Consider the following 115,343-nt stretch of genomic DNA (forward strand, 5'->3'; position numbering starts at 1 on the left):
CGGGATCGTGCGGGTGCTGGAGAAGATCCCGGCCACGGTCTCGGTGGAGGATCGGGAGTTCGCTGAGCGGTCCCTGGTCGGCCTGGCGCGTCATGCGAGTATCGGGGAGATCGGCACACTGGGCAAGGAAATCCTCGGCCGTCTCGACCCCGACGGCACCGAACCCCGCGACACCCCCGAACCGAAACGTGCCCTGCACATCCACCAGCGCAAAGACGGTTCGGCGAAGTTCGACGGCTACCTCGACCCGATCTCCGCCGCCAAAACCCTCGCCCTGCTCGACCCACTCGCCCAGACCCAGCCGGATGACCCTTCCGACAACCCGCTGCTGCGGGGGCGGGCGGAACGGTACGGGGACGCGTTCATGGAGATAGTCGCCCTCGCCGCGAGTCACCCGGAGTCTCCGAACCGCAGCGGTGGTCGAGCGGATCTGATCGTGACGATCCCCTTGGCTGACCTGAAGAGGGAGCTGGGCGCGGCGTGTCTGGACATGGTCACCGACATCACCGCCAGCGAAGCCCGCATCCTCGCCTGCGACTGCAAGGTCATTCCCGCCATCCTTGATGGTGCGGGGCAGCCGTTGGAGATGGGGCGGGCCAGGCGCCTGGTGACCGAGGCGATGCGGCTCATGCTCGCCGTCCGCGATCGCGGGTGCTGCTTTCCCGGGTGTTCGCGCAGGCCGCGTCATTGCGAGGCGCATCACGTGCTGCCCTGGTACGCCGGAGGCAAGACTGACCTGGGTAATCTCACGCTGCTGTGCTCCCGGCATCATCGCCTGCTGCACACCAGCGACTGGACACTCCGCATGGTCAACGGCCAACCCGAGTTCACCCCACCAGCGTTCGTCGACCCGTGGCGAAGACCCCGAACGAACCGCCCCACCGCTCAACCCCGCGCCGCCTGAGGCCCGAGGCCGCCACCGGCGGCCACTACGTCCACCGCGGACCGAGCGACGAAACCCCGGTCCTTCAGCCACCCCCCGGCGAAGGACAACACAAACACGCCCACCATCCGAATTCGCAGGTACCGAATGGTCCCGCCACCATCGCACAGCCGCGCGACTGGCCGGTCGCGCGCGGACCGCAGAGCCAGTCGGGCGCCACCGCGAGGGTGACTACCTTGATCCTGGCGGAGCACCAGAATCACCCGCCGCATCCCGCCGGTCCTTGTAGCCCGGCGGTTCGTGCCCACGGCGGATTTGCTGAACAGAACCTGGTTCTTCAGCCCTCCTCGGCGAAGAGCGGCACGAACACGCCCGCCATCCGAACCCGGCAGGCACCGAACCGCCCAGCGCCACCACCGCTCAGCCGCGGGCCACCGGACGACGGCCCGTAGCGTGCCGGTGACAGCGCCAGTCGGGTACGGCTGCCAAGGTGACCGCCTTGTCCGTTCCGTGGGGAACTGCCGCTGGTGACCAGCGACGCGACCGGCACCGAGGAGCGGCAGTTTCACTCGGCGCGCCGAAGGTGTGCCTGAAACTCTCACCGTGCCCACCAAACACGATCCACCGGCGGATTGGAAGCTACCCGGCGTCGAGGAAGCTGCGCGCCGCAGTCGAGAACGCTGTCCCGCGCAGTGCGCCGCCGTGGTCGCCGGGGACCAGGACCAGGTCGCTGCCCGGCACCATGGCGGCGAGTCGTTCGATGCCTTGGCTGACCGGGTCGTCTTGGCCCGCGACGAATCTCGTCGGCACGGTGAGCTGGCCGGGTGACGGTGTGAACGGTTCTCGCCGCAGGCCTTCGATGCAGCGGCCGAGTGCGGCGGCGTCCCGGCCGGGACCGGTGATCAGGCGGGCGATCATCGCGGTGAGCGGGTCACCGGGAAGTTTGCCGCCCGAGGCGAAGGCCATCGCGGCGTCGACGTCGACCGCGGCGAACGGCTCGATCGGGCTGATCCCGCCGAGCACCATTCGCCGTACCGGCGCCACCGCGGGTAGCTCCCAGGCGAGGCGGGCGCCGAGAGAGTAGGCGATCACGTCTACTTCGGACAGACCGTCGACGGCATCGGCGAGCGCGGCGATGATCGCGCGGGGAGTCACGTCGGCCGCGGTGGCGGGTGCGGGGCTCGAACCGTGACCGGGCAGATCCGGCATGAGTACGTCGCGGCCCGAGGCGGTGAGCGTGGCGGCCCAGCCGGTGGTGATCCAGTCGGTGTGCCCGTCGGAGGCGAACCCGTGGACGAGCAGCACGGGAGGGCCGGCAGGCTCGCCGTCGGCACGGAACCGGCGCACGGCCAGTGAAGTGGTGGCGGACAACGGGATCCTCTCAGCTCTGGGCGCGGCGGACGCGGAGCCGCCGCAGGTCGTTGAGCGTCCTGGCTCTGGCATCGACGGCGATCCGCAGCGACGACCCGATCAGGTTCAGCAGGAACACGCACAGCATGATCGTCACGCCGGGCGCGATCACCAGCCACGGCGCGGTGACGAGGTACGAGCGCCCCTCCGCGATCATGTTGCCCCAGGTCGGCGTCGGGGGAGCGATGCCGAGCCCGAGGAAGCTCATCGCACCGTCGACGAGCATCGCCGCCGCCGACAGGATGACGACCTGGACGAGCGCGAGCGGCAGCACGTTGGGGAACACGTGCACGAGCAGGATCTTCGGCCTGCTCATCCCGGACACCCTGGCGGCGCCGATGTAGTCGCGGCTCGCGATGCCGAGCACCCTGCTGCGGATGACCCGCGCGGTGAACGGGGTGAAGATGACGGTGAGCGCGATCAGCTCGGTCCAGATGCTGGCGCCGAGCGAGATGGCGAGCGCCATCGCCAGGATGATCGCGGGGAACGACATCCAGGCGTCCATCAGCCGCATCAGCACCGCGTCCGCGGCGCGGTAGAACCCGCTGACGAGCCCGATCACCATCCCGGTCGCCGCGGCGCACAACGTGATCAGCGCCGAAAGCCCGAGTGAGGCCCGCCCACCGGAGACCAGTCTGGCGAGCACGTCACGGCCGTAGGAATCGGTGCCGAGCAGATGGGCGCCGGACGGGGGCAGCAGCCGGTGGACCGGGTCGGTGGTGCTGACGCTGGGCAGGAACAGCGGCAGCACCAGCACGGTGAGCACGACCAGCCCGAGCAGCGCGCTCGAGACCACCAGTGTCCGGTTGCGCCGGAACAGCCTGGCCGCCCGGCGCTGGGCGGAGGGTTCCCGCACGGAAGCGGCGACAGCCATGCTCATGACACACGCACCTTCGGGTCGAGCAGCGCGTACGAGAGGTCGACGAGCAGGTTGACCACCACGAACAGCACCGCGACGAACAGGGTCACGCCCTGGATGAGTGGGAAGTCCCGGGTGGACACCGCGCCCATCAGCAGATGGCCGAGACCGGGCACCACGAAGATCGATTCGATGATCACGATGCCGCCGACGAGCATGGCGAAGTTGCTGCCGAGTTGCGTGACGAGCGGCATCATCGCGTTCGGCAGCACGTGCTTCACCATCACCTGGCGTTCCGAGAGCCCCTTGACGCGGGCGGTGCGCAGGTAGGCCAGCGGCAGTTCGCCGAGCAGGCTTTCCCGCAGGGTGAGCACGAACAGCGCGGTCTGGCCGAGCACGAGCACGGTCAGCGGCAGCACGAGCGCGGGCACCGCGGCGGCGGGATCGCTGAGCAGGCTGTGGTAGCCGCTCGACGGGAACCAGCGCAGCGTCACCGAGAACACCAGCACCAGCATCAGTGAGATCCAGAAGTCCGGCATCGCCATGCCGAGCGAGGACAGCCGGTCGAGCGTCCGCGCCACCGGGTTGCGCGGGGACACCGCCTGCCACGACGTGATCGCCACCGAGAGGAAGAAGCTGATCACGGTGGACAGCACGGCCAGCGTCAACGTCGGCAGGATGTGTTCGGCGACCACGTCGAGCACCGGTGCGTGGTAGGTGATCGACGTGCCGAAATCGCCGCGCACCACGTGGCCCGCCCAGCTCAGGTACTGCTCCCAGATCGAACCGTTCAGGCCCATGCTCGCCCGCAGCGCGTCCACATCGGACGGTCGCGCGGTCGGGCCGAGAATGGCCTGCGCCGGATCGCCGGGGATGAGCCTGATGACGAAGAACATCATCGTCCCGACGATCACCAGTATCACGACGAGATCGCGCAGCCTGCGCACCAGCAGTGCGGTCATGACGCCAGCCAGGTGTTCCAGAAGACCCGGTAGAAGTCGCCGTAGCCCTTCAGCTTCGGCGTGTAGGCCGCGTACAGCCTGGACTGGCTCAGCGTGATCACCGACAGTTGCTTCCAGGTGAACGCCTGCAGCTTGTCCGCCACCGACTTGGCCTGCTCCGGCGAAACGGAAGCGTTGAATTCGGTGATCAGCCCGTCCAGTTCGGGGGAGGACGAACCGTTCAGCGTGCCGAGCGTCAGCGCGGGCATCTGCGCGGGCGAGGTCAGCGCCGAGTCGAAGAACAGCGTCGTGAGGTCCCAGCCCGCCGGGTCCTTCGTGAGCGTGCCGAGCATGGTGGCGAAGTCGTAGGTGTCGATTTTGGTGGTGATGCCGATCTTCGACAGCTCGTCCTGGATGAGCACCGCCCACTTGCCGAACTCGGGGTAGGAGTTCGTCGTGACGATGTGGACGGTCGCGCCTGCGGCGACCCCGGCCTCGCCGAGCAGCTTCTTGGCCCGTTCGGGATCGTGCGCGCGGTAGACGTCCTCGCCGGCGGTCGAGTAGAACGCCTTGTTGTCCGGCGAGGCGAACGCGCCGGTCTCCAGGGTGAGGTCCTTGCTGCCACCCGTCGCCGCGTTGATCGCCGGCTTGTCGACCAGCAGGTTGAGCGCTTCGCGCGCCCTCGGGTCGGCGAAGCGCGAGCCCTTGGCGAAGTTCGGGATGATCACGTTCTGGTTGCCGCCCGGCAGATTGTGCACCACCAGCGCCGGGTTCGCCTTGAGCGTCTCGTACTGGTCGTTGGTCGGCATCGCGTGGTCCCACTGGCCGGTCTGCAGCCCGTTGACGAGCGCGTCCTGGTCGGCGACGACCTTGTAGGTGACGGTGTCGAGGTAGGCGTGCTTCGCACCGGCCTGCCCGCCCCAGTCCTCTTCGGACCGCGTCTTGTAGCCGTCGTAGCGCGCGAGCACCAGCTGCTGGCCGATTTCCCAGCTCTTCAGCTTGTACGGGCCGGTGCCGACGGCCTTGTCCTGGCCGAACCCGGTGGCCGGCAGGCCGGTGAGGTTCTTCGCCTCGTAGATCTCGGTGCCGGGACTGGCCAGCTCGTCGATCAGCGGGTACCGGGGCCGCTTGAGGTGGATCGCGACGGTCCCGGCGTCGGGTGCGGTGACGGTGTCGATGTCGGGGGAGACGAGCTGCCCGGTGCGGTGGCTCTTCCGCCAGCGCTCCAGGCTCGCCACGACGTCGTTCGCGGTCAGCGGCGCGCCGTCCTGGAAGGTGATGTCCCGCCGGAGCTTCACGGTGTAGGTGAGCCGGTCGGGGCTCGTCGTGTACGTGTCGGCGAGCATGGGCCGCGCGGTGAACGTCTTGTCCACTTCGAACAGCTTCTCGTACATCATGTTGCCGATCTGCGCGGTCACCTGGCCGGGATTGGCGACCATGTCGAGCGACTGCGGATCGGTCGGCACCGCGACGGTCAGGTTTCCGCCGCGCACCGGCGGCCCGTCGGGTGCGGTGCCCGCGGCACCACCGCTCATGCAGGCGGCGAGCAGCAGCGTGGTCACCCCGCCGAGTGCCGCGAGTGCCGGAATACGCCTTCTCACCAGAGATGTGGTCATGGGCTCTGCAATCCTGTGCGGGGGAGTGAGGGCAGTGCGGGATTGGCCGCGAGCAGGCGGCGGGTGTAGTCGTGCCGCGGTTCGAGGCGGATGGCGTCGGGGGTGCCGATCTCGATGAGCTTGCCCGCGTGCATGACGCCGACCCGGTCCGCGACCGAGAGCACGAGGCTCAGGTTGTGGGTGATGAACAGGAAGCTGAGCGCGCGGGAGCGGCGGAGCTGAAGCAGCACGTTCATCACCTGTCCCTGCACCGAGACGTCGAGCGCGGAGGTCGGCTCGTCGGCGACGATGAGGTCTGGACCAGCCGCGATCGCGCGGGCGATCGAAACCCGCTGGCGCTGCCCGCCGGAGAGCTCGGAGGGCAGCTTGCTCGCCGTGCCTTCGGGGAGGCCGACCTCGTCGAGCAGTTCGGCGACCCGCCGGTCGAGTTCGGCACCGCGCAGGCCGGTGAGCTCTCGCAGGGGCTCGGCGACGATGCGAGCCGCGGTGTGCCTCGGGTCGAGGGAGCTTTGCGGGTCCTGGAAGATGAGCTGCGCGCGGCGGCGGAACGCGCGCTCGCCGCCGGTGAGACCGTTCTCGGTGCACCGGTGCTCGCCGAAGGTGATCGAGCCGGACGTCGGCGGTTCGAGCGCGCTCACCATGCGGCCGAGCGTGGTCTTGCCGGATCCCGACTCGCCGACGAGCCCGAAGAACTCGCCGGGCGCGACCCTGAGCGAGACGTCGTCGACCGCGCGCACTTCGGGCTCGCGTGCCATCGAGAAGCGTCCGCGCCGTCCGTACACTTTGGACACGTTCTCGATGACGAGTTCGGTGCCGCCGTTGGCAGGCGCGTCGGCGCCGGACAGCGGTTTGACCTCGGTGGCCACCGAGGGTTCGCCGTTCATCGCGGCTTCGAGACGTGCTTCCGAGATGGTCGGGAACCCATCGCGCCTGCTGACACCGAGCTGCGGAACGCAGTCCAGCAACGCCTTGGTGTAGGCGTGCCGCGGGGCACCGAGAATGTCCTCTTTGGACCCGATCTCGACCAGCCTGCCGCGGTAGAGCACCGCGATCCGGTCGGCCACCGCGGCGGCGACGCCCATGTCGTGCGTGATGAACACGCATGCCGTGCCGTGCTCGCGGCGCACCCGGTCGAACAGCGTGAGGATCTCGGCCTGCGTGGTTACGTCGAGTGCGGTGGTGGGCTCGTCCGCGATGAGCAGTTCGGGATCGGCCATCAGCGCCAGCGCGATCATCACGCGCTGCTGCATACCGCCGGAGAGCTGGTGCGGGTAGGACGCCATGACCCGGTCGGTGTCGGTGAGCCCGACCTCGGTCAAGAGCCGTCGTGCCTTGGTGTCGGCTTCGCGGTGCAGCGGCGTGTTCTTCCGGGTGGCTTGCCTCGGGAGTGAACCGGGTTTTCGGTAGGCCTCGATCAGTTGCCCACCGACGCGCATTCCCGGGTTGAGCGAGTCGAGCGCCTCTTGGAAGATCATGCCGATGCGGTGGCCGCGGTAGGCGCGCATCTCGTCGGCCGACAGCTCGGTGACGTCGACACCGTCCACAGTGATCTCACCGCGGGTCCGCACCGGTGCCACGAACTCCAGCAGCCGGATGATCGACAGTGCCGTCACGGTCTTGCCGCTGCCGGACTCGCCGACGACGCAGAGCGTCTGGCCGTGCTCTAGATCGAGGGAAAGCTCCCGCACGAGCTCGCGCTCGGTTTCGCCGGTGACGACGCCGATCGTGAGATCCGTTATTTCGAGGAGCGCCATGAAGTCCCCTTCCTGGTGCCCGCGGGGCGGGCCGGGCTGCCGGGGAAGGACGCCGGCAGGGGTAGTTCTACGCATGTTGACACCGGGGGTGAGCGGTGTCAATGGTTATATTCTACAACTGTAGGAAGTTGAGATGTGGTTCGTTTTCATTGGCACGCGGGCAAAAACGCGTACTGGACTCTTTTGTCTACGAATGTAGAATCTCCCGCAGTCAAGGCACAAGGGAGGCAACATGACCGGGTCAACCACGGCCACCGGCCCCGAGCGGATCGTGGACATCGCCGTCGGCTACATGGCGGCGAAGCAGCTCTTCGCGTCGAGCCGGATCGGGCTCTTCCGCGCACTCGCCGACGGCCCGTTGAGCGCACCGGAACTCGCGGAGAAGACCGGGAAACCGGAGAAGGTGGTGCGCATCCTCGGCGACGCGATGTCCTCGCTCGGGCTGCTTTCGCGCGCGAACGGTCGCTACGAGCTGGGGCCCGACGCCGCCGCATACCTCACCGAAGACGGCACCGGGCCGGATCTCGCCCCGTTCCTCACCTTTCTCGAATCGATCAGCTACGGGCACTGGCTCCGGTTCGGCGACACCGTCGACACCGGCGAGCCCGCCGAACTGGATCTCACCGGGGAGCGCTGGGATACGTTCCTGTCCGGCGTGATGACCTACAACGCCTTGCACGCGAAGACGCTGGTGTCGGCGTTCGATTTCACGCCGTACGCCACCATGCTCGACCTCGGTGGGCTGTCCAGTGCGTTCGCGGTGGAAGCCATGCGCGCCAACGAGAACCTGTGCACGACCTTCGTCTTCGCGCCAGAGTCGGTGGGCCCGGTGATCGCGGCGGTGCGCGAGGCGGGCGTGGCCGATCGGTGCACGGTGCTGGGGGAGCCGACCGCGTCCGCGCGCCCCGAAGGCGAGTTCGACGTCGTCATGGTGAACCACGTGGTCCACCGGTTCGGTGCGGCCGAGAACGCGGTGATCCTGCGCAACGCCCGCGCCGCCGCCGCGCCGGGTGCCCGCCTGCTGCTGCTCGACTTCTTCCTCGACGACGACGAGGTGCAGCGCCCGCTGGACGCGTTGCACGCGGGGGAGTACCTCGTGATCGACGGGACCGTGGTCTACCCCGAGGCCGAGGTGCGCGGCTGGCTCGACGGCGCCGGATGGCGGGTGGTGGACCGGCTCGCCCTGCCCGGCAGCCCGCGCGTCCTCGTCGCGGAAGCGGTGTGACCGTGGCACTCGACCCCGCGGTCCGCGAACTCCTCGCGCGCAGCGCGCCGATGGAGGCGCCGTCCGCACCGCCGACGGCGGCCGAGCTGCGCGCTTCCTTCGCCGCGTCGTGGCCGCGGCCCACCGCGGTGGAGCCGGTGGCCTCCGTCCGCGAACACCAGGTGCCCGGCCGTGATGGTGCCGTCCGGGTCAAGGTCTACCTCCCGGACGCCGCCGGTCCGGTGCCCGCGTTCGTGTGGATCCACGGCGGCGGCTGGACGATCGGGTCGATCGACGAGAACGAGGTCGCGTCGCGGGCGGTGTGCGTGGCGGCAGGGGTCGCGGTCGTCGCGGTGGACTACCGGCTCGCACCGGAGCACCCGTTCCCGGCGGCACCGGCGGACTGCTACGCCGTCGTCGAATGGCTCGCCTCGGGAGGAGCGGGGCCGTCGGTCGACGGGACGCGGATCGCGGTCGGCGGGGAGAGCGCGGGCGGCAACCTGTCCACTGTGGTCTCGATGATGTCCCGCGACCGCGGCGGCCCGCCGATCAGCGCGCAGGTGCTCGTGTGCCCGGTGTACGGCCACCCCGACGACGGGTTCGCCTCCTATCGCGACTTCGCCGAGGGCTTCGGGATGACGGCGGGCGCGATGCGGTTCTTCTTCGACCAGTACGTCACCGAGCCCGCCCAGCTCGACGACCCGTACCTGCTTCCGTTGCGGGCGAACGATCTCACCGGCCTGCCGCCCGCACTGGTGATGACGGCGGAGTACGACGTCCTGCGCGACGAGGGCGAGGAGTTCGCGCGCCGCCTCGGCGAGGTCGTCCCGGTCGAGTTCACCCGCTACGACGGGCAGATCCACGGCTTCTACGGCCTCTACACCGATCTTCCCGCGTCACCGCGTTCGCACGCGCAGGCCGCGGCTTACCTCCGCGGGGTCTTCAGCCGCGGGTGAGCCGGTCGAAAAAGGACTCGAGGTGCTGCTTTTGCAGCTCCACGGTGGAGAAATCGCCGCTGACCAGGCTCATCACGTTGGCGCCCGCGTTGAGCAGGACGATTTCGTCGACCAGCTGCTCGTCGGGGGTCGCGGTGACGATGTCGCCGTCTTCGCGGCCCTCGGCGAGGAACCGGTGCAGCAACCCGCGCCACGAGCGGACGTGCTCCAGGTACTTGTCGTGCAGTTTCGGGTTCGTCAGCGACATCTGCCAGAACGTCAGCAGCACGCGCCCGGCGGTGATGCGCTCGTCGTCGATCGGCATCGACGACACGCACAGCTCGCGCAGCGCGACGAGCCCGCGCAGCCCGTCGAGTTCCACGTAGTCGTGCATCATGCCCAGCGCGCGCTCGTAGATGGCCTCGATGATGTCTTCCTTGCTGGGGAAGTACAGCTTGAGCGCACCGTTCGCGAACCCGGCCGCCGCCGCGATTTCGCGCATGGTGGCGGCCTCGAGCCCGCCTTGGGTGATCAGGTCCCAGGTGACGTCGACGATATGGCTGCGACGGTCGTCGTGATCGATGATCTTCGGCACCGGGCCACCTCCCGCACTGGTTTCATCTACCAGTGTAGGAGAAACGGCGCGAAAGGTGCTCACGAGCCCCCGAACACCCGGCGCCCGGCGAACCACGTTTCGGTCACGGTAGTGGTCGCGAGCTCGGTCGGGGCGGCGCGGAACGGGTCGCGGTCGAGCACCAGGAAGTCCGCCGACTTCCCCCGGGTGAGCGATCCGGTGACGTCGCCGAGACCGGTCGCGCGGGCGCTGCCGAGGGTGAACACCTCGATCGCCTCGGCCAGCGTGATGGCCTGCTCCGGCCATAGCGCGCCGGGGTGCGCGCCGGTCGGGTCCCGGCGCGTCACGAGCCCTTCGATGCCTTCCCACGCGTTCGGCGACTCGCTGACCGGCCAGTCCGAGCCACCCGCGACGAGCGCGCCGCTGTCGAGCAGCGCCCGGTTCGGCTGCATCCTGGTGGCGCGGTCGGCGGGCAGCACGTCCGCGATCGCCGACGGGATCACGCCAGGCACCCACAGGAACGGTGAGATGTCCGCGGCGACGCCGAGCGCGGCGAACCGCGGGAGGTCGTCGGGGTGCACGAACTGGCCGTGCGCCACCTGGAAACGGGCATCCGCGAACCCTTCGGCACGGATCTTCTCGACGGCGTCCAGTGTCGCGCGGACCGAGGCGTCACCGGTGCAGTGGACCTTCGCGGACAGCCCGGCCGACGCCGCGGTGCGCAGCCAGCCCTCCAGCTCCGCACCCGGCATCGTGGTGGCGCCGTGGAAGCAGGCGCCGTGCACGTCGTCGGGCAGGTACGGTTCGAGGAACGCCGCGGTGCGGGTCGGCGGCACCCCGTCGAGGAAGATCTTGACGAAGTCCGGCCGGTGGTGCTCGCTCCGGTAGCGCTCGCCGATCTCCAGCAGCGGCCGCCCGATCGGGTCGAACCCGAAGATCGGGTCGTTGACCAGCAGCGAGGACACCACCCACGCGTCGAGTTCGCCCGCGTCGTCCAGTGCCTTCAGCGCCTCGAGGATGTCGAGCGAGACACCGGCGTCCTGGAACGCGGTGACACCGAAGGAATGCAGCGTCTCGATCGCGCGGCGGGAAGCCTGCCGGTGCTGCTCCCCGGTCAGCGCCCTGGTCTTCCGCACCGCCCGTTCGACGAGCGCGCCTGCCGCCTCCAGCAGGATCCCGGTCGGCGCGCCGGTGACCGGGTCCCTGCCGATCACACCGCCGTCCGGGTCGGCGGTCGAGGCGGTGATGCCGGCCAGTTCCAGTGCCCTGGTACTCGCCCAGCGGTTGTGCCTGCTGTCGTCGGAGAGCGAGACCGGGCGCCCGCCCGCCGCTTCGTCGAGCGCGTGCCTGGCGGACTCCTGCGACAGCGTGCTGACCAAAGTGGACGCCCACGCGCCGCCGATGACCCACTCGTCCGCCCCGAGACCGCGCGCGCCGGCGCTCACGGCGTCCAGGATCGCGGCGAGGCCCTTGTCGGCACCGAAGGTCAGCTCGAACAGTTCGGCACGCCCGGCCAGCGCGTGGTGGTTGTGCACGTCGACGAACCCCGGCATGACGAACGCGCCGCCGAGATCGCGGACCTCGGTGCCCGGCCCGCGGGCGGTGTCGTCGAGTGCGAGCACCTTGCCGTCTCGCACCGCGAGCGAACACGCCCACGGCGTCGCGTCGTCCATTGTGCACACGGTGGCGTTGGTGAGGACCAGGTCGGCAGGCATGGCGTCACTCATCGGCGGGGTCGTACTCCGCGGGGTGCACGGTCGTGCTCAGCAGCTTGCCGTGCGCGCCGAAGGTGAAGTGCGTCGGCACCTCGCCGGTGCCGTCGAGTCCGAAAAGGACTCCGTGCGAGCGAAGGCGGCGGGTGTCGCGGTGGTCGGCGACGGTGACCGAACCGCACGGGATCACCTTCTCCCGCCAGGTGAACACGAAGATGCCGGGGCGCAGCCGGTACGTGGTGTTCTCGTCGGTGTCGGCGAGCCCTTTCTCCGGTCCGGCGAGGCACTGCCACGTGTACCAGTGCGGGCTCAGGTAGAGGTGTTCGTAGGCGTGTGCGGCGCTGTACACCCACAGCGCGCGCCTGCCGATGAGCGAGGTGGTCGGTGCGGGCACGTCACCGCGGGCGTCGATGCCTTCGATGGTGGCGGTCAGGAACGTCTGCGTGACCCGCGGCGCGGTGTCGCCGATCCGGCTCAGCACGACCAGCGCCCTGCCCTCGCGGAGGTCGAGGAAGACCGCGTATGCCTGCTCGGGTGTGCCGCTCGGGTGGAACTGGACGTAGTACAGGCCGTCGTCGACCAGGAAGGTTTCCGATTCGTCGGTACCGGAAGCGTGGTGGGTCCAGTCGATCCGGGTGCCGCTGAACCTCGCCGAGAGCGTGCTGCCGTCGTCGCAGCGCAGTACCAGCGAACGGTCGTGCAGGTCCGCGACGGTGGGTGCCTTGTTCGCGTCGAACCCCGGCGCCAGCCCGTCGAGGGGCAGCCAGGTGGAGGTGTCGGAAAGCCCAGAAGGCGCAGAAAGCCCTGTCATCGATGAGTCCTCAGTGGTCGCAGTGGTCGGTGTCGCCGGAGGGGAGGTCCAGCGCGGGGTTGCGGTCGCAGAATCCGTACGGCCGCAGGGAGAACCCCGCGCGGTCGACCGGCATCACCGGCCAGTCCTCCGGCCGCGGTACGTGGGTGAGGCCGAAGACGTGCCACAGCACGAGATCGGTGTCGGTGAGGGCCCGGTTGCCCGCCGTCCACTCGGGCAGCCCGGCGCCGCCGGGATGCGCGCCGGGGCGCTCGCCTGCCGGATAGCGCTCGTCGTGCCGGTAGGGCGTCGCCCAGAGGTGCCGCGTCGCGAAGGTCGCTCGCTTGTGGACGGACGAATCCGGCTGTGCGAGCAGCGTCGCGGACGGCCGCGGCACGAGCTGGTACGCCGTCGGGATCCCGAGCCGGTTCGTCTTGTCCGAGCTGCGGATCTCCCACACCCTGGCGCGGGCGGGGTCGGCGGTCCGCATCGCCTCGTGTTCGGTGCGCAGCGGCGTGCTGTGCCAGGTGAAGGCGTTGCCGTACGGGTTGTCGTCACCGGTGGGCACGCCGGCGACGTCGATCTCGTGCAGGGAGTTGCGGTCCCCGTCGACGGTCATGTCGAGCCGGGCGCAGAACAGGTGCTGGTGCACCGGGGCGAACAGACCGGGCGCGAGCTCGGTCGCGTGTGGACGCCGTTCACCCGGGGTGCCGGCCCCGGCGAAGACGATGCCGGTCGCCTTCGCCTCGAACTCCACGGTGCCGTCGAGGTAGAGGTACCAGAAGAAGCCGTAGTCGTAGTTGCCGACCGTGGAGATCGACGAGAGCACGAGCCTGCGCGAGCGCCGGACTTCCGCGCGCTGGTCGAGATCGGTGTGCTTCCAGAGGATCCCGTCGTCCTCTTCGTGCAGGCAGATCGCGCGCGGGATCTCGACGGCGTGGCCGTGGTCGTCGGCGACGAAGGCGGGGAAGTAGTGGATCACGCCGAGGCAGTCGCAGCCGAGCCGCAGATCGTTGGTGTTCTTGCCGAGCAGGTATTCGCCGGCGTCGAAGTAGCTGATCCAGAACCGGCTCGGCGAGGTGTCCCCGTAGGGCACCACCATTTCCGGTACCGACGCGCGGTGGAGCACCGGCCGGTCCTGGAAGCTGATCTCGTGCAGGGTGAGGCCCTCGCGCGCGTTGAAGCCGACGCGCAGCCGCCAGCCCTCCCAGCGCACCTCGGAGCCGTCTACGGTGAAGCTCGGCCCTTGGGGCTGGGTGATCTCGATGGGCTTGAGCGTCGTCCTCGCCGGAACGTCGCCGTAGCGCCCGTGTTCGGAGGGCACCGGGACGTCGCCTTCGTCCTCGACGCGCAGCACTTCTCGCGTGGTCAGGTCGATGTGCACGATGAGGCCCTCGACCGGATGGGCCCACGGACTGTCGGAGGCGTCCTCGCGAAGGAAGGTCAGCGAGCGGATGACGCGCCCTTTTTCGTCTTCCCTGCCGAAGTACCCCGGCGCGAGCGGCGCGCAGAACGCGTGTTCGACGCGGTCGGCGAGGCCGCGCCGGGTCATCGCGGCGAGCCACGCTTCGGAGGATTTCGTGATCTCCGACGCGAGGTCGTACTCCTCGAACAGGTAGGCGGGCTGCCCGTCGCCGCAGTTCTGCCACGACACCAGCGCGCGTTTCGTGACCGACACGACGGCGTCACCGGCGAGCCCGGTGCTGGTGTCCAGCGTCGTGAAGCGGATCCGCCGGTCGGCGCTGCCGGGCGACGACCCCTTCGGCGGCTCCTCCGGGAGCACCTGCGGGAACCGGGTCGTCTCGCTGACCAGGCCCTCCGCGACCAGTACGGCGCGCCCCACCTCCAGCTCCGCGGCGGTGAGCGGGTCCAGTGGATGCGGTGGTGTGCTGGGCATGCGATCCCTTCCGGTTCGGTCCGTGCAGTTTCGGCCGTGGCCGCCCGGTGGGGAAAGCGCGGCCGCGGCACCCGTGCGGCTTCGGACAACAACGCTGCGCTGGTGGCCAACCCCCGGTGCGCGCCTGCCCGCAGGATGTCGCCATGCGACTCGATCTCGCGGGCAAGGCCGTGCTGGTGACGGGTGCCGCCTCGGGGATCGGCCTGGCGTGCGCGCGGGCGTTCCTCGCGGAGGGCGCGCGGGTGGGCATGGTGGATCGTGGCACGGTTATCCCGCCCGGCGGCGACACGATCGCCGTGCGGGCGGACGTGACCGACGAACGGGAACTCGGCGACGCCGTCACCGCGGTGGCGCGGGAATTCGGCGGGCTCGACGTCGTGGTCGGGTGCGCGGGCATTTCGGGCCCGGTCGGCACCCCGCTCGCCGAGACCACCGCCGAGGACTTCTCCTCGGTGCTCGCGGTCAACGTCACCGGCCAGTTCCTGCTGGTCAAGCTCGCGCGGCCGTGGTTGCCGCGCGGGACGGGCGCGGTGGTGCTGCTTGCCAGCGACTCGGCGTTCACCTGCGCGCCCGGCATGGTGCCCTATTGCGCTTCCAAGGGGGCCGTGGTCGCGCTGACCAGGGCGCTCGCGGTCGAACTGGACGGAGTGCGGGTGAACTGCGTGTGCCCGTCGGTGACCGACACCCCGATGGCCCGCGCGGATCTCGGCGAGGTGCTGGCGAAGGCGGAGTTCCCCGTGCAGACGGCCGACGACGTCGCCCAGCACGTGCTGTACCTGGCGTCCGCGAGATCGCGCACCGTCAACGGGCAGGCCGTGCTCGCCGATTTCGGCGTCTCGGCGCGATCCGGTTTTCCCGCTTAGGTTTTCGTTGGCAGAGCAAGGAAAGGACCCAGTGTGAGCACGGAGAACAGCGTTGTCGCCATCACCGGCGGCGGTACCGGAATCGGCGCCGCGGTGGCGCGGGACTACGCGGGGGAGGGTGCCGAGGTCGTCGTACTCGGGCGGCGGCGCGAGCCGCTCGACAAGGTGGCGGCCGGGACCGGTGCACACGTGATCACCTGCGACGCGAGCGAGCGGGACGACGCGGAACGGGCGGTCGCCGAGATCATCGGCCGGTTCGGGCGGCTGGACGTGGTCGTCGCCAACGCGGGCGGGCACGGGCTGTCGTCGGTGACCGAGACCGGCGACGAGGAGTGGGAACTCGCGCTGCGCTCGAACCTGTCGAGCGCGTTCGTCTTCTGCCGCGCGGCACTGCCGTCGCTGGTCGAGACGGGCGGCCGGGTGGTGGTCGTGTCTTCGCTGGCCGGCCTGTTCGCCGGGCCGAACGTCGCGGGCTACACGGTCGCCAAGCACGCGCTGATCGGGCTGACCAGGTCGATGGCGCGCGACTACGGCCCCCGCGGCGTCCGTGCGAACGCGGTGTGCCCCGGCTGGGTGCGCACGCCGATGGCCGACGGTGAGATGGACCAGTTCGCGGCCGCGGCCGGGTTCGACGGCGGGCACGACGAGGCCTACCGCAGGGTTACCGCCGAGGTGCCGCTGCGCCGCGCGGCCGAGCCGGGGGAGATCGCTTCGGTGATCCGGTTCCTCGCCTCGCCGGAATCCTCGTACATCACCGGCGCGGTACTGGTCGCCGACGGCGGCGCGCACGCGGTCGACCTGCCCACGCTCGCCTTCGAACGCGCGGGGATGTGATCAGCCGAGATAGGCGGAGTGCAGCTTCTCCGGCGAGTCGAGCAGTGCGCGCGACTCGCCGGAGAAGGTGACGCGCCCGGAGGACACGACCAGCGCGTCCTGCGCTACGCCGAGCGCGAGCTGGGTGAACTGCTCGACGAGCAGGATCGCGGCACCGTCCTCGGCGAACCGGGTGACCACCGGCAGCAGCCTGGTGAACACGACCGGCGCGAGCCCCAGCGACATCTCGTCGATCAGCAGGAACGACGGGCGTGCCGCGAATGCGCGGGCCAGCACCACCATCTGCTGCTCGCCCCCGCTGAGCAGCGCGGTGGGCGAGTCGCGGCGCTTGTCCAGTTCGGGGAACAGCTCCAGCACCTCGTCGACGCGGTCGCGGGTGCGCGCGGTGAGCCTGAGGTTTTCCAGCACGGTAAGGCCCGCGAAGACCGCGCGGCCCTGTTCGATGTGCGCCAGCCCGAGTCGTGACCGCGCGACACGGGAGTGCTTGGTGATGTCCGTCGATCCGATGTGGACACTCCCGGCGGCGACGGGAACCACTCCGGAGACGGCTTCCAGCAGGCTGGTCTTCCCCGCCCCGTTCGGGCCGACCAGCGCGGTGATCCGGCCCGGCTCCAGGTTCAGGTCGACGTCGCTGATCACCGGGCCCGCGCCCCGCGTGACCGTGAGTCCCGTTACCCGCAACGCGTTCACAACAGCTCCGTTTCACCCATGTACGCCTTGAGCACGGCCGGATCGGCCAGCACCTCGTCCTGCGGGCCGCTGGCGAGCACCTGCCCGAAGTCGAGCACGGTGATCGTGTCGCACACCGAGCGCACCAGGTCGAGGTCGTGCTCGATCAGCAGGACCGAGACACCGAACCGCGCGGGAACCTGCCGCAGCCGGGAGCCGAGTACGACGTGCTCCTCGTGCGGCAGGCCCGCCGCGGGTTCGTCGAGCAGCAGCACGCGGGGCCTGGCCAGCAGGTGCCCCGCGACCTCGACCAGCCTGCGGGCTCCGACGTCCACTCTGGACAGTGGGGTCCGCGAGGGGGGACAGCCGAAGAAGTCGAGCGCTTCCGCGATCTCCGGTTCGGACAGCCGCCGCCTCGCCACGAACCGCACGTAGGCGCCGACGGAAAGCCCTGGCGGGACGCGGTCCTGCTGGAACGTCCGCCGCAGGCCCGCCCTTGCCCGCCTGGTGGGGGAGCCGGTGAGCGGATGCCCGTCCAGTTCGACCACGCCGTCGGCGCGCGGGAGGAACCCGCTGATGGCGTCGACCAAAGTGGACTTTCCTGCGCCGTTGGGCCCGATCACGCCCAGCACGCCGTGTTCGGGTACCGAGATGTCCACTTGGGACAGTGCGGCGACCTTGCCGAAGTGCATGCTCAGCCCGCGCACGACCAGTACCGGATCGCCGGGTGGCGGCACCGTCGTTTCCCCGGTGACCGCGCCGAGCAGCACCCCGGCGCGTTCGCGGGTGCGCGTGCGCCGGTGCCACAGGTCCCGCAGCGCGGTGCCGAGGTTCCCGCCCTGGGTCAGCGCGTGCACGCCGAGCAGGCCGAACACCACGTAACCCCAGTCCTGCGGGACGCCCCAGCGCTTCAGCAGCTCCGGTACGGCGACCCAGAGCACCGCGCCGAACACCGCCATGTCGATCAGGTGCGCGCCCGACATGATCGCCAGCACGTACAGCGCCAGCGACTGGATGGCGGAGAAGCTCGCTGGGAACGCCAGCCCGACCTGTCCGGTCAGCAGCCCGCCGCTGATCCCGCCCAGCGCGGCGCTCACCGCGAACGCGGTCAGCTTCGAGGTCCGCACGCTCGCCCCGGCCGCCGCCGTGCCGCGCTCGGAGAACGCGACCGCCTGCCAGCCGCTGCCCCAGCGCCCGCGGCGCAGGAAGTGCACGACGAGCGCGCACGCGACGAGCACGAGCACACCGAGCAGGAAGTACCCGCGGTCGTCGGAGAACGCGTCGGGCCGTTCGACGGAGGTTCCTTCGGTGGCACCGGGGAACTGAAGTTGCACCAAGGTCACGTCGGCGGCCGCGGCGAGGCCGAGCGTGACCACCGCGAGGTTGATGCCGCGCAACCGCAGCGCGGGCAGCCCGACGAGGATGCCGGCGATGCCGGCGGCGAGCCCGCCGAGCAGCAGCCACACCACGAACCCGCCCGGCGCGCCCGCCACGTTCAGCGCCGAGACCACCCATGCGCCGACGGCGCCGAAGGTGAGCTGGCACAACGAGATCATCCCGGCGCTGCCGGTGACGATGCCGAGCCCGAGCAGGGCGATCCCGGCGACGATCGCGCTCATGCCGAGGTAGACGAAATACCCTTCGAGCCCGACGCTCAGCGCGTACCCGACGCCCACCGCGACGGCGGCGACGAGGAACGGCACACCTTTCCGGCCTACGGCAACATGGTCAGCGAGCGGCATCCCACACCTCCTTGCGCTGCGTCCACAGCAGCAGTGCGACGATCACGGCGAACGGCAGGAAGTACCGGATCACCGAAAGGCTGTCGGACTGGGCGACCGCGCCCTGCGCCATGCCGAGCACGAGCCCGCCAGCGACGGCGAGGTCCAGCCGCCGGAACCCGCCGAGCAGCGCGGCGGCGGCAGCGGGGACCACCAGCATCGCCAGCGAGGTCGCGTCGTTCGACTGCGACGGCGCCACGATGGACACGGCGAGCGTGCTGACCACCCCGGTCGCCGCCCACACCGCGACGCTGAGCCGTTTCGCCGGGATGCCGAGCAGTTCCGCGGTGGTCGGCCGTTCCGAGAGGGCGCGCAGCTCGATGCCGACCGACGTCCTGGTCAGTACGGCACGGCAGGCCAGTGCGACGAGCACGGCCAGCGCGACGGTGACCACGGTGACCTGGCTGATCACCACCCCGCCGAGTGCGAAGGCAGGCCCGGCGAGCACCGGGTGGAACGGCTGCGGCTTGTTGCCGAACAGGATGAACGACAACGAGATCAGCAGCAGGAGCACCGCGACGGTCACCGCGGAGCGGGTGCCGGTGTCGGCCTCGGCGAGCCAGGTCGAGACCACCCAGCCGAGCAGCGCGGACAGCGCGCCGCCGAGCAGGATGCCCGCCACCGTGGCCAGCCACACCGGCAGTCCGGTGTGGACGGCCAGGAACACCGCGACGTAGGTACCTGCCATCCCGATCGCGGCCTGGGCGAAGTTGACCACCCGCACCAGCCTCGACATCAGCGTGAGGCACACCGCCAGCACCGCGTACAGCCCGCCGGCGGCGAGGCCTGCCAGCGCTCCCTGCAGCATCGGGGTTTCTCCTTACTTCTTCGGGATCCGCAGCCAGTCGTCGGCGGCGAGCGCCCACTTGTTCGTGCCGGAGGCGAGCTTGATCGGCCACCCCGCGGTGTTGTCGTGGTGGGTCTTGCCATCGCCGAACGCGTACGGCGTGCCGACCATCGGGTCGGTGACGGGCTTCATCTCGCGCAGCGCCTTGGTCACCGTCTCGCGGGTGATGTCGCCCTTCATGCCCTTGAGCACGTCGAGGAAGTACTTCGCCGCGAGATAGCCGCCCTGGCTGAACGAGGTCAGCGGGATCTTGTTCTTCGTCATCAGCTCGCGCCAGTCCTTCGTCTGCGGGCTGGCGGCGTCGGTGAACGGGTAGAACTCGGCGGGCACGTACACCCCGGCGCCCGCGTTCGAGATCGCCTTGGCGAAGTTCTCGCTGTACACGCTCGTCAGCAGCAGCCAGGAGACGTCGTTCCAGCCCTGCGCCTGCGCCGCCTTGAGCTGCCCGATCGAATCCGGCTCGACGGGGTTCACCGTGATCGCCTTGCAGCCCGCCGCGCGCGCCTTGACGATGTAGGAGGTGTAGTCCGATCCGCCGTAGGGCACCGTCGCGTCGACGTACTTCAGCTTCTTGCCGGTGATCGCGGACCATTCGTCGATCGCGGCCTGGTACGACGGCAGCGTGTTGCCCGCGATCTCCAGCAGCGCGCAGATGTCGTTGAGCTTCAGCACTTCCGAGCCGTAGAGCAGGGTCAGCGTCATGTCGTGGTACGGGCCGACGTTGACCGGCGCGATGTTGGGGCTGTTGAAGCAGGCCGGGTCGACGCCGATGCCCTGCACCGAAAGGATCTTCTGCTGCTCGTAGTACTTCGCGTTGATCTCGCACTCGATCAGGCTGGACGACCCGACCAGCGCGACCGCGTTGTCGCCGCTGACGACCTCCCGTGCCGCCGCGGCGGCCGCCGCGGGATCGCCCTTGTCGTCGATCGCCTTGTACTCGAGCTGGCGGCCGTTGATGCCGCCGCTCGCGTTGGCGGCGTCGAAGACGGCCTTCGCGGCCTGTGACGCCTCCGGAAACGTGGCGGCACCGCTCAACGCGTTGACCGAGCCGATCACGATGGGGCCGCCGGTGCCCCCGCCGCTCCCGGCGCAGCCACCGGCGGCGAGCAGGACAGCGGCGGCCAGCGCGAGTCCTCGCGACATCGTTCTCATGGTGGTCTCCCGTCCTGTGGCAGTCGAGGTGGAAGGACCCTACGAGCGGCCACGGCGGCCCGGCTTGGCTTTGCGGGCACGGGTGTTGTCCCGTGCGGCACGCCGTCAGGCGGTGGCGGCGACCACCGGCGCGGAGTCCACGATCTGCTCGAAGCTGGCGAGGTCGTCCCCGTCGAACTTCCACACGTGCGCGACCCTTGCGGTGAACGACTTCCCTGATCGCCGATGGGTGCCCTGGTAGCTGCCGAGCCCGATCACGGTGTCGCCGGAGTGCAGCAGTTCGGCCAGTACGAAGGCGTACCCGTGCCAGTCCCGCCCGATCGCTTCGAACACGTTCTCCCGTACCGCGTCCGGCCCGACATACGTTCCCGCGTAAGGGAATCCGGCCGCCTCGGTCCAGGTCGTGCCGGGCCCGAGCGGGGCGAGCATACCCGCCAGGTCGCCCCGGTCGCTTGCTTCGTAGTGCGCGGTGATGACGTCCACAATGGACACGAAAGGCTCCTTCAGACGGGCTGGGCGTCGGGGTAGTCGACCGAGCCGAGCGGATAGATGTGGCCGCCGGCGCGCGAATGCTCGGAGCGGCCGTCTCCGGTGATGCCGAGGAACACCCCGGTCGTGCGCAGCGCGTAGCCGAGGTCGTGCAGCCAGACGCTGGCCACCGCGATGCGGAACTCGCGGAAGCAGAACAGGTAGAGCCCGTCGGCGAACTTCCACACGGTCGAAAGGTCCATGTCGCCGTGGCCGCGCTGCACGCCCTCGATGCACTGCCACGCGTAGCGCTGGGAGGAGATGTAGACGTGCTCGTAGAGGTGGTTCGGGCTGTAGCGGTAGACGTTGCGCTTGCCGATCAGGTCGCGGGACGGCCCCGGTACCGGACCCGACGGCGTGCCGGCGTCGGTGGTCCCGGCCCAGAACGTCTGGGACACCCGGGGGACCCCTTCGACGTCCTCGGCGCCGATGACCGACTTGACGGCGAGTGCGCGGTGCGTGGTCGCCGAGAAGACCACCGTGAGCGCTTCCCCTTCGACGCTGCCGAGTGGGAGGTTCACGAAGAAGACGTCTTCCCGGATGGCGACCGCGTCGTAGGGCTCCTTCGTCCCGTTGAGGGTCACGTGCTCCGCGTCGTCGAACCGCAGCGCCAGTTCCGGGCCGTCGTCGAGGCGGACGGTGAGGTCGCGCCCGGTGAGGTCGGCGTTCGGCAGGCGGTAGGTGGCAATTCCGGCGGCGAACTCGTCATAGGTCCGCCACTGCTCTTCGGGTGCTTCGGGCATGGCCTCATCGTCGTGGCGGACGCGGGCCGCCGACCACCCGTCACGCGCTGGAGGGCAAGCATCCGTCGCTCAGGGTCAAAACCCGCGGCGGACCTCGCTCGGCGACCGGCCGAACGCGGCCTTGAACACCCGGCTGAAATGCGCCGCGTCGACGAAACCCCACCGCGCCGCGACGGCGGCGACCGGGCGCCCGGTGTGCACCGGGTCGAGCAGGTCGCGGCGGCAGTGCTCCAGCCGCCGCTCGCGGATCCAGCCGGACACCGTGGTGCCCTGCTCCTGGAACAGCCCGTGCAGGTGCCGGGTGGAGATGTAGTGCTCCGCGGCGATCTGCGCCGGCCCGAGTTCGGGGGAGGACAGGTTCGCGTCGATGTGCGCGCGGATCCGCCGCATCAGCTCGTGGTGCGGGTCGGCGGTGGTGTGGGCCAGGTCGAGCTCGGTGGCGAACATCGTGGCCAGCAGGTCGACCGCGCTGTGCGCGAGGCGGACCCCCGCCGGGCCGGCGAGCTGGTCGAGGTTGCTGCCGAGCTGGGCGAGGAACGGCACGACGACGTTGCCGACGCCCTCCTTGCCGGACATCCGGATCGCGGTCAGCTGGCCGATCAGATCGGACGGCAGGTCGATGAGCCGCTGCGGGAACATCACCACGAGCGTGCGGAAGTCCTCTTCGAACACCAGCGAGTACGGCCGGTGCGTGTCGTACAGCGCGACGTCGCCGGGGCGCAAGACGGCCTGGCGGCGGTCCTGGATGAGCATGCCGGTGCCCGCGAGGATGAGGCTGAGCTTGAAGTACCGGCGATCGGACCGCGCGATGAGCTCGGGGGTCCGTTCGACCACGTGCGCGGACGCGGTGATCTCGGAAACCCCGACGTCGTCCACGGCGCACGAGCGGATCCGCCCGCGGAAGTGCTCGTCGTGCTCGGTCGTCACCTGCAGCGGGACGAAGGACTGGGACACCGCGGTGCGGAAGTCCGTGAAGTCCTTGGCGACCGTTGTGGTGGCGGGATGGACGGCGGCGGTCACGACTCACCTCACAACGTCGAGAGGGACCCAATTTCGTATACGATAAGCGATACGATCTACCGGGACAATGCCCCCTTCGTCCGGAAGCGCCGCCCGTCAGCGGGCGACCAGCGCGACCAGCGCGGTCAGCGCTCGCCGGATTTCGCCGGATTTCGCGGTGCGGGCCTGTCAGCGCCGTGTGTGCCCGTGTGTGCCCGTGTTTGCGCCGTGTGCGCGCCGTGCCAGCGGTCCGTCCCAGGCTGGGTGCGTCCGGAAGCGAAGGGGATTTCCATGTACGACGTAGTGATCGTGGGCGCGGGCCCGGTCGGCCTTTTCCTGGCAGGCGAACTCGGCTTGGCGGGGTGTTCGGTCCTGGTGCTCGAACGGGAGCCGGAGCCCGGCTCCTCGTGGCGGGCGCACCCGCTGGGGATGCGGGGCCTGTCCGCCGCGTCGGTCGAGGCGTTCTACCGCCGCGGGATGCTGCACCCGCTGCGGACGGCGTCGGGTGTCCCCGACGATCCCGCTGCGGACGAATCGGCGCCCCCGCGCAGCGCGGGCCATTTCGGCGGGATGGTGCTCGATCCGGCCGGGATCGACCTCGCCGCGCTGCCGTTCCGGCTGCCCAGCCCGGCTTCCGAGGGCATGCTGACCAGCCTCGAAGCGGTCGAGGAGGTCCTGGCCGAGCGGGCGGTGAAGCTGGGCGTGGAGATCAGGCGCGGCATCACCGTGGACGCCGTCGCGCAGGACGAGGAGAGCGTGGCCGTGCGCGTGGGCGAGCACGAGTACGCGGCGCGCTGGGCTGTCGGCTGCGATGGCGGGCGCAGTGTGGTGCGCGGGCTCGCGGGCTTCGAGTTCGTCGGCACCCAGCCGCAGCTCACCGGGTACGTCATGCTCGCGACCGTCGCCGATCTCGAAAAGCTGAGTCCCGGGTTCACCCTGACGCCGACGGGCATGTACGTCCGGATGCCCACGGACGGGCACCTCGGCGTGCTGGACTTCGACGGCGGCGCGTTCGATCGCTCGAAACCGCCGTCCCGCGACCATCTCCAGGCGGTGCTGCGCCGCGTGTCCGGTACCGACGTGACGCTGACCGGCGTCCAGCTCGCTTCGAGCTTCACCGATCGGGCGATGCAGACGACGACCTACCGGCGGGGGCGGATCCTGCTCGCGGGCGACGCCGCGCACATCCACTCGCCCCTTGGCGGGCAGGGACTCAACACCGGCCTCGGCGACGCCATGAACCTGGGCTGGAAGCTCGCGGCGACCGCGCTCGGGCACGCGCCCGACGGGCTGCTCGACACCTACACCCGCGAGCGCCATCCGATCGGCGCGCGGGTGCTCGACTGGTCGCGCGCCCAGGTGTCGGTCATGCGCCCGGACCCGTATGCGCGGGCGCTCCAAGAGGTGATCCGCGACGTGCTCGGAACCCGTGACGGGACGACCTACGTGTTCGAGAAGACCTCGGGGGCGTCGATCCGCTACGACCTCGGCAGCGAGCAGCCGCTGATCGGCCGCGTCTCCCCGGAGTTCCGGCTCGACGACGGCACCCGCCTCGGCGACCTGATGGACGACGGCCGGGGTGTCGTGTTCGACTTCGGCGCCGACCGTGGCCTGCGGGATTCGGCGATGGGCTGGGAAAGCCGGATCCGGTACGCCGCCGGCGCGGCGAAGAACGACCTCGGATTCGGTGCGGTGCTCGTCCGCCCCGACGGCGTCGTCGTCTGGACGGGCGATCGCGTCCCCGACCGGGAAGCGTTCGAGCGGGCCGCGAGCCGGTGGTTCGGCACCCCGGCGGCCTGAACTCCCGGCTCCGGGGCGGTCCGTGCCGCGATCGCCGGTGACATCGGTGATCGCGGCACGGGCGAAGCGGCTACCGGGGCTGGTCCGCCCACCAGCGGCGGCCGGCTTCGGGAAGGGTGGAAATCGGGTCGTAGTAGGGGTAGCGGCGCTGGAGCGCTTCGGGGTCCTCCAGCTCGATACCGGTGCGGTAGTTCTTCGTCCAGTACGAGATGCCCTTTTCGCGGTCGTACTCGGCGAGCTGGTGCACCCAGCGCTTCCCGACGTAGGGCACGTCGCAGACGATCCGCGGCGTGGCGTACCCGGGCAGGTACCCCATGATCGCGTGCTGGAGTTCCTGTGCTTCGTGCACGGAAACGCGCCAGTGTTCGGCGTTCGGGATCATGTCGCACATGTAGAAGTAGTACGGCAGGATGTTCGCCTCGCCCTGGAGCGCGAAGCACAGGTCGAGCAGCTGCGCCGGGGTGGCGTTGACGCCCCGCATCAGCACGCCCTGGTTGCGGACGTCCCGCACGCCGACGTTCAGCGCGGTTTGCGCGGCCTCGGCGACCAGCGGGGTCACCGACTGCGCGTGGTTGACGTGGGTGTGGATCGCGAGGTTGACCCCGCGCCGCTGCGCGGTGACGGCGACGCGCTCGAGCCCTTCGACGACCTTCGGCTGCAGCCAGTGCTGCGGCAGCCCGGCGAGCGCCTTCGTGGCGAGCCGGACGTCGCGGACGGTGTCGATGTCCATCAGCCGCATGAGGAACGATTCGAGCTGGTGCCACGGCACGTTCGCCACGTCACCGCCGGACACCACGACGTCCCGCACCCCGGGGGTGCGCTTGAGGTAGTCGATCATCGCGTCCTGGCGGTCGACCGGCTTCAGCGTCAGCTTGTGCTTGTCGATCTGCTCCGTCGAGTTGCCGACGAGGTCCATCCGGGTGCAGTGGCCGCAGTACTGGGGGCAGGTCGAGAGCAGCTCCGCGAGCACCTTCGTCGGGTACCGGTGGGTGAGCCCTTCGGCGACCCACATCTCCGCCTCGTGCAGCGAGTCCCGCTCCGAATGCGGGTGGCTCGGCCATTCCTCGTCGCGGTCGCTGCGCACCGGCAGCATGTAGCGGCGGATCGGGTCGGCGTAGAACGCCTCGGTCACCTTCGCCGGGTCCGAGCCGGCGTCGGGCGCCATCGTGTTCAGCATCTGCGGCGGGATGAGCATCGACATCGTCGCCATCGCGCGCTGGTCCTCGGCGAGGTCGTCGTAGAACCGCTCGTCGAGCAGGTCGCCCATCAGCGTCTTGAGCTGCTTGATGTTGCGGACGCAGTGCACGCGCTGCCACTGAGCGTCACGCCATTCCGCTTCGGTGACCTGGGACCAGCCGGGGAAGCGGCGCCAGTCCGGTTCGGCCAGTTCCGTCCGCCGGTAGTCGTACGGCTGGTCGAAGGTGTCGGCGGCTGGCGAGACAGGTTCCTGGATCGCAGTCACTTGTGCTCCTCGTCGTCGGGATGGCGTTAAAATATCCTGTCATACAGTCAGTGATCCGTAAATCTTATCGTCACGGTGTGGTTCGTGCCCGACGAACGAACCACCTCGGCGACCAGGCAGACTTGGCCACCGTGACCGAAGCGAAGACGACGCTGCTGACCGGCGGGCGGATCCACACGCCGAGTTCCCCCGACGCCACCGCGATGGCCGTCACCGACGGTGTGGTGATCTGGGCAGGCCAGGACGAGCCCGCCCGCGCGCTGCACCCCGGCGCCGAGGTGATCGACCTCGACGGCGCGTTCGTCACCCCCGGCTTCGTCGACGCCCACGTGCACGCCACCGCGACCGGCCTGCACGTCACCGGCCTGGACCTGACCGCGGTGCGGGACGCCGGTGAGCTGCTCGCCGCGATCCGCGCCGCCGCGCGGCCGGGGGAGGTGCTGCTCGCGCACGGCTGGGACGAAAGCGCCTGGACGAGTCCCCGCCTGCCCAGCCGCGCCGAGATCGACGACGCCGTCGCGGGCGTGCCCGTCTACCTCAGCCGGATCGACGTCCATTCCGCACTCGTCTCGACCGCGCTCGCCGAGTTGGTTCCCGCCGTCCACGACGCGGCGGGCTGGTCGGCCGAGGGGCCGGTCACCCGCGAGGCACACCACCTGGTGCGCGCCGCCGCGCGCGGGGCGATCACCGGCGAGCAGCGCCGCCATGCGCAGAGGGCCTTCCTCGCCGCCGCTGCCGCCCGCGGTGTGGTGAGCGTGCACGAATGCGCCGGCCCGGACATCTCCGGTGAAGACGATCTCGCCGACCTGATCGCGCTGGCCGGGCCGGGCACCCCCGAAGTCGTCGCTTACTGGGGCGAACTCGGCGCGTTCGACACGGCCGAGCGGCTCGGCGCCGCCGGGCTGGCAGGCGACCTGTTCGCCGACGGTGCGCTCGGCTCCCGCACCGCGGCGCTGACCAGCCCGTACCACGACGACGCCGGCACCGACGGTGCCGCCTACGTCGACGCGCGGACCGTCGCCGAGCACGTCGTCGCCTGCACCGAGGCGGGGCTGCAGGCCGGGTTCCACGTCATCGGTGACGCCGCGATCGGCACCGTCGTCGAGGGCTTTTCGGTCGCCGAGGAGTCCGTCGGCAGGCGCGCGCTGGCGGGTGCGCACCACCGCCTCGAACACGTCGAAATGGTCACGCGCGAGCAGGCACAGGCGCTCGCGCGCTGGGGGATCGCCGCCTCGATGCAGCCCTTGTTCGACGACGCGTGGGGCGGCGAAGACCGGATGTACGCCAGCAGGCTCGGCGTGGAGCGCGCCGCGGGGCTGAACCCGTTCGCCGCGCTCGCGGCCGAAGGCGTCCTGCTCGCGTTCGGGTCGGACACCCCGGTCACCGCGCTCGACCCGTGGGCCTCGGTCCGCGCCGCCGTGCTGCACCGCACGCCGGGATCGGCCCTTTCCCCTCGCGCGGCGTTCACCGCGCACACCAGGGGCGGTCATCGCGCGGCCGGGATCACCGACGGCAGCACCGGCAGCCTCGTCCCCGGCGCGCCCGCGCACTACGCGGTATGGGCCGCCGACGAACTCGTCGTCGCGACCTCGGACTCGCGCGTGCGGCGCTGGTCGACCGACCCGCGTTCCGGGGTGCCGCCGCTGCCGAGGCTGGGACCGGGCGTGCCCCTGCCCACGTGCCTCCGCACGGTGCGCGACGGAGAGACGATCTTCGAAGCCACGGCGCCATAACCGGGCTTCAACCCGTACCGCCTAGGGTTGGCCGGTGCCCGCAACACTCGCCGACCCGGAGCCCGCGCCGTCCGGGAAGACCGCGGCGGCCGGACAGTCGCGTTCGGACGGACGCCGCGCCTGGCTCCCGTGGCTGGTCCGCCTCGTCGGTGCCGTGGCGTCCGGTTTCGTCCTGTTCCTCAGCTTCGCCCCGCGTCCACTGTGGTGGTTGGCGCCACTCGCCTTCGCCGGGTTCGGGCTGGTGCTGCACGGCCGCCGGTTCTGGGGTGGGTTCGGCTACGGCACGGCATTCGGGGCCGGCCTCTTCGTGCCGTTGCTGACCTGGATCCAGGACTTCGTCGGCCCCGGCTTCGGCCCGGTACCCTGGCTGGCGCTGTCCCTGGTGCTGGCTGCCTACCTCGGGCTCGTCGGCGGGCTCGGTTCGTTCGTCCAGCTTCTTCCGTGCGCCCCGTGCTGGCTCGCGCTCGTCGCCATCGCGGCCGAAACGCCCCGCGCCTGGTTCCCGTTCGGCGGTTTTCCGTGGGGCCGCGTCGCGTTCAGCCAGCCGGAGGGCGCCTACCTGTCCCTCGCCTCGATCGGTGGCGCACCGCTCGTCGGGTTCGCCGTCGCGCTGTCCGGGTTCGGGCTGGCCCGGGTGATCCTTCGGCTGCGCGCGCGCGAGTGGCGGCCGGTCGTGGTGCCCGCGCTCGCCACGCTGCTCCCGCTCGTCGCGGGGCTCGCGGTGTGGCCGACGATCGGCACCGAGGCGCAGGACGGCACCAGGACCGTCGCGGCGGTGCAGGGCAGCGCACCGGACACCGGGCTCGGGCTGTTCGTCAACGGTGCCGATCTCCGCAGCACGCACATCGCGGAAAGCGAGCGCCTGATCGCCGATATCAAGGCGGGCAAGGTGCCCAGACCCGACCTGGTCGTCTGGCCGGAGACCGCGACCGCGGTCGACGGGCCCGATCCCCGCCTCGACCGGCTCGTCGCAGACTTCGGCGTGCCCGCGCTGATCGGCGCGTCCTACGAGCTGCCCGGCCGCCGCTACGAGAACGCGCTCGTCGTCTGGGACCCGCGCACCGGCCAGGGCCGGCGCTACACCAAGCAGCAGCTGGTGCCGTTCGGCGAGTACGTGCCCGCGCGCGCCCTCACCGAGCTGGTCAGCCCGTTCACGCGGTCGATCGACGAGCGGACCCCCGGCACCGGCGACCCCGCCGCGCTGGACGTCGCGGGCACGAAGGTCGGCGCGATGATCTGCTACGAGGTCGCGTACGACTACACGGGGCGCGAGGCCGTGGACGCGGGCGCGGAGCTGCTCACGTCGCCGACGAACAACGCCTGGTACGGGCACAGCGACATGACCTACCAGCACCTGGCGATGTCCCGGCTGCGTGCCGTCGAGCACGGCAGGGCGGTCGTGGTCGCGGCGACCACCGGGGTCAGCGAGATCATCCAGCCCGACGGCACGGTCAGCGGGTCCACCGGCATGTTCACGCCGGCGTCGCTGGTGCGGAGCGTGCCGCTGCGCACGACGGTTACAGTGGCGGACCGGCTCGGTGCGTGGCCGGAGTACGTGCTGGCCGCCGCGGCCGTGGCAGGGGTGCTGGCCGGAATCACGCGACGGCGGAGGAGCCGGCGCGCCGAGGAGACGCGAACAGGGGCGGCCGGGTAGCCGCTCCGCAGGGGAGGGACAGCGGATGGCGCAGGCGCCGCGAAGGGCACGGGGGATCGAGCCGGTGCTGGTGGTGATCCCCACCTACAACGAGCGCGACAACCTGCCGCCGATCCTGCGCAGACTGCACGCCGTGCTGCCGGGAGCGCACGCGCTGGTCGTCGACGACGGCAGCCCGGACGGGACCGGCGAGATCGCGGACAAGCTCGCCGCGGACGACGACCGCGTGCAGGTGCTGCACCGGACCGAGAAGGCGGGCCTCGGCGCCGCCTACGTCGCGGGCTTCCGGTGGGGCCTCGCCAGGGAGTACGCGACGATCGTCGAAATGGACGCGGACGGCTCGCACGCGCCGGAGGACCTGCCGCGCCTGCTCGACGCGCTCGGGGACGCCGATCTGGTGATCGGCTCCCGGTACGTGACCGGCGGCAGCGTGGTGAACTGGCCGAAGCACCGCGAGATCCTGTCGCGGGGCGCCAACCTCTACTCGCGTATCGCGCTCGGCGTCGGCGTGAAGGACATCACCGCCGGGTTCCGCGCGTACCGGCGCGAAGTGCTCGAAGAGCTGGCGCTCGACGAGATCGCCTCGCACGGTTACTGCTTCCAGATCGATCTGACGCTGCGCACCGCCGACGCGGGGTTCGAAATCGTGGAGGTGCCGATCACCTTCACCGAGCGCGAGATCGGCGAGTCGAAGATGAGCGGCTCGATCATCAGGGAGGCGTTCCTGCGCGTCGGCCTGTGGGGCGCGCGGCGGCGCTGGGCACAGGTCAGCCGCAGCACCGGCCGCGGCTGACCCCGGACAGCGAAGAACCCCCGTGGCGGGAGGTCACGGGGGTTCTTCCGATGTGGTGGGAACGGGCTGATCAACTACGCCGAGCGGGAGGTTCGACGGCCCTTGAGCTCGGCGAGACGTTCGTTCAGCAAGTCCTCGAGCTCCGGGATCGAACGCCGCTCCAGCAGCATGTCCCAGTGCGTCCTCGGGGGCTTGACCTTCTTCTGCTCCTGCTGCTCGCCATCGATGATCTCGGACTCGCTGCCGTGCAGACGGCACTCCCACACCGGCGGGATCTCGGCGTCGTCGGAGAACGGCACCTCGAACTCGTGGTTCTTGGGACAGGCGTACCGGACCGTACGGCGCGGTGCGAGATCGTGATTGCGGTCGGTCTCGTAGCTGACCGCTCCCAGCCGGCTTCCACGGAGAACACGGTCGGCCATGATGGGGTCCTTTCAGTCGGCTCCAGGGAGAGCCTGGGTGATGCTCACTGTATGCAACGATCGGCGGGTCGGCAGGATTCCCCGGCCAGCATGTCGTTGCTCACGATGAGCTGCGTCACCCGTTGGCAACAGCTTCCTCTGATAGGAGGCGCTTCGGCCCCCGACGTGACGCGTTTACAGAGGTCTTCTTGGGGAGATCACCCGTTCGGGCGAGTCGTCCTACCAATCATGTCAGCCGTAACTGACCGTGTTGGGCCGTGGCGGGTCCGAGGTGTCCTGTCCGGTAGTGGCGGCGGCACAATACTTGGTAACGCATCGTAGTCAGTTCGGCCTCCCGGAGTGGCGAAGCTGAACTTTCAACTATACCCGGTTCGGTGTCGGCTACCACTACCGTGTCGCCTGCTCGTAACACTTCGCCGTCGCGGACGCGTGCGTTGAACCGGCCGGTCGCCCCGCACCAGCAGAGGACTTCGACCTGGACCGGCTGCAGCTCGTCGGCGAGTTCGAAGAGCCGCCGCGCGCCGGGGAACAGCTCGCTGCGGAAGTCCGTGGCGATCCCGAAGCAGTAGACGTCGACCTGGACGTCGTCGGCGAGCTCGGCGAGCTGCTCGACCTGGGCGGGGGAGAGGAACTGGGCCTCGTCGACGATCAGGTAGTCGACGTGCCGCCCCGCCGCCCACTGCTCCTTGACCAGCGCGCGCAGATCGGTGTCGGCGCCGACCTCGTTGGCCGTGCTGGTGATCCCGATCCTGCTGGTGATCTGCGGCGCGCCGGACCGGTCGTGGCGGACCAGCAGCAGCCCGCGCCTGCCCTGCCTGGCGTGGTTGTGGTTGATCTGGAGTGCGAGCGTCGACTTCCCGCAGTCCATCGGCCCGTAGCAGAACTTGAGCCGCCCGGCCGCCGGTACGGCCCGCCGCGCGCCCGCCGCGGGCACCGACGACAGGGCGTCGGTCGGGTCCAGGTCGTTCTCGTCGAGCGTGGTCACGACGAGCGACCCTATCGGGAGCACTCCGCGTCACACCCCTCGAACCCTGCGCGACGAATCGCGGGCCGACCGGCCAGGCGGTTCCGGGTCGCGGGCCGTAGGGTGGTCAGCCACACTCCGGTGGAGGAGAGGGGACTGGCGTGCAGATCACGCGCGCGCAGCGCAACGCCGTCGCGGAGAAGATCACCCAGCTCGAACGGTCCTTCTACGGCCGTGGTCCGAGCAACGTCAAGGTTTCGGTGAGCCAGGACGAGCCGGTGAGCCTGGTGGTGCTGTCCATCGACAGCCTCACCGCCGGCGACAGCGTGCTCGGCGAGCGCGGGTACCGCGAAGCCGTGATCCGGCACCACGAGGCGCTGCACGAGGCCACCCGTGAGGACTTCATCGGCGTGGTGGAGGAGATCGTGGACGCGAAGGTGCACGCCTACCTGGCGCAGGTGCACCCGGTCACCGGGCACGCCGTGCGCGTGTTCATCTTCGCCGACCCCGGCGACTCGCTCGAACTCGACGGCTCGCACTAGGTTCTGTTCAAGCGGCGGAGCCGCTTGCAGTGGGCCGTCAGCTTGCACCGCCGCCGGTTCTGCGTAGTGAAGACAGCGTGGTGAAGACACTGCCGCATGAGTCGGCGATCCCGGAGTCAGGGGCCGCGTCAGGTTCGGCTACCCGCACCGCCACGCAAACCACTTCACAACATTTCCTAGGCCCGCGTTCGGCGGCTGACCGCGGCACCGGCCCGCGGCTATGATCAAGAAGCTTCGCCGTGCGGGCGAAGCGTGAGCTGACAATTCCAGAACGGTCTTCGGATGGTTCGGCAGCGCGTCGCGGACGCGAGGCGGAGCCACCCGGACGAGATGACCCGCCGGTGGGCGGGGGCGAGGGTGGCAGCCCGCGTCCCGGCACGCCGCGGGTCCGAGCAGAGGAGCTGTCTCGTGATGACAACCAGTACCCCGGTCTTCCCGGCGGAGCTGTGCCCTCGTGCCGCCGATGTCGACGGCACGCGGATCCGGCCGGGCGCGTTGCGGCGCATGGTCTCCGGCGTCGTGGCACGCCGGGAGATCTGGGCCCCGCAGGTCCGGTTCGACCTCGCCGAGCGTTATTTCACCCGGCTCTACCGCGACGATCTGGTCGAGGTGTGGCTGATCTGCTGGGAGTTCGGCCAGGACACCCTGCTGCACGACCACGGCGGCAGCGTCGGCGCGTTCGCGGTGGCGAGCGGCACCCTGGTGGAGGACTACGCCGCCGAGCCGGGCGCGCCGCGCCTGCGCACCCGCGCGCACGCTGAGGGCGACGCTGTCGCCTTCGGCACCAGGTACCTGCACAACCTCGTCAACACCGACACCACGCCGGCGGTGACGGTCCACGCCTACTCCCGGCCGCTGCGGTCGATGAACTTCTACTGCTGGCTGAACTCCGGCATGCACCACCTGCGCGAGATCCCGTGCGACTCACCGGAACCGCCCACCGGCGATCTCGAAGCGCTCGCCGCGACCGCGAGGGCCGTGCAGCGATGACGGCGTACGAGGACCTGATCTCCCGCAAGCTCGCCGAGGCGACCACGGGGCTGCGCCGGTACCGCCCGGACGAAGCGGCCGACGCCGTCCGCCGCGGCGCGCTCCTGGTCGATCTCCGGCCGCTGGAGTACCGGTTGCGCGGTGGCGAGATCGCCGGCGCCGTCGCGGTGTCCCGGCACGTCCTGGAATGGCGTCTCGACGTCACCAGCCGCTGGCGGCTGAAGGAACTGGCCGAGGGCGACCTCGGCCGGGAGATCATCCTGGTCTGCAACGAGGGGTACACCTCGAGCCTCGCCGCGCGCCAGGTCCGGGACCTGCTCGGGCTCACCGCGGTCGGGGACGTCGAAGGCGGGTTCGCGGCGTGGAAGGCGGCGGGACTGCCGGTCACGCCGCGGGTGGTGCCGGTCAAGGAGCCGGACGTCTCGACCGGGGTGTGCGGGTAGGACCCCGCGTCCGGCCGGTGCTCACGCGAGGCCGTCGCGGCGCACCGGCCGGACAGTCCACAGTGGATAAAAGGGCTAGTCGTCCTTCTTCTTCTTTTTCGGATCGTGGCGCGGCTTTCCCGGCTTGTCGTCGTCCCCGTCCCCGTCCCTCTTCTCCCGTGTCTTCGCCGGGGGCTTCGCGTTGCCGGTCACGGTCACCGGTGGCGCCACTTCGGTCACCGGCGCCACCTCGGTCACCGGCGGCGCCGTGACGGTGACCGGTGGCGCCGGGCGGCCGTGCGTGTCGGCGGCGGCGGTGACCACGACGGGAGGGGGCGGCGAGGTCGTGACGGGTGCGGCCGGCGGCGCGGGCCGGTCCTTCGGCGGGGTCGGGCCGAGCGCGCCGGGCAGCATGACCGTGAACGCGGCGGCCGCGGCCGTCACGAGTGCGCCGGTCACCAGGACGCGGGGCCGCCAGGAGCGGTGGCGGGGCGTCATCGAGTCGATTCGGGGTGTGACCACCGAGCCGGGATCGGTGAGCGACTGGGTCACCTCGGCCGCGGTCGGCCGCGCCCCGGGGTTCCGCGCGGTCATCCACCGCAGGAGCGCGACCAGGTCGGGAGGCACGTCCACGGGCACCCGCGGCGGCCGGTTGAGCCTGGCCACCGCGGATTCGGCGAGGCTGCCGCCGTACTCGCGTTCGGCGGTGAGGCACTCGATGAGCACCAACCCGAGCGAGTAGATGTCCGCCGGTGCGCCGACGGGGTGGCCGAGCACCTGTTCCGGGGCGAGGTAGGCGGCGGTGCCCGCGACCGCGCCGGTGGCGGTCACCCTGGTCATGTCCAGTGCCCTCGCGATGCCGAAGTCGCCGATCATCGGGCCGTCCTGGCCGAGCAGGATGTTGGCAGGCTTGAGGTCGCGGTGCGTGACGCCGCGGTCGTGCACGTGCGCGAGTGCGTCGCCGAGCGCCTTCGCCAGCTCGATGACGTCGGCGGGGGACATCGGCCCGGCTCGCAGGCGATCGGCGAGGTTCTCCCCGTCGACGAGCCGCATCACCAGGAACGTCTGCCCGTCCTGCTCGCCGGTGTCGTAGAGCGGCACCAGGCAGGGGTGGTCGAGGCTGCTCAGGATGGTGATCTCCCGCAGCCGCCGCCGCTGCTCGACCGCCATCGCGTCGTGGTGGAAGACCTTCACCGCGACCTCGCGGTTGAGGTGCGTGTCGAACGCGCGGTGCACGTGCGCGGTGCCACCGCGCCCGATCAGCCTGCCCACCTCGTAGCGGCCGGCGAGCATCGCGGGCGGTTCGGCCGCGCCGTTCTCGACCGGCCAGTCCACTTCGGGCACCACGAACTGGGACTCCGTCGTGCCGTCCTGGTCAGCCGGACGTGCCATAGCGCGCCTTTCGTCGCCGGTACTCCACTTTGAACACCGCGTCGAAGATAACGCCCGCGACCGCATCGGCCAACCGAAGGCCCCTGCCGCGGGTGCCGTTCCCGATGATCGGGTTCGCGCGGTGCGCCCGGCCCTACCCGCCCAGTGCGGCGCCGGCGAGTGCCGCGGCCTGCGCGCGGATCTCCGGTACCGCGGTGCTTTCGAACACCTCGCCGCGCCGGAGCGCGCCGAGCACGTACACCGGCCGTGGCCGTCCGTCGCGGCCGAGAACGCGGCCGTCGACGCCGGTCGCGACGCCGAGGCCGACCGGGTCCGGCCGGGCGGCTCCCGTCTCGAACAGCCCGCGCACCAGCGGATCCGGCCGGTCACCCGCGGTGCGGAAGCCGGTCGCGTTCACCACCCAGCCGACCGGGAGCGACCGGTGCCCCGACGGCGTGGTCAGGTCGACTTCGAAGCCGTTCTCGTTGGGGCGCAAGCGATCCACGGTCGCCGGGCGGACGACGAGCCGCCCTGCGCGGATGAGCGCCCGGACGTGGTCGTGGGTCGTCGGCGCGGCGCGGTGGCGGTGCACGTCCCAGTACCGGTTGACCCGGTCGAGGAACCGCCGCCGCTCCGGCACCGCGAGCTGGCGCCACAGCCGCGGCGTGTGCGGCCGCATCCGGTCGACGAACTCGCGCCAGCGGCCGGGGTCGTCGGCGAGGCTCCGGCGGGCGTACCGCAGCAGATCGCCGACGGAGGCCGCCGAGCGCGGCGGTTCGGGGAGACCGGCGGGGGCCGGTGCGCCGGGTGCGTGCGGCCGTGGCACCAGTCCGTGCCGGGAGACGGCGTGCACCACCGTGCGCGGGTTCGCGTCGGTGATCGAGGCCGCGATGTCCATCATGGACAGTCCGGTGCCGAGCACCAGCACCGGCGAGCCGTCGGCGACACCGGCGATCCCGTCGCCGGTCCACGGATCGGCCACGTAGCGGGAGGTGTGGCCGGGCAGCAGCCGGGACAGCGGGTCGCCGCCACCGGCGCCGGTGGCCAGTACCGCGGTGTCCGCGCGCAGCGGTGCGCCGCGCGAGAGCCGGATCGTGACGCCTTCCTCGTGGGGTGCCAGTCCGGTCACCGTGTCGGTCACCCGGCGGACTTCGGCGAACTCGACGGCGCGCCGCTCTTCGCTCCGCAGCGTCTCGGCGAGGTAGGTGCCGTAGTCGCCGCGCGGCAGGAACGCGCCGTCATCGGCGTCGTGGCCGCGCGCCCGGCTCCACCGGACGAAGTGGCCGGGATCGTCGTCGAAGGCGCTCATCTTCCCGGCCGGGGTGTTGAGGAGGTGCCGCGGATCGCCGGTGCGGTAGGCGAGGCCGGGGCCGAACTCGCCGGTTCGGTCCACGAGGGTCAGCCGCATCGGGCGGCGGCCGGTGGCTGCGGCGCGCAACAGGTGGACCGCGGCCAGCGTGCCGCTCGCACCGGCGCCGACGAGCGCCACCCGCGTCGGCCGTCCACCACGGTCGGTTCGATCGGCGCTGGACACAGGTGAGATCCCTTCCTGGAAGGTGGCTCGTTCGTGACGGTATCGAACGCGGTCGTGCCGGACAAGCGAACAGCCGCACGGCTTGGCCGGTGCTGTGCGAGTGCGCACGGGCGACGGCGGACGCCATCGCGGGACAATGCGGAAAACCGGAAAACCCCGCTACGGCAAGGAGTTCGCGATGGATGATCACGAACTGGCGAGGTCGCTCGCCACCACGGCCGGAGAACTGCTGCTCGACCTGCGCCGGGGAGCGGCCGGGCCGGTCGGGTGCAAGCTCGGCGACGAAGGGGACCGGCGCTCCCACGCGCTGCTGGCGGAGTCGCTGCGGCGGCATCGGCCGCGCGACGCCGTCCGGTCCGAGGAAGGCGGCAAGACCTCGGACGCCGCGCTGCTGAACGGCAGGCTCTGGATCATCGACCCCCTCGACGGCACCAAGGAGTACTGCGATCGCGACCGCGCGGACTGGGCCGTGCACGTCGCGCTGGCGGAGCGGGGGAAGCTGGTCGCCGGTGCGGTGGCGCTGCCGGCGCACGGCCGCACCTACGCCACCGACGATCCGGTGCGGCTCGCGGCGGATCCGCCGCACGCGCGCTACCGCGTCGCGGTGAGCCGCAGCCACCGGCCCGCGCTGGTGGACGCGCTGGCGGAGGAGCTCGACATCGAGACCGTGCCGATGGGATCGGCCGGGGTCAAGGTGATCGCCGTGCTCACCGGCGCCGCCGACGCCTACGTCCATGCGGGCGGGCAGTACGAATGGGACAGCGCGGCGCCGGTCGCGGTGGCTTCCGCGGCGGGTGCGCACACCTCGCGGGCGGACGGCTCGGAACTCGTCTACGGCAACGCCTCGCCCAGCATCCCCGACCTGCTCGTCTGCCGCCCGGCGGTCGCGGAGACCATGCTCGCCGCGATCGGCGCCGCCGCGCGCAAATCCGGCATGCGCTGAACGAGATCCATGGTGGACGGTCCGCATCGGACCGTCCACCATGGATTTTACGGCTACCGGTAGCCGTACCGGAGCATCAACGGCGCGACGCCGGCGAAGGCGGCCAGCTTCCCCGGCAGCGGCATCGTGTCGCGCCAGCGTTCGCGCTGCTGGATCTCGATCCGGCCGTGCCGGAGGCGGTCGGGGTTGCCGGTCACCGTGTGGTTGGCGCCGAGCACCACCGAGGTGTCGGAATCGAACGAGATCGCGCTCGCGTCCGAGTACCCGGCGAACCGGGCGATCTCCTCGGTCACCGCGCGCGGCCGCCTGGTGAAGTCCTCGTACCGGATCCGGAGGTACTTCGCCGGGTCGAGGGCGGCCCCGACCGCCTCCGAGGCCACGTTGAACCCCGCCCAGTAGCCCAGTGTCCGCGGCGCGCTCATCCGCTCCAGGTAGTTCTTCGGCGCCAGGTACGAGGTCACCGTGGCCCTGGGGTCGCGGACGATGTGGAGCACCCGTACGTCGAGGTCGTCCCGCGCGGTCAGCACGGCGGCGTCCGCGGCGTACTTGGAACTGTCCACGATCACCTCGGCCCCGCTTCCCGCGGCGACCGCGTGGTGGACCTCCGCGATCGCGTCACCCAGTTCGTCCACTTCGGACGGACGACGGCGGCGGCCGAGCGACTCGGCGAGCCGCGGCGCGGTGTGCCGGGTGCGCAGGAAGCGCTGCTGCAGGTCCCACAGGCGTTCGGCGCCCTTGCGGTCGGGGCCGCTCGCACCGCCGAGGTGCTTGGCCCACACGTCGCAGTCGAGCAGGTCGAGCCCGCAGCCGCAGAGGGTGTTCGTGCCGTCCCTGAGCACGGCGTTCTTCCACAGGAAGTACCGCTCGCCGATGTGGACCGCGCCGGGCAGCTCGTTGAGGACGTTGCCGACGAACGTGCTCCCGCAGCGCATCATGCCGGTGATGTACAGGACGACGGGCCGCACCGGTCAGTCCTCGTCCTGCTCGAGCAGCACGAAGTGCTGCGGGACGTGCACCGCGAGCGCCATCCTGGTCCGCGCCGTGATGATCCGGCGCGCCGCCGATTCGGGGTCCCTGCTCAGGGTGAGCGAGGAGACGTTCGGGTTGAGCAGGGTCGCGCCGGCGCGGAAGTCGCCGAGCAGCGCCTTCCCCCGCGGGACCATCCTCGTCCGGGACACGGTGACCCCGGCCTCCTTGAACCGGTCGAGGAACCCGTTCTCCGCGGCCAGCCAGTACAGCTCGGGGTGCATGACCGCGCCGTCGCACGAGCCGCCCGTCTCCTCGACCTCGCAGGCGGCCAGCGCGAGTTCGCGGAAGACGTCCCGCCGCCCGGTCTGGTGGCGGAGGCCCTTCATGTTGAGCAGCCCTTCGACCTTGCCGTCCTTGCTGCCGTACAACAGGATTTCGTTCTCCTGCGTCCACATGCGCACGAACATCCGGTAGTCGATGAAACTGGCCAGCAGTCCCGGCCGCCGCACGAACTCGACCGGCACGTTCAGCGCCATTTCGACGTCGGTGAACCCGGCCTCCCTGAGCCCGGAGCCGAAGGTGGACTCCGGCGTCGCCTGGTACGCGGTGCCGCTCGGCCCGCGGTCGACGCCGGTGAACTCCTCGAGGTACGCACCATGCCCTTCGCGCACCCTGCCCACCTTGAGCAGGTGCCGGACCATGTACCGCGGCCTGGTCTCCAGCAGCGGGAAGGACGCGGGCAGGTAGGCGTGGAACGGGACGACGACCTCGTCCTCGTCCGTCCTCGCGGCGACCGCGCGCGCGAAGTCCTCGCCGGGGGTGAGGTTTTCGTTGTAGGAGTCCTCGTAGGGGATTTCGATCTCGCTGCCGAGGGTCTGGGTGTGCATGTCAAACTCCCTTGCGTTGTCGGTGTGCGGCGGGCGGGCCGGTCACGCGGCGGCCTGCTCGGCGAACTTCCGGTACCGCCCGGCGAGTTCGTCGGCCCAGACCCCGGTGTCCACCAGCCGCATGGTCCGGCACTCGTAACCGAGCAGCCGGCGCATGACGGCCATTTCGCGATCGGTGAAGGTCACCGTGCCGTCCTCGTCGATGTGGTCGATGCCGTCCGCGCGCTGGCAGTCCTCGTTGATCGCGATCGCGGTGTCCATCGGCATGTCGCCGGGCAGGTCCGGGGTGACGCCGTCACGGCCGACGCGCACCGGGTAGCCGCCGGGAAGCCCGTTCGGGGCGGGGGCGTGCGCGAGTACCCCGCTGTCGGTGGCCATCGCGTGCAGCACGCGCATCGCCGACGAAGCGGTGAGGAGCTGCCCGGCGTCGCCGCCGAGGCGGCGCAGCCGCCCGCTCAGGTGCGCGAACACCGCGCGGTGGGAGATGCCTTCGAGCGGCTCGCCGTGCACGGTCGCCGACAGGTGGTACGCGCCGTTCCCCTCGTCACCGAAGCGGGGGACGTAGTGGCTGAAGTAGTGCTGCGTCACCAGCTTCACCTCCACCGCGGACGGATCCGCGCCTGCCTCGATGGCGTGGCCGAAGGTCAGCGCGGGGATGATGTTGCCGACGTTGCCGATCCCGGTCGTCGGCGCCATCCCGGCCTTCGCCAGCACCGGGCCCACCGCGTCCGGGTAGGCGGCGTTCACCACCTTCGGCGCCGTGCCGGACTCCCGGATCGCTTGTGCCAGCAGGTAGTTCGGTGCGAGGTGCATGGGGAGCCACGGGCCGAGCTGGGCCTCGTCGAGCGCTTCGAAATCCGCCTTCGGCAGTTTCGTGATGATCCGCCACGACTGCAGGGACGCCGCCATGAAGACGATGTCCGGCCGCACGGCCGCGATGGTCTCCGCGGTGGCGGCCACGTCGTCGAGGTCGACCCGTTCGACCCGCACGTCGCCGAGCACGCCGAGGTTCGCGGCGGTCAGCATCGCCAGGTTCGCGGTCCTGGTGGCCTTCTCCAGATCGCGCCCCGCGAGCACCACCCGGTTCGTGTCGGGCGTGTTCAGCAGCAGCGTGAGCACGCGCGCGGCGAGGTCACCGCAGCCCACCACCATGATCAGTGGCTTTTCGTTCTCGGTCACGTCCTTCTCCTTTCCGGTGTCGGGTGTGGTTCGCCGGTGGGTCAGCGCCGGGACGACAGCAGGCCCCCGGCGCGGCGGACGCCGGCGGGCAGTCCGTCGATGTGGCGCTTGATGAACTCGAGCAGGCGGCGGGTGTTCCGGTTGACCTCGGCGTGGGTGCTGACGAACGCGCCGTGGCCCGCGAACTGGTCCGGTCGCATGCCGTCGGGTTCGACGGCGTTGCGGAAGTACGGCAGCCGTTCGAGCTTGGCGAGCACGGGTGCGGGCACCGGGCGGTCGATGGCGTCGCGGTCGAACCCGGTCAGCTCGCCGTCCCTGCGCATGGTCGCTTCGATGAAGTCCGGCTTGCAGGTGTAGGCGATCTCCGCGCCCGCGGTCTGCTCCAGGTGCATGCTGAGCAGATCCGTGTCCACGGACGGATGTTCGACCTCCAGGCTGGACAGCAGCATCTTCACCGGGTGGCGCCCCTCGCGCAGGATCCGGTCGATCCGCTTGAGCACCGCGACCTCGGCCCAGCGGACGTCGAGCGGGGTCAGGTCGACGCCGTGCTCCTCGGCCTCGGAGAGCAGATCCCCGTTGGAGCCGTACCGCCCGATCATGTGCGTGATCACGGCGCGCCAGCGTTCGGTGTCGATACCGGCCCGCTTCGCGTTGGCGAGCCCCGTTTCGACGGCGCGCACGCACGCCATGAACTGCGGCACGGTGTAGGTGAGCGTGTTGTTGATCGAGATGCCGCGGGAAACCAGTTCCGCGATCACCTCGTACCCCGCGGGCGTGCCGGGGACCTTGATCATCACGTTCGGGTCCAGCCCGGCCAGTTCGACGGCCTGGTCCAGCATCGTCGGCGCGTCGAACATCGTCCTCGGGTCGAGCTGGGCGGACACCCAGCCGTACCGGCCGCCGGAGTACCGCCACATCGGCATCATCGCGTTCGCGGACTGGGCCACCACCTCCCGGTAGACCAGGCCGAACACCGGTTCCGGGTCGAACTCCTTCTGCTGGGTGGCCTGCCGCCGCACCTCGCGCGACCAGGTCTCCGGCGAACTCAGCACGCTCTTCGCGATGAGCGACGGGTTCGTGGTCACGCCGCGCACCAGCGAGTGCGCCGGGTCGTCCAGCACCATGAACCGGTCGAACTGCGCCGTCCACCGCCTGCGGGTGGTGGGATCGGGCGCACGGTCGAGCACTCCGTCGCGCCAGGCGGGGAAGTCGGCAGGCGGGGAGTCCCACCAGATTTCGGCCGAGTCGGTGACCTGCTGGAGCTTCTCCAGGACGGTCAGATCGGTCGTGCCGGCTCCGTCGTTGGTGTTCTTGCGTAGCAAGGGCATCAGGATATTCCTCCGTTCCGGGTGGGGACCGTGGCCGCGGGCGATGGCAGGTTCGAAGACCACCGCCGCAGCAGGGCGGGCAGTTCCCGCATGGCGCCGAACCAGGTGACCTGGTCACCGGGGACCGCGTGCGGACCGGCCGGTGGCGTGCCGTCCGGGGCGTAGCCGAAGACGGTCATGCCCGCGCGCAGTCCCGCCAGCACGCCGGGCGCGCTGTCCTCGACCACCGCGCACCGGTCGGGGCGCACGCCGTGCGTCTCGGCGGCGTGCAGGAACAGGCCGGGGTCGGGCTTCCAGATCCCCACCTCGTAGGCGCTGTGGACGCGGTCGGCGGAGAAGAAGCGCAGGAGCCCGGTGTGCCCGAGGGTGTGCCGGATCTTGTCCGGCGGCGCGCTCGACGCGCAGCAGTACTGCTCTTCGAGCCCGCCGAGGACGGCCTCCACGCCTTCGATCCCGGCCAGGTCGCGGTCGAAGGCGGCCGCGCAGCGGGCACGGAACTCGCGGACGAAGTCGCCCGGGATCTCCTGGCCCGCGGTCTCGCCGAGTTCGGCCACCCAGTCGGCGACCTTGCGGCCCTGGATGAAGGCGAGCGCGGCGGAGGTGTCGAAGGACACTCCCAGCCGTTCCGCCATTTCCAGCATGACCTGCGCCGAAAGCGTCTCGCTGTCCACCAGTACGCCGTCGCAGTCGAAGATCACCATTCGATCGGCAGAACGCTTTTCGTTGTTCTCGGCAACCATGTTCGCCATTCCATCTCTTCGGTCCACTATGGACGAATTGAGCTGTGTGCTGTGCCGGCCGGATTCCCATCATCGCGACGGGGCCGGATTCATGGCAACACGAAAAGATGAACAGCGCGGGAGAGCGAGCGAGAAGTGAATTCAGGCGTCTTCGCGCGCGCGGTCTTCGGTGAATGCGCGCCGATAGGCCGTCGGTGAAATTCCGACCACCCGGTTGAAATGACGGCGAAGAGTGGTCGCCGTCCCCATTCCGACCTGCACGGCGATCTGTTCGACGCTCTCGTCGCCGGTTTCGAGCAGTTCCTGCGCGCGGCGGATGCGCTGGGTCAGCAGCCAGCGCAGCGGGCTCGTGCCGGTGACCGCGGTGAACCGCCGCCCGAAGCTGCGCAGGCTCATGTTCGCCTCGCGGGCGAGGCCGGACACGGTCAGCGGCTCGCCGAGCCGGGTCAGCGTGTGGTCGAGCAGGCTGCTCAGATCGTGCCGGTAGTCGGCTCCGTGCTCCTCGGCCTCGGCCAGTGGCGCCGCGATGAACTGGGCCTGGCCACCGGAGCGGTGCGGGGAAACCACGAGCCGCCTCGCCAGCGTGTTCGCCACGGCGGCGCCGTGGTCGTTGCGGACCATGTGCAGGCACAGGTCGATCCCGGCCGCCTGCCCCGCCGCGGTGAGGACGTCGCCGTCGTCGATGTAGAGCACCTCGGGGTCCACCTCGACGCGGGGGTAGCGCCGGGCGAGCCGTTCCGCGTACATCCAGTGCGTGGTCGCGCGGCGCCCGTCGAGCAGGCCCGCCGCGGCCAGCACGAAGGCCCCGGTGCAGATGGACGCCACCCGCGCGCCCCGCCGGTGCGCCCCGCGCACCGCGTCGACCAGGTCGGCGGGCGGTGCGTCCATGGCGGAGTCGCAGGCCGGGACGATGACCGTGTCGGCATCCGCCAGCGCGTCCAGGCCGTGGGTGGCCTCCGCGCGCAGCCAGCCGCCGACGCGCGCCCCTTCGGACGCGCAGATGGTCAGCTCGTAGCCGGCCTGCACGGCCTGCGGGTTTCCCTGGCCGAAGATCGTGCACGGGATGCTGAGCTCGAACAGGGGCATCCCGTCGGTCACGGCCAGCGCGAGGGTAGCCATGGCTTGAATTGTACGCATGGTGGCGTTCACGCCGCTTGTGGGGATCGATGGCTACTGTCAGTCTCGATGTCATGACCGATCAGACAACGAAGACGGAAGAAAGGCCCATATCGGGCGAACGTGTGCCCGTCGGTATCGGTAGCCGTGCTTGGCTGGCGATCGGTCTCGGTGTGGCCGCGGTCGGCTGGGGTGCGAACCAGTTCGCGCCGCTGCTGCTGATGTACCGCACCGAGCTGGGCATCCCGAACGCGACCGTGGAAGCCACCTACGGCCTGTACGCCGCCGGCCTCATCCCCGGTCTGCTGCTCGGCGGCCCGGTTTCCGACCGCTACGGCCGCCGCCGGGTGCTGGTCCCCGCACTGATCATCTCGGCGATCGCCAGCGTGGTCCTGATGTTCGGCGGGTCCGTGCTGGCGCTGCTCTTCGTCGGGCGGCTCGTCGCGGGCGTGGCCAGCGGCGCGGCGTTCAGCTCGGGTACGGCGTGGATCAAGGAACTCACCGCCGCGGGGTCCGGGCACGACCAGCACACCGGCGCCCGGCGCGCGACGATCGCGATGACCGCGGGTTTCGCCGCGGGACCGCTGGTGGCCGGCCTGCTGGCCCAGTGGGGCCCCGCGCCTGCCTTCAGCTCGTACGCGCCGCACGTGGCGCTCACGCTGCTGGCGGTGCCGTTCGTGCTGCGCACCCCGGAAACCCGTGAGGGGAACAGGTCGGCCGCGCTGTGGTCGCCGCTGCGCCTGCCCGAGGAGAGCAGCCGCCGCTTTCGGACGGTCGTCGCGCCGCTGGCGCCCTGGGTGTTCGGCGTGTCCTCGATCGCGCTCGCTTACCTGCCCGGCCTGGTGAAGGACCAGCTCGGGGAGAACGCGCTGGTGTTCAGCGCGGTGATCACCACGCTGACGATGGTCGCGGGCATCCTGGTCCAGCCGCTGGCGAGGCGCGTCAGCCACCAGGACAAGCCGTACCTGATCGCCACCGCGCTCGGCATCGTGATGGCCGGGCTCGTCATCGGCGCGATCGCCGCCGGGATCGGGCAGTGGTGGCTCATCGCCGTCTCGGCGGTGGTGCTCGGCGCGGGGTACGGCTGCTGCCTGGTGTGCGGCCTGATGGAGGTCCAGCGCATGGCGAGCCCGGAGAACCTGGGCAGGCTGACGGCGATCTTCCAGGCCATCGCCTACCTCGGGTTCGGCGTCCCGTACCTGCTCGCGATCGTCGAGCACGTGCTGCCGGTCCCGGTGCTGCTGTTGCTGGCCGCCGCGCTCGCCGTGCTGACGCTCGCCTGGACCGCCTACCGCGCGGTCCGCGGCTCCGGTTCGGGCTCCTCCGCCACCCGCGGTGCGCGAGCCACGAGCTGACCGCACCCCGTGAATGGGCCCCCTTCCCACGGGAAGGGGGCCCATTCACGGGTGGTGCTAGCCGTGCAGCAGGGAAATCAGCCGCGTGGCCTGATCGGCCGAGCCGAGGGTGTGGTCGAGCCGGAGATCGGGCTCGTCCGGTGCCTCGTAGGGGCTGTCGATCCCGGTGAAGTCGGAGATCTCCCCGGCGCGCGCCTTCGCGTAGAGGCCCTTCGGGTCACGGCTCTCGCAGATCTCCAGCGGCGTGTCCACGTGCACCTCGAAGAAGGCGACTCCGGCGTCGAAGTGGACCTGGCGCGCCAGCTCGCGGTGCTCGGCCAGCGGGCTGATCGCGGGCACCAGCACGATCTGGCCGGACGCGGCGATCAGCGCGGCGACGTGCGCCAGCCTGCGGAGGTTCTCCGCGCGGTCGCGCAGGCTGAACCCGAGGTCCGCGTTGAGCCCGTGCCGCAGGTTGTCGCCGTCGAGCACGAAGGCGGGCCGCCCGTGCGCGAGCAGCTCGCGTTCGGCGGCCACCGCGATGCTGGACTTGCCGGAGCCGGACAGGCCGGTGAACCACATCGTCGCCCCCAGCGCTTGCCGGTCTTCGGGGCCGACCAGCGAGGCGTGCCGCACCACGTTCGGGCTCGCGGCCCGCGCACCGTCGTCGCCGCCTGCCGAAGCGGGCAGCACCATCCCCGCGCCGACGGTGTTGTTCGTCGCCGGGTCGACCAGGATGAACGATCCCGTGGTGGCGTTGCGGCGGTAGTCGTCCACGGCGAGGGGCTTGTGCAATCGCAGCTTCAGCCTGCCGATGTCGTTCAACCCCAGCGAATCCGCCGACCGGTCGCTGTGCAGCGTGTTCACGTCGAGCCGGTACTCCATCGACACGATCTTCGCGCGCGTGGTGCTGGTGGTGTGCTTGACCACGAGCTCGGTGCCGTCGGTGAGGTCGCCCTGCTCGCTCATCCAGCACACCATCGCGTCGACTTCCTGGGTCAGCCGGGGCTGGTTTCCCTTGCGCGCGAGCACATCGCCGCGCGAGACGTCGATGTCGTCGTCGAGGGTCACCGAGATCGCCATCGGCGGGAACGCCGCGTCGAGCGGTCCGGTGGGGCCTTCGATGGAGGCGATCCGGGTCGCCGTGCCGGACGGCAGCGTGACCACCTCTTCGCCGGGGCGCAGCACACCGCCGGCGACGGTGCCCGCGTACCGGCGTTCACCGTGGCGGTCCGAGTCCGGCGGGCGGATCACGTACTGGACCGGGAACCGGACGTCGACGAGGTTCTCGTCGCTGCCGACGTAGACGTTCTCCAGGTGGTCGAGCAGTGTCGGGCCGCGGTACCAGTCCGATCGGGGCGACCGGGTCACCACGTTGTCGCCGTGCAGCGCCGAAACCGGGATCGCGGTGACGTCGGAGATGTCGAGGCGCCCGGCGAAGGAGTGGAACTCGTCGCGAATCTCTTCGAACCGGCGCTGGTCCCAGTCGACGAGGTCCATCTTGTTCACCGCGAGCACGACGTGCCGGATCCGCAGGAGCGAGGAGAGGAACGCGTGCCGCCGCGACTGCTCCTGCAGGCCCTTGCGCGCGTCGACGAGCACCACCGCCAGTTTCGCGGTGGACGCGCCGGTGACCATGTTCCTGGTGTACTGGGTGTGGCCGGGGGTGTCGGCGATGATGAACTTCCGCTTGGCGGTGGCGAAGTAGCGGTAGGCCACGTCGATGGTGATGCCCTGTTCGCGTTCCGAGCGCAGCCCGTCGGTGAGCAGGGACAGGTCGGTGTGGTCGTGCCCGCGCTCGTGCGACGTCTTTTCCACCGACGCCCACTGGTCTTCGAGCACGCCCTTCGAGTCGTAGAGCAGGCGGCCGATCAGCGTCGACTTCCCGTCGTCCACCGAGCCCGCGGTGGCCATCCGGAGCAAGGTGCCCATCAGAAGTATCCTTCCCGCTTGCGGTCTTCCATCCCTGCCGAGGAGATCCGGTCGTCCGCCCTGGTGGCGCCGCGTTCGCTGAGGCGGGAGAGCGCGGTTTCCGCGATGACCTGCTCGACGGTGCCCGCACTCGATTCGACGCACCCGGTGCAGGTGACGTCGCCGACGGTGCGGAAGCGGACGGTCGCCTCGAACGTCTCCTCGGCGGCGGAGGGCCGCAGGTGCCGGTGGGCGGAGAGCAGCATGCCGTCGCGGCGGAACACCGTGCGCTCGTGCGCGTAGTAGAGGGACGGCAGCGGAATGGCTTCCTCGCCGATGTAGGACCAGACGTCGAACTCGGTCCAGTTGGACAGCGGGAACACCCGGATGTGCTCACCCTTGCGGTGCCTGCCGTTGTACAGCGACCACAGCTCGGGGCGCTGCGCGCGCGGGTCCCACTGCCCGAACTCGTCGCGGAAGCTGTACATCCGCTCCTTCGCCCGCGCCTTCTCTTCGTCGCGGCGCGCGCCGCCGAACGCGGCGTCGTACCCGTGCTCGGTGATCGTGCGCAGGAGGGTCACGGTCTGCAGCGGGTTCCTCGACGGCCCGTCGTCGGTGACCCGGCCCGCGTCGATGTCGTCCTGCACCGCGCCCACCACGACTTTCGCGCCGAGCCTCGCCGCGCAGTCGTCGCGGAACTCGAGCACCTCTTCGAAGTTGTGCCCGGTGTCCACGTGCACCAAGGGGAACGGGAGCTTCGCCGGCCGGAACGCCTTCGCCGCGAGGTGGGCGAGCACGGCCGAATCCTTGCCGCCGGAGAAAAGCAGCGCTGGGCGTTCGAATTCGGCGGCGACTTCCCTGATCACGTGGATCGCTTCGGCTTCCAGAACCCGAAGGTGACTCAGTTCGTAGTTCGTCTTCAGCGTTGAGCCGGATTCGGCTGTCCGCACAGTGACCTCCTCGGTCGCCGGTTCTTTCCTTGAAGGACAAAGATTTTCCGGTACGAATTCAGGAGAACAAGGCCGCGGTCGCGGTGTCAACCCGACAGGTGCCCGCCCGTTCGCGAAGTGTCCGGAAAGGACTGTCCGGCGCTCATCCGGGACGGTTCGGCGGTTCCGTCGCGGCGTGTCCGGCCTGTTCGCGGAGCATGTCCGCGAATTCCCGCCACACCGCCTCGCAGCGAAGCGCGGCCGCGGCCACGGTCTCCCGGTGGTGCCACGGCACTCCCGCGGCCAGTCTCGCCCAGTGCCCGGTGTCGAGCGACAGCACACCGAGCAGCCGCAGCAGCAGGCGTCCGTCCTCCGACTGGCGCAGCGAAGGATCGCGAACGAGTTCGCGCAGCCGGACACCGTCGTCCCCCGTGTCGTGCGCGCCTGCCCGCGGGCCGGGGGAGTGCGGTCGCCGCACCGGATCCCGCCCGTGGGACAACCGTTCCTTCACCTTCCGCACGGTTCCCGGGGAAACACCCGCCTCACGGGCGATGGTGCGCAGCGACGCGTGCGGACTGCGCGCGAGCAGTTCGCCGACGGCGCGCCGCCCCTCCTCGGGGTGCACCGGCCGGACCCGGCCGTCACGCCCGAGCCTGCTGTGCAACTGTTCGCCTTCTTCGGTTGCACACCGCCGGATCGTGGCCACCGTCTGGGGCGAAACCCCGGCGACCGAACCGATCGCGCGGTCCGAGTAGTGCGGGTGCGAGGTGATGATCCGTTCGGCGGCGGCCTTGCGGTCTTCCACCGACAGCGGCAGGCCGTTGGTCACATTGGACTCGACCGCGAGTACGAACGCGTCGTGCTCGGTACCGTCGAAGAAGCACACCTCGATGGTGTCCCTGCCCCGCAGCCGGCACGCCCGCAGGCGGTGCATCCCGTCGATCACGCGCATGGTCTCGCGGTGCACGACGATCGGCGGCAGGGTGTCGCCCGCCTTGACCAGCGTCCTGGCGTGCTCGTCGTCTTCGCCGCCGAGGCGTGGTGAGTCGGATGGCTCGAGGCTGTCGATCGGGACCACGACCACCTCGTCCCGGTTCAGGAGCAGGCGCTGGCTGATCCGGTGGCTCCGCGCGGGGTCCGCTGGATCGTCTTGATTCCTCTCTGCGCCACGGTTATCGTTCGGTGCAAAGCCCATCAGGAAAACATCCTGGCAGTTTCGTCGGCGGCGGAATCGAAGCGGCCGCGCCGAGCTGGTGGAAACCGATTACCGGTCTTTCTCGAAAAAGCTGATCGTGGCGGCGAACGGCCCACCCAGTTGCCCCCCGGCGATATCGCTCGTGTCCCGTTCGTCCGTCACCGTTGTATCTCGTTCACCGCTGTATCTCGTTCACCGTTGTATCTCGTTCAACACTGCCGTTCGAGTAGACCACCACTGGACGGCAGGCTGCAATTTGATCACGAAGAGGTCACGGTGGCGGGGGACCGGGGGTCACGGCCGGCCTGCTCCGGCTGGGTGACACTGTTATTTTTAAACCCGCGTTATCACTCGTTCGTGAATGTCAAGGAAGAACCCAGCGTGACGGTCGCGGGGTTCTCGTACTCCGGTCGTTCCCGTGATTGGTTCTTATGGTGGTGATTGGGCTTGTCATCGCTGCGGGAAGTAGCGTGCCACCGAAGACGATCAAGGGCGGGCTCACCCTCTCGGACGGCCGACCAGGCGTCATGCGCGCGGCGCGCGGCGGATGTTCGCTTCGAGTTTCAAGAGGTGTTCCAGGAGGGTGACCAGAACCTCCTTGCTCGGCTCGCGTTCGCGCGCGTCGCACAGGGCGATGGGCATTTCGTCGGTGAGGTCGAGCGCGTCGCGGACTTCGTCGACGCGGTACACCGGGGCGTTTTCGAAACAGTTCACGCCCACCACGAACGGGAGGTTGCGGCGCTCGAAGAAGTCGACGGCCGCGAAACACGTTTCGAGTCTGCGGGTGTCGGCGAGGACGACCGCGCCGAGCGCGCCGCGGGCGAGTTCGTCCCACATGAACCAGAACCGCTGCTGGCCGGGCGTGCCGAACAGGTAGAGGACCAGCTCCGGGTTGATGGTGATCCGGCCGAAGTCGATGGCGACCGTGGTGGTGGTCTTCTCCTCCACCCCGGCGAGATCGTCGACCCCGGTGCCGAGCCCGCTGATCACCTCCTCGGTCCGCAGTGGCCGGATCTCGCTGACGGAACCGACCATGGTGGTCTTGCCGACGCCGAACCCGCCCGCGATCAGGATCTTCACCGCGGACGCCAGTACCGGCGCGGGTGCGTGGTCAGAGCCTTCGAATGCCATCAAGGACCGCCTGGAGTAGTTCTTGGCTCGGGATTTCCGAGGACGTCGGTGGGGACCGGTGCAGGAGGTAGCCTCGCTCGATCAAGTCGCTCAGCAGCACCTTCACCACCATGAGCGGCAGCCCGGTCAGCGCGGAGACCTCCGCGACCGAGCAAGACCGGGCGCACAGCCGCAGGATTTCGGCGTGCTCGGGGCTCATGATCTCGCTCGCGTGGTCCGTCACGGCCACGACCAGCGTGATCAGCCGCAGATCGTCGCGGGCGGGCCTGCTTCGCCCTCCCGCGAGGAAATACGGCCGGACAAGGGGACCCGCGTCGCTGTCGGGCCCGGTCGCTTCGGTCATCGTGGCGACGGGTGCGGCCCGTCGTCGCCGGCCGCGACCGGCCGTGGTGGTGCCGCCAGGCTGACGCCGACCTTCTTCACCAGCCTGGTCATCTCGTAGGCGACCATGCCGAGATCCGCCTCGCGCCCGGCGAGCGCGGCGAGGCAGGTGCCCTGCCCCGCCGCCATCACGAGCAGGAAGGAGTTGTCCATCTCGACCAGGGTCTGCCGCACGGTGCCCCCCTCGAAGTGGCGGGCGGTCCCGCGGGAAAGGCTCTGAAATGCCGAAGCCACCGCGGAAAGGTGTTCACCGTCCTCTTCGGACAGATCACGGGAGCGGCCCATGAGCAGGCCGTCCGCCGAGAGCAGCACCGTCCGGTCGATCGCGGCGACCCGGGTCACCAGGTCGTCGAGCAGCCAGTCCAGGTCCGCGGTCAGTCTCGTCTGTTCCACAGTTCGATCCTCGTTTCGGGGGTGCACCGGCGCTCAGCCGTCCCACGGTTCCGTGTCGTCGGCGCGACCGCGCCGGGTGCCGCGCTGGAAGGCCGCCATGAGGTCGCGCGCCTCGGCCGCGCTCGCCCCGCGGTCCTCGTCCACGGTTTCGTGGCCCTGCTCGGGTACTTCGGCCAGTTGCGGGGAAAGGTTTGCCTGGCGCCGCCGCCTCGGCAGCGGCGGCCGGTCGTCGGCGGGTTCCGGCCATCGCGGATCGCTCGGCGGGGGAGCCGCTTCGGCCCGGTGGCGCGGGCGCTCGGGTGCGCTTTCGGCCGGGCCGTCGGGCGAAGGTGCGGGCCACGACATGGCGACGCCGTCGCTCTCCGGGGTGGGGCCTTCGTCCGCCGCGGTGCCGAACCAGTCCGTGTGCCGGTCGTCTCCGGGGTCGGGCTCGGCGGCGGGGACGACGATCAGGCTGTTCGGGATCAGCACGACCGCGCGCACGCCGCCGTAGGACGAATCCATCAGCGTCACCCTGATGTCGTGCTGGCGGGCCAGCCGGGCCACGACGAAGAACCCGATCCTGGAGTCCTGGGTGAGCGCCATGACGCCGTAGTCCGGTGGCGCGCCGAGCATCGCGTTGGCGCGCTGGAGGTCCTCGGCCAGCATGCCGAGCCCCTGGTCGTCGATCTCGATCACCGCGCCCTTGCCGACCGGGTTGCCGCGCATCTCGATCCTCGACTCCGGCGGCGAGAACTCGATGGCGTTGTCCACCAGTTCGGCTAGCAGGTGCACGAGGTCGGCCACCGCCCGCCCGGCCACCGGCAGCTCGGGGAGCCTGCCGAAGGTGACCCGCTGGTACTGCTCGGTTTCGGCCACCGCGCTGCGGACGACGTCGATGAGGGGCACGGCGTCGTGCCACTGGCGGGTCAGCTTGCCGCCGCCGAGGATGATGAGGTTCTCGGCGTTGCGCCGCTCGCGGGTGCTCAGGTGGTCGAGCTGGTACAGCAGATCGACCTGGTCGGGGTCGTCGGCGTTGCGTTCGGCCTTGTCCAGCACGCCGAGCTGGCGGTGGACGACGACCTGGCTGCGACGGGCGATGTTGAGGAACACCGCGTTGGCACCTTCCCGCAGTTGCGCCTCCTGCACGGCGGCGGCGACCGCGGCCCGCTGCGCCTTGGTGAACGCCGCCGCGACCTCGCCGATCTCGTCGGCGCCGTAGTCGAGACCGGGCACCTCGGCGGCCACGTCGACCCGTTCGCCGAGCCGGATCCGCGCGACGACCTCCGGCAGCCGCTCGTCCGCTTCGACGGTGTCCGCGCGAAGCAGCCGCAGACGGCGGATCAGGTCGTTGCCCATGCGCACGGCGAGGAGCAGGACCAGCAGCGCCAGCAGGACGCTGCCCGCCGCGATGACCACCGAGCGGGTAACGGCGTCGTCGGCGGCCCGCTTCTCGTCGGCCGCGGCGGCGGTGCCGATCTTGCCGAGGCCCATCTCGCTGACCGCGCTCGCGGTGCGGCGCACGGCGTCCTGCCACTGCCCGGTGGTCGCGGGCAAGGTCGCCGCGCCGGCGGAGCGAGGTGGGCGGAAGCCGAAACCCTGGCGGATGAGCGCGTCTTCGACCGAGGCCAGCAGCGCCCAGTCGGCGGACGCCGTGATCGCGTCGAGCGCGCGCTGCTCCTGGGCGGGCAGCCGCGGGCCGATCGCGGCCAGGTCGGCGCGGTAGGCGCGGGTGAGTGAGGTGAACCGGTCCAGCTCGTCCGGGGACAGGCCGCCGTTCCCGGCCGCCGCGGCGGCGAGCGCGTTGCTCCGGTCGAGCCAGTCCGACGCCCGCATCAGGTCCGACGCCACCGACCGGCGCTGCGCGATGTCCTTGTCGGTGGAGTCGCGCCCGATCGCGTCCGCCGCCACGATCATCGCGTCGGCGACCTGGCTGTAACCGTCGTAGACCTCGAGCCGGGAAGCCTGTCCGCTGTCGACCCGCTGGCGCAGTGCGGGAATCCCCGGCATCGTCGCCACGAACCGCTGGATGGACGCCTTCGCGCGGGCAGGCATCGCGTCGGCGACCTGCGTCGAGATCGCCCCGAACCGCGCCATCAGCCGGGTGAACCCCTGCCTCGCCTGGTCCAGTGCCGCCTTGTGCTCCGGGGAGGGATCGGCGGCCATCGCGACGCTCGCCCGCCGCTCCTCGCTCATCGCGGGCATGAACGGCACCGCCATCGCGTACCCGTCGGCGAGCAGGGCCGCCGTGTCGCGCCGTTCGACCGCGCCGGTCAGCAGGTAGGTGTTGAGACCTGCGCCCGCCGCGAGCAGCACCACGCTGGGGAGCAGCGCTATCGTCAGCACCCTGGTGCGCAAGGAGAACCGGGACTTTCTCCGCACCCGCCGGAAGAATCTTGGTTTCGGCTCTGCTTGATCGCGCCTGGTCTTTTCTTTTCCTGGTTGCTTGGGCACTTGGTGGCCTTTCGACAAGCCGTTCGGGAAGTCCGGCCGTCGGATCGGAGTAGTGAGCAACGAGCGTTCGGGCTCCATGATTAGCCGGAAGGCAGGGCAAGTCCAGACGATTAGCGTGATTAGGCCATCCACATTCGGTGACCGCCGCTCAGCCTTCTGGCGCATTGCCCCGTGACAGGCCGGGGCCTAAGGTCGTCGCGGTATTGGCGCGGTCGTGACCGGAAAGTCCACAGTGGATTTCCGTGGCGGTGCCGGTTCGATCTTTCCCGCGCCGTGGACGCGGACGTAGTCAGGTCCCGAAGGTCACCCCGGGGACCTGGGCGCGGCGAATTCGGTTCTCGTGCCGAATTGCGTCCGGAAACAATACCCGTGAAGGCCGGTATGACGGCATCCGATGCCGTCATACCGGCCTTCACGGTATTCGAGTGAACGGGAAGGAGTTTGTTCAGGGAAGGGTGAGCCCGTACGCGGCGAGTGCGTCGGGAACGGGCTGGAAGAAGGTTTCGCCACCCGACGAGCAGTCACCGCTTCCGCCGGAGGTGAGCCCGAGCGCGGTTTCGCCGTCGTAGAGGGAACCGCCGCTGTCGCCCGGTTCCGCGCACACGTCGGTGTCGATGAGGCCGTAGACGCTGCCCTCTTCGTAGTTCACCGTCGCGTTCAGGCCGGTGACGGTTCCTTCGTGCACGTCGGTGGTGGAACCGCTGCGGGTCACCTGCTCGCCGACGGTGGCTTCACCGGCACCGGTGATGTCCTGCCCGGTGTTGATGGCGCTCGGGCTGTCCACGCCGGGGTCGTACGACGCCCACGAGTAGTCGTGGCCGGGGAAATCCGCGCCCTGCGTGGTGGCGATGTGCTGGTAGTTCGAGGAATCCTCCCACCAGTCGTTCGTCGCGACGCCGCAGTGGCCCGCGGTGAGCAGCGCCGGGTTGCCCTCGGAGTCGTGCACGTTGAACCCGAGCGAGCACCGCAGTCCCTGGCCCCAGATGGCGTCGCCGCCGCTGATCAGGGGGCGCAGCCGTCCGCCGGTGCGGGCCAGTTTCGCCTTGCCGCCCGCGTCGCCGACGGCCTTGGTCAGCGTGGCCAGCTTTTCGCCGGTGACGGTCGAGTCCGCGGTGACGAGCACCTGCCCGGACCGGGGGTCGACGCGCCACGCGGTGCCGGGGATCCGTGCCGTGCGGTCGAATCGCGCGGTGACGGCGGCGAGTTCGGAAGCGCGGTACTGGACGTGTTTCGGGATCGCACCCGCGGCGCGGACCTGGTCGGCGCCCGCGGCGTCGGTGACCGTGACGACGAGCCGTGAGAGGGCGCGGTCGTAGTAGGACCCGGCGGTCCGATCACCGAGCGCGGTGGTCAGCGTTGCCGAGAGCGCGGTGGCCTGCCGGACGGGCAGCGCCGTGCCCGCGTTGGCCGTGCCGGGGACGACGGCGAGCGCGGCGACGGCAACGGTCGCCGCCGCGAGCGGGACTATTCGAGAACGACGGGAATTTCCGTGGCGAGCGGGAGACATGGGCTACTCCATGCGTGGTGAGCCAATGGGGAAAACACCGGTGCTGGGAGTGAACGCGCGTGTACCCAGAATAGAAGCCGCGCGGTGCCGGTCAACCTGCGTAAGTCGTGAACCGGACAATGTCGTGACCGGTACCGGTGCGCCGGACATCGGTTCTCGCGGAAGCGGCCGGAATGGCTGCGGTGCTCGATTATGCCCGGTGACCTGGCCGGAGAAAGATCAGCTCGCGAACGAATTCGCGGAAATCCGCGCGATCGCCTTCGGTGAATTGGGGTGCGGAAAACGGCTAGCCCCGGCGACGGGGTTTCCCGCGCTTGCCGCCGCGGGGCGCGCCGGAACCCCGGCGCGCGCTCTTGCCGGTCGACCTGCCCGCCGCGGTCTTGCGCTCGTTCGCATCGGGGCGGGCGGCCTTCGGCGGTGACGGCGGGCGGCCCCTGGTGCTGTTGACGGTCCGGCCGCGGACGATCCCGATGAACTGCTCCATCAGGTCCGTGGTCTCGTCCTCCAGCCAGGACAGCGCGACGCGGGATTCCGGGGTGCCCGGCACCGGGCGGTAGGTCAGGTCCCTGCGGTGGTGCAGGCGGGCGAGCGACTGCGGGACGACGAGCAGCCCGACGCCCGCGGCGACCAGTTCGACGGCGTCCGCCGTCGTGGCGGGGCGGTCGAGGGCGGGCCGGCCCGGTGGCCGCTCCCAGCCGAGGGTGTCGTCGAGGGGGTGCAGCAGGACGTCGTCGGCGAGGTCCTCGGGGGTCACCTCGTCGGCCGCTGCCACGAGGTGGTCCTTCGGCGCCACGACCACCGTCGTCTCGGTGTAGAGCGGGATCGCGTGCAGGCCGGTCCGGTCGGTCGGCAGGCGCAGCAGGGCCGCGTCGGCGCCGCGTTCGCGGACCAGGCCCGCGGCCTCGGCGGCGGGCACCTCGACGAGCGTCAGCGGGACGCCGGGATAGCGCTCCCGCCAGATCCGCACCCACTTCGCGGGTGTCGCGCCGGGGACGTAGGCGAGCCGGAACGAGGGGGGGACGTCCGAGCCGGTCACCGGGCCAGGTTACCGGGCGTGATCGGCGGCGGCGCACGCGCCCGATACCCTCGACGCCATGAAGTCGCACAAGACGCCCCAGACGATGAAGCCCGCGACCGCGGCGAAGAAGCTGGGCGTGTACCTCGAAGCCACCCCCGAGTCGTTCCAGGCGGGTGTCGTTTCGCGCGACGACCTGAACGCCATGCAGGCCGACCCGCCGGAGTGGCTGCGCGAGCTTCGCCGCGACGGCCCGCACCCGCGACAGGTCGTCGCGGCGAAGCTGGGGGTTTCCATCGGCGGTCTCGCACGCGGCGGGATCACCGACCCGCTCACCACCGAGCAGATCGACGCGGTCAAGGCGGACGGTCCCGAGTGGCTGCTCCGGGAACGCGCCACCTTCGCCGAGGCGCGGCAGGAAGCCTTGCGCGCCAAGGAGACGCGTTCCTGAGTCCAGGTCAGGGGTGCTCGGCGGCGCGCCGCTCGGTCGGCTCGGGGGAGGGTTCCCGCGGTTCGGCGGGGACCTTGGCCCCGTGGCGCTTGCGGAACTGGTAGGCGATGAGGATCAACGCCAGCGTCACCGCGCTGAGCCAGAACTGCGAGCGGCTCGCGGGCAGGAAGGCCATCGCCAGGATGACCGTCACCATGAGCGCGATGGTGGCGTAGCTGAGCCAGGGGAACAGCCACATCTTCAGGCTGAGCGCCGACGGGTCCTCGCGCGCGAGGCGTTTGCGCAGCCGCACCTGTGCCAGCGCGATGCTGAGGTAGACGAACAGCGCGACCGCGCCGTAGGAGTTCACCAGGAACTGGAAGATCACATCCGGTGAGGTGTACGCCGCGATGACCGAGGCGTACCCGACCAGGGTGCCCGCGAGGATCGCGCGTCGCGGCACACCGCTGCGGGAAAGGCGGGTGAACGCCCGTGGCGCGTCGCCGTGCCGCGTCAGCGCGAAGAGCATGCGCGACGAGGTGTAGAGCGCGGAGTTCAGGCAGGACAGCACGGCCGTGAGCACGATGCCGTTCATGATCGTGGCGACCGCGGGGATGCCGAGCACTTCCAGTACCGCGGCGTACGGGCTGACCCCGGTTCCGGGGGAGTTCCACGCCTGCACGGCCACCACCACGAAGACCGAGCCGACGTAGAAGAACACCACCCTGAGGATGATCGACCGCATCGCCTTCGCGATGGCCTTCTTCGGCTCCTCCGACTCGGCGGCCGCGATCGTGACGATCTCGGCGCCGGTGTAGAAGCCGACGCAGGGCACCACCGCGGCCAGCACGGCGCCGATGCCGAGCGGCGCGAAACCGCCGTGCGACACCAGGTTCCCGACCCCGCCGTGGGCGCCGGGCCAGACCCCGAAGAGGTAGAGGGCGCCGAGGACGAGGAACACCACGATGGCGACGACCTTGATCGAGGAGAACCAGTACTCGAACTCGCCGTAGGACCGCGCGGAGACCATGTTCGTCCCGGTCAGCAGGACCAGCAGGCCGAGGCTGAGTATCCACAGTGGAACGCCGGGCAGCCACAGCTGCAGGATCCGGCCGCCGGCGACCGCCTCCACGGCCACCACGATGACGAAGAAGTACCAGTACATCCAGCCGACCGCGAAACCGGCGCGGTTGCCGAGCGCCTCCCTCGCGTAGACGTAGAAGGATCCCAGCGCGGGCCTGGCGACCGTCATCTCGGCCAGCATGCGCATGATCAGCACGGTGATCAGCCCGGCGATCAGGAACGAGATGACGGCGGCGGGGCCCGCCGACTGGATGACGACGCCGCTGCCGACGAACAGCCCGGCGCCGATCACCCCGCCGAGGGCGATCAGGTTCATGTGGCGTTGCTTGAGGCCGGGCTTCAGCCCGGTGGGTGCGTTCTCTTCCGACGCAGAACCCACGTCTCCTCCTTCTGACTGCCGCTCGGTGTCCGGACCGGACCGTCGGCGGCGCTCGGGTTTCGTTGCGAGCCGCTGTGTGGTTCCGGTCACCGTAGAAATATCCTGGGCCGGGCGCGAGTGCCAGTTCCGCCGGTGTAGAAGGGTCCAGTTCCCAGCGGCTGGGCGTCAGTGGCGGCCGATCGCCAGTGCCAGTAGCGCGGCGGGGGCGCCGACCAGCTTCCGGCCGGCCGGCCACACCGCGCGCAGGGTCCGGCGCAGGTCGATGCCTTCGACGGGCACCGTGACCAGCCGGTGGTCGGTCAGGTTCCGCGCCACGTCGAGCGCGCTGATCGCCGCGGGCCCCGCGCCCGCGGCGACCGCGTTGCGGACGGCCGAGGCGGATCCCAGCTCCAGCAGGGGGCTCACCGCGGTCACACCGGCCGCCCGCAGCGCCGCGTCCAAGGTCTCCCTGGTGCCGGAGCCCCGTTCGCGCACCACCAGCGGCGTGCTCGCCAGATCGGTGGCGGTCAGTGGGCGGCGCCGCCTTGCCCAGCGATGGGAGGCGGACACGACGACCACGAGGTGGTCGGTGGCGACCTTCCTGGTGGACAGCCCGGTCGGCGGGTACGGGTATTCGACGAAGCCGAGGTCCACCTTGCCCTCCCTGGTGAGCTCTCCGACCTCGTCGGAGTTGCGCACCTGGAGCCCGAGGTAGAGATCGGGCCTGCCGCGCTTCAGCTCACCGACCCAGCCGGGCACCAGGTGCTCCGCCAGCGTCATGCTCGCCGCGATGCGCAGTTCGGCGCGGTGCTGGGTGCGGAGCGCCTCCGCGCCGGTGAGCAGCGCGTCGACCTCGTCGAGCACGCGGTGTGCCCAGCCGGCGACCGCGCGACCGTCCGGGGTCAGCGCCGAGCCGCGGCGGGTGCGGTCCACGAGCACCAGCCCGAGCCGTCGTTCCACTGTGGACAGGCGCTTGCTCGCCGACGGCTGCGCGATGCCGAGCGCGGCGGCGGCCTGGCCGATGCTGCCCAGTTCGTCGACGAGCACGAGCAGGCGGAGTGAGTCGAGATCGGGCATGGTCATAGCCTTAGGGTATGAGCTGGCAGCGAGCTGCCGGCTACCGAGGGGCGGGTGTCGCGCGCAGAGTCTTGGATCATGACCACTCTCACCGCGCGGCGTGTTCGATCGCTGCTTCCTTGTCTTGCCGTCACCGTTTCCGGCGTGGTGGTCGCCTACCTGACGAGCATGGCGATCCCGATCTTCAGCGCGCTGACCGCCGCGGTGATCCTCGGCGTCATCGCCGGTTCGCTCCCGGTGCTGTCCGAGCCGACGCGGCAGGCCATCGCGAAGCTGACCAAGCGGCTGCTGCGCGCCGGTGTGGTGCTGCTCGGGCTGCAGCTCGCACTGCCCGCCGTGCTCGGGCTCGGCGCGGGGACCCTGCTGGCGGTCGTGCTCACCGTCGCGGTCACCTTCCTCGGCACGATCGGGATCGGGCGGCTGATCGGCGTCCCGCGTGGACTCGCGATGCTCGTCGCCACCGGGTTCTCCATCTGCGGGGCGTCGGCGATCGCGGCCATGGAGGGCGTGGTCGAACGCGAGGACTCCGATGTGGCCACCGCGGTCGCGCTCGTGACCTTCTACGGCGGCCTCGCGATCGCGGCGGTCCCGCTCGCCGGTGAATGGCTCGGGCTGAACGGCCTCCGGCTCGGTAGCTGGGCGGGGATGAGCGTGCACGAGGTCGCGCAGGTCGTCGCCGCGGCCACCCCCGCCGGTGCGGCCGCGGTCGCGGTGGCCGTGGTGGTCAAGCTCAGCAGGGTCGTGCTGCTGGCACCGATGGTCGCGCTGGTGAGCGTGCACGAACGCCGTCGCCGCCCGGCCGCCGAGGGCAAGCGGGCCCCGCTGGTGCCGCTGTTCGTGCTGGGCTTCCTCGCCATGGTCGCGGTGCGCAGCACCGGGATCCTGCCCGGCGCCGTGCTCGACATCGCCAAGACCGTGTGCACCCTGCTGCTCGCCGGCGCGCTGTTCGGTCTCGGCTGCGCGGTCCGGATCGGGAAGCTGGTGCGCACCGGCGGGCGCGCGCTCTTGCTCGGGCTGCTGTCCACGCTCCTGGTCGGTACCACCGCGTTCGGCCTGCTGGCGCTGTTCGCCTGAGCCAGTACGCGCGAGAAGGCCGCGATGCCCGTGGGCATCGCGGCCGTTCGCGTCGCCGGGGATCAGGGCTGGATCGCCTTTTCCACGTCGGTGAGCATCGCGTCCACTCCGTGCAGCAGCTCGGAAAGGACGTCGGAGTCCGCGACGAGCGGGGGCGAGATCATCAGCATGGTGGCGCCGCGGTCGTCACCGCGCAGGATGACCTTGGTACGCCGGAACGCCTCCGGCAGCACCTCCCGCAGCACCTTAACCGATTCGGCGTCGGTGAATTCACGGCCGGAGTCGCGGTCGGCCATCAGCTCGATCGCGTAGAAGAACCCGGTGCCGCGCACGTCCTTCACGCACCGGTGCGAGTCCTTGAGCGATTCGAGCGCGGAGAACAGCTTCGGGCCTTCGGAACGCACGTGCTCGGGGATCTTCTCGTCCCGCATCGCGGTGAGGTTCGCGACCGCGACCGCGGTGGCCACCGGGTGCCCGCCCCAGGTCGCGCCGTGGGTGAAGGTGCCACCGGTCGGTGAGTCGAACAGGTCGGTCACCAGCTTCTCGCGTGCGATCATCCCGCCGAGCGGTGCGTACCCCGAGGTGGAGCCCTTGGCGAAGGTGATCAGGTCGGGGACGACACCGGTGAGGCCGTGCCCGAACCAGTGCCCGAGCCGCCCGAACGAACAGATGACCTCGTCGGACACGAGCAGGATCCCGTACTTGTCGCACAGCGCGCGCAGGGCAGGCCAGTAGCCGTCCGGTGGCACCAGCGCGCCGCGCCCGTTCTGCACCGGCTCCGCGAAGAGCGCGGCGATGGTCTCCGGCCCTTCTTCGAGGATCACTGCCTCGATCGCCTTGACGCAGTCCAATTCGGACGCGGGACCGCAGTCGCCGACGAGGCCGAGGGTGTTCGGGACATGCCGGACGCCCGGCAGCAACGGGCCGAACGGGTCCTTGATCTTCGGCAGCGCGGTGACCGACAACGCGCCCAACGTCGTTCCGTGGTAGGCCATCCGGCGGCTGATGATCTTCGTCCGCTCGGGCGCGCCCTGGCTGCGGTGGTACTGCCTGGCGAACTTCAGCGCGGTTTCGACCGCCTCCGAACCGGAGTTGACGAAGAACGTGGTGCCGAGGTCGCCCGGTGCCAGCTCCGCGATCAGGGACGCGGCCTCGATGGCGGGCAGGTGCCCCGAGCCCCAGTTGGTGGCGTAGGCGAGGGTGCCGACCTGGTCGCTGGCCGCCTTGGCGATATCCGCGCGGCCGTGGCCCATGTTGACGCAGAACAGGCCCGCGAGCCCGTCGAGGTGGCGTTGTCCTTCGGTGTCGTACAGGTAGCTTCCCTCGCCGCGGACGAAGACCGGGAACGGGCTCGCCCAGGCTTCTCTGCGGGTGAAATGGGGACCGAGATGCCTGCGGGCCTTCGCGCGCAACTCCTCGATTTCCACGGGGCGACCTCCTTCGTGAGCGGGTACGGACGAGTCGACCATCGCAACATCACTGGCACTGGCCCAGAGCCAGAAGGACCCCATTCGACAGGACCAGCCTGGACCCGGTGACGCGCCCGTTTCTGGACCTCGAAGGCCACCTTCGGGAAATCTGACGTCGCGATCTCGCCCCTCGCGGCGCGTGGCATGGTGGTGCTGATGCCGTGAAGGCGTCCTTCGCGGCGTCAGATTCCCTCAGGGGCACCTTCGGGGCGTGCGGCCCGGAGCAGGGCAGGCCCCGCGACGGTCAGATTCGCGACGTTCACGCCTCTGAGGGCCTCAGTGATGCTGGGTGCGTTGATTCCGGTGAGATGGGGGGCGGAAGCGTGGAGCCGCCCCCGGGGCTTGGTCCCCGAAGGTCACCTTCGGGGAGTTTGACGTCGCGATCTCGCTCCTCGCGGCGCGTGGCATGGTGATGCTGATGCCGTGAAGGCGTCCTTCGCGGCGTCAGATTCCCTCAAGGGCACCTTCGGGGCGTGCGGCCCGGAGCCCGAGCAGGCCCCGCGAAGGCCACCTCCGCGACATGCGCGCTCTTGAGGCCCCTTTCGGGGCAGGAACGCGGAAACGAGAAAGCAGCGCGAGCTGCGAAACCCCGGCACATGCCCCGACGAGCCAGGGCGTGCAGTTGGCGCGTGGAAAGAGCCCGGCCCGCGTGGGCCGGGCTCTTTCGCGTCGGATCAGACGTAGTCGCGGTACTTCTCCAGGAACCGCACCGGCTTCGACAGCGCGTCGCGGCGGAACGGGTCGCCCAGCTCGCGGGTGCACATGATCTCGATGACGGTGGTCTTGCCCTCGTTCATCTGGGCGTCGACGGCCCGCTTCAGCGCCGGGCCGACCTCGTCCAGCTTCTCGACGACGATGCCCTCGGCGCCCATCGCCTGCGCGATCCCGGCGAAGCTCTCGCTTTCCAGTTCGCCCGCGACGAAGCGGCGGTTGTAGAAGTCGACCTGGTTCTTCTTTTCCGCGCCCCACTGGCGGTTGTGGAACACCACCGCGGTGACCGGGATGTCGTGGCGGACGGCGGTCATGATCTCGCCCATGCTCATGCCCCACGCGCCGTCACCGGCGTAGGCCACCGCGGGGCGGTCCGGTGCCGCGGTCTTGGCGCCGATGATGGTCGGCAGCGCGTAGCCGCAGTTGCCGAAGCTCATCGGCGCGAAGAACGAGCGCGGCTCCTCGAACCGCAGGTAGCTGTTCGCGACCGAGTTGATGTTGCCGATGTCGGTGGACACCATGACGTGCTCGGGCATCGCCTTTTCCAGTTCCCGCAGCACTTCCCTCGGGTGGAGCCAGTTGCCTTCCTCGCTCGCCTGCTCCTCGATCATGTCGAGGCTGAACGGGTCGGTCTCGTGCGTCCACCCGTCCAGCTCGGCTTCCCAAGCGTCCTTTTCGGACTTGATGTCGGCCGCGCGGGCTTCGGCGGTGGCGTCGCAGGCGAGGGTCTTTCCGGCGAGCCGCTCGGTGAGCGCGGCGGCACTCGCCTTCGCGTCACCGCAGATCCCGACGGTGATCTTCTTGACCAGTCCGAGCATCTTGTGGTCGGCGTCGATCTGGATGATCTTCGCGTCCTTCGGCCAGTAGTCCATGCCGTGCTGGGGCAGGGTGCCGAACGGGCCGAGGCGCGAGCCGAGCGCGACGACGACGTCGGCCTTCGCGATCAGCTTCATCGCCGCCTTCGAGCCCTGGTACCCGAGCGGGCCGCACCACTGCGGGTGGCTCGCCGGGAAGGAGTCGTTGTGCAGGTAGCTGTTGACGACCGGCGCGCCGAGCCGTTCGGCGAGCGCCTTGCACTCCTCGACGCCGTCGGCCATCACCACGCCGCCGCCGGAGATGATCACCGGGAACTCCGCCTTCGCCAGCAGCGCGGCCGCTTCATCCAGGCTCCGCTCGCCGCCGGCGCCCCGGTCGAGCCGCTGCGGCCGGGGGATCTCGGCGGTGATCTCGCCGTAGAAGTAGTCGCGGGGGATGTTCAGCTGCGTCGGGCCGATCTCCGACATCGCGCGGTCGAACACCCTGCCGGTGAACTCCGCCATCCGCTTCGGGTTGTTGACGTGGCCCTGGTACTTGGTGAACTCGCGGAACATCGGGAGCTGGTCGGCCTCCTGGAAGCCGCCGAGGCCCTGGCCCATCGTGCCGGTTTCGGGCGTCACGATGACGACCGGGCTGTGCGCCCAGAAGGCCGCCGCGATCGCGGTGACGCAGTTGCTGATCCCGGGGCCGTTCTGCCCGATGACGACGCCGTGGCGGCCGCTGACCCGCGCGTAACCGTCGGCCATGTGCCCGGCGCCCTGCTCGTGCACGACCGGGATCAGGCGGATGCCCGCCGGGGCGAAGATGTCCATCGCGTCCATGAACGCCGAGCCCATGATGCCGAAGATGTCGGTGACGCCGTTGGCGACCATCGTCTCCACGAAGGCTTCCGACGGGGTCATCTTCTGCGGGCCGCTCGCCACGACGCGGCCGGTGTCCGGCGTCTGCTCGCTCATTTTCCACTCCTTCGCTGGGACGGACCGTGAAAACCGGTACGCAACGATCCGAATATCGAGATCGAGCCGACTGTAGAGCGTCCGAAGGAGCCGAGTCAACGTGTTGATATGGAAAACGAGACGCCATGTGCTACTTTCCGGAACTATGGAGTTGATTCGCGAGCCGGATCCCGCGGGCGTCAACGGGGACACGCCGACCATGCGGCTGTTCTCGCTGCTCGAACTGATCGCGGCCAAGGACCAGCTGGTGACCCTGCAGGGCCTGGTCGAGGAGACCGGGCTGCCCAAGCCGACGCTGCACCGGATGCTTCAGCAGCTCGAGGGCGCCGGCCTGCTCATCCGCCAGTCCGACGGCCGCCACTACGGCACCGGCCTGCGGCTGCGGCGGCTGGCGGAGAACCTCCTGCTCAACGCCACCCACCACGGCGCGCGGCACGCGGTGCTGCGGCATCTCGTGGACGAACTGGGGGAGAGCTGCAACGTGACCACGCTCTCCGGCAACGAGGTCGTGTACCTGGACCGGGTGGAGACGCCCGAGCCGTTGCGGTTCTACCTGCGGCCGGGTTCGCGCGTGCCGATCCACAGCTCGGCCAGCGGCAAGATGATCCTGTCGCAGATGAGCCCGGCCCAGCGCCGCAAGCTGCTGGCGCACGCACCGCTCAAGGCGTACACCCCGAAGACGGTGACCGATCTCGACGCGCTCGAAGCGGAGTTCGGCCGGATCCGCCGCGACGGGTTCGCCCTCGACGACGAGGAGTACCTGCCCGGCCTGGTGTGCGTCGCGGTGCTCGTCCCGAACGCCGCCGGCGGCCGCTCGAACCTGTGCGTGGCGGTGCAGGCGCCGGTCATGCGGCTCACGCCGGACAAGGCGCTCCAGACGCTGCCCGCGCTGCAGCGCGCGGCCGAGATGATCGGCAAGGTCGACGCCGAGGCCGCGCCGGAATCCACCGACAGCATGTCTTCCTGAAGGGACGTTCGATGACTTCACCCGGGCACCCGTTCCGCGTGCGCGATGTGTTCGGCATCGACTCGCCACTCGTCGTCGAAGGGTTCCGCGAGCGCGGCGAGCACGTGCCGGACATCGACGAGGCCTACCGCTTCAACCCCGACGTGACGCTGGCGATCCTCGCCGGGTTCAGCCACGACCGGCGGGTGCTCGTGCAGGGCCTGCACGGCACCGGGAAGTCCACCCACATCGAGCAGGTGGCGGCCAGGCTCAACTGGCCGTGCGTGCGGGTCAACCTCGACGGGCACCTCAGCAGGCTGGACCTCGTCGGCAAGGACGCCGTGGTGCTGCGCGAGGGCAAGCAGGTCACGGAGTTCCAGGAAGGCATCCTGCCGTGGGCGCTGCAACGGCCGATGGCGCTGATCCTCGACGAGTACGACGCGGGCCGTCCCGACGTCATGTTCGTCATCCAGCGGCTGCTCGAACGCGACGGCAAGTTCACCCTGCTCGACCAGAACCGCGTGCTGGCACCGCATCCGCGGTTCCGGCTCTTCGCCACCGCCAACACGGTCGGTCTCGGCAACATCAACGGGCTCTACCACGGCGCGCAGCGCCTCAACCACGCGCAGATCGACCGGTGGTCGATCGTGGCGTCGCTGAACTACCTGCCCGCCGCCGAAGAGATCGCCATCGTGCTGGGCAGGGTTCCCGGCCTCGCCGACGAAGCGGGGCGCGCGCTGGTGGCGTCCATGGTCGCCGTCGCCGACCTGACCAGGAAGGGGTTCCGGGCGGGAGATCTGTCCACTTTGATGTCGCCGCGCACGGTGATCGGCTGGGCGGAGAACGTGGAGATCTTCCGCGATCCCGGACTCGCCTTCCGGCTCGCGTTCGTCAACAAGTGCGACGAGGCGGAGCGCGCGACCGTGGCCGAGTACTTCCAGCGCTGCTTCGGCAGCGAGCTGGACGAGTCCTACCGGCTCGCGGCGACGGCGTGACCGTGTCCGCGCGCCAGGCGGAAACCCGGCGGCGCCACCACGTCGAGGAGCTGTGCGCCGCCGCGATCAGGGCGCTCGGGGACGAACCGGCGCTGCACTTCCGCGGGGCGCGCCCGTACCGCGGCCGACGGCCGGTTCCGCTGCGCGCGCCGCAGCTCTACCCGCCCGCGACCGCGGACTTCGGCTCGTTCCGCGGTGCCGCCGACGGGATGGCACTGCGGCTCACCGGATCCGATGCCGCGCTCCACGCCCGGATCAGTCCTGAAGGGACAGTGGAACGGCTTGTTTTCGAGCTGCTGGAACAGTTCCGCGTCGAAGCCGGTGCGCCGGACGCGATGCCGGGAGTGGTCGCGAACCTGCGGCACCGCTTCGAAGAATGGACACGGGAGTTCGTCGCGTCCGGGCTCGCCGACACCGCGCGAGGGCTGCTGATCTGCACGGTCGCGCAGATCTGCCGGGCCAGGATCACCGCCGAGCCGGTCGTCGAGGAGGTCGATGACCTGATCGAGGTCACCCGCGCGGCGATCGCGCCGGTGCTCGGGCACGACCTCGCCGGGCTGCGCCGCCACCGCGGCGACCAGGCCGCGTTCGCCGTGCACGCGGTGGGGATCGCGCACGCGGTGGCCGCGATGCTGACCGCGGCCGGGGACTCCGGCGGCGAGGACGAGGACGAGGACGCGGGCGACGAAGAGCCGAAGTACCGCCCGTACTTCGCGTTGCTGATGGACTTCGACGACGACGACGGCGACGAACAGCCGAGTGCCGCCGCATCGGGGCACAGCCCGGTGCTCGCCGACGCGGCGGGCGGCTACCGGGTCTTCACCACTGCCTACGACACGGAGGTGGCCGCGACGGCGGTGGTGCGTTCGGCGTTGCTGGCGGAGTACCGCGAGCGGCTGGACCGTCGCGTCGCCAGGCAAGGCGTGAACCACGCGAGGCTCGCCCGCGAACTCCGCGCGGTACTGGCGGAACCCGTCCGCGAAGGCTGGGACGGCGGCAAGGAGGAGGGCTATGTGGACGGACGCGCGCTCGCGCGGCTGATCACCTCGCCTGCCGAGCGGCGGCTGTTCCGCACCGAGCGGGCCGAGCCCGTCGCCGACGCGCTGGTGACCTTCCTGATCGACTGCTCGGGTTCGATGCGGGAGCACGGGGAGTCGATCGCCATGCTGGCGGACGTGTTCGCGCGCGCACTCGAACTGGCCGGTGCGCGGTGCGAGATCCTCGGCTTCACCACCGGAGCCTGGAACGGCGGCCGCGCGAAGCGGGACTGGCTGCGGGCGGGGCGGCCCGTGCACCCAGGACGCCTGAACGAACGACGCCACCTGGTGTTCAAGGACGCGGCGACCCCGTGGCGGCGGGCCAAACCGGGCATCGCCGCACTGCTCAAACCCGATCTGTTCCGCGAAGGCATCGACGGCGAAGCCGTGAGCTGGGCCTGTCGCCGCGCGAGCGAAGGCGAGTACGCGAGGCGCCTGCTTTTCGTGGTGTCGGACGGAAGCCCGATGGACAGCGCCACGGATCTCCTCAACGACGGCGACTACCTCGGCAACCACCTCAAGGAGGTGGTGCTCCGGCACGAGCAGGGCGGTGACGTCGAGGTCTTCGGCGTCGGCGTGGACCTCGACCTGAGCCCGTACTACCGCCGGTCCAGGGTGCTCGACACCGCGGAAGGCACCGGATACGCGCTGTTCCGGGAACTACTCGACCTGATCCGCCAGTGATTCCAGCAGCGCACTGCGCCTCGCGAGCCGAGCCCTGCGGGTCGCCCGCCCAGAGTCCCTGCCAGTCACCAGGGTCTGGACCGAGCCGGCCGTCGACGAACACCACAGCCATGATCGTCATCGTCGCTGACGGTCGGTGAGGCCGCGGATGGCCGGGTCCGAGCCCGCGCCGTGGAGCAGCACGCTGCCCACCACGCAGAGCACGGTGGTCAGCAGGACGGTGTCGGCGGCGGTGCCGTCCGGGAGGCTGTTGTAGGCGATCAGGCCGAAGACGATGGTGGTGGTCCCGCGCGGGCCGAGCAGGCCGAGCAGCAGCCGGTCCCGGCGGGGCAGCGACGAGCCGATGAGCGACGCGAGGACCGGGATCACCCGGACGACCGTGAGCGCCGCGACGCAGAACACGACGGCCTGCCAGCTCACTCCCACGACGACCATGACCACGGTGGCGAGGCCGACCACGAACCACATGGTCATGGTCATCAACGCGGTGACGTCCTCGAGCAGCCCGAAGTCCCTGGTGAGCGCGGTCAGCGCGTGCCCGCGCCGCGCGGACGGCGTGCGGTGGATTCGGCGGGCGATGAGCAGGCGGTGCGCGTACCGGAAGGCGATCCCGCACACGAACGACGTCACGAAGCCGTTCCCGCCGATCTGGACGGCACCGGCGTAGGCCACCACCGGGGTCAGCAGGACCGCGATCCGGCGCGACTGCGCGGTCATCCACCCCGCCCGGTCCGACCGGTGCAGCAGCCACGCGACGACGCCACCCAGGGCCAGCCCCACGACGATGGCCAGCACCGCCTGCCACAGGGCGGTGCCGAGGGCCGCCAGCGGCGTGCTGACCGTGGAGCCGCTGCCCGCGATCAGCAGGGCGAACAGGAACACCGGCGACACGATGCCGTCGTTGTAGCCGCTTTCGACGTTCAGCACGCTCCGCACACGCGCCGGCAACCGGCGGTCCCGGACGACGTGCTCGCTGGGTGCGAAGTCGATCGGCACGACGACGCACGCGATGATCAGCAGCATCGCCAAGGACAGGTCCGGGAACAGCGCCGCGCCCAGCAGCATCGCCGCGCCCAGGCCGATCGGAAGGGCGAGCAGCAGCATCCTGGCCACGAGCCCCGGCGAGTTGCCCCACAACCGCCCGCCTCGCACTTCGGTGGCGTCGACGAACAACAGGAACGCCAGGATGATCTCGGCGACGTGCTGGGCGACCTCGGTGTTCAAGGCCGCCGCGACGGAGTCCTGAACGCCGAGGCCGACGAGAACTCCGGCGAGCACCATGATCGCCGGTGCGCCGAGGTTCCAGCGTTGCAGTCGCAGCGCCGCGAGCGACCGGGCCAGAGCCGCCACCGCGGCGGCGAGGACAGTGGGGATCACTCGGTGAGCTTTCGTTCGGTCCGGTGCACCGGGAAGCCGGGCGAGTCCACTGTAGAACAGGGACCCGCGATGGCCCGGCTCAGACCGGTTCGGCCGCGTGTCCCGTCGTCGCGGGCCGTGCATGCCCTGGCCCCGTCCATGTCGCTGAAGGTGACCTTCGGGAAATCTGACGCCCCAATCTCGCCCCTCGCCCCTCGCGGCGCGGCGGCGCTGATGCCCTGAAGGTGCCCTTCACGGCATCACATTCCCTCAAGGACGCCTTCGGCGCATGCGCTCCGGTGCGGAGCAGGCCTCACGGGGACGACGTTCGTGGCATTCACGTCCCTGAAGGTGACCTTTCGGGACGCACGAGCGCGGGAACGAGATGGCGGCGTGAGCTGCGAAATCCCAGCACATGCGCTCAAGGGCGGCTTCAGGGTATCCAATGCCCGCATTCTTGGCCCTCGCGGCGCGCGGCCCGGGACTGCTTATGCCCCGAAGGTGTCCCGCAGGGTGTCCAAGTCCCCGAAGGCCGCCTTCGGGGACTTGGGGGCCGGCCGAATCCGGACGGCGGGTTCACCGCACGATCGCCTGCTCGGTGGCGGCGGTGCCGCGGGCGACTGGCACGCGTTCCGCGCCGGGGGCGAGCGCGCTCCAGCCGAACACGACGAGGAGGTTCAGCCCGAGCGAGACCAGGCCGGGGTTGACCCCGCCGAAGGTGGCGTCGGTGGCGTACAAGGTGATCGCGGTGACCACGCCCACGACCATCCCGGCTGCGACCGCGGAGGTCCGCACCCGCTTCGCGAACAGGATCGCGAGCCAGCCGGGCACCACCTGGGCGAGCAGGTTGTAGGTCAGGTTCAGCACGGTGAGCATCAGCGTCGACGCCACCAGCGTGAGCACGGCACCGAGCACCAGGAACCCGGCCACCGCCACGACGGTCCACCGGCGCTGCGCACCGGGGGACACGTTCGGCGCGATGTTGCGGCTGATCATCCCGCCGATGGACAGCGCCGTCGCGGCGAGCACCAGCACACCGGACAACGCGGCACCCGCGGCCACCAGCCCGAGCAGCCACTCGGGCAGCAAACCCCTGGCGGTCACCATGAACACCGTGTTCGGGTTGGCCAGTCCCGGGTGCGCGCTGACGCCGTAGTAGGCGGCGAGCACCAGGAACGGGTAGATCAGCATGTACATCGGCATCCAGACGGTGGAGGTCTTCACCGCCCGCTCGGACCGCGCGGGGAACACGTACGCGCCGCCGAAACCGAGGTAGAACACGACGCTCTGGAAGGCGATCGTGGTCATCGCGAAGAGCAGGTCGTTCCCGCCCATGGTGGTCTGCGCGGCGGTCAGCACCTCCGGGCCGCTGACCTTCGCCGTGCCGCCCGCCGCGAGCACCGCCGCCACACCGACCAGCACCACGCCGATGAGCATGAAGACGTCCTTGAGGATCGACACGAACGCGGGCGAGCGCACCCCGGACACCGCGATGTAGACGAACGCGATGATCCCGGCGAGCACCACGCACTGCACCGGGCTCAGGCTCAGCCCCAGGTTGCTCAGCACGACCTGCAGCCCGATGAACTGGTACTGGCCCCACGGGACCAGCGCGATCAGCATGGTCACGCAGGTGATCAGTTCCAGCGGCCGGCTGCGGTAGTGCCTGCCGAACACGTCGGGCACGGTCATCGCCTCGTGCCGTTTCGCGGCGCGCCAGACCAGGGGAGCGAGGAAGTAGCCGAGCGAGTAGGCGAGCAGGATGTAGCCGATGAACCAGATCCCGTAGCTCGCGCCGTGCGCGTAGATCCCGCTCGGGAAGCCGATCATGGTGCCGATGCTGTAGACCTCGCCGACCGCGAGGAAGTAGATGAGCCAGGCCGGGAACGACCGCCCGCCGACCAGGAACTCGGAGATCCCGCCACCACGGGAGCCGCGGCCCGCCCACACCGCCAGCCCGATCGACGCCGCCATCACGACGGCCACCATCGCGATGAGCATCAGTCCTCCTCGGGGTAGTGGGCGCGGTCGAAGAAGCGCCAGCTGACCCACAGGCACAGGGTGGTCAGCGGGCAGCAGCAGAACACCCAGAAGAAGACGAGCGGGATGCCGAACACCGAGGCGGTGCTGCCGGAGACCAGCGGGATGCCGATCAGCAGCGCGGCGGCGGGGATGCCGAGTCCGATGAGGACACTCGGCCAGCTCCTGATCATCGGGCGCTCCTGGCGTTCGCGCGGGCCCAGACGACTTCGCCCCCGCTCACCGTCGCCTCGACCGACAGGTCGCGAATCCGTTCGGGGTCACCGGAAGCGGGGTCCTCGGAGAGTACGGCGAGATCGGCCAGCTTGCCGATCTCCAGGCTGCCCTTGAGGTTCTCTTCACCGGCGAGGTAGGCCGCGTCGATCGTGTACCCGCGCAGTGCGGCGTCGACGCTCACCGCCTGCTCCGGCCCGAGGATCTCGCCGTCGCGCGTGCGCCGCCGCACCGCGCACCAGATGCCCTCCAGCGGCGGCACCGGGGTCACCGGCGTGTCCGAGTGCAGTCCGAAGTGGATCCCGCGGGACCGCGCCGACGCCAGTGGGCTGATCCGGCGCGCCCGTTCGCGGCCGAGGAACACGTCGCGGTGGCGGTCGCCCCAGTAGTAGACGTGCTTGATGAAGAACGACGCGAGCACGTCGTGCGCGGCCATCCGGTCGAGCTGGTCTTCGCGCGCGGTCTGGCAGTGCTCGATCCGGTGGCGGCGCCCGGTCCCGGACGGGGAACCGAGCCGCGCGTAGCCGTCGATGATCGCTTCGATCGCGGCGTCCCCGTTGCCGTGCACCGCGACCTGCCAGCCCGCGGCGTCGAGCGAAGCGATGCGCCTGCCCAGCTCGGCGGGATCGAGCAGCATCATGCCGTGCTCGTCGGGTGCGCACGCGTAGCCCTCGGCGAGGCAGCCGGTGCGGCCCTGGATCGACCCGTCGGCGATGATCTTCACCCCGGCCATCGTGAACCGCTCGCCCGCGCCCGTCAGGTCCGGCCGTTCGGGACGGCCCTCGGCCAGTCCCGGTACGAGGCCGTCGATGAGGTAGCCGCGCGTCCTGGTCCGCAGCTTCCCGGCACGCAGAAGTGCTTGGTAGGCCTCGAGTTCGGTGGCACCGCCGATCAGTCCGACGCCGGTGTCGTGCACCGAGGTGACCCCGTTCGCCAGGTACTCCTCGTCGGCCAGCAGCAGCGCCTCGGTCAGTTCGGCCACGCCCTGACCCGGCAGGCGCGAGGTGACGAGGAAGGCGGCGGTTTCGACGAGCAGGCCGGTCGGTTCGCCGCGGTCGTCTCGCGCGATGTGCCCGCCTGGCGGATCCGGGGTGGCCGCGGTGATTCCGACCGTGCGGAGCGCGACCGAGTTCGCCACGCAGAAGTGCCCGGAGACGTGCGTGAGCACCACCGGGCTGTGCCGGGAAACCGGGTCCAGATCGGCACGGGTGGGATGCCGGTTGTCCCGGAGGAGGGTGTCGTCGTAGCGGTAGCCGCGGATCCACTCGCCAGCGCCCCGATCGGCCACCGCCTGCGCGACGCGGTCCACGATATCGGCGACGCGGTCGTTCGGCGGGCTGCCCGCGTCGACGGGCGCGGCCAGCGTCAGGCCGAAGAACGCGGGGTGGTTGTGCGATTCGACGAACCCGGGCAGCGCGGTGCGGCCGTCGAGGTCGAGCACGGTCGTGTCGGCGCCGATCAGGGTGGCGACCTCCCGATCGGACCCCACGGCGACGATCCGGCCGCCGCGCGCGGCCAGCCCACCGGCGACGGTACCCGCGGCGTCCATGGTGCGGACGGTGCCGCCGAGTGCGACGAAGTCCGCCGCTCGGTGCCGTTCGGCCGGTCGGGGAAAGCGCTCCACCAGAACCTCCTCGTCGCAGGTCACCTCGGGTGTGACGACACTGCGGCACCACAGGCCCGGTGGAAAGGTCCAGAATTCGACGCGCGGGTGGTACCAGCCGAGGTTCAGGACCGGAGGATCGCGGGGCGTCGGATTCCCGGAGGGCTCCCTTCACGGAATGCGCAGCGGGCCTCACCTCGGCCTCCGCAGGAGCGTCCTTCGGGCATGACGATTGCCGAAGCCCGCCGAGGAAGACGCCTTGCCGGATCGGCGGGGTCAAGAATCCAGCAGCTCGTCGCACACCTGACCGAGCAGCCGCACGCCCGGTTCGATCGATCGGTGCGGTACCGCGGCGAACCCGATCCGGAAGTGGTTGCGCGGGGCCGCGGGGCCTTGGAAGAAGATGTCGCCCGGTTCGATCAGGATGCCTTCGGCTTCGGCGCGGCGCACCAGTTCGCGGCAGTCCAGCCCGGGCGGGCCGGTCATCCAGAGGCTCACGCCGCCTGGCGGGTACGGGCCCTGTGGCCAGTGCAGGTGTTCCTGGACCGCACCGCAGGTCGTCTCCCACTTCCGCATCAGCTTGCCGCGGTAGCGCCGCAGTGCCCGGTGGTATTCACCGCTGGCGATGAGCAGGGCCAGCGCGCGCTGGAGGTGCCCTGGCGGATGCCGGAGCACGTACCGGCGGACCTCCCGCAGCTCGGCGACGAGTTCGCGCGGCCCGACCAGGTAGCCCAGGCGCAGGCCGGGGGAGAGGAACTTGGAGAAGGTGCCGAGGTAGACCGCGTCGCCGGTGCCGTCGAGCGCCTTGAGCGCGGGGGTGGGACTGCCCTGGTAGCGGAACTCACTGTCGTAGTCGTCCTCCACCAGCACCGTGCCCGCGGCGGCGGCCAGCGCGAGGAGCTGCCGCCGCCTGCCGATGCTCAGGGTGACGTTGCTGGGGTGGTGGTGACTGGGGGTCAGGTACAGCAGGTCGACGCCGGTGAGCGACTCCGGTGGCTTGAGCCCGCCGTGGTCGACGTCGATGCCCAGCACCCCGGCTCCGGTGCGCAGGAAGATGTGCCTGGCGTCGAGGTAGCCCGGGTTTTCCATGGCCACCTGCTGGTCCGGTCCGAGCAGTACCCTGCCGAGCAGGTCAAGCCCCTGCTGGGAGCCGACCGTCACCAGCACCTCGGCCGGGTCGGCTTCGATCCCGCGCGAGGTGAGCAGGTGCCGGCAGATCATCTCGACCAGCATCGGGTCGTCCGAGCCGAGGCTGTCCTGCAGGCTGTGGAACACGTGCGGCTGGTACAGCGCGTCGCGCAGGCACCGCGTCCACGACCGGGCCGGGAACGCGCTGACGTCGGTCTGCCCGGCCAGGAACGGGTACGGGTAGGTGTGCCAGTCCGCGCGCTTTTCGATGTGCGGGACGTCCGCGTCCGGGTAGCGGCGCATCCGCGCGGACCAGTCGATCCGCGAGCGGGTGTCGTGCTCCTGGACGGCGCAGTGCGGCCGCATCTCCGAGTTGACGAACAGGCCGCTGCGTTCCTTGCTCTCCACGTACCCCTCGGCCACCAGCTCCTGGTAGGCGAGGTTGATCGTGTTGCGGGAGACGCCGAGTTCGGCGGCCAGTTCGCGGGAGCTGGGCAGGCGATGGCTCACGTCGAAGGTGCCGACCGCGATGCCGTGTTCGATCGCGCGCCGCACCTGCCGGTAGAGCGGCTCCCGCGACGACCGGTCGATCTCGATCAGCGTTCTGGGCAACGGGTTCTCCTTGCTGCCCGTGCGGCTCGGCTCCACTGGCGCTACCTGAACTTAACCCTTCGGCGGGGTGTTCCGCATCCCTTCGCCCGGTCCCGTCCGGACGGTCACCGGGGCCGCACGCCCTGTGCCCGCAGCGCATCGCCGATCTCACCCGGCAGGTCGACGACGATCGCGCCCGCAGCCTCCAACGCGTCCACTTTGGACTGGCCGTCGCCCTTGCCCGCGTCGACGATCGCGCCCGCGTGTCCCATCCGGCGACCGGGCGGTGCGCTGCGCCCCGCGATGAACGCCACCACCGGCTTGTCCATGGTGGCCACGTAGGTGGCCGCGTCCTCTTCCATCGCACCGCCGATCTCGCCGACCAGCACGACGGCTTCGGTCCGTTCGTCGGCGTCCAGCTCGCGGACCGCGTCGAGCGTCGTGGTGCCGAGGATGGGATCGCCGCCGATGCCGATGAACGCGGACTGGCCGTACCCGCCGCGCACGAGGTCGAGCGAGACGAGGGTGCCGAGGCTGCCGCTGCGCGAGACGACGCCGACCGAGCCCGGCCGGAAGATGGTGTCCGCGAACCCCGGCATGATGCCGACCGAGGCCGCGCCGGGCACGACGAGGCCGGCCGTGTTGGGGCCGAGCACCGTGGTGCCGCGGTCGCGGGCGTGCGCGAGGAGCTGCATGACGTCCTGGTAGGGCACGTGCTCGGTGAGCAGCACGATCCGGCCGACGCCCGCGTCGATCGCGTCGGTGGCGGCCTTGCGCGCGGCGAGCGGGGGCACGAAGAGCACGCTGACGTCGATCGGGCCGCGTCCGGCCGCCGCCTCGGCCACGGAGTCGTAGACCGGCACCCCGCCGACCTCGCGCCCGCCCTTGCCCGGACTCGCCCCGGCGACGATCGTGGTGCCGCACTCGGCCATCCGCCCGGCCCAGAACGATCCCTGGCGCCCGGTGATGCCCTGGACGATGACCTTGTCCGTCGAGGAAACCAGCATCAGCGTCCCGCCCCTCCGGTCGTCGCCGCCGCTTCGATCGCGGCGCGCACCGCCTCGTCCATGGTGTCGAACGGATCGACGCCGAGCCGCTCGCGGACGAGCCGGATCGCCTTCTCTTCGCCCGTTCCGTGGATGCAGAAGAAGATCGGGATCGTGGGTTCCAGTTCCTCGATCGCCGTGAGCACGCCGTCGGCCATCACGTCCGTGCGGGCGAAGGCGCCGCAGAAGTTGACCACCAGGCTGCGCACGCGCGGGTTGCCGAGTACGAGCCCCAGCGCCGGTACCGCCTTGGTGTAGGCGTCCCCGCCGATTTCGAGGAAGTTCGCGGCACGCCCGCCGTAGTGGTGCACCGCGTCGAGCGTCGTCATGGTGAGGCCCGCGCCGTTGGCCAGTACGCCGATGTCGCCGTCCAGTTCGAGGTACTGCAGGCCGAGCGCGCGGCCTCGCCGTTCGAGATCCGAACCGGTGCCGTCCTCGCCGGTGAGGTGTTCGGCGAGCAGTTCGGCGTGCCGTCCCAGTGCGCCGGGGTCGAGTGTGATCTTGCTGTCCAGCGCGACCACCTCGCCGGTGGCCGTGAGCGCGAGCGGGTTGATCTCGACGAGTTCCGCGTCGATGCCCGCGTAGAGCCGGTACATCGCCAGCAGCGCCGAAACCAACTGCGCCGCAACGGGTTCCGGGAGTTCGAGGCCGTCGAGCAGGGATCGGGCGCCGGCTTCGGTCAGGCCAGCGCGGATGTCGACGGCGAGCCTGCGGATCGCGCCGGCGTTCTCCTCGATGTCCATCCCGCCCGCGGTCGAGAACAGCACCAGCGGGCACTTCCCGCGCGGGTCGTTGAGGATCGAGGCGTAGAACTCGTCCCGGATCTCCGCGCACTGCTCGACGAGCAGCTTGCCGACCGCGGTCCCGCCGAGCGTGACGCCCAGCAGGCTGCCCGCCGCCCGGCGCGCCTCGTCCGGCGACCCGGCGAAGCGGATGCCACCGGCCTTGCCCCGTTTCCCGGACGGCACCTGGCTTTTCAGCGCGACGCGGCAGCCGAGTGCGGCCGTCGCGCGTTCCGCCGCGTCCGGGTTCGTCACGACGGTGCCGCGCGGTACGCGCAGCCCCGCCTGCGCGAGCAGTTGCTTTCCCTGGTGTTCCAGCAGGTTCATCCGCGTCACCGTCCGTAGGTCTCGTGGTAGCGGCCCCACAGCTCGTCTTCGCCGGGGATGCGCTCGGGAATCACCCGCGCCAGCCGCGTGATGTTCAGGAAGTGCCGGTAGGACAGGTTTTCCGAGATGCTGTTCCCGGCCCAGGTGCCCGCGCCCATGGTCAGGGTGAAGCCGAGTCCGTTGTCGAAACCGCCTCCGGTGCCGAAGCAGTGCGCCTGGTTCACCAGCACCCGTGCCACGCGCAGCCGTTCGGCCACCAGCCTCGCCCGGTCTTCGGAGCGCGTGTGGATACCGCAGGAGTGCCCGGCGCCCTGGTGGTCGAGCAGGCGCTGGATCTTCTCGAGCGCGGCGTCGAAGTCCGCGAACCGGTAGACGGCCAGCACCACCGAGAGCTTTTCGCCGCTGAAGGGATGGTCCGGCCCGATCCCGTCCTCCTCGACCATGAAGAACGCGGCCGCCCGGGCTTCCGGTGAATCCAGGCCCGCCAGCGCCGCCAGCTTTTCCGGTGGCTGCGCGGTCACGGCCGTGCTGAGCTTGCCGTCCGGCCACATTACCCCGCGCAGGCGGTCCTTCTCCGCTTCGGAAAGCAGGTAACCGCCCTGCGACCGCAGCGCGTCGACGGTCCGCTCGTACACCGCGGCGTGGATGTGCACCGAATTCTCCGACGAGCAGCTCGTGGCGTGGTCGAAGGTCTTGCTGCGCTTGATCTTCTCGGCGGCGTCGGCGATGTCGGCGTCGGCGTCCACGATGACGGGGGCGTTGCCCGCGCCGACGCCGATCGCCGGGGTGCCGCTGCGGTAGGCCTGCCGGACGTTGCGCTGGGACCCGGTGACGACGACGAGATCGGCCTGCCGCATCAGCTCGGCGGTCAGCTCCTTGGTCGGCGAAGCGACGTACTGCACGAGATCGCGGGGCGCGCCGATCCGGTCGAGTTCCGCGTGGATGTGCGCGACGAGCAGGCGGCAGGTCGACTCGCCCTTGGGGGAGGGGGAGAGCACGACGGCGTTGCGGCCCTTGAGCGCCATCATGGTCTTGTTCGCAGGCGTCGCCGCCGGGTTCGTCGACGGGCACACGGCCGCCACCACGCCGACCGGTTTCGCGTACTCCGCGATTCCCCGCACCGGGTCTTCCCGCAGCAGGCCGACCGATTTCGCGCCGGTCAGGTCCCGCAGCGTGCCGAGCGTCTTGCGGCGGTTCTTGGCGATCTTGTCCTCGACCTTGCCGAGACCGGTGTCGCGCACGGCCAGTTCGGCCAGTTCGGCCGCCCTGTCCTCGCGGTAGATCGCCCACGCGGCGCCGCACACCACGTCGTCCACCCGCTGCTGGTCGTAGGTTTCGAAGACGGCTTGCGCGGCCCTCGCCCGCACCAGCAGCGCGGCGATGGTCGCCGCCGGGGTGTTGTCCTGCAGTGCCGCCATGGCCTGCCTTTCGTGAGTCGCCGCACACCGACGTATTTCACAGACGCATTTCACAGACATATTTCACATTGTGGCATCGGATTCCACAAAGTTACGGGCGACGGGTCGGCCGCGTCAATGCCGGGCCGGGCGGCCCCGCTGATCGTGACCGTTGACACACCGCACGGCCGGACCTACCTTCGTTGGAATCCACTTCCAATTAATGGAAGTACGGCACCGGTGCCGGTCACCGCGTGCCCGTGTCCGGACAGGCGGTGCACCGAATGCAACTTCGAATCCCGTCCCGATCCACGGTTCCCGCGCGGACGGCCGCACCAGGGCCGTTGCGCGCCTGCCGGGGCCGCGTGCGCGGCCGAGTCCTGCTCCTGCTGTGCGGGATGTACTTCATCACCTACCTGGACCGCGTGAACATCTCCACCGCGGCGCCCCACATCCGCCACGACCTGGCGTTGTCCAACACCCAGCTCGGCCTCGTGCTGTCCGCGTTCGCCATCCCGTACGCGTTTTTCCAGGTCTTCGGCGGCTTCCTCGCCGACCGGTACGGGCCGCGCAAGCTGCTGTGCGCGGTGGGCGTGGTGTGGGGTCTGTCCACTGTGGCCACCGGGTTCGCCAGCGGCATGGTGACCCTGTTCGCGGCGAGGCTCGCGCTCGGCTTCGGTGAAGGTGCCGCGTTCCCCGGTGCCACCCAGGCGATGTCGCGCTGGCTGCCCGCCGATCAGCGCGGGTTCGGTCAGGGGATCACGCACGCGTTCGCGCGGCTCGGCAACGCGGTCGCCCCGCTGGCTGTCGCCGGGCTGATCGCGCTGTTCGACTGGCGCGCCGCGTTCTGGGTGCTCGGGGTGCTCAGTCTCGGGTGGACGGTGCTGTGGGCGCGCACCTACCGTGACCGACCCGCGGACCACCCGAGGATGACGGAGACGGAACTCGGCGAGCTGTCGGCGGGGCAGCGCGCCGACGAACGGCCGCCGGTGCCGTGGGGTCCGCTGCTGCGCCGGATCCTTCCACTGACCTTTGTGGACTTCACCTACGGCTGGATGCTGTGGGTGTACCTCACCTGGATCCCGTCGTTCTTCGCGGGCAGCTACGGGTTGCGGCTCCAGCAGTTCGCGTTGTTCAGCGCGCTCGTGCTGTGCGCGGGCGTGGTCGGGGACATGGTGGGCGGCATGGTGTCCGACACCCTGCTCCGGCGAACTGGCAGCCTGCGCATCGCCAGGCGCTCGGTGCTCGTCGCGGGTCTGCTCGGTTCGTTCGCGTTCATCGTGCCCACGCTGTTCGTGCACCGGCTCGGGGTGGTCACGGTGTGCCTGGCGCTGGCGTTCTTCTTCCTGGAGCTGACGAATCCCGTGCTGTGGTCGATCCCGATGGACGTCGCGCCGGACCACGCGGGCACCGCGGGCGGGCTGATGAACACGGGATTCGGCCTCGCGGGCGTGCTCTCACCCGCGGTGTTCGGCTTCCTGGTCGACCGCAGCGGTAGCTGGGTACTGCCGTTCGGGGTCTCGGCCGGGCTGCTCGCCGTCGGCGGGCTCGTCTCGTTGCGGGTCGACCCGGCGAACAAGCTGCCGATCAGCGGGGTCAGATGAGGTAGCCGTGCGGGATGGCGGCGGTGACTTCGCGCGCCGCGTCGACGGCGAGCGACGCGAGCTCGGGGATCCGGCCGGTGGGCATCCGGAACTCGGGGCCCTGGATGGCCACCGCCGCCATCGCGGCACCGTCGGCGTCGAGCACCGGCGCCGCGACGCCGCAGACGCCGGGCACGCGCTCGCCCCGGTTGACGGCGAACCCCTGGTGCCGGGTCAGGTCCAGATCGCGGCGCAGGCCGGTCGCCGAGGTGATCGTGGTGTCGGTCAGCCGGGCCAGATCGCCGAGCCGCGTGATCTCGGCGTCGAGGTCGGCGGCGAACGCCAGCAGGGCCTTTCCGGTGCTCGTGCAGTACAGCGGCACTCGCGCGCCGACCGGCTGGGTGAAGCGCAGCGGCTGCGCCGACTCCACCCGCAGCACGACCAGCCCCTCGTCGCCGTCGCGGACCACCAGGTTGACCGACTCGCCGGTTTCCGCGGCCAGGCGTTCGAGCAGCGGCTCGGCCGCGTCGAAGCCGAGTGTGCGTTCGGCGGCCCGGCCGAGCAGGAACGCCTCACGGCCGAGCCGGTACCGCTCGGTCCGCTCGTTGCGCGCCACGTACCCGGCGGCGACCAGCGCCTTCGCGATGCGGTGGACGGTGCTCGTGTTCAGGTCGAGCGCGCGGGCGATCTCGGTGATCCCGGCGTCGCCGTCGGTGTCCCGCAGCACGCGCAGCACGGCCAGCGCCCTGACGATCGTCTGGGTGCCGGTGATCTTGCCGGTGGTTCCGTCCGCTGCCATGGCAGTGCTCAGAAGCTGTGGCCCGGCGGCAGGAGCGCGGAGATCTCCTTGGCCGCGGCCGAAACCTGGGGCCCCAGCTTGCCGAACCGGTCGTCGGGCATCCGGACCGCGGGCGCCTGCACCGCGATCGCGGCCCTGGCCACGCCCGCGTCGTCGCAGATCGGCGCGCCGACGCACCGGACGCCGACGGTCGACTCCTCGTCGTCGGTGCTCCAGCCGCGCGCCCTCGTCTCGACGAGGTCCGAGCGCAGGCTCTTGGCGGTGGCATGGGTCTTCGCGGCGACGCGTTCGAGCCGGGTGACGCCCTTGAGGACCCGGCGCTCCACCTCGGTGTTGAAGGCGAGGAGCGCCTTGCCCATCGACGACGCGTGCAACGGGACCCGGGTGCCGGGCGGCTGCGTGAAGCGCAGCGGCTGGGTGGATTCGATGCGCTCGACGACGACCGCGGCGTCGCCCGCGAGCACGCCGAGGTTGACCGATTCGCCGGTGCTGGCGGCCAGCTCCTGCAGGACCGGGTACACCACGTCGAGCCCGAAGTTGTGGTGCGCTGCCTGGCCGAGGAGCAGCGCGCCGGTGCCGAGGTAGTAGCGCTCGTTCTCCGCGTTCTGCGCGAGGAAGTCCTCGGCGACGAGCGCGCGGACGATGCGGTGCGCGGTGCTGAGGTTGAGCTCCAGCTCCTTCGCGACCGCGCCGACGCCGAGGTCGCCTCCGTGGTCGCGGAACAGGCGGAGCACGGCGAACGCCCTCGCCACCGTCTGCGCGCCGACGACCCGGCCGTCCTCGGGCTTGGGACTCATCCGATACCTCCCCTGTCACATGTTGGAAGTAGCTTACCGGCCGCCGCCGATACTGTGCGATCGCTCGCAAGCTCTTCAATTTGTGGAAGTAGCTTCTATAGTGTGGAAGTAGTCGATTCGGGAGGTGACCATGGAACTCGCAGCCGAGTCCGGTGTGGACGCTGCGGCGGAGCTGCTCGCCGCCTGGTCGCGACGGATCGACGGGCTGGAGATGCGTGTCGCGCTGCCGGACGGCGCCGACCCGAGGGCGATCACCGCGGCGCTCCGGTTGCACGAGCAGGGGGTGCTGCGGCCCTGCCTGGTCGGGGACGGCGCGGAAATAGCGGCGGCGGCGGTGGAGCTCGGTGTCGCGCTGCCCGGCGAACTCGTGTCCGAAACGGCCGAGCTGGCCGCTGAGGTGCGCGAGACCTTGGCTTCGGCGCTTGCCGGACGGAAACCCGCCGATCTCCTAGACGCGCAACAAGATCCCCTTTCCCTCGCCGGTGCAGGGCTCCGGGCGGGCGTGTTCGACGCGTGCGTCGCGGGCGCGACGCGGCCGACCGCCGACGTGCTGCGCACCGGCCTGCGGATCGTCGGCGTGCGACCGGGCGCGGGCAGCGTGAGCAGCTTCTTCCTGATGCTGCTCGCCGACGGTCGGGTGCTGGCGTTCGCCGACTGCGCGGTGCTGCCGGAGCCGGACGCGGGCCAGCTCGCGGACATCGCCATCGCTACGGCGGCGTCCTTCGGGGCGTTGACCCCCGCCGAGCCCCGCATCGCCATGCTGTCGTTCTCGACGCAGGGCAGTGCGGCGCACGCGAGCGTCGACAAGGTGCGCGCCGCGACGGAGCTGGTCCGCGTGCGGGCGCCCGGCCTCGCGGTCGATGGCGAGCTGCAGTTCGACGCCGCCGTGGTCGGTGCGGTCGGTGCCGCGAAGGCGCCGGGTTCGGCGATCGCCGGGCACGCGAACGTCCTGGTCTTCCCCAACCTGGACGCCGGGAACATCGGGTACAAGATCGCCGAGCGCTTCGGCGGCGCGACCGCGCTCGGGCCGGTGCTGCAGGGCCTTCGCCTGCCGCTCAACGATCTTTCGCGGGGCTGCTCGGCACGCGACATCGAGGTGATGGCCCTGATCAGTGCCGCACAGGCGGCGGGCAGCACTCCCGAAGGCGCGCCGCCCGCCGCGTGAACGGGGTCAGGCCGCGGAAACCCGCAGCGAATCACCGGCTTCGGCCGCTTCGGCGTCCTCGGTGAACAGATCCCGTTTCCGGATGGCCAGCGTGCAGGCCGTGCTCACCGCCGTCGCGGCGAGCACGTAGGCCAGCACGAGGCCGTAGCCGCCGCCCGCCGCGCCGACGAGCCAGGCCAGTATCAACGGCGTCAGCCCGGAGGCGAAGATGCCGGAGAACTGGTAGACGAACGAAATCCCGGTGCAGCGGACCGGCGTGGGGAACAGCTCGGCGTAGAACGCCGCCTGCGGCCCGTACATGACCGGGTAGCAGACGCCGAGCACCACGACCAGCGACACCGCGACGAGCACCGGCTGGGCCGTGCCGAGCGAGGCGAGCGCGGGATACGCCGCGACCCCGGTGAGGATCGCGCCCAGTGCGAACACCTGCCGCCGCCCGAAGCGATCGGACGTCCTGCCGAACACCGGGATGAACACCAGCATCACCGCCGCGGCCGCCATCACGCCCAGCAACAGCGGCTGGCGGCTCATCCCGATGGTGCCGGTGCCGTAGGAGATCGAGAACACCGCCCAGGTGTTGAACGCGATGCCCTCGTGTAGCCTGCTGCCCATCCCGAGCAGGACGTGGCGCCGCGAGCGACGGTCCTTGGCGAGTTCGAGCGCCGGCACGGTCGCCTTGGCCTCGTGCTGTTCCATCTTGCGGAACGCGGGCGTCTCGATGACCTTGAGCCGGATCACCATGCCGACCAGCACCAGGATCGCGGAGAGCTCGAACGCGATCCGCCAGCCCCACGACAGGAACGCGTCACCGGGCATCACCGAGTTCAGCCCGGCGAAGACCCCGGTGCCCAGCATGAGGCCCAGCGCGAGCCCCATCTGCGGGAAACTGCCGTAGAACCCGCGTTTGCCCTTCGGTGCGTATTCGACCGCCATCAGCACGGCGCCGCCCCACTCACCGCCGATGGCGACGCCCTGGGCGAGCCGCAGGAGCACGAGGATGACCGGCGCGGCCACGCCGATCGTCTCGTAGGTGGGGATGAGGCCGATCGCGCAGGTCGCCAGCCCCATGATCAGCATGGTCGCGATCAGCGTCCGCTTGCGCCCGACGCGGTCGCCGATGTGCCCGAAGATCAGCCCGCCGATCGGCCGCGCGATGAAGCCGAGCGCGAAGGTCGCGAACGACAGCAGCGTGCCGACCAGCGGGTCGTCACTGGGGAAGTAGAACTTGTTGAACACGATTCCGGCAGCGGTGCCGTAGAGGAAGAAGTCGTACAACTTCATCCCCGGTCACGGGGCCTGCGGGTATTCCCCGGCGCACCCGCTCTGACCTGCTGGTTTGCTCTTGTTGGGTCCGGTTGCGTCCGAGCCGATCCGGACGTCTGACGGCCTGGTGACGGCCTGGCGGGTTGTCGGCGGATGCTGAAGATAGCGGCCTTCTCTAAGCTGGTGAAATGACGGAACGGATCTTGGACCATGTGAAGGTCGGGGGCCTCGTGACGCGGGGTGTCCAGGCGGAGTTCGATGCGTTCGGAGACCAAGCGGGGTTGACTCGGCTGACGTGGACCGTGACGGCGACGGCTGATTACCGGGCTCGGCCGTTGCTGGCTGTGGTGGGTCATCTGATCGCTTGGGAGAATCTCGCTGCCGCTCAAACGGCACTGGAGGGTTGGGCTGCTGCGCTCGGGCTCGAACAGGTGGATACCTCGCAACAGGAAAGCCCGATGATCGAGTTCCGAGGTTTCGCAATGACTTCGATGACGGTGCAAGTGATAGCGATCGGCCGTGCCGCTGCCGATGCTGCGGTGCGTGAGGTGTCCGGTGTCTGAGGTGATCGACTTCGCCGAGATCGCGTCACGGGGTGATGACGGGTTGCAAGCCGCGATGGACCAGTTCGCGGACGAACAGGGGCTTACTCGCCTGGCATGGCGCACGGTCGAAGGTTCGGTGATGGCAAAGTACATTGCTCCGGCGACGCGTGAAATTTGCGGCACCTTGGGCAAGTGGCCCCATGTGTGGCCTGGCAGGGAAGAGGTGGAATCGATTTTCCGTCCGTGGGCTACGGTGTTGGATTTGGGAGACTCGACGCTGTGGCCTAACGGCGTGTTCTTCACCGGAACCTTTGGCGATTTAAAGGTCAAGGTCGGTAATACGAAAATAGACTATCCCGAAACTCCGGTTGATGAGTTCATGATGGTGGAACGGTCGGACAGGGCATGACGCGGAGGAAGGGTAAGGATCATGGCTGTTGGGCGTTTGTTTGATGGGGTCGAAGTCCACGACGATGCACATCAGATCGTGGGCAGCATCGTGAAAATGGGGATTCAGAACCGGTTCGATGATCTCGCGGACGGGGACGGCTTGACGCGGCTGTTGTGGCATCACGAGGCGGGGGTGCCGGGTGTTCCGCCGGAGGTCTTGGTGCTGCGTGGGATGTTGTGGCCCGCGCGTGGCTGGGATGAGTCGGTCAAGGTGCTTGAGGCGTGGGCGGAGAACTTGAAGCTCGCGCGTGTGCCGGAACCGGGTCTGCTGGTATTCGCTGGAGTGTGGTCTGACGTGGCGGTACAGGTGTTCGCGGAGGCTCCGGCCGGTGAGCTTGCCCGACCTGGTACGTGGGCGGGGACCTGGTAGCGCGGGCCAGAGGACGACGACGGTAGGTGAGTGGCTGGGTGCCTGTTCGCCGCCGTTTCCCTCGCCCCTGCCGATCCCTAGCGGTGAGAGGGCCGTGTCAAGGCACGCTTTCCCGCCTTGATGCGGTCGGCTCACCGCTAGACGCTGAAATGCGAGGGATGGTCTGGGTGACCTCGCGTTGCGTTTCCCTGGTCATGATTGGACTGGGCTTATGCTGTGGGCATGGGCGCGGAGATCAGCGGGCATGACGACCGGGTGCAACCGGGGCTGGCGGTGATGATGCGACCCGAGCTGCTTGTGAGTGGGCAGCGATGGCGTGATGGTCTGGAGCGGATCGAGGCGTCTGCCAAGTCCATTAAAGACGTTCTGGCGGTCATCGGCCCGAAACATCCTGCGGTGCAAGGGATCGCGGCTGTGCAGGAACTCCTGCGCGACTGGCGGGAGCATTTCGCCACGATCGACGCGGACGAACCCGAGCAGGCGCAAGCAATCGCAGCCTGGGAGCAAACCTCCGCGTTCGTCCGGGACCTGTATGAGACCGAGATCAAACCCTACTTTTTCGGGGGGCGTCGTGTCGTTGAGGACGTGGATTCGTCGGCTGGCAACGCGGGAGGCTCGGCCGGTGCTGTGTCGGACCTGCGGCACCCGGCACGTGGTACTGAGTCAGCAGCCGGGTCATCTGGTGGGCACACCGGTGCCCTGTACAGCCTCGACTACACGGTCTGCTGGCCGGACGGGCGGGTCATGCTGAGCCTTGGTGGGGAAGGGTCCTCGGCGGATGTCGCGCGGATGCTGCGGGACGCGGCCGAAACCGTCGAACGGACCACCGCAAGCTGATCGTGGCCACAAGATCGTGGCTGGTCGGTAGGCTGGTTGTCGTTCCCGCCGGGGCCTCCTCCCCTTTTGTTGGCCCCTGCTGGGAACGCCCCTCGGTGTCGGCCTCCCTCGGTACCGATGGGCCTTCTGCTGCTCGCGCTGCTGCGGCTCGCTGAACATGCCTGCGACCTGGGGATCTCTTCCACAATTCCGCGGTTGGTCGTGGGCCTGGCGGGCGTGGTGGATGTCACGGACGCGTGAGGGTCTGGCCTGCGGCTTGTCGGGTGGGTCTGTGGGTCGGCGCTGGCGGTGGCGCGCGCACGGGTGCCGCGTTTCGTCGGCGCGCCCGAGACCGGGCGGCCGGAGCGGAGCGGCAGGCCGATCCGTGTCGTGGGGGCGTGCCGACGAACGCAAGGTGACGGGCGCGCCGCCGACGGCGGCGCCTTGATCCCATAGAGCTAAATTCGGCAACGATGCAAGTACTGGCCTCACAGCCGAACCGTGGAGCTCCATGATCGGTCGGGGAGGGCCGAACCGGCGAACGCTGGGATTGGTTGAACGGGTGTCACTGGTAGCGACGGCTGCGGCGGCGCTGCTCCTGTGCCCCCGTAACGCACTCAGGAACCGCCAAGGTTGAGGTGCTTGTTCGGTGCAAGTGCGGCCTCGGCGAACGCGGGAAGCTCGACAACTTCGACACCGGCATCGCGCATCTGCTCAACTCCGACCACGCCCGTTACGAAGAGATCGGGCTCTCGCCACGCGATGACGCAACGTTTGATGCCCGATTTAATGATGAGCTGGGCGCAAGGCGTCGGCCTGGACGCACGCTGCGAACATGGCTCCAAAGTGGAATACATAGTGGCACCAGGTAGCCGGGGATCGTCGGCAGGCACTTTAGCTAATGCGGCCTCTTCCGCGTGAACCTTCGAATCTGTCTCGCGTGAGTAGCCCGTGGCTATCTCGTCGCCGTTCGCGTCAACGATTACGGCGCCAACTGCGAACGCAGCCTCAGACGGAGGGCATTCCCACGAAAGCTCAACGGCCTTTTGCATCCAACGATCGTCGTTCATGATTTCCTCGCCAAGTTTGCGGTGTCGATGTGACTATTTCCGAACTGATGAGCCGGTTAGGGCAGCGGTGAATTTCTTTACACTGTTTGCTTTAGGCCATTTTGCCTCAAGTTCCTTGTTAAGCTGCCTAAGGTAATGCAATATTCGTGACGAGTTAGTTTCGCGCGCGATCCACAGTGCCTTGGTGCCAATTTCAACGGCTGTGTCCGGGTCGGCTGCCCCGGCCTTCGCTAGTGCTTGCCACGCAAGGTAAACACCTCGGTCGCGCCGGAAGGTGGAAGGCAATCCTCTCAACGCGGTTTGAAACGCTTCCGCCGATTTGGCATACTCGCCGAGCGCGGCGAAACTGTGTCCTTCGTAAACTGAAAGATACTCGGCAGTAAAGAACAGGCCATACTTGTCTTCAGGGGTGGTGTTTAAGTGTTCGAGTTGAGACCTGGCTAAGTCGTATAGCTTGGCGCTTTCCGTAGCGTCACCGCGTAGCGCGTAGCCATGAGCGGCGAAAGTGGCAGCTACTGCGCTAACTCGGGGTGACCGCGACATGGCAAGCGCGGCTTCCCCTGAGTCTATAGCCTCAGGGGCGTCACCAAGATCTGAGGATAGCTGACTCCGGCGCGCGAGTATAAAAGCGGCAGTATTGGGCTCACGAGATGAATGTGCCCATTGCAAAGATCGGTCAATCCAAAAACTGGCCTCTTCGTATTTTCCGCTATCCTGGTAAAGCCACCCTAGAAGGTCGGCGAACTGAGTCTGAACCCCAACCAGTCTATGGTAATCTTCGCCCCGCCATTGCCGCCGCAATGACTGCATCGTGGCTATTTGCTCCCGGACGGTTTCCATTATCTTACCCGGTCCGAACAAATTATCGTTGTCGGCCAGAACTGACTTCATTTGCGTGAAATGAGAAACCGGATTCACTTCGGAGTCTAGGAGACTTGAAGCTTGTTCGTCGGAGTTTGAATCTGGCACATTCGAGAACTCATTTATGCTAGAATTTTCGCCAAGAAAACCAGTTCCGGAAATAACGCCCAGAGATCCCGCAAGAATGGTCCGCCTTGGAACGTTCACATTAACCACGTCTCCACTGTGAGAAGTCGCTGGAAATACCACCATTTCATTGTCATTCCGTTGACTGTCACTATCTAAAGGTTCCTGTGGGACCAATCCAAGATCTGGCGGGGTTTTCACAAATGCGAAAGCGGCATCATTATAAAATTCGTCAGATGTGCCCGAATGACTAACGCCTCCCGCTCCCTTTGGAACGAATGAAACGCGTTTTTGAAAGTCGGGCTTAAATAAGTCGTCGGCGGCCCAGCCGGGTAGGAGGTGCTCCAGCACTCGGCAGTGTTCCGAGTGTGGAATTGTCTTAACGTCACCTTTTAACCAACGGTAGAACTGGGCTTTTGCGGGAGGGTTCGCCTTTGCGATTCCCGCTTCAACTGCCGCTTTTCTGTACTCTTCGCGGAAAGCTGTATAGCTATGCAAATGGCGCTTCTTGAGCAATTGTTTCAAGACGGTGGGCATGTGGTCCACCGCTTGCCCTTCGTGGCCGTCAGTGCTGCTCATGAGCCCAGCCTACCAGATGAGACCTGGTGAGAAGAGACACGGTGAGACCTCCATGAGACCAGAAGAGACCAGGTGAGGGCACTACGGCACCTCCGTGAGACCTCGTCGGCGCCGATAGTTGTAGGTGTCGCCGAGAGTCGGCGGTGGTAGTGGAGGTGACTGTTAGTAATGGCTATCGAAAAAGGCGCTCGATTCGAAGTGTCGTTTGACTACGCGTTTCCGAACGGCCTGATGATGATGGGTGAGGTTGCGCCGGACACTGACTACCAGTCGGGTAAACAGATTATTGATGAGAGGACTGGTAAGCGTCAGTGGAAGATCAGTGCGGCGGACCCTGCGGAGGTGAAAGCGAACCGTGCTTCGTTTGAGGTGAAGTTTTGCGCTGATGTTCAGCCGGTGCCGGAAACTCCGGAGCTTGCTCCGGGTACTGGTGTGCGAATGGTCGAATTGGAAGGGCTGGCGGCTGAACCGCGCGTGAAGGGTCAAGGGGAATACAAGTTTCTGGGATACGTGTTCTGGGCTTCCGGGTTCAAGGCGGTTAAGAGCGGTTCCGGGTCGGGATCGAGTAGCGCGAAGGCTGCTCGGGCTGATGCGGGGGCGGATTCGTCAGCTAAGGCTGCGTGATCGTGCGGTGTGTAAGGAGGTGATCGGAATGGATGGCTTTAACCCTTCTTACGAAAGTGTCATGGCGTGGGAGCACGCCTATGTGCGGTACTCCCATGCCGTGGCCGCTATGGACAGGCAGCCGCGTTCGGATGACGTGGTGAGCCGCTATCAGGTGGCGTCGCGTGAGCTGGCGCATGCCTGGCGGCAGCTCGTCGTTGGTGGGAGTGGTCCGTGGTGGGTGAACGCTGCGGTGTCCACTTCTGCCGAGTCGTTAGAAAATCAGGCGCGCGAGTGGGACCTTCGGGAGACCGATGATCCGGTCACTCCCACTGGCGCTTCGTGGTTCGGCGACGGTCCTACTGCTGGCGGCTGGTTCGGGGACAGTCCGGTCTCCGAACCGCCTCCGGCCACCCGGCCTTCGGGGCCTTCGGGAGCTGCTGGGCGTGCTCCGCGCGGCGGTGGGCGTCATAGCTTGAGGAATGAAGAGGGCGAACGATGACGAAACTTACTGTGGTACCCGGGAAAGGGGAGTCTCCCTCTGTGGATCGGGCGTACTGCGAGAGGGTTCTTCTCGCGCGTGAACCGGAGCTCATCGCGTTTGTGTCACTGGGTGCTCGACTGCGGCATCTTCGCGTTGGTCACGGCCTGAGCCGAAAGGAGCTGGCGGAGAAGTCCGGGTTGGACGCCGACACGGTTGCCAACATGGAGAGTGATCACGTGATGGGGCCGCGCCGGTTACTTGAGTTGCTTCGGGTCGCGGAACCGCTGGGCGTGGAGGCTAAGCAACTGGTTTTGCTGGCTGCGGATGATTTGGCGGCACGGTCCGACTGGTTGTCGAAGCTGGCTATGTATGAGCCGGATTCGCACGTGGTCGAGTTCGCCCCTGGGCGGTGGGGCTCGCGGCTGAAAGGGGCGCGGCATCACCGTTCTGAGCACGGAAGGACACCGCTCGGGGTGGTGCTGCGACGGATGCGGCGGCAGGCGGATATGAAGCTGGCAGACTGCGCGCAGCGGGCTCGTCGTTCGGTGTCGGGGATGTGCGATGTCGAGAACGGCCGTCGTCAAGTGTCCACTGTAGACAGTCTGGTCGGGTGGTCGGTGGGCCTGTGGGTGCCGCTGGATGACCTGACCGAGTTCGTGATCGAGCACAGGACGGACCGGTGATGGAGGTGGAGACCGAAACGATGCCCATCACGCTGGAGGCCGCTGCAAGGTACTCGCGAGAGCGGCGCCCCGCGCATGACGCGCCGGTCGTGGATTGGATCAGGCATCGGAAAATGCAGGTAGAGCTCTATAAAAGGGTAGCAGAGAAGGACATCGAAAACCGAAAGGACGCCTTGCGCTTATTGGCAACAATAAAATATACACTCGAAGATATGCGTGAAAGGTACGCGAGGGGACAGCGGGAATGGGCGAGTTGACCGATTCGATTTTCACGCTGGACGATTGTCCGGTGTGCGTGGAGATCAGACGTATCTACTCGGAAGGTCCGTCGCCGTTCGGGTTGCAACTGCATCGGATTCGGGAAGCGAAGGGGATGCAGCTTGGCCCTGTGGCAGACCGTGCGGGATTCAGTCACTCCCACGTGCGGCGGATGGAGAGGGCGATGCCGTTGGACACTAAGCCGATGTTGCACAGGGTCGAGACGGCCGTACGGATCGCTCAGGGACTCCAGGTGCCACCGATGCACATGGTCGTGCTGGCGACGCTGAATTTCCTTGCCTGGCAGCGGGAGTACGGCACTCAGGTGCAGAGGTCGGCGCGCAGGAAGAGCGCTCGGATGCACGAGAGAACGGGGGTGCCGAACCGAACGCGCAACTGAGATCAACGACACGTGACAAGTTAACAGGAAACCAATTCAGCACGTGCGGGCGTGCGTTATATAAACACGTCCGCACGTGCCTAAATCCAACTTATAAAACACAGAAGCGGCTCGTGGCTACCAACCTTCACCGCTTCTGTGTCCCGTTCACTGGAGGTGAACTATGACAACGATAAATGACAACGAACAACCGGCGCTAGGCGGGGTCACCCGAATGGACCGGAAGCGCGTCACGTGCCGGGTCGTGCTGCCGTTGGACGTGGTGGCGCTGCTGTCGCTCGTGCTGGGCGTGGCGGGGAACGGGGGTGCGCGATGAACGTTCACTCTCCGGGTTTCCTCGTACTGCTGGTGCTCGCTCTCGGGCTGGTGGTGTGGGTGCTGGCCAAGGTTGGCCGTGCCCTGGCCGCTGTGGTGGAAACGTTGGCGTTCCTGGCTTTCCTGGCGGTCGGGCTGTGGTGGATCACGCGGACGTGTCTGTGGTTGCTGCGGCAGGTCGGCGTGCACTGGCGTACTTCGGTCGTCCTGGTGGCGGCGTGGGCCTGGTGCTCGTTGCTGGGCTGGGTGTCGCTGGTGTGCTCCGCGGCTTCGGTCGCGTTTGTGCTGGTCACGTGGCGGTTTCTCGACGAAATCCGGTTCGATCATTGGTGTGGTCGGCATCTTCGGGCGTCCTGGATGCGGTGGACGGTCTACCACCGGAAGCTTCCGGGCTGGCTGCGGGCCTGCGGCCTGACGGTCTCCGACGATGTGACCCCCATCGATGTGACGGTCAGCTTTCTGGGTCGGCGACGGCTGCCGGGCCGGATTGGTCGCGGCCGTACCGCTGCGTCGTCGGTGGACAGCTCGGCGCGGGTGGCGGTTCCTCGGCTGTTGAGCGTGCGTTCGGGTGCCTCGTGGGATGAGGTGCGGCTAGAGCTGGTGCCGGGGCAGACGCCGGAAGATTTCGACGACGCGGCGCGGGCGCTGGCCTCGGCTCGCAAGGTGTCGCGCTGTCAGGTTCGGGAACTGGCTCCGAATGTGGTGTCGGTGGATTTCCAGCGGCGGGACCTGCTGGCGGTTCCGGTTCCGTGTCCCGCGCTGCCGGAACTGGGCGGCTCGCAATCGCACGGGGTTGACCTGCGGCGGGTCTGGTCTGGGCGAACGGAGTACGGGCACGACTGGCATATGCCGTTGTTCGGGTCGGGTGCTCACCTGCTGGTGGTCGGTGCTACCGGGTCGGGCAAGAACTCGTTCATGTGGTGTCCGCTGATCGCTGCGGCTCCTGCGATCCGGGCGGGGAACGTCCGCCTGTCCGGGATCGATCCAAAGGGGATGGAACTCGCGTACGGGCGCGGGATTTACGCCCGATACGCACAGTCCGGAAAGGACGCTCTAGAGGTGCTCGATTCGCTGATCGACGTGATGGAGGACCGTAAGCGGGAGTTCGCCGGGCTACTGCGGTCGGTGCCGGTTTCCACTGAACATCCGCTGGAGCTGCTCGACTTTGACGAGATAGCGGCGCTCACGAAATACACCGATCGTAAGACCAAAGAGGCCATTGTGGAACGGTTGTCGCTGATCACCACTCAGGGGCGGGCGCTGGCCGTGACGGTGCGCGGCTACGTCCAGGAACCCACGAAGGACACGGTTCCGGTGCGGGAACTGTTTCCCCGGCGGGCATGCCTGCAAGTGACCGCGAAATCACATGTCGGGATGGCCTTGGGTGACGGTGCCTACGAACGCGGTGCGTGGGCGAACCGCATCACTGACCCCGGTGTCGCCTACGTGTGGGGTGAGGGTCTGCGGGAGCCGCTGCGGGTCCGTGCCGGATGGGTTCCTGACGACACGATCAAGGCGTTTGAGAACTACGTGACAAACAACGGAAACCGTGTGATCGCACTGTCCGAACGAGACACGAACAACAACCACGGCCACCCCGGTGGCCACAACGAGAGGGGGGCGGCGTGATGAGCGCGGCCGACGGCGTGAAGAACCATCTACGAGCACTGCTGTCCCATGTGGACAAATACGATTTGGCGCCGTTGCGGGCAGTTCATGTCACCAACGGCTACGAGATCGGGGAAGACCGAACGGTGATCATGGCGCGGGTGCGGGACGCGGGCCTGTCGCCGGTGGCGTGGGCGCTGGTGAACTGGGCCGCGACGCTGGAAGCTACCTCGGCTGTGCTGTGGCGGCCAGCGGATGGCGGGGTGTTCCTCGGCGTCAAGGGAAAGCTTCCGTGTGGCGCGCAAGTCAAGGTGTACGGGTTCGTCATGTTCGGCGTGTGGACCCTGTCCGGGGTGGAACCGGGCCATTTCGAGGACATCCCGATTTCCCGGCTGCTGGAGTACGCCCAGACCCGCACCGTGGGCGAGGCCAACGACGATAAGGGGGGTAAGTGATGAACGCGGGTGACTCGGTGCGTAATTTCGTGGCGGCGTTCCTGTCGCATGTGGACAAAAACAAGGAGCTGCCGCCCGTGCGGCGGTTGATGGTGACCGATAGGGCATACCCGTTCGAGGATGAGCCCGTATCGATGTGTGTCGCGGATGGGCCGCTGTCGTCGGTGGCGTGGGCGCTGGTGTGCTGGGCCGCGTCCCTGGCTGAGGTGTCAGTGCACCTGTGGCGGAGCACCGGACGAGACGGCGAGGTCCAGGTGCACGTGGAGGGTCGTCTCAGCTCCGGGGTTCCGGTGGATGTGTATGGCTTCGTCGCTTTCGGCGCGGGTGTGTTCCCGAACTTGGAAAGGGGAACGTTCAGCGTGGTTCCGTTGTCGGAGCTTCTGGAGTGGGCCAAGCCGATCGACGGCACGGGTAAGGGGGTGGTCGTATGACAGCCGGGGACCACGGTCGGGACGCGGTGACGGGTAGGAGGCAGCCGGCGGCGGGCGGCCCCTCGGCGGCATCGGTGGATGGGGCTGGGTCGGGGCCGCCCGCTGCCGTCTGCCGGACGCCGCTCGTCCCACTGGCCGCTGAGGTGATCAAGGCGACGGCGGAGAAGCACGGGGTATGCACGCGGCCGTTCACGATGGAGGTAGCCGACACCGAAACCGGAGAGCTGCGGTACGTCCCGATCCCGTGCGGGTCCACGGTGGAATCCGTGTGCCTGCCCTGCGCGAGGAAGGCGAAAGCACTTCGGCAACAACAGTGCCGGGAAGGGTGGCATCGCGACACGGAACCGGAAATCCCCCCGGCGGAGAAGCCCTCAGAGGGGCATACGGAGCTGCTGGAGTTCCGGGCTGATCTCGTGGCCCGGTACCGGGACCTGACCGCGCAGAGCGGCGCTGAGGGCTTGGCGGAGATGGACCAGGCGCAAGCGGACGAACTCCGTGAAGAGGTTGTGAGTGTGGACGCGGAACTTCGGCAACTCGGGTTGCGGGGGCGGTTGCCTTCCCTCGACGTGCCGACGCGGCGCCCGGTGAAGCGTTCGACGAAACGGCGGCAGGACGCGCCGAACCTGCCTCGCCGGAAGGTGGCCAAGACGACAGTGGGAAGGGAGTACGCCGGACGCTTCCGGCCGTCCATGTTTGTGACGCTGACCTGCGACTCTTACGGGAAAGTCCGCGGTGACGGGTCGCCGGTGAATCCGGCCACCTACGACTACCGGCGGGCAGCTCGGGACGCGGTGCACTTCTCCGCGCTCGTCGACCGCTGGTGGCAAAACCTGCGGCGGGTCGTCGGCTGGGATGTGCAGTACTTCGCCACCGTGGAACCGCAGAAGCGGACCGCTCCGCACCTGCACGCGGCCGTGCGGGGCTCGATGTCCCACGACACGATCCGCCTGGTTACCGAGGCCACCTATCACCAGGTCTGGTGGCCGAACCACGATGAAATCGTGTACGTCGAACGGATGCCGGTCTGGGACATGCGCACGAAGTCCTTTGTGGACCCTGATACCGGGGTGCCGCTGACGGCATGGGATGACGCGGTGGAGAACGTGGAGACTCCGGCGCATGTGGTGCGATTCGGGCAGCAAGTGCACTCGAAGGGAATCCTCGGCGGCACCGAGGAATCCGCGCGGCACGTCGGCTACCTCACCAAGTACCTCACGAAAAGTACGGGTGAGGTGGTGGTGGCCGATACGGCGGCGCTGGCCGATCATCACGATCGGTTGCATGCGGAGCTGGCTATCACCCCGTGCTCGCCTCGATGCGCGGTCTGGGTGCTGTATGGCATCCAACCCAAGGGCGTGTCGTCGAAGCTGACTCCGGGGCACTGCAAGGGCCGTGCGCATCGGCGCTCCACGCTCGGGCTTCCGGGTCGTCGCGTGCTGGTGTCGCGGAAGTGGTCAGGAAAAACCCTCGGGGACCACAGAGCCGATCGAAAGGCTTTCGTCGCGGCCGCGTTGGCGGCGGTCGGGATCGAGAAACCCGAGCCCGATCCCGCGCGGCTGGCCTGGCGCAAGGTCGAAACCAACGAGCCCGGCCTACCCCCGCGTGACCACCTGATCATGCACGCGATATCAGAACGGATCGCCTGGAGGGCCGAGTACGACCGGGCCATGCTCGCCGCGTCCGGGCCACCCGGTGACCCCGGCCCGGAAACTTCGGCAACTCAGGACTTGGCGGCCTGACATGGGACGGAAAGGAGGTGATGCGGTGGTAAGAGGCGCTAGAGGCGTGCCCCCGGAGCAACTGTGGACCCCGGAAGACCTGTCGGACTTCTTGAGGATTCCCGAGAAAACTCTTCGCGATTGGCGTTTCAAGGGATACGGGCCACAGTGGGTCAGGATGGGCAAACACGTCCGATACGTGCCTAAAGACGTAATGGCGTGGGTGACCGGACTCGGCGACTCCTGCGCAGCATAAAAAACACCAGAAATGGGCACATATTTTCCCGCATCCCTTGAATATCGGCAAGGGATGCGGGAAAATGATATGTGTACACCGGATAAGGGAGCCGCGAATACGCCTCCCGGAAGGGAAACATCATGAGTGTCGAGATCACCGATAGTGAAATGGTGTGCGATGTCACGGGCATAAGCGCGAAGTGTACGCCTGAGGGCTGGGTGGTGCCCTGGATACCTGATCGGGTCTTTACCCGTAATGCGGCACTCACCGCGATGGTGCTGGGTGAGATCTACTACCGGTGCCCACTGAATGACCGGATGTGGCTGCACGCATCTAGCTTCGAACAGGAAATCGGTATCGGCGAAACCTACCGGCCCGCGTGGGCTCGAAAGAAGGTCGCGTAATGAAAGGTCATGTACAAGATCGGTGGACGCGTCACAAGAGAGACGACGCTGGTAATTTTGTGTACACCAACAAGGGCCGCCCTGTCCGGGAAAAAACGGCACTGTACGGGGTCGGTCTGCGGTACAAGGTCCACTACTACGACCCGGACGGCAAGGAACGTAACCAGTCCTTCCCGGACAAGGCCAAAACAAAAGCCGATAACTTCTTGACAAAAATGCAGCACGACGTGCTCTCGGATGACTACGTGGACCCGAAAGCGGGTGACGAGTTATTCCGCACGTACACGAAACAATGGATGAAAGGCCAGTCGGCGGATGCGTCTACCCGCCAGACCGTGGAGAGCAGGCTCAAAAACGGCGTGTATCCGATGCTCGGTGACAAGTCACTTCGAGTTGCGGGGCGTGTCGATACCATCCGGGATTGGATGGAGTGGATGGAACGGCCGGTGTCCGAGGGCGGGAAGTGCTACCTCGCGTCCTACCGCGCGCAGCTCTTCGACCTGGTGTCAGCCATCCTAAATTCGGCGTGCGACGACAAGAAAATCAAGAAAAATCCATGCGCGGCGAAAAGTATCAAACGGCCGAAGAAGGACGGCCGGAAAATCGTTCCGTGGCCGGAGGAACGCGTGCACGCGGTCAAGAACGCGCTACCGGGACCGTACAAGATCGCGGTTCCCCTCGGCGCGGGCGCGGGACTTCGGCAAATGGAGATCTTCGGGTTCAGCCCCGATGACGTGGACCGCAAGAGGTCGGTGCTCAACATCCAACGTCAAATCCGCTGGATCGGGCGGGTTCCGGTGTTCGCCCCACCCAAGGGCGGCAAGACGCGTGAAGTTCCTGCGGGCGCGGGCCTGCTAGACGAGATCGAGGCACATCAGGCAGAGTTCGAGCCGGTAGAGGTTACGTTGCCGTGGCTGGAACCCAAGGGCCGCCCGGAAACTGTGCGGCTGCTCATCAACAGACAGCGGCTTCGACTGGCCCGCACAGCCACCAACCCGTTCGATGTCGTTAGCGGTGCGGCGTTCGCCACTCGTGCGTGGCCGAAAGCGTTCGCTGACGCGGGTTTGGTGTACGTGCCCCGAATTGACAGCATGCATGGGCTACGGCACTTCTTCGCCTCCATCATGCTCGCCAACGGGGTCAGCATCAAAGAGTTAGCCGAGTACCTCGGACATCACGACCCCGGTTTCACGCTGAGGATCTACACCCATCTCGTACCCTCCAGCCACACCCGCGCACGCGCGGCCTGCGACATGATCTTTACCCCCGCTGCCGCGTCCGAACCTGAGGCACTGGCCGCCTGACGGCCTGGCGACGGCCTGACTGCCTAGAACACACCTAAATAGCTGGTCAGAGTGGGTGCGTGAAAGTTGTCGTACCACTCAACCGTGGTCCCGATGACGCTGGACGCCACGACGGTGCGGAGCTCACGACGATCGGCCCGCTCGGTGTTCTTCGCTGTGCCTGTCATACCCGTGTTCCTCCAAGGTGTCGGTCACAGGGACTGCAGGAAGATCTGCTCGGCCGCGGGCCGGTCGAGCGGGCGGGGGACCACCGCGAGCTGCCGCGTCTGCTTCAGGGTGCCGTCGACGAGCTCGGGCACGTCGTCCTTTGTGTACCCGAAGCTGCGCAGCCCCGACGGCATGCCGATATCGGTCATCAGTTCGGTCAGCACGTTCGCCAGCGCTTCGGCTCCGTCGGTCCTGGTGAAGGTGCGGCCGGACAGCAGTTCCGCGGCGCGCAGGTGCCGCGCGGGGTCGGCGGGGTAGGTCCAGCGGAACACCGCGGCCGCGGTGGCCGAGACCGCCTGGCCGTGCGGCACCATCGGCATCTCGGGGTAGCCGTCGGCCCGGTACTGCTTGACCGCGCCCGCGACCGGATAGGCGTTGGCGTGCGGCAGGTGCGTGCCCGCGTTGCCGAACCCCGTGCCCGCGTAGGTCGACGCCAGCGCCATCTGGGTGCGCGCGGCGAGGTCGTGTCCATTGCAGACAGCGGCGCGCAGGTTCTCGCCGACGAGCTTGAGCGCCATTTCGCACCACACGTCGCTGATCGGGTTCGAGCCGCAGAACGCGGGCCTGCGCATCGGGTCCTCCGGCGCGGCCTTGGCGTCGTAGCGGATCGCGGTGTAGCTCTCCAGCGCGTGGGACAGCACGTCCATGCCGCTGGCCGCGGTCACCTGCGGGGGCAGCGTCAGCAGGGTCCTCGGGTCGACGACCGCCAGTGACGGCCGCAGCTTCGGGTGGCTGACCCCGGCCTTGAGGTGCAGGCCGAGGAAGTCGATCACGCAGATCGTGGTGGACTCCGAGCCGGTGCCCGCCGTCGTCGGCACCGCGATCAGCGGTTTGACCGGCAGCCACGGCGCCTTGCCGCCGCCGATCGGCGGGGTCACGAAGTCCAGCAGCTCGCCGGGGTGGGTGGTGAGCAGGTTGACCGCCTTCGCGGTGTCCATTGCGGACCCGCCGCCGATCGCGACGAAGGCGTCCCACTCCCGCTGGCGGGCGAACTCGACGGCTTCGGTGATGCTCTCGTCGGTGGGTTCCACCGCGACGCCGTCGTAGATCTCCGCCTTCAGCCCGGCGGCGAGCAGGGTCTCGCGGACCCGGTCGGGGATCCCGGTGTCCCGCACGCCGGGGTCGGTGAGGACGAGAACCGTGGCCGCACCCGTTGCGGCCACCTCCCCGCCGATCTCGTCGAGCGCACCCGGCCCGAACTTCAGCGGCGGGGCGGCCCAGGTGAAGACGCTCTCGTTGGGATGGATCTCCGGCACCATCGACGGCTCCAATCGTTGACACTATGTGGGAGTGACTACCACTATGTGGCAGGAACGGTAGGTGAGGGAGCCGCTGCCGTAAAGCCCGGGTTTTTCGCCCGGCCGGATTTTCAGACCAGACGGGAGCCGGAATTGGGCACCACAGCCAGCGAAACCCACGAACTCGAGCGCGCGTTGACCGCCGCGATCGGCGGACGCGTCGACTTCAGCACGGCCACCCGCGCGATGTTCTCCACCGACGCGTCCAACTACCGGCACGTGCCGCTCGCGGTCGTCACCCCGCGTACCGAGGAGGACGTGCTGGCCGCGCTGGCGGTGTGCGCGGAACGCGGCGTCCCGGTGCTGCCGCGCGGGGCGGGCACGAGCATCGGCGGGCAGGCCGCGAACGTGGCGGTGGTACTCGACTTCACCAAGCACCTCAACGAAGTGCTGGAGATCGACGGGGAACGCGGGCTGGCAAGGGTGCGGCCGGGGATCGTGCTCGACGCGTTGCGGGAGCGGACATCCGGCCACGGGCTCACCTTCGGCCCCGACCCGTCGACGCACAGCCGGTGCACGCTCGGCGGGATGATCGGCAACAACGCGTGCGGGTCGCATTCGGTGGCCTGGGGCAAGACGGTGGACAACGTCCGCTCGATGCGGATCGCGCTGCACGACGGGACCGTGCTCGACGTCGGCAGGACCACACCGGAGGAACTGGCCCGGTTGAAGGCGCGCGGTGACCGGATCGGCGCGCTGTACCGGGATCTCGGCGCGCTCGTCGACCGGGAAGCGGACGAGATCCGGCGCTCTTTTCCCGCGCTGCCAAGGCGGGTCTCCGGGTACAACCTCGACGCGCTGCTGCCGGAGAACGGGTTCGACGTCGCGCGGGCGCTGGTCGGTTCGGAGGGCACCTGCGCGACGATCCTCGACGCGACCGTCGAACTTTCCCGCGCGCCTGCCGTCCGCGCGCTCGCGGTGCTCGGGTTTCCGGACAACGTGACGGCCGCCGATGCCGTGCCCGCGCTCCTCGGCCTGCCGGTCCTGACGATGGAGGGCATCGACGGCAGGCTCGTCGACGCGCTGCGCGCCCGCAGGCCCGGTTCCGCCACCGGCACCGATCTGCCCGAGGGCGGGGCCTGGCTGTACCTCGAAACCGGCGGCGACTCGCCCGCGGAAGCGGCGGAGCGCGCGCGGCTCGTTGCCGCTGCCGGGGCGAAGGCGGGTGCGAGCACCGCGGTCGTGACGGAACCGGCGCGGCAGCGCGCGTTGTGGCGGATCCGCGAAGAAGGCGCCGGGCTCGCGACCCGTCTCGCCGATGGATCCGAGGCGTGGTCGGGCTGGGAGGACGCGGCGGTGCCGCCCGAGCGGCTCGGCGAGTACCTGCGGGCGTTCGAAAAACTGATGGGCGCGCACGGCAGGCAGGGCATGGTGTACGGCCACTTCGGCGACGGCTGCCTGCACGTGCGGATCGATTTCCCGTTCACCGCACCGGATGCGCGCCGCCGGTACCGGGATTTCCTGACCGAGGCGGCGGATCTGGTCGTCGCCTACGGCGGGTCGCTGTCCGGTGAGCACGGTGACGGCCAGGCGCGGGCCGAACTGCTCCCGAAGATGTTCCCGCCGCGGATCATGAGCGCGTTCGGCGCGTTCAAGGCCGCCTTCGACCCGGCGGGCCTGATGAACCCGAACCGGATCGTCGATCCCGCGCCGATGGACGCCGATCTGCGCGTGCTCGTCGCACCGCCGGTGCTGCCGACGCGGGCGAAACTCGCCTTGCACGCCGACGACGGAGATCTCGCGGCCGCGTCGCGCCGGTGCGTCGGTGTCGGGAAGTGCGTGACAGCCTCGGGCGGGATGATGTGCCCGAGCTACCGGGCCACCGGCGAGGAGCGGAACTCGACGCGTGGCCGGGCGAGGCTGCTGTTCGAGATGCTCGCGGGCGACGTCGTCAAGGACGGGTGGCGAGCGCCCGAGGTCAAGGAGGCGCTCGACCTGTGCCTCGGCTGCAAGGCGTGCAAGACCGACTGCCCGGTCGGCGTGGACATGGCCAGCTACAAGGTCGAATTCCTCAGCAGGCACTACGAAAACCGCCCGCGCCCGATGTCGCACTACGGGATGGGCGCGCTGCCGCGGTGGCTGCGCTGGGGCGCCCGCATGCCCCGGCTGGTCAACGCCGTCACCCGATCCCGGCTCGCGCCGCTGCTGAAACGGGTCGGTGGCGTGGCGGCGGAGCGCTCTGTCCCCGCGCTGGCGCCGAGCACGTTGCGCCGGTGGTGGGGGCGCCGGACCACCGGCCGTCCCGGCGGCGAGCCGGTGGTGCTGTGGCCGGACACCTTCACGAACCACTTCGACCCGGGCGCGGGCAAGGACGCGGTGGCGGTGCTCGAAGCGCTCGGGTACGAGGTGCACCTGCCGGAGCGCCCGGTCTGCTGTGGACTGACGTGGTACAGCACGGGTCAGCTCGCGCCGGCGCGGCGTCAGCTGAAGAACACTCTCGACGTGCTGGAACCGTGGCTCGACCGCGGGATCCCGGTGATCGGGCTGGAACCGAGCTGCACCGCGATGCTGCGGCGGGACGCGGCCGAACTGCTGCCGGACGACCCGCGGGTCGCGAAACTGGCCGCGCTCACCCGCACCTTCGCCGAACTCGTCGACGGCGCGGCGGAACTCGCCGATCTGGCACGGCCGGAACCGGTGCTCAGCCAGGTGCACTGCCACCAGCACGCCGATCTCGGCTACGACGCCGATCGCGCGGTGCTGGGCAAGGTGTCCACCGAGGTCGACGTCCTCGACGGCGGGTGCTGCGGGCTGGCGGGCAACTTCGGCTTCGAACGCGGCCATTACGACGTGTCGGTCGCCTGCGCCGAACACGAGCTGCTGCCCGCCGTGCGCGCGGCGGCGCCCGGCACCGCGATCCACGCCGACGGGTTCAGCTGCCGGACGCAGATCAGGCAGCTCACCGGCGTCGAGCCGGTGCACCTGGCCACCCTGGTGGCGCGGGCGCTCGGCGTCAGCGGGACATGAACCGGTCGATCGGCACGAACTGGGCGATCTCCTTCGCCGCGGTGATCACGAGCCCGCCCAGTTCGCGAACCCGCGCGGGCGGCATCCGGACGGTCGGCACCTGGAGCACCAGCGCCGCCTGCGCCCGCTGGTCCGAATCGAGCACCGGGGCGCCGACGCAGCGCACGCCCGCGACGTTCTCCTCCTCATCGAGGCTGTACCCGCGGCGCCGCACCTGGGCGAGCTGGTCGGCGAGCTGCTTCGGCGTGGACAGGGTGCGCTCGGTCAGCGGCGGCAGCTCGTCGGGAAGGGACGCCACGTAGTGCTCGGCATCCGGTGAGTACGCGAGGATCGCCTTGCCGGATGCCGTGGCGTACAACGGGAAGCGCGCGCCGGTGTGCTGTTCGAAGCGCAGCGGCAGGGTGGACTGCACCCGCAGCATGACGACGGACTCGGTGCCGTCCCGGACGGTCAGGTTCACCGATTCCTCGGTTTCGGCGCCGAGCTGTTCCAGCACCGGCAGCGCGCGGTCGAGGCCGAACCCGCGCTGCGCGGCCTGCCCGAGCAGGATCGTGCCGGTGCCGAGGTAGAAGCTGTCCGTGCGCGGGTTGTGGGTGACCAGCCCACCCGCCTGCAGCGCGCGCACCACGCGGTTCGCGGTACCCGAGGACAGGCCGAGCGAGGCGGCGATGCGGGCGGCGGGGAGTTCGCCGTCGGCGTCGGCGAGCAGCTTGAGCACGCTCAGCGCCCGGCCGATCGCCTGCGTGCCGGGCGGGGCCTGATTGTCCTCGACGCTGCCCCCTGTCACCCGTGGTCACCTCTCGTCGCCGAACGTCCACACGGGAGCCTACCGGTCACCGCAGTGCGGCGAGCACGTAGTCGTCGCCGTACTGCCAGACCATGCCGGCCTCGCGGAAACCGGCCTCCAGCAGCATCTTCAGGTGGGCCTGCGGGCTGAGCCGGTTGCCGTAGCCGGTCGAGGTGCCGCGGAGTTCGGCGTCGCTGAAGGCCGCGCGGAGCCCGGGGTCCCCGGCGGCGGCCGCCCACCAGCTCTTCCAGTCCTCGTTTCCGTCCACCCCGGCGCGGGTGGCCCTGCGCTCCTTGACCGAGGCGGTCAGCGCGCGGATCCCCGGCTGCTCGTCGTAGAAGTGGTCGCCGTTGACCAGGACGCCGCCGGGACGCAGCACCTCGGCCAGCTCCCGGTAGACGCGGGCGAGCCGGTCCGGCGGGAGCCAGTGCAGCGCGGTCGTGGAGACCGCGGCGTCGACTTCGCGGCCGCGGGCCGCCGGTGCGTGCCAGCCGTCCTCGCCGAGGTCGAGCTGGACGTAGTCGATCTTGGCCTGCTCGGGACGGGCGGCCCGCGCGAGTGCGAGCAGGAACGGATCGTTGTCGACGCCGACGATCCGTGCGTGCGGCAGCCGCGCGCTCAGCCTGGTCGCCGTCGACCCCGGCCCGCAGCCGAGGTCGAGCACGAGCGGTTCGGCGGTGTCCGCGGTGACGTGGCCGACGACGTCGAACAGGACGCGGAAGCGCTCCTCCCGGTCGGCGATGTAGCGCTCCTGCTGGGTGTCCCACCGAGCCACCCACCGTGCCGCCAGGTCCTGGTCCACGCGTCCTCTCGCCGGTGTCGATCTTCGTCCTGTCTAGCACACGGCGCGGGCGCGAAGCCGCCGATGGGTTACCGTGTGCCGCGGCCGGGATCACCTGGCCGGACAACCGAAGAAGGCGCTCGACGGGGGAAGCCGGTGCAAGCCCGGCGCTGACCCGCAACCGTGAACGGCCGTGGTGGCCGTGAGCCGGAATGCCCGCCGGGAGCCCGATCACCCCAACTGTCGTGGAGCGCGGAGCGGGGTCCCGTTTCCGCGTCCAGCGGTGCGCCGGGACAGTGCTCGATGTCCCGGAGGTTCGCATGGCGCGTACAGGATTCACCCGCAGACGGCTGCTCGCGGGCGCGCTCGGCGCCGCGGCGCTCGCACCCCTTGCCGCGTGCGGCGGTGCCGGATCCGGTGCCCCGAACCGGTTGCGCGTCGCGTTCGCGGCGGGCGGGTCGAAGGAGACCCTCGACCCGGCACTGGTCTCGTTGTTCGTGGACCAGGCTCGGTCCAAGGCCCTGTTCGACACGCTCGTCGCCTATGCCGCCGACACCTCGTTGCGCCCCCGGCTGGCCGAGTCCTGGGAAAGCGACGCCACGGGCTCGCGCTGGCGGATCCGGTTGCGGCAGGCATCCTTCCACGACGGCAGGCAGGTCACCGCCGACGACGTCCTGTACAGCCTGCGCCGCGTCGCGGATCCGGCACTCGCGTCGTCGTCGCGGCAGTACTTCGCGAAGGTGGATTTCGGGGCCAGCAAAGCGGTTTCGCCCACCGAGCTGGTGCTGGTGCTGACCGCGCCGGACTTCGAGTTCCCGGCAGGCCTGGGCGCTCCCGGCACCGAGATCGTGCCCGCGGGGACCACTTCGTTCACCGCGCCCGTCGGCTCCGGCCCGTTCCGGTTCGTCTCGTTCACCCCCGGCGGCCCCGCGCTGTTCCGGAAGTGGGACTCGTACTGGGAGGGCGCGCCGGAGCTGGCGGAACTGGAGTTCGTGCCCGTCGACAACGAGACGGCACGGGTGAACGCGCTGCTGTCCGGGCAGGTCGACTACGCGCACGACCTGGCGGCCGGCACCGCGGCGAGGCTGGCAAGCGAAAGCGAGGTCTGGCTGCTGGAGGCCGGGCTCACCACCATGCAGGGGATGGCACTGCGCCTGTCGCAGCCTCCGTTCACCGATCCGCGGCTGGTCTCGGCCGTGCTGTCCGGAGTGGACAGAGAAGCGCTGAACAAGGTCGCCCTCGCCGGCCGGGGCGAGCTCGGCAACGACCTGTTCGGCAAGGGGTTGCGCGGGTACGCCGCGGACATCCCGCAGCGGGCGCGGGACGTCGACCGGGCACGGGCGCTGGTGCGCGAAGCAGGCGCCGAAGGGCTGGCGTTCGCCGTGGAGACCAGCGACGTCGACCCGTGCTTCGCGACCGCGGCGACGCTGATCTCCCAGCAGCTCAAGGAAATCGGGCTCACCGCGACGCCGAACACCCGCGCCGCGAGCACGTACTTCACCGAGACCAGGACGAAGGGCGTGGCCGCGCTCACGCGCACCGCGACGCTGCCGGTCGCGACGTTCCTGAACCAGCGCTTCCGCACCGGCGGGTCCAACAACGTCACCGGGTTCGCCTCCGCCGAGTTCGACGCGCTGATGGACCGCGCGGCCGCGACCGGGGACGAGACCGCGCGGCTGGGGCTGCTCGGCCAGGCGCAGCGGATCGTGCACGACCGGGGCGGCCTGCTCGCCTGGGGGTTCAGCACCTGGACGATCGCGGCGTCGAAGCGGGTGTCCGGGCTGGTCACCGCCCCGCCGAACACCTTCGACTGGGCACGGTTCGACCGCGTGCGGCTGTCCTGACGTGCGCGGCTACCCGGTTCGCCGCCTCGGGTTCGCGGTGGTGCAGGCGGCGGTCGTGCTGGTCGCGTCGTTCGGGTTGACGGCGCTGCTGCCCGGCGACGCGGCCTCGGTGGTGCTGAACGACCAGGCCACTCCCGAGCAGATCGCGATAGCCCGGCACCAGCTCGGTCTGGACCAGCCCTTGCCGGACCGCTTCGGGCACTGGCTGGCCGGTCTGTGCTCCGGAGATCTCGGGCGGTCATTGGTCACCGGGGCACCGGTCGCGGACGAACTGGGCAGGCGACTGGCCGCGACCGCGCTGCTGGCCGGGCTCACGGTGGTGCTCCTGGTGCCGTTGGCACTGCTCACCGGTCTCGTCAGCGGGCTGCGGGAAGGATCTCGCGCCGACCGCGTGCTGACGGCGGTCACGGTGGTCCTGCACGCGGTGCCGGAGTTCGTGCTGGGCCTGGTGCTGCTCGCGTTGTTCGCCGTCCACACGGGACTGCTGCCCGCGACCGCCGCCGGGATGCGCGGTCCCGATCTCCTCAGCAGGCCCGAAGTGCTGGTACTGCCCGTCACCGTGCTGGTGGCGCGGCAGCTGTGCGACCTGGCGCGGCAGGTCCGGATCGGCGTCGCCGAGCAGACCGGCGGCGAGGTGGCGGAGCACCTGCGGCTGCTCGGCCTGCGGGAGCGGACGGTGGTGCTGCGGCACGTGCTGCCCGGCGCCGTGGCACCCGCGGTCCAGCAGCTCGCGCGCGCGGTGGAGGGCCTGCTGACCGGCGCGGTGATCGTCGAGTCGCTGTTCGCCGTGACCGGCCTCGGCACCGGGTTCGTCGAAGCGGTGCAGAACCGCGACATCCCGCAGGTGCAGGGGTACGTGCTGGTGTTCGCGGGGGTGGTCGTGCTCGGGAACCTGGCCGCCGACCTGGTCGCGCACCGGCTGACCCCGGGACGGGAGCGGGTCGCGTGGTGACCCTCGGTTGGGTACTTCTCGTCGTCCCGCTCCTCATCGCGGTCGGTGGGCCGCTCGTCGCGGGGGAGACCGGGTCGGTCGCGGCGCCGCTGCTGCCGCCGGGACCGGGGCACCCGCTGGGCACCGACGTGCTCGGCAGGGACGGGCTCGCGGTGATCCTGTCGGGCGGGTTCCCCGTACTCGGGCTGACCGTGGCCGCGCTGGTGCTGGCATACCTGGCGGGAGTGCCGCTGGGCCTGTTCGCCGCGGCGCGGCGCGGGCTCGCGGACGAAGCCGTCATGCGCACACTCGACCTGGTGCTGGCGTTCCCGTCGCTGCTGGTGCTCATGGTGCTCGCGGCGACCGGTCACCGCGGCCCGCTCGTGCTGGTGCTCGCGGTCGCCGTCGTCCAGCTGCCCGCGGTGACGCGCCTGGTGCGGGCCGCCGCGCTGGCGCCGGGGTGCCGGGTCGCGGTGGAGGCGCTGTACCTGCAAGGGCAAACCTGGTGGCGCGTCCAGCTCGGATACGTGGCGCGGCACATCGCGGGGCCGGTGGTGACGGACGCGGGCACCCGGCTGGGACTGGTGCTGTACCTGCTCGCCTCCGCGAACTTCCTGGGGCTGGGCCTGCCCTCGGACGCCACCGACTGGGCCGTGGTCATCGAGCGCAACACCGGGGCCCTGTACTCCCAGCCGTCGATCGTGCTGGTGCCCGCCGGGCTGCTGATGGCGTTGTGCGCCGGGACGAACCTCGTCGCCGACCAGGTGCTGGCACGACGCCGGGTGCGGTCGTGACCGCGCTCGAGCTGACGGACGTGTCCGCCCGCGCGGGTGCGGCGGTGCTGCTCGACGGGATCACGCTGAGCCTTCGCCCTGGCCGGGTGGTCGCCGTGATCGGTGGCTCCGGCGCGGGCAAGACCACGCTCGGGCTGGCCGCGCTCGGGCAGTCCCGGCCCGGCGTCCGGCTGAGCGGGTCGGTGCGGCTCGGCGGCGCGGAACTGCTCGGATCGTCCACATCGGAACGCAGGCTGGCGAGGGCCGGTGTCGTCGGGCACCTGCCGCAGCAGCCGGCCGCCGTGCTGGACCCGGTGCGCCGTTGCGGATCCGTGCTCGCCGAGCTGGCCGCGCTGCGTGTCCGGGGCCGGGCCGCCCGCGTGGCCGCGGGGCATGCCGCGCTGGCGTCCGCCGGGCTCGATCCCGTGCTCTGGCGGCGGTTCCCGCACCAGCTCTCCGGTGGCCAGCAGCAGCGGATGGCGCTGGCGACCACGCTGGTGACGCGGCCGCGCCTGCTGGTGCTGGACGAGCCCACGACCGGTCTCCACGACGAGGCCCGAGCCGCGCTGGCCGAACGGCTCCGCGTGCTGGCGGGTGCAGGCGTCGCGCTTTTGGTGCTGACGCACGACTTCGCGCTCGTTCGCGCGGTGGCCGACGAAGTCGCGGTACTCCACGAAGGACGGTTGGTGGAGGCGGGGGAGACGCACGCCGTGCTCACCGGACCGGCGCATCCGGTGACGCGCGCACTCGCCGGCGTCCCGCGGGTTTCCACCACGAACACCCGGCCGCCGGACCCGATGGTGGTCGTGCGCGGGCTCACCGTGCGCGCCGGGCGCGCGACCCTGATCGAAGGCGTCGACCTCGACCTTCCGGTTGGGAGCAGGACCGCGCTCTTGGGCGCGTCCGGTGCGGGGAAGACCACGCTGGCCCGCGCGCTGGCCGGGCTCGCGGTGCCGTCCTCGGGGACCGTCGAGCTGGACGGGGTCGCCCTGCCGCCGCGCGTCCGGCGTCGTTCGACCGCGCAGTTGCGCGCGATCCAGTACGTCCACCAGGACACCCTGGCCTCGTTCGACGAGTTCCGCCCCGTGCTGGCGCAGATCGCGGAGACGGCGCGACGGCTGCGCGGGCTTGGCGAAGCCGCGGCGCGGGCGGAAGCACTGGAGGTCGTGCGCGCACTCGGTGTCGAGGCCGTCGCCGGGCGCAGGCCGGATTCGTTGTCGGGTGGGCAACTTCAGCGGTGCGCGCTCGCGCGTGCGCTGCTCGCGCGGCCCCGGCTGCTGGTCTGCGACGAGGTGACTTCGGCACTCGACCCGGTGACCACCGCCGGGGTTCTCGGGCTGGTGGCCGAATCGGCGGCGGAGCAGGGGACCGCGCTGCTGATGATCGGGCACGACCGAGCCGCGCTGGATGCCGTGACCGATCGGACGGTGGTGCTCGACGACGGCCGCCGCGTGCGGTGACCGCCGACACCCCGGGAACCTTCCGCGAGCACGAACCGACTCTTAGGAGGACTGGGCACGCGGAGGAGCACGATGTCGATCAGCGAGCGGGAAGAATCCGTCACGGAGAGAATGCCGGGCTGGGCCGCGGTACGGCCGTTGCTGCTGCGCCTGCACTTCTACGCGGGGGTGTTCGTCGGGCCGTTCCTGATCATCGCGGCGCTCACCGGGATCGCGTACGTCTACACCCCGCAGCTCGAACAGGCGATCTACGATCACGAACTGCACGTGCCGGCGGCGGCCGGGTCGCTGTCGCTGGACCGGCAGGCCGAGCTGGCGCGGGCGGTGGTTCCCGACGGCACCGTGACCGGCATGCGCCCGGCGCCGACCGCGACCGACACCACGCAGGTCATCTTCGACCGGCCCGGTCTCGAACCGAGCTACCACCACACGGTGTTCGTCGACCCGCACACCGGCGACATCCGCGGCTCGCTCGAAACCTACGGCTCCGGCCAGGCGCTGCCGGTCCGCGGCTGGATCGACACCCTGCACCGCAGCCTGCACCTCGGTGACTTCGGCCGTCTCTACAGCGAACTGGCCGCGAGCTGGCTCTGGGTGGTCGTGCTGGCCGGGTTGGCGCTGTGGCTTGGCAAGCGGCGGCGCGAGCGCAAGGCGCGGGACCTGCTGCTCCCGGCGGGCGGCCCGGCGGGGCGCGGGCGCCTGCGGTCGTGGCACGGCGCGGCCGGGCTGTGGGCCGCCGCCGGCCTGCTCTTCCTGTCCGCGACCGGGCTGACCTGGTCGCTGCACGCGGGTTCGACGATCAGCGCTCTCCGGTCCGGTTTGGACTGGACGACGCCGTCGGTGTCGGCGACCGCGCCCCCGGCAGGCGGTGCCGACGTGGGGGTGCAGGCGGTGCGGGACGCCACCGCGCGGGCCGGGCTGTCGGACCCGGTCGAGATCCGCCTGTCTGCCAAGGCGGGGAAAGCCTATGTGGTGCAACAGATCCAGCGCGGCTGGCCGACGAAGCAGGACTCGATGGCGGTCGACCCCGCCACCGGGCGGGTCACCGACACGCTGCGCTTCGCCGACTACCCGCTCGCCGCGAAGCTCAGCCGCTGGGGCATCGACGCGCACATGGGCCTGCTGTTCGGGCTGGCGAACCAGCTCGCGCTCATCGTGCTCGCCGCCGTCCTGATCTGCCTGGTGCTGTGGGGATACCGGATGTGGTGGCTCCGCCGCCCGACGAGGGGAGGGGCCCGGTTCGGCAGGCCGCCGTCACGCGGAGCGTGGCGCCGGGTGCCGGGCCGGGTACTGGCCCCCGTGCTCGTCGCCGCGGCCGCGATCGCCTATTTCCTGCCGGTGCTCGGCGCGTCCCTGCTCGCCTTCCTCGTCCTGGACGTCGTGCTGGGCCTGCGCGGGCGCGAGGTGGCGCGGTGATCGCCGAGATCGGGCTCCGCTGGATCCTCACCGCGGTGTTCGCCGCGACGGGCGTGTTCTGCGCCTATCGCTGTGTGCGGCACGGCACCGCGGCCACGCGGGTTTCCGACGCGCTGCACGTGCTGATGTGCGCGGGCATGGTCGCCATGGCCTGGCCCGCCGCGATGACGTTCGCGCGGATCCCCCAGACCGTCCTGTTCGCGGCCGCGGCGGCGTGGTTCGCGGGCGCGCTGGTCCTCCGCGGGGGTGCGCACAGAGACCACGGCAGCACCTCGCACGCGCACCACGCGCTGATGATGGCGGGCATGGCGTGGATGGTCTTCATGATGCCGTCGGCGATGTCGGGCATGGTGATGTCCGCACCCGAGCACGGCGGGGAGCACGCCGGGATGGCGATGGGCGACGGGATGACGATGAGCGGGAGCGCCCCGCCGCACGTCGCGATCGTCGCCGGGGTCCTCGCGCTGCTGTTCCTGGTGGCCGGCACCGGCCGGCTCGCCCGCGCGATCGACTTCGGCCGCGCCGACCACCGGCCGAACCTGCGCACCGCGGGGCTCGCGGTGGAGAGCGCGATGAGCCTTGGCATGGCCGTCATGGCCGTCGCGATGATCTGACCGGAGTGCCCGCGCCCCGCAACGAGTCCACCCGGCGTGTGAACTTGATTCATTCCAGAAAGTGGGCAACACTGCGGGGCGTGTCGTCGACTGTGGACTTCGAGAGCATGCTGCGCGGGGCAGCGCTGCGTGTGACGCGTCCGCGTGTGGCGGTGCTTTCCGCGGTGCACGAGCACTCGCACGCCGATACGGACTCGATCATCGGCGTCGTGCGCGGTGCCCTCGGCGAGGTTTCCCACCAGGCCGTCTACGACGTGCTGCGCGCGCTGACCGCGGCCGGGCTGCTGCGGCGCATCCAGCCGCCCGGTTCGGTCGCGCGCTACGAGGCGCGGGTGGGGGACAACCACCACCACGTGGTGTGCCGGTCGTGCGGCGCGATCGCGGACGTCGACTGCGCCGTCGGCCCGGCACCCTGCTTGACTGCCTCCGATGATCACGGCTTCACCATCGACGAGGCCGAGGTCATCTTCTGGGGCCTGTGCCCCGGCTGCACCACCACGCTCAAATCCTGAGCATCCGTTCCGATCCCGAAAGGACTTCCGTGTCTGACAGCCCTGACGCCGTTGTTGGCGAGATGAACGAGGAGAGCGCGGGCGGCTGCCCGGTCTCGGCCGGGCGTTTCAAGCACCCCACCGAGGGCGGGGCGAACAACGAGTGGTGGCCGAACCAGCTCAACCTGAAGATCCTCCGCAAGCACCCCGCGGTGGCGAACCCGATGGCCGAGGACTTCGACTACGGCAAGGAGTTCCTGTCGGTCGACCTCGACGAGCTGACCCGGGACGTCGACGCGGTCATGACCGACTCGCAGGACTGGTGGCCTGCCGACTTCGGCCACTACGGCCCGCTGTTCATCCGGATGGCCTGGCACAGCGCGGGTACCTACCGCATCGATGACGGCCGTGGCGGAGCCGGTGCCGGCATGCAGCGCTTCGCGCCGCTGAACAGCTGGCCGGACAACGCGAGCCTGGACAAGGCGCGCCGCCTGCTCTGGCCGGTGAAGAAGAAGTACGGCCGCAAGATCTCGTGGGCCGACCTCCTGATCTTCACCGGTAACCGCGCGCTGGAGACGATGGGCCTCAAGACCTTCGGCTTCGCCGGCGGCCGTGCCGACGTGTGGGAGCCCGACGAGGACGTCTACTGGGGTCCCGAGCGCACCTGGCTCGGCGACGAGCGCTACACCGGCGACCGCGAGCTGGAGAACCCCCTCGCCGCCGTCCAGATGGGCCTCATCTACGTCAACCCCGAGGGCCCCAACGGAAACCCGGACCCGCTCGCCGCGGCACGGGACATCCGCGAGACCTTCGGCCGCATGGCGATGAACGACGAGGAGACCGTCGCGCTCATCGCGGGCGGGCACACCTTCGGCAAGACCCACGGCGCCGGTGACGCCGACGAGAACGTCGGCCCGGAGCCCGAGGCCGCCCCGCTCGAAGAGCAGGGCCTCGGCTGGAAGAACAGCTTCGGCAGCGGCAAGGGCCGCGACGCGATCACCAGCGGTCTCGAGGTCACCTGGACCTCGACGCCGACCCGGTGGAGCAACGCCTTCTTCGACAACCTGTTCGGCTACGAGTGGGAGCTGACGAAGAGCCCGGCAGGCGCCAACCAGTGGCAGCCGAAGGACGGCGCCGGTGCCAACACCGTGCCCGACCCCGAGGACGGCTCGCTGTCGCGTCCGCCGACGATGCTGACGACGGACCTCGCGCTGCGGTTCGACCCGATCTACGAGCCGATTTCGCGGCGCTACCACGAAAACCCGGCGGAGTTCGCGGACGCGTTCGCGCGCGCGTGGTTCAAGCTGACGCACCGCGACATGGGCCCGATCCAGCGCTACCTCGGCCCGCTGGTGCCGCGGGAGACGCTGATCTGGCAGGACCCGGTGCCCGCCGTTGACCACGAGCTGGTCGACGACGCGGACATCGCCGCGCTCAAGGGCAAGCTCCTCGACTCGGGGCTTTCGGTGTCCCAGCTCGTCTCCACCGCGTGGGCGTCGGCTTCGACGTTCCGCGGCAGTGACAAGCGCGGTGGCGCGAACGGCGCGCGCATCCGCCTGGAGCCGCAGCGTGGCTGGGAGGTCAACGAGCCCGACACGCTGGCGCAGGTGCTGCGCACGCTGGAGGGGGTCCAGGAGTCCTTCAACAGCGCCCAGACCGGGGGCAAGAGGGTCTCGCTCGCCGACCTCATCGTGCTCGGCGGGGTCGCCGCCGTGGAGAAGGCGGCCAAGGACGCCGGCTTCGACGTCGCGGTCCCGTTCGCCGCGGGCCGCACGGACGCCTCGCAGGAGCAGACCGACGCGGACTCGTTCGCGCCGCTCGAGCCCGCCGCCGACGGGTTCCGGAACTACCGGGGCAAGGGCAACCGGCTGCCGTCCGAGTACCTCCTCGTGGACCGCGCGAACCTGCTGAACCTGAGCGCGCCCGAAATGACCGTCCTGATCGGCGGCCTGCGGGTGCTCGGCGCGAACTTCGGCCAGTCCGCGCAGGGTGTTCTCACGTCGACGCCGGGGTCGCTGACCAACGACTTCTTCGTGAACCTGCTCGACATGGGCACGCGGTGGAAGGCGACTTCCGAGGACAGCGCCACCGCGGAGTCGTTCGAGGGCCTCGACCGCGCCACCGGCGAGGTCAAGTGGACCGGGAGCCGGGTCGACCTGCTCTTCGGCTCGAACTCCGAACTGCGCGCGCTCGCCGAGGTCTACGCGAGCGACGACGCGCGGGAGAAGTTCGTGCACGACTTCGTCTCCGCGTGGGACAAGGTCATGAACCTCGACCGGTACGACCTGGCCTGAGGTCGAGCGCGGCTCCCGGGATTTCGTCTCCCGGGAGCCGCGTCCTTTTCGGACACTCGCACTCGCGGCGCAGGGCGGTGCTGATGCGCTGAGGTGCCCTTCGGGGAATTGCCAGGGCTCGCACCGAGCAGCCGCCGGAAAGTCGAGAGACCCGGGAGCGCCGCGAAGGAGATGCTCCCGATGAGATCGGGCATTCCCGGCCCCCACTGTCCCGAACGCCACCTTCGAGGCCGCTCGTGAACAGGGAAACACCCGTTATGCGCGGCGGAAGTCCCGTGGTGGCAGGCCGGTCCACCGGGTGAAGGCGTGGCTGAAGGCGGCCGGGTCGGAATAGCCGAGGCGCTGGGAAACCTGCGCGACGGTGAGCCCGACGGTGCCGAGCATTTCCAGCGCGAGCGTCCGGTGGACGTCCGCCTTGATCGCGCGGAAGGAGGTGCCGTCGTCGGCGAGGCGGCGGCGCAGCGTGCGGATGTCGTGGTGCAGCCCGGCGGCGATCTCGTCCATCGTGACGTTGCGTTCGGGGTGGGCGAGCAGCGCGGCGCGGACTCGGGCGGCGACCCCGGTCAGTTCGGTGGTCGTCTCCAGCAGGGTCTGGCACTGGCGTTTGCAGGTGTCCCAGGTGGTTTCGTCGGCCTGGGGCAGGGGAGTGGCCAGTACGGAGTCGGGAAGCGCGACGAGGTTCTCCGGTTGCCCGCCGCGGATTTCGACCCCGGGCAGCACCGTGCCCAGCGCGGCCACCCCGGCGTCGGCCAGCGTGGTGTCCATCCGGATGTCGGGCAGTTCGGGGATCAGCAGCGTCACCAGTGCCGCGGTGGCCGCGAGATCGCGCTCCACGAGCAGGTTCCGGACGTCGGCGGGGAGTTCGCCGTCGTGCAGGACCAGCAGTGCCCGCCCGGTGTCGCGGCGCAGTTCGGGATGGACGAACGCGGTCGTGAGCCGGAAGTAGCGCACCCCGACCTCGACGGCGTCGCCCCAGGTCGGGCTGGTCAGCAGCGCGAAACCCCAGACGCCGACGGTGCCGAGGGTGTATCCGGCACCTGCCTGGACACCGAGGCCGGGGAGGTCGCCGAGCCGCCGGACGAGGTTCCGCCCGGTGCGCAGCTCCTGCGACGCTTCGATCCGTTCGGCCTCGTCGAGGTCGCGTTCGGTCAACCCGGTCCCGGCAAGGCACTGGTCCACGGTCAGCCCGCGTTCGACGCCGGTGCGGACCAGCAGCCTGGCGCCGACCGGGCTGCGCGGGAAGTCCCAGCTCGGCATCCCGCTCCCTCCGTGACCGATTCGAACAAGTCGCTGACCGATTGAAACATGGAACCCGCCGGGGTGTCTTCCTACCGTGAAGGGGTGGACATGGTGACGGGCACCCCCCGCGTGGCGATCGTCGGTGCCGGGATGGCCGGGCTGTGCATGGCCGCGAAGCTGCGGCAGGCCGGTTTCGACGACTTCGTCGTGCACGAACGGGCAGACGAGGTCGGCGGTACCTGGCGCGACAACACCTATCCCGGGCTGAGCTGCGACGTGCCTGCCCGGTTCTACTCGTTCTCGTTCGCGCCCAACCCGGGGTGGACCCGGAACTTCGCGCCCGGCGCGGAAATCCAGCGCTACTTCGTCCGGTCCTCGGCCGAGCTGGGCCTTCGCCCGCACATCCGGTTCCGGTCCGCGATCACCGAAGCCGGCTGGGACGGACGCCGCTACCGCCTGCACACCGCGGACGGCGCGACCGACCACGCCGACGTGCTGATCGCGGCCACCGGCATCCTGCGCGAGCCGAAGACCCCGGACATTCCCGGCATCGGGACGTTCGACGGCGCGGCGTTCCATTCGGCGCGCTGGGACCATTCCGTGCCCCTGCGCGGAAAGAAGGTGGCGGTGATCGGCACCGGGTCGACCGGCGTCCAGATCACGTCGGCGCTGGCGGGCGTGGCGGCACCGCTGAAGCTGTTCCAGCGCACCCCGCAATGGATCCTGCC

General features: G+C 69.8%; 102 protein-coding genes, 1 pseudogene and 1 riboswitch (1 of these 104 running past the window's edge). Of the genes and pseudogenes, 46 read left to right on the forward strand and 57 right to left on the reverse strand.

The window, feature by feature from the left end; genetic code table 11:
- On the forward strand, positions 1-904 hold a 904-nt coding region (locus ABD256_RS27955; RefSeq protein ID WP_344425267.1), incomplete at its 5' end, for an HNH endonuclease signature motif containing protein.
- Positions 905-1,522: 618 nt separating this feature from the next.
- Here ABD256_RS27955 and ABD256_RS27960 read toward each other — a convergent pair.
- Genes ABD256_RS27960 through ABD256_RS27980 form a run of 5 tightly spaced genes read right to left on the reverse strand, consistent with a single transcriptional unit; the run spans position 1,523 to position 7,463 of the window.
- Positions 1,523-2,254 carry an alpha/beta fold hydrolase gene (locus ABD256_RS27960; RefSeq protein ID WP_344425273.1) on the reverse strand — a complete coding sequence of 244 codons (732 nt, stop codon included), beginning with the start codon at positions 2,252-2,254 and terminating at the stop codon, positions 1,523-1,525.
- A 10-nt stretch (positions 2,255-2,264) separates the two neighbouring features.
- Positions 2,265-3,173: an ABC transporter permease gene (locus ABD256_RS27965; RefSeq protein ID WP_344425276.1), complete on the reverse strand. Its 909-nt coding sequence runs from the start codon at positions 3,171-3,173 to the stop codon at positions 2,265-2,267.
- Complete coding sequence (locus ABD256_RS27970; protein WP_344425279.1) at positions 3,170-4,114, reverse strand: ABC transporter permease; 945 nt, start codon at positions 4,112-4,114, stop codon at positions 3,170-3,172. Before ABD256_RS27970 ends, ABD256_RS27965 begins: the two co-directional genes overlap by 4 nt.
- Entirely contained in the window at positions 4,111-5,694 is a 1,584-nt protein-coding gene (locus tag ABD256_RS27975; RefSeq protein WP_344425282.1) for an ABC transporter substrate-binding protein, read from the reverse strand. The genes ABD256_RS27970 and ABD256_RS27975 overlap by 4 nt, the downstream gene beginning before the upstream one ends.
- Positions 5,695-5,705: 11 nt before the next feature.
- A complete protein-coding gene (locus ABD256_RS27980; RefSeq protein ID WP_344425285.1) occupies positions 5,706-7,463 on the reverse strand; it encodes a dipeptide ABC transporter ATP-binding protein in 1,758 nt (585 codons plus the stop codon).
- 232 nt (positions 7,464-7,695) lie between these two features.
- Between ABD256_RS27980 and ABD256_RS27985 the strand changes: the two genes are divergently transcribed.
- Positions 7,696-8,688: a methyltransferase family protein gene (locus ABD256_RS27985; RefSeq protein WP_344425287.1), complete on the forward strand. Its 993-nt coding sequence runs from the start codon at positions 7,696-7,698 to the stop codon at positions 8,686-8,688.
- Positions 8,685-9,623 (forward strand): alpha/beta hydrolase, encoded by a 939-nt coding sequence (locus tag ABD256_RS27990; protein ID WP_344425289.1) that lies wholly within the window; start codon positions 8,685-8,687, stop codon positions 9,621-9,623. Before ABD256_RS27985 ends, ABD256_RS27990 begins: the two co-directional genes overlap by 4 nt.
- On the opposite strand, the gene ABD256_RS27995 is transcribed toward ABD256_RS27990, so the two are convergent.
- Genes ABD256_RS27995 through ABD256_RS28010 form a run of 4 tightly spaced genes read right to left on the reverse strand, consistent with a single transcriptional unit; the run spans position 9,610 to position 14,575 of the window.
- On the reverse strand, positions 9,610-10,197 hold the full coding sequence (locus ABD256_RS27995; RefSeq protein WP_344425292.1) for a TetR/AcrR family transcriptional regulator: 588 nt from the start codon (positions 10,195-10,197) through the stop codon (positions 9,610-9,612). The two genes, ABD256_RS27990 and ABD256_RS27995, sit on opposite strands and share 14 nt — an antisense overlap.
- A 59-nt stretch (positions 10,198-10,256) precedes the next feature.
- Positions 10,257-11,891: an amidohydrolase gene (locus ABD256_RS28000; protein WP_344425606.1), complete on the reverse strand. Its 1,635-nt coding sequence runs from the start codon at positions 11,889-11,891 to the stop codon at positions 10,257-10,259.
- Positions 11,892-11,895: 4 nt separating this feature from the next.
- Complete coding sequence (locus ABD256_RS28005; RefSeq protein WP_344425294.1) at positions 11,896-12,699, reverse strand: molybdenum cofactor biosynthesis F family protein; 804 nt, start codon at positions 12,697-12,699, stop codon at positions 11,896-11,898.
- Positions 12,700-12,709: 10 nt separating this feature from the next.
- Positions 12,710-14,575 (reverse strand): primary-amine oxidase, encoded by a 1,866-nt coding sequence (locus tag ABD256_RS28010; protein ID WP_344425296.1) that lies wholly within the window; start codon positions 14,573-14,575, stop codon positions 12,710-12,712.
- Positions 14,576-14,718: 143 nt separating this feature from the next.
- Between ABD256_RS28010 and ABD256_RS28015 the strand changes: the two genes are divergently transcribed.
- Both ABD256_RS28015 and ABD256_RS28020 read left to right on the forward strand, forming a co-directional pair.
- The gene (locus tag ABD256_RS28015) at positions 14,719-15,438 is read left to right on the forward strand and encodes an SDR family NAD(P)-dependent oxidoreductase (RefSeq protein WP_344425299.1); all 720 of its coding nucleotides are present in this window, start codon (positions 14,719-14,721) and stop codon (positions 15,436-15,438) included.
- Between the two features lie 33 nt (positions 15,439-15,471).
- Positions 15,472-16,272: an SDR family NAD(P)-dependent oxidoreductase gene (locus ABD256_RS28020; RefSeq protein WP_344425302.1), complete on the forward strand. Its 801-nt coding sequence runs from the start codon at positions 15,472-15,474 to the stop codon at positions 16,270-16,272.
- Here the strand turns inward: ABD256_RS28020 and ABD256_RS28025 are convergent, their stop codons facing one another.
- The 7 genes and pseudogenes from ABD256_RS28025 to ABD256_RS28055 form a co-directional block, all read right to left on the reverse strand.
- Complete coding sequence (locus tag ABD256_RS28025) at positions 16,273-16,962, reverse strand: ABC transporter ATP-binding protein (RefSeq protein WP_344425305.1); 690 nt, start codon at positions 16,960-16,962, stop codon at positions 16,273-16,275.
- A complete protein-coding gene (locus tag ABD256_RS28030; RefSeq protein WP_344425308.1) occupies positions 16,959-18,683 on the reverse strand; it encodes a branched-chain amino acid ABC transporter ATP-binding protein/permease in 1,725 nt (574 codons plus the stop codon). Before ABD256_RS28030 ends, ABD256_RS28025 begins: the two co-directional genes overlap by 4 nt.
- A complete protein-coding gene (locus tag ABD256_RS28035) occupies positions 18,670-19,530 on the reverse strand; it encodes a branched-chain amino acid ABC transporter permease (protein WP_344425311.1) in 861 nt (286 codons plus the stop codon). The genes ABD256_RS28030 and ABD256_RS28035 overlap by 14 nt, the downstream gene beginning before the upstream one ends.
- Before the next feature lie 12 nt (positions 19,531-19,542).
- Positions 19,543-20,712 (reverse strand): ABC transporter substrate-binding protein, encoded by a 1,170-nt coding sequence (locus ABD256_RS28040; RefSeq protein ID WP_344425314.1) that lies wholly within the window; start codon positions 20,710-20,712, stop codon positions 19,543-19,545.
- A gap of 114 nt (positions 20,713-20,826) precedes the next feature.
- Complete coding sequence (locus ABD256_RS28045; protein WP_344425317.1) at positions 20,827-21,213, reverse strand: nuclear transport factor 2 family protein; 387 nt, start codon at positions 21,211-21,213, stop codon at positions 20,827-20,829.
- Between the two features lie 11 nt (positions 21,214-21,224).
- Complete coding sequence (locus ABD256_RS28050; RefSeq protein WP_344425319.1) at positions 21,225-21,992, reverse strand: MoaF C-terminal domain-containing protein; 768 nt, start codon at positions 21,990-21,992, stop codon at positions 21,225-21,227.
- A 40-nt stretch (positions 21,993-22,032) separates the two neighbouring features.
- Positions 22,033-23,012: pseudogene (locus tag ABD256_RS28055) on the reverse strand (AraC-like ligand-binding domain-containing protein).
- Positions 23,013-23,282: 270 nt separating this feature from the next.
- On the opposite strand from ABD256_RS28055, the gene ABD256_RS28060 reads away from it, so the two are divergent.
- Positions 23,283-24,791, forward strand: a complete 1,509-nt coding sequence (locus ABD256_RS28060; RefSeq protein ID WP_344425325.1) for an FAD-dependent oxidoreductase — start codon at positions 23,283-23,285, stop codon at positions 24,789-24,791.
- Between the two features lie 70 nt (positions 24,792-24,861).
- On the opposite strand, the gene ABD256_RS28065 is transcribed toward ABD256_RS28060, so the two are convergent.
- A complete protein-coding gene (locus ABD256_RS28065) occupies positions 24,862-26,253 on the reverse strand; it encodes a KamA family radical SAM protein (RefSeq protein WP_344425328.1) in 1,392 nt (463 codons plus the stop codon).
- A gap of 131 nt (positions 26,254-26,384) precedes the next feature.
- On the opposite strand from ABD256_RS28065, the gene ABD256_RS28070 reads away from it, so the two are divergent.
- The 3 genes from ABD256_RS28070 to ABD256_RS28080 are packed head-to-tail and all read left to right on the forward strand — an operon-like array spanning position 26,385 to position 30,433.
- A complete protein-coding gene (locus tag ABD256_RS28070; protein ID WP_344425332.1) occupies positions 26,385-27,986 on the forward strand; it encodes an amidohydrolase in 1,602 nt (533 codons plus the stop codon).
- 34 nt (positions 27,987-28,020) lie between these two features.
- The gene (gene lnt / locus ABD256_RS28075) at positions 28,021-29,640 is read left to right on the forward strand and encodes an apolipoprotein N-acyltransferase (RefSeq protein WP_425546532.1); all 1,620 of its coding nucleotides are present in this window, start codon (positions 28,021-28,023) and stop codon (positions 29,638-29,640) included.
- 25 nt (positions 29,641-29,665) lie between these two features.
- Entirely contained in the window at positions 29,666-30,433 is a 768-nt protein-coding gene (locus ABD256_RS28080) for a polyprenol monophosphomannose synthase (RefSeq protein WP_344425334.1), read from the forward strand.
- Positions 30,434-30,507: 74 nt separating this feature from the next.
- Here ABD256_RS28080 and ABD256_RS28085 read toward each other — a convergent pair whose 3' ends face one another.
- Both ABD256_RS28085 and ABD256_RS28090 read right to left on the reverse strand, forming a co-directional pair.
- Positions 30,508-30,855 (reverse strand): RNA polymerase-binding protein RbpA, encoded by a 348-nt coding sequence (locus ABD256_RS28085; RefSeq protein WP_215544633.1) that lies wholly within the window; start codon positions 30,853-30,855, stop codon positions 30,508-30,510.
- 226 nt (positions 30,856-31,081) lie between these two features.
- Positions 31,082-31,840, reverse strand: coding sequence for a thymidine kinase (locus ABD256_RS28090; protein WP_344425341.1), 759 nt, complete (start codon positions 31,838-31,840; stop codon positions 31,082-31,084).
- A gap of 140 nt (positions 31,841-31,980) precedes the next feature.
- Between ABD256_RS28090 and ABD256_RS28095 the strand changes: the two genes are divergently transcribed.
- From ABD256_RS28095 to ABD256_RS28105, 3 genes are all read left to right on the forward strand, one after another.
- A complete protein-coding gene (locus ABD256_RS28095) occupies positions 31,981-32,361 on the forward strand; it encodes a Na-translocating system protein MpsC family protein (protein WP_344425343.1) in 381 nt (126 codons plus the stop codon).
- A gap of 411 nt (positions 32,362-32,772) precedes the next feature.
- On the forward strand, positions 32,773-33,351 hold the full coding sequence (locus ABD256_RS28100; RefSeq protein ID WP_344425346.1) for a cysteine dioxygenase: 579 nt from the start codon (positions 32,773-32,775) through the stop codon (positions 33,349-33,351).
- The gene (locus ABD256_RS28105; RefSeq protein WP_344425349.1) at positions 33,348-33,794 is read left to right on the forward strand and encodes a rhodanese-like domain-containing protein; all 447 of its coding nucleotides are present in this window, start codon (positions 33,348-33,350) and stop codon (positions 33,792-33,794) included. The genes ABD256_RS28100 and ABD256_RS28105 overlap by 4 nt, the downstream gene beginning before the upstream one ends.
- A gap of 75 nt (positions 33,795-33,869) precedes the next feature.
- Here ABD256_RS28105 and ABD256_RS28110 read toward each other — a convergent pair whose 3' ends face one another.
- A complete protein-coding gene (locus ABD256_RS28110; protein ID WP_344425352.1) occupies positions 33,870-35,165 on the reverse strand; it encodes a serine/threonine-protein kinase in 1,296 nt (431 codons plus the stop codon).
- A gap of 133 nt (positions 35,166-35,298) precedes the next feature.
- The gene (locus ABD256_RS28115; RefSeq protein WP_344425355.1) at positions 35,299-36,678 is read right to left on the reverse strand and encodes an FAD/NAD(P)-binding protein; all 1,380 of its coding nucleotides are present in this window, start codon (positions 36,676-36,678) and stop codon (positions 35,299-35,301) included.
- Between the two features lie 178 nt (positions 36,679-36,856).
- Here ABD256_RS28115 and ABD256_RS28120 point away from each other — a divergent pair, with 178 nt between their 5' ends.
- Entirely contained in the window at positions 36,857-37,621 is a 765-nt protein-coding gene (locus ABD256_RS28120; protein WP_344425357.1) for a 3'(2'),5'-bisphosphate nucleotidase CysQ, read from the forward strand.
- 53 nt (positions 37,622-37,674) lie between these two features.
- On the opposite strand, the gene ABD256_RS28125 is transcribed toward ABD256_RS28120, so the two are convergent.
- The 6 genes from ABD256_RS28125 to ABD256_RS28150 form a co-directional block, all read right to left on the reverse strand.
- Complete coding sequence (locus ABD256_RS28125; RefSeq protein ID WP_344425360.1) at positions 37,675-38,586, reverse strand: sulfotransferase; 912 nt, start codon at positions 38,584-38,586, stop codon at positions 37,675-37,677.
- A gap of 3 nt (positions 38,587-38,589) precedes the next feature.
- Positions 38,590-39,477, reverse strand: coding sequence for a family 3 encapsulin nanocompartment shell protein (locus ABD256_RS28130; RefSeq protein ID WP_344425363.1), 888 nt, complete (start codon positions 39,475-39,477; stop codon positions 38,590-38,592).
- Positions 39,478-39,519: 42 nt separating this feature from the next.
- Complete coding sequence (locus ABD256_RS28135) at positions 39,520-40,656, reverse strand: hypothetical protein (RefSeq protein WP_344425366.1); 1,137 nt, start codon at positions 40,654-40,656, stop codon at positions 39,520-39,522.
- A gap of 41 nt (positions 40,657-40,697) precedes the next feature.
- On the reverse strand, positions 40,698-41,984 hold the full coding sequence (locus ABD256_RS28140; RefSeq protein WP_344425369.1) for a transaldolase family protein: 1,287 nt from the start codon (positions 41,982-41,984) through the stop codon (positions 40,698-40,700).
- Positions 41,984-42,733: an HAD family hydrolase gene (locus ABD256_RS28145; protein ID WP_344425372.1), complete on the reverse strand. Its 750-nt coding sequence runs from the start codon at positions 42,731-42,733 to the stop codon at positions 41,984-41,986. The genes ABD256_RS28140 and ABD256_RS28145 overlap by 1 nt, the downstream gene beginning before the upstream one ends.
- A 132-nt stretch (positions 42,734-42,865) precedes the next feature.
- Positions 42,866-43,843, reverse strand: coding sequence for a helix-turn-helix domain-containing protein (locus ABD256_RS28150; protein ID WP_344425375.1), 978 nt, complete (start codon positions 43,841-43,843; stop codon positions 42,866-42,868).
- A 122-nt stretch (positions 43,844-43,965) separates the two neighbouring features.
- Here ABD256_RS28150 and ABD256_RS28155 point away from each other — a divergent pair, with 122 nt between their 5' ends.
- Complete coding sequence (locus ABD256_RS28155) at positions 43,966-45,195, forward strand: MFS transporter (protein ID WP_344425378.1); 1,230 nt, start codon at positions 43,966-43,968, stop codon at positions 45,193-45,195.
- A 57-nt stretch (positions 45,196-45,252) separates the two neighbouring features.
- Here the strand turns inward: ABD256_RS28155 and cysC are convergent, their stop codons facing one another.
- The 9 genes from cysC to ABD256_RS28200 all read right to left on the reverse strand — a co-directional run bounded on the left by cysC (position 45,253) and on the right by ABD256_RS28200 (position 56,090).
- Positions 45,253-47,106, reverse strand: a complete 1,854-nt coding sequence (gene cysC / locus ABD256_RS28160) for an adenylyl-sulfate kinase (protein WP_344425381.1) — start codon at positions 47,104-47,106, stop codon at positions 45,253-45,255.
- Positions 47,106-48,035 (reverse strand): sulfate adenylyltransferase subunit CysD, encoded by a 930-nt coding sequence (gene cysD, locus ABD256_RS28165; RefSeq protein ID WP_344425384.1) that lies wholly within the window; start codon positions 48,033-48,035, stop codon positions 47,106-47,108. Before cysD ends, cysC begins: the two co-directional genes overlap by 1 nt.
- A gap of 142 nt (positions 48,036-48,177) precedes the next feature.
- Positions 48,178-49,092 carry a ParB/RepB/Spo0J family partition protein gene (locus ABD256_RS28170; RefSeq protein WP_344425386.1) on the reverse strand — a complete coding sequence of 305 codons (915 nt, stop codon included), beginning with the start codon at positions 49,090-49,092 and terminating at the stop codon, positions 48,178-48,180.
- A 642-nt stretch (positions 49,093-49,734) separates the two neighbouring features.
- Positions 49,735-50,340, reverse strand: a complete 606-nt coding sequence (locus tag ABD256_RS28175) for a GTP-binding protein (RefSeq protein WP_344425389.1) — start codon at positions 50,338-50,340, stop codon at positions 49,735-49,737.
- The gene (locus ABD256_RS28180; RefSeq protein ID WP_344425391.1) at positions 50,321-50,683 is read right to left on the reverse strand and encodes a DUF742 domain-containing protein; all 363 of its coding nucleotides are present in this window, start codon (positions 50,681-50,683) and stop codon (positions 50,321-50,323) included. Before ABD256_RS28180 ends, ABD256_RS28175 begins: the two co-directional genes overlap by 20 nt.
- Positions 50,680-51,114 carry a roadblock/LC7 domain-containing protein gene (locus ABD256_RS28185; protein ID WP_344425394.1) on the reverse strand — a complete coding sequence of 145 codons (435 nt, stop codon included), beginning with the start codon at positions 51,112-51,114 and terminating at the stop codon, positions 50,680-50,682. Before ABD256_RS28185 ends, ABD256_RS28180 begins: the two co-directional genes overlap by 4 nt.
- A gap of 33 nt (positions 51,115-51,147) precedes the next feature.
- Positions 51,148-53,475, reverse strand: a complete 2,328-nt coding sequence (locus tag ABD256_RS28190; RefSeq protein WP_344425397.1) for a sensor histidine kinase — start codon at positions 53,473-53,475, stop codon at positions 51,148-51,150.
- A gap of 517 nt (positions 53,476-53,992) precedes the next feature.
- Positions 53,993-55,054: a S1 family peptidase gene (locus ABD256_RS28195; RefSeq protein ID WP_344425400.1), complete on the reverse strand. Its 1,062-nt coding sequence runs from the start codon at positions 55,052-55,054 to the stop codon at positions 53,993-53,995.
- A 286-nt stretch (positions 55,055-55,340) separates the two neighbouring features.
- Entirely contained in the window at positions 55,341-56,090 is a 750-nt protein-coding gene (locus ABD256_RS28200) for a LysR family transcriptional regulator substrate-binding protein (RefSeq protein ID WP_344425403.1), read from the reverse strand.
- 58 nt (positions 56,091-56,148) lie between these two features.
- On the opposite strand from ABD256_RS28200, the gene ABD256_RS28205 reads away from it, so the two are divergent.
- Positions 56,149-56,520, forward strand: a complete 372-nt coding sequence (locus ABD256_RS28205; protein WP_344425406.1) for a DUF5997 family protein — start codon at positions 56,149-56,151, stop codon at positions 56,518-56,520.
- Between the two features lie 7 nt (positions 56,521-56,527).
- Here ABD256_RS28205 and ABD256_RS28210 read toward each other — a convergent pair whose 3' ends face one another.
- Together ABD256_RS28210 and ABD256_RS28215 are read right to left on the reverse strand one after the other, a co-directional pair.
- On the reverse strand, positions 56,528-57,898 hold the full coding sequence (locus ABD256_RS28210; protein WP_344425612.1) for an amino acid permease: 1,371 nt from the start codon (positions 57,896-57,898) through the stop codon (positions 56,528-56,530).
- A gap of 228 nt (positions 57,899-58,126) precedes the next feature.
- The gene (locus ABD256_RS28215) at positions 58,127-59,023 is read right to left on the reverse strand and encodes a LysR family transcriptional regulator (protein ID WP_344425409.1); all 897 of its coding nucleotides are present in this window, start codon (positions 59,021-59,023) and stop codon (positions 58,127-58,129) included.
- 72 nt (positions 59,024-59,095) lie between these two features.
- Here ABD256_RS28215 and ABD256_RS28220 point away from each other — a divergent pair, with 72 nt between their 5' ends.
- On the forward strand, positions 59,096-60,091 hold the full coding sequence (locus ABD256_RS28220; RefSeq protein ID WP_344425412.1) for a YeiH family protein: 996 nt from the start codon (positions 59,096-59,098) through the stop codon (positions 60,089-60,091).
- Between the two features lie 62 nt (positions 60,092-60,153).
- Here the strand turns inward: ABD256_RS28220 and ABD256_RS28225 are convergent, their stop codons facing one another.
- Positions 60,154-61,518 carry an aspartate aminotransferase family protein gene (locus tag ABD256_RS28225; protein ID WP_344425415.1) on the reverse strand — a complete coding sequence of 455 codons (1,365 nt, stop codon included), beginning with the start codon at positions 61,516-61,518 and terminating at the stop codon, positions 60,154-60,156.
- 716 nt (positions 61,519-62,234) lie between these two features.
- Complete coding sequence (xsc, locus tag ABD256_RS28230) at positions 62,235-64,043, reverse strand: sulfoacetaldehyde acetyltransferase (protein ID WP_344425418.1); 1,809 nt, start codon at positions 64,041-64,043, stop codon at positions 62,235-62,237.
- Positions 64,044-64,188: 145 nt separating this feature from the next.
- On the opposite strand from xsc, the gene ABD256_RS28235 reads away from it, so the two are divergent.
- From ABD256_RS28235 to ABD256_RS28245, 3 genes are read left to right on the forward strand one after another with little or no spacing between them, the layout of a single operon-like run.
- Complete coding sequence (locus ABD256_RS28235) at positions 64,189-65,010, forward strand: IclR family transcriptional regulator (protein WP_344425421.1); 822 nt, start codon at positions 64,189-64,191, stop codon at positions 65,008-65,010.
- An 11-nt stretch (positions 65,011-65,021) separates the two neighbouring features.
- Complete coding sequence (locus ABD256_RS28240) at positions 65,022-65,984, forward strand: AAA family ATPase (RefSeq protein ID WP_344425424.1); 963 nt, start codon at positions 65,022-65,024, stop codon at positions 65,982-65,984.
- Positions 65,981-67,705 carry a cobaltochelatase CobT-related protein gene (locus tag ABD256_RS28245; RefSeq protein WP_344425427.1) on the forward strand — a complete coding sequence of 575 codons (1,725 nt, stop codon included), beginning with the start codon at positions 65,981-65,983 and terminating at the stop codon, positions 67,703-67,705. The genes ABD256_RS28240 and ABD256_RS28245 overlap by 4 nt, the downstream gene beginning before the upstream one ends.
- Positions 67,706-67,822: 117 nt before the next feature.
- Here the strand turns inward: ABD256_RS28245 and ABD256_RS28250 are convergent, their stop codons facing one another.
- From ABD256_RS28250 to sauS, 8 genes are all read right to left on the reverse strand, one after another.
- Complete coding sequence (locus ABD256_RS28250) at positions 67,823-69,082, reverse strand: cation:proton antiporter domain-containing protein (RefSeq protein ID WP_344425430.1); 1,260 nt, start codon at positions 69,080-69,082, stop codon at positions 67,823-67,825.
- 555 nt (positions 69,083-69,637) lie between these two features.
- Positions 69,638-71,062: a sodium:solute symporter family protein gene (locus ABD256_RS28255; RefSeq protein WP_344425433.1), complete on the reverse strand. Its 1,425-nt coding sequence runs from the start codon at positions 71,060-71,062 to the stop codon at positions 69,638-69,640.
- Positions 71,062-71,274 carry a DUF3311 domain-containing protein gene (locus ABD256_RS28260; RefSeq protein WP_344425436.1) on the reverse strand — a complete coding sequence of 71 codons (213 nt, stop codon included), beginning with the start codon at positions 71,272-71,274 and terminating at the stop codon, positions 71,062-71,064. Before ABD256_RS28260 ends, ABD256_RS28255 begins: the two co-directional genes overlap by 1 nt.
- Positions 71,271-72,863, reverse strand: coding sequence for an amidohydrolase (locus tag ABD256_RS28265; RefSeq protein ID WP_344425614.1), 1,593 nt, complete (start codon positions 72,861-72,863; stop codon positions 71,271-71,273). Before ABD256_RS28265 ends, ABD256_RS28260 begins: the two co-directional genes overlap by 4 nt.
- 330 nt (positions 72,864-73,193) lie before the next feature.
- The gene (gene pdxR, locus ABD256_RS28270) at positions 73,194-74,657 is read right to left on the reverse strand and encodes a MocR-like pyridoxine biosynthesis transcription factor PdxR (RefSeq protein ID WP_344425438.1); all 1,464 of its coding nucleotides are present in this window, start codon (positions 74,655-74,657) and stop codon (positions 73,194-73,196) included.
- Between the two features lie 104 nt (positions 74,658-74,761).
- Positions 74,762-75,643, reverse strand: coding sequence for a succinate--CoA ligase subunit alpha (locus tag ABD256_RS28275; RefSeq protein ID WP_344425441.1), 882 nt, complete (start codon positions 75,641-75,643; stop codon positions 74,762-74,764).
- Positions 75,643-76,791, reverse strand: a complete 1,149-nt coding sequence (locus tag ABD256_RS28280; protein WP_344425444.1) for a succinate--CoA ligase subunit beta — start codon at positions 76,789-76,791, stop codon at positions 75,643-75,645. Before ABD256_RS28280 ends, ABD256_RS28275 begins: the two co-directional genes overlap by 1 nt.
- A gap of 5 nt (positions 76,792-76,796) precedes the next feature.
- Positions 76,797-78,209 (reverse strand): acylating sulfoacetaldehyde dehydrogenase, encoded by a 1,413-nt coding sequence (sauS, locus tag ABD256_RS28285; protein ID WP_344425447.1) that lies wholly within the window; start codon positions 78,207-78,209, stop codon positions 76,797-76,799.
- A gap of 263 nt (positions 78,210-78,472) precedes the next feature.
- Here sauS and ABD256_RS28290 point away from each other — a divergent pair, with 263 nt between their 5' ends.
- Positions 78,473-79,792, forward strand: coding sequence for an MFS transporter (locus ABD256_RS28290; protein ID WP_344425450.1), 1,320 nt, complete (start codon positions 78,473-78,475; stop codon positions 79,790-79,792).
- Here ABD256_RS28290 and ABD256_RS28295 read toward each other — a convergent pair.
- Together ABD256_RS28295 and ABD256_RS28300 are read right to left on the reverse strand one after the other, a co-directional pair.
- Positions 79,785-80,570 carry an IclR family transcriptional regulator gene (locus ABD256_RS28295; protein WP_344425453.1) on the reverse strand — a complete coding sequence of 262 codons (786 nt, stop codon included), beginning with the start codon at positions 80,568-80,570 and terminating at the stop codon, positions 79,785-79,787. The two genes, ABD256_RS28290 and ABD256_RS28295, sit on opposite strands and share 8 nt — an antisense overlap.
- Positions 80,571-80,578: 8 nt before the next feature.
- Positions 80,579-81,367, reverse strand: coding sequence for an IclR family transcriptional regulator (locus ABD256_RS28300; RefSeq protein ID WP_344425456.1), 789 nt, complete (start codon positions 81,365-81,367; stop codon positions 80,579-80,581).
- 130 nt (positions 81,368-81,497) lie between these two features.
- Between ABD256_RS28300 and ABD256_RS28305 the strand changes: the two genes are divergently transcribed.
- Positions 81,498-82,532 (forward strand): phosphotransacetylase, encoded by a 1,035-nt coding sequence (locus tag ABD256_RS28305; protein WP_344425459.1) that lies wholly within the window; start codon positions 81,498-81,500, stop codon positions 82,530-82,532.
- Positions 82,533-82,538: 6 nt separating this feature from the next.
- Here ABD256_RS28305 and ABD256_RS28310 read toward each other — a convergent pair whose 3' ends face one another.
- Positions 82,539-83,813: an MFS transporter gene (locus ABD256_RS28310; RefSeq protein WP_344425461.1), complete on the reverse strand. Its 1,275-nt coding sequence runs from the start codon at positions 83,811-83,813 to the stop codon at positions 82,539-82,541.
- A gap of 170 nt (positions 83,814-83,983) precedes the next feature.
- Here ABD256_RS28310 and ABD256_RS28315 point away from each other — a divergent pair, with 170 nt between their 5' ends.
- From ABD256_RS28315 to ABD256_RS28335, 5 genes are all read left to right on the forward strand, one after another.
- Positions 83,984-84,358 (forward strand): hypothetical protein, encoded by a 375-nt coding sequence (locus tag ABD256_RS28315; protein WP_344425463.1) that lies wholly within the window; start codon positions 83,984-83,986, stop codon positions 84,356-84,358.
- Positions 84,351-84,749: a hypothetical protein gene (locus ABD256_RS28320; RefSeq protein WP_344425466.1), complete on the forward strand. Its 399-nt coding sequence runs from the start codon at positions 84,351-84,353 to the stop codon at positions 84,747-84,749. Before ABD256_RS28315 ends, ABD256_RS28320 begins: the two co-directional genes overlap by 8 nt.
- Before the next feature lie 21 nt (positions 84,750-84,770).
- The gene (locus ABD256_RS28325; protein ID WP_344425469.1) at positions 84,771-85,160 is read left to right on the forward strand and encodes a hypothetical protein; all 390 of its coding nucleotides are present in this window, start codon (positions 84,771-84,773) and stop codon (positions 85,158-85,160) included.
- A gap of 222 nt (positions 85,161-85,382) precedes the next feature.
- Entirely contained in the window at positions 85,383-85,997 is a 615-nt protein-coding gene (locus ABD256_RS28330) for a hypothetical protein (RefSeq protein WP_344425472.1), read from the forward strand.
- Positions 85,998-86,114: 117 nt separating this feature from the next.
- Positions 86,115-86,237, forward strand: coding sequence for a hypothetical protein (locus tag ABD256_RS28335; RefSeq protein ID WP_344425474.1), 123 nt, complete (start codon positions 86,115-86,117; stop codon positions 86,235-86,237).
- Between the two features lie 356 nt (positions 86,238-86,593).
- Here ABD256_RS28335 and ABD256_RS28340 read toward each other — a convergent pair whose 3' ends face one another.
- The gene (locus ABD256_RS28340; protein WP_344425477.1) at positions 86,594-87,046 is read right to left on the reverse strand and encodes a deaminase; all 453 of its coding nucleotides are present in this window, start codon (positions 87,044-87,046) and stop codon (positions 86,594-86,596) included.
- 33 nt (positions 87,047-87,079) lie between these two features.
- Positions 87,080-88,612 carry an NsdA family TPR-like regulatory protein gene (locus ABD256_RS28345; RefSeq protein WP_344425480.1) on the reverse strand — a complete coding sequence of 511 codons (1,533 nt, stop codon included), beginning with the start codon at positions 88,610-88,612 and terminating at the stop codon, positions 87,080-87,082.
- A gap of 168 nt (positions 88,613-88,780) precedes the next feature.
- Here ABD256_RS28345 and ABD256_RS28350 point away from each other — a divergent pair, with 168 nt between their 5' ends.
- From ABD256_RS28350 to ABD256_RS28395, 10 genes are all read left to right on the forward strand, one after another.
- Positions 88,781-89,236 (forward strand): hypothetical protein, encoded by a 456-nt coding sequence (locus ABD256_RS28350; protein WP_344425483.1) that lies wholly within the window; start codon positions 88,781-88,783, stop codon positions 89,234-89,236.
- A gap of 477 nt (positions 89,237-89,713) precedes the next feature.
- Positions 89,714-90,382, forward strand: a complete 669-nt coding sequence (locus ABD256_RS28355; RefSeq protein WP_344425486.1) for a helix-turn-helix domain-containing protein — start codon at positions 89,714-89,716, stop codon at positions 90,380-90,382.
- Between the two features lie 20 nt (positions 90,383-90,402).
- Positions 90,403-90,639, forward strand: coding sequence for an AMED_5909 family protein (locus ABD256_RS44505; RefSeq protein WP_425546536.1), 237 nt, complete (start codon positions 90,403-90,405; stop codon positions 90,637-90,639).
- Positions 90,627-91,040, forward strand: a complete 414-nt coding sequence (locus tag ABD256_RS28360) for a helix-turn-helix domain-containing protein (RefSeq protein WP_344425488.1) — start codon at positions 90,627-90,629, stop codon at positions 91,038-91,040. The genes ABD256_RS44505 and ABD256_RS28360 overlap by 13 nt, the downstream gene beginning before the upstream one ends.
- A gap of 312 nt (positions 91,041-91,352) precedes the next feature.
- Positions 91,353-92,984, forward strand: coding sequence for an FtsK/SpoIIIE domain-containing protein (locus tag ABD256_RS28365; protein WP_344425490.1), 1,632 nt, complete (start codon positions 91,353-91,355; stop codon positions 92,982-92,984).
- Entirely contained in the window at positions 92,984-93,418 is a 435-nt protein-coding gene (locus ABD256_RS28370; protein WP_344425493.1) for a hypothetical protein, read from the forward strand. The genes ABD256_RS28365 and ABD256_RS28370 overlap by 1 nt, the downstream gene beginning before the upstream one ends.
- Positions 93,418-93,849, forward strand: coding sequence for a hypothetical protein (locus ABD256_RS28375; protein WP_344425496.1), 432 nt, complete (start codon positions 93,418-93,420; stop codon positions 93,847-93,849). The genes ABD256_RS28370 and ABD256_RS28375 overlap by 1 nt, the downstream gene beginning before the upstream one ends.
- Positions 93,846-95,588: a replication initiator gene (locus tag ABD256_RS28380; protein WP_425546533.1), complete on the forward strand. Its 1,743-nt coding sequence runs from the start codon at positions 93,846-93,848 to the stop codon at positions 95,586-95,588. Before ABD256_RS28375 ends, ABD256_RS28380 begins: the two co-directional genes overlap by 4 nt.
- A gap of 357 nt (positions 95,589-95,945) precedes the next feature.
- Entirely contained in the window at positions 95,946-96,209 is a 264-nt protein-coding gene (locus ABD256_RS28390; RefSeq protein WP_344425502.1) for a hypothetical protein, read from the forward strand.
- Between the two features lie 59 nt (positions 96,210-96,268).
- Positions 96,269-97,513 carry a tyrosine-type recombinase/integrase gene (locus ABD256_RS28395; protein WP_344425505.1) on the forward strand — a complete coding sequence of 415 codons (1,245 nt, stop codon included), beginning with the start codon at positions 96,269-96,271 and terminating at the stop codon, positions 97,511-97,513.
- A gap of 191 nt (positions 97,514-97,704) precedes the next feature.
- On the opposite strand, the gene ABD256_RS28400 is transcribed toward ABD256_RS28395, so the two are convergent.
- Complete coding sequence (locus ABD256_RS28400) at positions 97,705-98,979, reverse strand: hydroxyacid-oxoacid transhydrogenase (RefSeq protein WP_344425508.1); 1,275 nt, start codon at positions 98,977-98,979, stop codon at positions 97,705-97,707.
- 132 nt (positions 98,980-99,111) lie between these two features.
- Between ABD256_RS28400 and ABD256_RS28405 the strand changes: the two genes are divergently transcribed.
- Complete coding sequence (locus ABD256_RS28405) at positions 99,112-101,985, forward strand: FAD-binding and (Fe-S)-binding domain-containing protein (protein WP_425546534.1); 2,874 nt, start codon at positions 99,112-99,114, stop codon at positions 101,983-101,985.
- On the opposite strand, the gene ABD256_RS28410 is transcribed toward ABD256_RS28405, so the two are convergent.
- Positions 101,972-102,772, reverse strand: a complete 801-nt coding sequence (locus ABD256_RS28410; RefSeq protein WP_344425511.1) for an IclR family transcriptional regulator — start codon at positions 102,770-102,772, stop codon at positions 101,972-101,974. The genes ABD256_RS28405 and ABD256_RS28410 overlap by 14 nt on opposite strands.
- A 46-nt stretch (positions 102,773-102,818) precedes the next feature.
- On the reverse strand, positions 102,819-103,574 hold the full coding sequence (locus tag ABD256_RS28415) for a class I SAM-dependent methyltransferase (protein ID WP_344425514.1): 756 nt from the start codon (positions 103,572-103,574) through the stop codon (positions 102,819-102,821).
- A gap of 125 nt (positions 103,575-103,699) precedes the next feature.
- Positions 103,700-103,771, forward strand: a riboswitch (cobalamin riboswitch).
- A 102-nt stretch (positions 103,772-103,873) separates the two neighbouring features.
- Here ABD256_RS28415 and ABD256_RS28420 point away from each other — a divergent pair.
- From ABD256_RS28420 to katG, 8 genes are all read left to right on the forward strand, one after another.
- A complete protein-coding gene (locus ABD256_RS28420; protein ID WP_344425517.1) occupies positions 103,874-105,397 on the forward strand; it encodes an ABC transporter substrate-binding protein in 1,524 nt (507 codons plus the stop codon).
- A 1-nt stretch (position 105,398) separates the two neighbouring features.
- On the forward strand, positions 105,399-106,349 hold the full coding sequence (locus ABD256_RS28425) for an ABC transporter permease (protein WP_344425520.1): 951 nt from the start codon (positions 105,399-105,401) through the stop codon (positions 106,347-106,349).
- Entirely contained in the window at positions 106,343-107,122 is a 780-nt protein-coding gene (locus tag ABD256_RS28430) for an ABC transporter permease (protein ID WP_344425523.1), read from the forward strand. Before ABD256_RS28425 ends, ABD256_RS28430 begins: the two co-directional genes overlap by 7 nt.
- Positions 107,119-108,561 (forward strand): ABC transporter ATP-binding protein, encoded by a 1,443-nt coding sequence (locus tag ABD256_RS28435; RefSeq protein ID WP_344425526.1) that lies wholly within the window; start codon positions 107,119-107,121, stop codon positions 108,559-108,561. Before ABD256_RS28430 ends, ABD256_RS28435 begins: the two co-directional genes overlap by 4 nt.
- Before the next feature lie 72 nt (positions 108,562-108,633).
- Positions 108,634-109,977: a PepSY-associated TM helix domain-containing protein gene (locus ABD256_RS28440; protein WP_344425529.1), complete on the forward strand. Its 1,344-nt coding sequence runs from the start codon at positions 108,634-108,636 to the stop codon at positions 109,975-109,977.
- Entirely contained in the window at positions 109,974-110,591 is a 618-nt protein-coding gene (locus ABD256_RS28445) for a DUF5134 domain-containing protein (protein WP_344425532.1), read from the forward strand. The genes ABD256_RS28440 and ABD256_RS28445 overlap by 4 nt, the downstream gene beginning before the upstream one ends.
- A gap of 80 nt (positions 110,592-110,671) precedes the next feature.
- Positions 110,672-111,103 (forward strand): Fur family transcriptional regulator, encoded by a 432-nt coding sequence (locus tag ABD256_RS28450; RefSeq protein ID WP_344425535.1) that lies wholly within the window; start codon positions 110,672-110,674, stop codon positions 111,101-111,103.
- Between the two features lie 29 nt (positions 111,104-111,132).
- Positions 111,133-113,376, forward strand: a complete 2,244-nt coding sequence (gene katG / locus ABD256_RS28455) for a catalase/peroxidase HPI (protein ID WP_425546535.1) — start codon at positions 111,133-111,135, stop codon at positions 113,374-113,376.
- A 255-nt stretch (positions 113,377-113,631) separates the two neighbouring features.
- Here katG and ABD256_RS28460 read toward each other — a convergent pair whose 3' ends face one another.
- Complete coding sequence (locus ABD256_RS28460; protein ID WP_344425538.1) at positions 113,632-114,633, reverse strand: AraC family transcriptional regulator; 1,002 nt, start codon at positions 114,631-114,633, stop codon at positions 113,632-113,634.
- A gap of 90 nt (positions 114,634-114,723) precedes the next feature.
- On the opposite strand from ABD256_RS28460, the gene ABD256_RS28465 reads away from it, so the two are divergent.
- Positions 114,724-115,343, forward strand: the start of a protein-coding gene (locus ABD256_RS28465; protein WP_344425626.1) for a flavin-containing monooxygenase. It continues 832 nt past the right edge of the window; the window shows 620 of its 1,452 coding nt (coding positions 1-620); the start codon lies at positions 114,724-114,726; the stop codon falls past the right edge of the window.

It is taken from the genome of Amycolatopsis minnesotensis, assembly GCF_039529815.1.
GTDB lineage: Bacteria > Actinomycetota > Actinomycetes > Mycobacteriales > Pseudonocardiaceae > Amycolatopsis > Amycolatopsis minnesotensis.

Bases quoted from the DNA above. Each gene is read 5' to 3' on its own strand.
- ABD256_RS28085 (WP_215544633.1), bottom strand. From the start codon at position 30,855: ATGGCCGACCGTGTTCTCCGTGGAAGCCGGCTGGGAGCGGTCAGCTAC.
- ABD256_RS28420 (WP_344425517.1), top strand. From the start codon at position 103,874: ATGGCGCGTACAGGATTCACCCGCAGACGGCTGCTCGCGGGCGCGCTC.
- ABD256_RS28345 (WP_344425480.1), bottom strand. From the start codon at position 88,612: ATGAGCAGCACTGACGGCCACGAAGGGCAAGCGGTGGACCACATGCCC.
- ABD256_RS28440 (WP_344425529.1), top strand. From the start codon at position 108,634: ATGTCGATCAGCGAGCGGGAAGAATCCGTCACGGAGAGAATGCCGGGC.
- ABD256_RS28260 (WP_344425436.1), bottom strand. From the start codon at position 71,274: ATGATCAGGAGCTGGCCGAGTGTCCTCATCGGACTCGGCATCCCCGCC.
- ABD256_RS28120 (WP_344425357.1), top strand. From the start codon at position 36,857: ATGGATGATCACGAACTGGCGAGGTCGCTCGCCACCACGGCCGGAGAA.
- ABD256_RS28355 (WP_344425486.1), top strand. From the start codon at position 89,714: ATGACGAAACTTACTGTGGTACCCGGGAAAGGGGAGTCTCCCTCTGTG.
- ABD256_RS28350 (WP_344425483.1), top strand. From the start codon at position 88,781: ATGGCTATCGAAAAAGGCGCTCGATTCGAAGTGTCGTTTGACTACGCG.
- ABD256_RS28255 (WP_344425433.1), bottom strand. From the start codon at position 71,062: ATGCTCATCGCGATGGTGGCCGTCGTGATGGCGGCGTCGATCGGGCTG.
- xsc (WP_344425418.1), bottom strand. From the start codon at position 64,043: ATGAGCGAGCAGACGCCGGACACCGGCCGCGTCGTGGCGAGCGGCCCG.
- ABD256_RS27985 (WP_344425287.1), top strand. From the start codon at position 7,696: ATGACCGGGTCAACCACGGCCACCGGCCCCGAGCGGATCGTGGACATC.
- ABD256_RS28210 (WP_344425612.1), bottom strand. From the start codon at position 57,898: ATGAACCTGATCGCCCTCGGCGGGGTGATCGGCGCCGGGCTGTTCGTC.
- cysC (WP_344425381.1), bottom strand. From the start codon at position 47,106: ATGGGCACCTTGCTCCGGATGGCCACCGCGGGCTCGGTGGACGACGGG.
- ABD256_RS28050 (WP_344425319.1), bottom strand. From the start codon at position 21,992: ATGCCCGAAGCACCCGAAGAGCAGTGGCGGACCTATGACGAGTTCGCC.
- ABD256_RS28240 (WP_344425424.1), top strand. From the start codon at position 65,022: ATGACTTCACCCGGGCACCCGTTCCGCGTGCGCGATGTGTTCGGCATC.
- ABD256_RS28030 (WP_344425308.1), bottom strand. From the start codon at position 18,683: ATGCCGCTCGCTGACCATGTTGCCGTAGGCCGGAAAGGTGTGCCGTTC.
- ABD256_RS28035 (WP_344425311.1), bottom strand. From the start codon at position 19,530: ATGCTGCAGGGAGCGCTGGCAGGCCTCGCCGCCGGCGGGCTGTACGCG.
- ABD256_RS28110 (WP_344425352.1), bottom strand. From the start codon at position 35,165: ATGGCACGTCCGGCTGACCAGGACGGCACGACGGAGTCCCAGTTCGTG.
- ABD256_RS28360 (WP_344425488.1), top strand. From the start codon at position 90,627: ATGGGCGAGTTGACCGATTCGATTTTCACGCTGGACGATTGTCCGGTG.
- ABD256_RS28280 (WP_344425444.1), bottom strand. From the start codon at position 76,791: ATGAACCTGCTGGAACACCAGGGAAAGCAACTGCTCGCGCAGGCGGGG.
- ABD256_RS28175 (WP_344425389.1), bottom strand. From the start codon at position 50,340: ATGGCATTCGAAGGCTCTGACCACGCACCCGCGCCGGTACTGGCGTCC.
- ABD256_RS28140 (WP_344425369.1), bottom strand. From the start codon at position 41,984: ATGCCCTTGCTACGCAAGAACACCAACGACGGAGCCGGCACGACCGAT.
- ABD256_RS28365 (WP_344425490.1), top strand. From the start codon at position 91,353: ATGAACGTTCACTCTCCGGGTTTCCTCGTACTGCTGGTGCTCGCTCTC.
- ABD256_RS28370 (WP_344425493.1), top strand. From the start codon at position 92,984: ATGAGCGCGGCCGACGGCGTGAAGAACCATCTACGAGCACTGCTGTCC.
- ABD256_RS28100 (WP_344425346.1), top strand. From the start codon at position 32,773: ATGACAACCAGTACCCCGGTCTTCCCGGCGGAGCTGTGCCCTCGTGCC.
- ABD256_RS28105 (WP_344425349.1), top strand. From the start codon at position 33,348: ATGACGGCGTACGAGGACCTGATCTCCCGCAAGCTCGCCGAGGCGACC.
- ABD256_RS28305 (WP_344425459.1), top strand. From the start codon at position 81,498: ATGGAACTCGCAGCCGAGTCCGGTGTGGACGCTGCGGCGGAGCTGCTC.
- ABD256_RS28010 (WP_344425296.1), bottom strand. From the start codon at position 14,575: ATGCCCAGCACACCACCGCATCCACTGGACCCGCTCACCGCCGCGGAG.
- ABD256_RS28275 (WP_344425441.1), bottom strand. From the start codon at position 75,643: ATGCTGGTTTCCTCGACGGACAAGGTCATCGTCCAGGGCATCACCGGG.
- ABD256_RS27965 (WP_344425276.1), bottom strand. From the start codon at position 3,173: ATGAGCATGGCTGTCGCCGCTTCCGTGCGGGAACCCTCCGCCCAGCGC.
- ABD256_RS44505 (WP_425546536.1), top strand. From the start codon at position 90,403: ATGCCCATCACGCTGGAGGCCGCTGCAAGGTACTCGCGAGAGCGGCGC.
- ABD256_RS28220 (WP_344425412.1), top strand. From the start codon at position 59,096: ATGACCACTCTCACCGCGCGGCGTGTTCGATCGCTGCTTCCTTGTCTT.
- ABD256_RS28460 (WP_344425538.1), bottom strand. From the start codon at position 114,633: ATGCCGAGCTGGGACTTCCCGCGCAGCCCGGTCGGCGCCAGGCTGCTG.
- ABD256_RS28310 (WP_344425461.1), bottom strand. From the start codon at position 83,813: ATGAAGTTGTACGACTTCTTCCTCTACGGCACCGCTGCCGGAATCGTG.
- ABD256_RS28000 (WP_344425606.1), bottom strand. From the start codon at position 11,891: ATGCCTGCCGACCTGGTCCTCACCAACGCCACCGTGTGCACAATGGAC.
- ABD256_RS28325 (WP_344425469.1), top strand. From the start codon at position 84,771: ATGGCTGTTGGGCGTTTGTTTGATGGGGTCGAAGTCCACGACGATGCA.
- ABD256_RS28180 (WP_344425391.1), bottom strand. From the start codon at position 50,683: ATGACCGAAGCGACCGGGCCCGACAGCGACGCGGGTCCCCTTGTCCGG.
- ABD256_RS28150 (WP_344425375.1), bottom strand. From the start codon at position 43,843: ATGGCTACCCTCGCGCTGGCCGTGACCGACGGGATGCCCCTGTTCGAG.
- ABD256_RS28215 (WP_344425409.1), bottom strand. From the start codon at position 59,023: ATGACCATGCCCGATCTCGACTCACTCCGCCTGCTCGTGCTCGTCGAC.
- ABD256_RS28145 (WP_344425372.1), bottom strand. From the start codon at position 42,733: ATGGCGAACATGGTTGCCGAGAACAACGAAAAGCGTTCTGCCGATCGA.
- ABD256_RS28060 (WP_344425325.1), top strand. From the start codon at position 23,283: ATGTACGACGTAGTGATCGTGGGCGCGGGCCCGGTCGGCCTTTTCCTG.
- sauS (WP_344425447.1), bottom strand. From the start codon at position 78,209: ATGGCGGCACTGCAGGACAACACCCCGGCGGCGACCATCGCCGCGCTG.
- ABD256_RS28130 (WP_344425363.1), bottom strand. From the start codon at position 39,477: ATGCACACCCAGACCCTCGGCAGCGAGATCGAAATCCCCTACGAGGAC.
- ABD256_RS28080 (WP_344425334.1), top strand. From the start codon at position 29,666: ATGGCGCAGGCGCCGCGAAGGGCACGGGGGATCGAGCCGGTGCTGGTG.
- ABD256_RS28375 (WP_344425496.1), top strand. From the start codon at position 93,418: ATGAACGCGGGTGACTCGGTGCGTAATTTCGTGGCGGCGTTCCTGTCG.
- ABD256_RS28235 (WP_344425421.1), top strand. From the start codon at position 64,189: ATGGAGTTGATTCGCGAGCCGGATCCCGCGGGCGTCAACGGGGACACG.
- ABD256_RS28390 (WP_344425502.1), top strand. From the start codon at position 95,946: ATGAGTGTCGAGATCACCGATAGTGAAATGGTGTGCGATGTCACGGGC.
- ABD256_RS28380 (WP_425546533.1), top strand. From the start codon at position 93,846: ATGACAGCCGGGGACCACGGTCGGGACGCGGTGACGGGTAGGAGGCAG.
- ABD256_RS28295 (WP_344425453.1), bottom strand. From the start codon at position 80,570: ATGGCAGCGGACGGAACCACCGGCAAGATCACCGGCACCCAGACGATC.
- ABD256_RS28340 (WP_344425477.1), bottom strand. From the start codon at position 87,046: ATGAACGACGATCGTTGGATGCAAAAGGCCGTTGAGCTTTCGTGGGAA.
- ABD256_RS28300 (WP_344425456.1), bottom strand. From the start codon at position 81,367: ATGAGTCCCAAGCCCGAGGACGGCCGGGTCGTCGGCGCGCAGACGGTG.
- ABD256_RS27970 (WP_344425279.1), bottom strand. From the start codon at position 4,114: ATGACCGCACTGCTGGTGCGCAGGCTGCGCGATCTCGTCGTGATACTG.
- ABD256_RS28315 (WP_344425463.1), top strand. From the start codon at position 83,984: ATGACGGAACGGATCTTGGACCATGTGAAGGTCGGGGGCCTCGTGACG.
- ABD256_RS28040 (WP_344425314.1), bottom strand. From the start codon at position 20,712: ATGTCGCGAGGACTCGCGCTGGCCGCCGCTGTCCTGCTCGCCGCCGGT.
- ABD256_RS28335 (WP_344425474.1), top strand. From the start codon at position 86,115: ATGGGCCTTCTGCTGCTCGCGCTGCTGCGGCTCGCTGAACATGCCTGC.
- ABD256_RS28290 (WP_344425450.1), top strand. From the start codon at position 78,473: ATGCAACTTCGAATCCCGTCCCGATCCACGGTTCCCGCGCGGACGGCC.
- ABD256_RS28005 (WP_344425294.1), bottom strand. From the start codon at position 12,699: ATGACAGGGCTTTCTGCGCCTTCTGGGCTTTCCGACACCTCCACCTGG.
- ABD256_RS27980 (WP_344425285.1), bottom strand. From the start codon at position 7,463: ATGGCGCTCCTCGAAATAACGGATCTCACGATCGGCGTCGTCACCGGC.
- ABD256_RS28195 (WP_344425400.1), bottom strand. From the start codon at position 55,054: ATGTCTCCCGCTCGCCACGGAAATTCCCGTCGTTCTCGAATAGTCCCG.
- ABD256_RS28400 (WP_344425508.1), bottom strand. From the start codon at position 98,979: ATGGTGCCGGAGATCCATCCCAACGAGAGCGTCTTCACCTGGGCCGCC.
- ABD256_RS28015 (WP_344425299.1), top strand. From the start codon at position 14,719: ATGCGACTCGATCTCGCGGGCAAGGCCGTGCTGGTGACGGGTGCCGCC.
- ABD256_RS28205 (WP_344425406.1), top strand. From the start codon at position 56,149: ATGAAGTCGCACAAGACGCCCCAGACGATGAAGCCCGCGACCGCGGCG.
- ABD256_RS28265 (WP_344425614.1), bottom strand. From the start codon at position 72,863: ATGGACGCCGCGGGTACCGTCGCCGGTGGGCTGGCCGCGCGCGGCGGC.
- ABD256_RS28330 (WP_344425472.1), top strand. From the start codon at position 85,383: ATGGGCGCGGAGATCAGCGGGCATGACGACCGGGTGCAACCGGGGCTG.